At 54.7% G+C, this 115,343-nt stretch carries 102 protein-coding genes and 2 pseudogenes (1 of these 104 running past the window's edge); 50 read left to right on the top strand and 54 right to left on the bottom strand.

Annotated features, from left to right (window positions below; translation table 11 throughout):
• Positions 1 to 67: 67 nt before the first annotated feature.
• Positions 68 to 1,921: a hypothetical protein gene (locus AC6T8Q_RS11550; protein ID WP_500679226.1), complete on the bottom strand. Its 1,854-nt coding sequence runs from the start codon at positions 1,919 to 1,921 to the stop codon at positions 68 to 70.
• A gap of 1,593 nt (positions 1,922 to 3,514) precedes the next feature.
• Here AC6T8Q_RS11550 and AC6T8Q_RS11555 point away from each other — a divergent pair.
• The gene (locus AC6T8Q_RS11555; protein ID WP_500679227.1) at positions 3,515 to 3,745 is read left to right on the top strand and encodes a hypothetical protein; all 231 of its coding nucleotides are present in this window, start codon (positions 3,515 to 3,517) and stop codon (positions 3,743 to 3,745) included.
• 1 nt (position 3,746) lies between these two features.
• Here the strand turns inward: AC6T8Q_RS11555 and AC6T8Q_RS11560 are convergent, their stop codons facing one another.
• On the bottom strand, positions 3,747 to 4,361 hold the full coding sequence (locus tag AC6T8Q_RS11560) for a MarC family protein (RefSeq protein ID WP_500679228.1): 615 nt from the start codon (positions 4,359 to 4,361) through the stop codon (positions 3,747 to 3,749).
• Positions 4,362 to 4,625: 264 nt separating this feature from the next.
• Between AC6T8Q_RS11560 and AC6T8Q_RS11565 the strand changes: the two genes are divergently transcribed.
• From AC6T8Q_RS11565 to AC6T8Q_RS11600, 8 genes are all read left to right on the top strand, one after another.
• Positions 4,626 to 4,898: a response regulator transcription factor gene (locus tag AC6T8Q_RS11565; protein ID WP_496918623.1), complete on the top strand. Its 273-nt coding sequence runs from the start codon at positions 4,626 to 4,628 to the stop codon at positions 4,896 to 4,898.
• A 110-nt stretch (positions 4,899 to 5,008) separates the two neighbouring features.
• A complete protein-coding gene (locus tag AC6T8Q_RS11570; RefSeq protein WP_500679229.1) occupies positions 5,009 to 6,001 on the top strand; it encodes a glycosyl hydrolase in 993 nt (330 codons plus the stop codon).
• Between the two features lie 505 nt (positions 6,002 to 6,506).
• Positions 6,507 to 6,953 (top strand): response regulator, encoded by a 447-nt coding sequence (locus tag AC6T8Q_RS11575; RefSeq protein ID WP_500679230.1) that lies wholly within the window; start codon positions 6,507 to 6,509, stop codon positions 6,951 to 6,953.
• A 51-nt stretch (positions 6,954 to 7,004) separates the two neighbouring features.
• Positions 7,005 to 8,585, top strand: coding sequence for a sensor histidine kinase (locus AC6T8Q_RS11580; RefSeq protein ID WP_500679231.1), 1,581 nt, complete (start codon positions 7,005 to 7,007; stop codon positions 8,583 to 8,585).
• Complete coding sequence (locus AC6T8Q_RS11585; RefSeq protein ID WP_500679232.1) at positions 8,569 to 9,009, top strand: response regulator; 441 nt, start codon at positions 8,569 to 8,571, stop codon at positions 9,007 to 9,009. The genes AC6T8Q_RS11580 and AC6T8Q_RS11585 overlap by 17 nt, the downstream gene beginning before the upstream one ends.
• The gene (locus tag AC6T8Q_RS11590) at positions 8,987 to 9,901 is read left to right on the top strand and encodes a response regulator (RefSeq protein ID WP_500679233.1); all 915 of its coding nucleotides are present in this window, start codon (positions 8,987 to 8,989) and stop codon (positions 9,899 to 9,901) included. Before AC6T8Q_RS11585 ends, AC6T8Q_RS11590 begins: the two co-directional genes overlap by 23 nt.
• Positions 9,902 to 10,103: 202 nt before the next feature.
• Positions 10,104 to 12,434 carry a sodium-translocating pyrophosphatase gene (locus tag AC6T8Q_RS11595; protein ID WP_500679234.1) on the top strand — a complete coding sequence of 777 codons (2,331 nt, stop codon included), beginning with the start codon at positions 10,104 to 10,106 and terminating at the stop codon, positions 12,432 to 12,434.
• Positions 12,435 to 12,585: 151 nt separating this feature from the next.
• Complete coding sequence (locus tag AC6T8Q_RS11600) at positions 12,586 to 13,971, top strand: MFS transporter (protein WP_500679235.1); 1,386 nt, start codon at positions 12,586 to 12,588, stop codon at positions 13,969 to 13,971.
• A gap of 216 nt (positions 13,972 to 14,187) precedes the next feature.
• On the opposite strand, the gene AC6T8Q_RS11605 is transcribed toward AC6T8Q_RS11600, so the two are convergent.
• The 4 genes from AC6T8Q_RS11605 to AC6T8Q_RS11620 all read right to left on the bottom strand — a co-directional run bounded on the left by AC6T8Q_RS11605 (position 14,188) and on the right by AC6T8Q_RS11620 (position 19,125).
• Positions 14,188 to 15,813: a family 16 glycosylhydrolase gene (locus AC6T8Q_RS11605; protein ID WP_500679236.1), complete on the bottom strand. Its 1,626-nt coding sequence runs from the start codon at positions 15,811 to 15,813 to the stop codon at positions 14,188 to 14,190.
• A 50-nt stretch (positions 15,814 to 15,863) separates the two neighbouring features.
• Positions 15,864 to 16,346, bottom strand: a complete 483-nt coding sequence (locus AC6T8Q_RS11610) for a hypothetical protein (protein WP_500679237.1) — start codon at positions 16,344 to 16,346, stop codon at positions 15,864 to 15,866.
• A gap of 18 nt (positions 16,347 to 16,364) precedes the next feature.
• Positions 16,365 to 18,338 carry a DUF1559 domain-containing protein gene (locus AC6T8Q_RS11615; RefSeq protein WP_500679238.1) on the bottom strand — a complete coding sequence of 658 codons (1,974 nt, stop codon included), beginning with the start codon at positions 18,336 to 18,338 and terminating at the stop codon, positions 16,365 to 16,367.
• A gap of 115 nt (positions 18,339 to 18,453) precedes the next feature.
• Positions 18,454 to 19,125: a PEP-CTERM sorting domain-containing protein gene (locus tag AC6T8Q_RS11620; protein ID WP_500679239.1), complete on the bottom strand. Its 672-nt coding sequence runs from the start codon at positions 19,123 to 19,125 to the stop codon at positions 18,454 to 18,456.
• A 460-nt stretch (positions 19,126 to 19,585) separates the two neighbouring features.
• On the opposite strand from AC6T8Q_RS11620, the gene AC6T8Q_RS11625 reads away from it, so the two are divergent.
• Entirely contained in the window at positions 19,586 to 20,641 is a 1,056-nt protein-coding gene (locus tag AC6T8Q_RS11625) for a LacI family DNA-binding transcriptional regulator (RefSeq protein WP_500679240.1), read from the top strand.
• 84 nt (positions 20,642 to 20,725) lie between these two features.
• Positions 20,726 to 22,513 carry an ATP-binding cassette domain-containing protein gene (locus AC6T8Q_RS11630; RefSeq protein ID WP_500679241.1) on the top strand — a complete coding sequence of 596 codons (1,788 nt, stop codon included), beginning with the start codon at positions 20,726 to 20,728 and terminating at the stop codon, positions 22,511 to 22,513.
• Position 22,514: 1 nt separating this feature from the next.
• Here AC6T8Q_RS11630 and AC6T8Q_RS11635 read toward each other — a convergent pair whose 3' ends face one another.
• The 3 genes from AC6T8Q_RS11635 to rnc are packed head-to-tail and all read right to left on the bottom strand — an operon-like array spanning position 22,515 to position 25,373.
• Positions 22,515 to 23,975, bottom strand: a complete 1,461-nt coding sequence (locus tag AC6T8Q_RS11635) for an MlaD family protein (protein ID WP_500679242.1) — start codon at positions 23,973 to 23,975, stop codon at positions 22,515 to 22,517.
• Positions 23,968 to 24,570: a paraquat-inducible protein A gene (locus tag AC6T8Q_RS11640; RefSeq protein ID WP_500679243.1), complete on the bottom strand. Its 603-nt coding sequence runs from the start codon at positions 24,568 to 24,570 to the stop codon at positions 23,968 to 23,970. Before AC6T8Q_RS11640 ends, AC6T8Q_RS11635 begins: the two co-directional genes overlap by 8 nt.
• 59 nt (positions 24,571 to 24,629) lie before the next feature.
• Positions 24,630 to 25,373, bottom strand: coding sequence for a ribonuclease III (rnc, locus tag AC6T8Q_RS11645; protein WP_500679244.1), 744 nt, complete (start codon positions 25,371 to 25,373; stop codon positions 24,630 to 24,632).
• A 339-nt stretch (positions 25,374 to 25,712) separates the two neighbouring features.
• On the opposite strand from rnc, the gene mgtE reads away from it, so the two are divergent.
• The gene (mgtE, locus tag AC6T8Q_RS11650; protein WP_500679245.1) at positions 25,713 to 27,071 is read left to right on the top strand and encodes a magnesium transporter; all 1,359 of its coding nucleotides are present in this window, start codon (positions 25,713 to 25,715) and stop codon (positions 27,069 to 27,071) included.
• A 118-nt stretch (positions 27,072 to 27,189) separates the two neighbouring features.
• Here mgtE and AC6T8Q_RS11655 read toward each other — a convergent pair whose 3' ends face one another.
• Positions 27,190 to 27,525 carry a hypothetical protein gene (locus tag AC6T8Q_RS11655; RefSeq protein WP_500679246.1) on the bottom strand — a complete coding sequence of 112 codons (336 nt, stop codon included), beginning with the start codon at positions 27,523 to 27,525 and terminating at the stop codon, positions 27,190 to 27,192.
• Between the two features lie 329 nt (positions 27,526 to 27,854).
• On the opposite strand from AC6T8Q_RS11655, the gene AC6T8Q_RS11660 reads away from it, so the two are divergent.
• Entirely contained in the window at positions 27,855 to 28,571 is a 717-nt protein-coding gene (locus AC6T8Q_RS11660; protein WP_500679247.1) for a pyridoxine 5'-phosphate synthase, read from the top strand.
• A gap of 113 nt (positions 28,572 to 28,684) precedes the next feature.
• Complete coding sequence (gene dapA, locus AC6T8Q_RS11665) at positions 28,685 to 29,572, top strand: 4-hydroxy-tetrahydrodipicolinate synthase (protein ID WP_500679248.1); 888 nt, start codon at positions 28,685 to 28,687, stop codon at positions 29,570 to 29,572.
• Here dapA and AC6T8Q_RS11670 read toward each other — a convergent pair.
• The 6 genes from AC6T8Q_RS11670 to AC6T8Q_RS11695 are packed head-to-tail and all read right to left on the bottom strand — an operon-like array spanning position 29,569 to position 35,451.
• Positions 29,569 to 30,534, bottom strand: a complete 966-nt coding sequence (locus tag AC6T8Q_RS11670; RefSeq protein ID WP_500679249.1) for a hypothetical protein — start codon at positions 30,532 to 30,534, stop codon at positions 29,569 to 29,571. The two genes, dapA and AC6T8Q_RS11670, sit on opposite strands and share 4 nt — an antisense overlap.
• Positions 30,535 to 30,536: 2 nt before the next feature.
• A complete protein-coding gene (locus AC6T8Q_RS11675) occupies positions 30,537 to 31,139 on the bottom strand; it encodes a DUF447 domain-containing protein (protein ID WP_500679250.1) in 603 nt (200 codons plus the stop codon).
• 11 nt (positions 31,140 to 31,150) lie between these two features.
• Positions 31,151 to 31,816 carry an anthranilate synthase component II gene (locus AC6T8Q_RS11680; protein WP_500679251.1) on the bottom strand — a complete coding sequence of 222 codons (666 nt, stop codon included), beginning with the start codon at positions 31,814 to 31,816 and terminating at the stop codon, positions 31,151 to 31,153.
• A 10-nt stretch (positions 31,817 to 31,826) separates the two neighbouring features.
• A complete protein-coding gene (gene pabB / locus AC6T8Q_RS11685) occupies positions 31,827 to 33,236 on the bottom strand; it encodes an aminodeoxychorismate synthase component I (protein ID WP_500679252.1) in 1,410 nt (469 codons plus the stop codon).
• Positions 33,223 to 34,638, bottom strand: coding sequence for a DUF6513 domain-containing protein (locus AC6T8Q_RS11690; protein WP_500679253.1), 1,416 nt, complete (start codon positions 34,636 to 34,638; stop codon positions 33,223 to 33,225). The genes pabB and AC6T8Q_RS11690 overlap by 14 nt, the downstream gene beginning before the upstream one ends.
• A 21-nt stretch (positions 34,639 to 34,659) precedes the next feature.
• Positions 34,660 to 35,451: an SDR family NAD(P)-dependent oxidoreductase gene (locus AC6T8Q_RS11695; protein ID WP_500679254.1), complete on the bottom strand. Its 792-nt coding sequence runs from the start codon at positions 35,449 to 35,451 to the stop codon at positions 34,660 to 34,662.
• 148 nt (positions 35,452 to 35,599) lie between these two features.
• On the opposite strand from AC6T8Q_RS11695, the gene AC6T8Q_RS11700 reads away from it, so the two are divergent.
• Positions 35,600 to 37,264, top strand: coding sequence for an outer membrane protein assembly factor BamB family protein (locus AC6T8Q_RS11700; RefSeq protein WP_500679255.1), 1,665 nt, complete (start codon positions 35,600 to 35,602; stop codon positions 37,262 to 37,264).
• 3 nt (positions 37,265 to 37,267) lie between these two features.
• On the opposite strand, the gene AC6T8Q_RS11705 is transcribed toward AC6T8Q_RS11700, so the two are convergent.
• Positions 37,268 to 38,413, bottom strand: a complete 1,146-nt coding sequence (locus tag AC6T8Q_RS11705; RefSeq protein ID WP_500679256.1) for a hypothetical protein — start codon at positions 38,411 to 38,413, stop codon at positions 37,268 to 37,270.
• Between the two features lie 300 nt (positions 38,414 to 38,713).
• On the opposite strand from AC6T8Q_RS11705, the gene AC6T8Q_RS11710 reads away from it, so the two are divergent.
• Both AC6T8Q_RS11710 and AC6T8Q_RS11715 read left to right on the top strand, forming a co-directional pair.
• Positions 38,714 to 39,109 (top strand): CBS domain-containing protein, encoded by a 396-nt coding sequence (locus AC6T8Q_RS11710; RefSeq protein WP_496918597.1) that lies wholly within the window; start codon positions 38,714 to 38,716, stop codon positions 39,107 to 39,109.
• Between the two features lie 33 nt (positions 39,110 to 39,142).
• Positions 39,143 to 42,973, top strand: coding sequence for a LamG domain-containing protein (locus AC6T8Q_RS11715; RefSeq protein ID WP_500679257.1), 3,831 nt, complete (start codon positions 39,143 to 39,145; stop codon positions 42,971 to 42,973).
• Between the two features lie 23 nt (positions 42,974 to 42,996).
• Here the strand turns inward: AC6T8Q_RS11715 and AC6T8Q_RS11720 are convergent, their stop codons facing one another.
• Positions 42,997 to 43,362 (bottom strand): competence type IV pilus major pilin ComGC, encoded by a 366-nt coding sequence (locus AC6T8Q_RS11720; protein WP_500679258.1) that lies wholly within the window; start codon positions 43,360 to 43,362, stop codon positions 42,997 to 42,999.
• A gap of 289 nt (positions 43,363 to 43,651) precedes the next feature.
• On the opposite strand from AC6T8Q_RS11720, the gene AC6T8Q_RS11725 reads away from it, so the two are divergent.
• The 13 genes from AC6T8Q_RS11725 (at position 43,652) to AC6T8Q_RS11785 (ending at position 54,396) form a co-directional block, all read left to right on the top strand.
• The gene (locus AC6T8Q_RS11725; protein ID WP_500679259.1) at positions 43,652 to 44,044 is read left to right on the top strand and encodes a response regulator; all 393 of its coding nucleotides are present in this window, start codon (positions 43,652 to 43,654) and stop codon (positions 44,042 to 44,044) included.
• Positions 44,045 to 44,067: 23 nt separating this feature from the next.
• A complete protein-coding gene (locus AC6T8Q_RS11730; protein WP_500679260.1) occupies positions 44,068 to 45,756 on the top strand; it encodes a GspE/PulE family protein in 1,689 nt (562 codons plus the stop codon).
• A 12-nt stretch (positions 45,757 to 45,768) separates the two neighbouring features.
• On the top strand, positions 45,769 to 46,920 hold the full coding sequence (locus AC6T8Q_RS11735) for a type II secretion system F family protein (RefSeq protein WP_500679261.1): 1,152 nt from the start codon (positions 45,769 to 45,771) through the stop codon (positions 46,918 to 46,920).
• Between the two features lie 21 nt (positions 46,921 to 46,941).
• Positions 46,942 to 47,268 carry a competence type IV pilus major pilin ComGC gene (locus AC6T8Q_RS11740; protein ID WP_496918591.1) on the top strand — a complete coding sequence of 109 codons (327 nt, stop codon included), beginning with the start codon at positions 46,942 to 46,944 and terminating at the stop codon, positions 47,266 to 47,268.
• Positions 47,269 to 47,392: 124 nt separating this feature from the next.
• Complete coding sequence (locus AC6T8Q_RS11745; RefSeq protein ID WP_500679262.1) at positions 47,393 to 47,716, top strand: prepilin-type N-terminal cleavage/methylation domain-containing protein; 324 nt, start codon at positions 47,393 to 47,395, stop codon at positions 47,714 to 47,716.
• Between the two features lie 50 nt (positions 47,717 to 47,766).
• Complete coding sequence (locus AC6T8Q_RS11750; protein ID WP_500679263.1) at positions 47,767 to 48,237, top strand: pilus assembly FimT family protein; 471 nt, start codon at positions 47,767 to 47,769, stop codon at positions 48,235 to 48,237.
• A gap of 74 nt (positions 48,238 to 48,311) precedes the next feature.
• Positions 48,312 to 48,803, top strand: coding sequence for a hypothetical protein (locus tag AC6T8Q_RS11755; RefSeq protein WP_500679264.1), 492 nt, complete (start codon positions 48,312 to 48,314; stop codon positions 48,801 to 48,803).
• Positions 48,793 to 49,311: a PilW family protein gene (locus tag AC6T8Q_RS11760; protein ID WP_500679265.1), complete on the top strand. Its 519-nt coding sequence runs from the start codon at positions 48,793 to 48,795 to the stop codon at positions 49,309 to 49,311. Before AC6T8Q_RS11755 ends, AC6T8Q_RS11760 begins: the two co-directional genes overlap by 11 nt.
• A gap of 59 nt (positions 49,312 to 49,370) precedes the next feature.
• Entirely contained in the window at positions 49,371 to 49,682 is a 312-nt protein-coding gene (locus tag AC6T8Q_RS11765) for a hypothetical protein (RefSeq protein ID WP_496918586.1), read from the top strand.
• Between the two features lie 14 nt (positions 49,683 to 49,696).
• Positions 49,697 to 51,265 carry a PilN domain-containing protein gene (locus tag AC6T8Q_RS11770; RefSeq protein WP_500679266.1) on the top strand — a complete coding sequence of 523 codons (1,569 nt, stop codon included), beginning with the start codon at positions 49,697 to 49,699 and terminating at the stop codon, positions 51,263 to 51,265.
• Positions 51,258 to 51,881, top strand: coding sequence for a hypothetical protein (locus tag AC6T8Q_RS11775; RefSeq protein ID WP_500679267.1), 624 nt, complete (start codon positions 51,258 to 51,260; stop codon positions 51,879 to 51,881). The genes AC6T8Q_RS11770 and AC6T8Q_RS11775 overlap by 8 nt, the downstream gene beginning before the upstream one ends.
• 43 nt (positions 51,882 to 51,924) lie before the next feature.
• Entirely contained in the window at positions 51,925 to 53,817 is a 1,893-nt protein-coding gene (locus AC6T8Q_RS11780; RefSeq protein WP_500679268.1) for a type II secretion system protein GspD, read from the top strand.
• Positions 53,818 to 53,907: 90 nt separating this feature from the next.
• On the top strand, positions 53,908 to 54,396 hold the full coding sequence (locus AC6T8Q_RS11785; RefSeq protein WP_500679269.1) for a hypothetical protein: 489 nt from the start codon (positions 53,908 to 53,910) through the stop codon (positions 54,394 to 54,396).
• 503 nt (positions 54,397 to 54,899) lie between these two features.
• On the opposite strand, the gene AC6T8Q_RS11790 is transcribed toward AC6T8Q_RS11785, so the two are convergent.
• The 4 genes from AC6T8Q_RS11790 to AC6T8Q_RS11805 are packed head-to-tail and all read right to left on the bottom strand — an operon-like array spanning position 54,900 to position 59,925.
• Positions 54,900 to 56,561 (bottom strand): ABC transporter permease, encoded by a 1,662-nt coding sequence (locus tag AC6T8Q_RS11790; RefSeq protein ID WP_500679270.1) that lies wholly within the window; start codon positions 56,559 to 56,561, stop codon positions 54,900 to 54,902.
• Positions 56,558 to 57,505: an ABC transporter ATP-binding protein gene (locus tag AC6T8Q_RS11795; protein WP_500679271.1), complete on the bottom strand. Its 948-nt coding sequence runs from the start codon at positions 57,503 to 57,505 to the stop codon at positions 56,558 to 56,560. The genes AC6T8Q_RS11790 and AC6T8Q_RS11795 overlap by 4 nt, the downstream gene beginning before the upstream one ends.
• Positions 57,506 to 59,605 carry a hypothetical protein gene (locus tag AC6T8Q_RS11800; protein ID WP_500679272.1) on the bottom strand — a complete coding sequence of 700 codons (2,100 nt, stop codon included), beginning with the start codon at positions 59,603 to 59,605 and terminating at the stop codon, positions 57,506 to 57,508.
• Positions 59,606 to 59,625: 20 nt separating this feature from the next.
• The gene (locus AC6T8Q_RS11805; protein ID WP_496923046.1) at positions 59,626 to 59,925 is read right to left on the bottom strand and encodes a hypothetical protein; all 300 of its coding nucleotides are present in this window, start codon (positions 59,923 to 59,925) and stop codon (positions 59,626 to 59,628) included.
• Positions 59,926 to 60,080: 155 nt separating this feature from the next.
• Here AC6T8Q_RS11805 and AC6T8Q_RS11810 point away from each other — a divergent pair, with 155 nt between their 5' ends.
• Both AC6T8Q_RS11810 and AC6T8Q_RS11815 read left to right on the top strand, forming a co-directional pair.
• Complete coding sequence (locus AC6T8Q_RS11810; RefSeq protein ID WP_500679273.1) at positions 60,081 to 62,756, top strand: hypothetical protein; 2,676 nt, start codon at positions 60,081 to 60,083, stop codon at positions 62,754 to 62,756.
• Positions 62,753 to 63,241 carry a DUF309 domain-containing protein gene (locus AC6T8Q_RS11815; protein ID WP_500679274.1) on the top strand — a complete coding sequence of 163 codons (489 nt, stop codon included), beginning with the start codon at positions 62,753 to 62,755 and terminating at the stop codon, positions 63,239 to 63,241. The genes AC6T8Q_RS11810 and AC6T8Q_RS11815 overlap by 4 nt, the downstream gene beginning before the upstream one ends.
• 70 nt (positions 63,242 to 63,311) lie before the next feature.
• Here the strand turns inward: AC6T8Q_RS11815 and lipA are convergent, their stop codons facing one another.
• The 8 genes from lipA to AC6T8Q_RS11855 form a co-directional block, all read right to left on the bottom strand.
• A complete protein-coding gene (gene lipA, locus AC6T8Q_RS11820) occupies positions 63,312 to 64,250 on the bottom strand; it encodes a lipoyl synthase (protein WP_500679275.1) in 939 nt (312 codons plus the stop codon).
• Positions 64,251 to 64,353: 103 nt separating this feature from the next.
• On the bottom strand, positions 64,354 to 65,295 hold the full coding sequence (cysK, locus tag AC6T8Q_RS11825) for a cysteine synthase A (RefSeq protein ID WP_496923042.1): 942 nt from the start codon (positions 65,293 to 65,295) through the stop codon (positions 64,354 to 64,356).
• 150 nt (positions 65,296 to 65,445) lie between these two features.
• On the bottom strand, positions 65,446 to 69,297 hold the full coding sequence (locus AC6T8Q_RS11830) for a hydantoinase B/oxoprolinase family protein (protein ID WP_500679276.1): 3,852 nt from the start codon (positions 69,295 to 69,297) through the stop codon (positions 65,446 to 65,448).
• A gap of 88 nt (positions 69,298 to 69,385) precedes the next feature.
• Positions 69,386 to 70,402, bottom strand: a complete 1,017-nt coding sequence (locus AC6T8Q_RS11835; protein ID WP_500679277.1) for a hypothetical protein — start codon at positions 70,400 to 70,402, stop codon at positions 69,386 to 69,388.
• 129 nt (positions 70,403 to 70,531) lie between these two features.
• Positions 70,532 to 71,011: a CbiX/SirB N-terminal domain-containing protein gene (locus tag AC6T8Q_RS11840; protein ID WP_500679278.1), complete on the bottom strand. Its 480-nt coding sequence runs from the start codon at positions 71,009 to 71,011 to the stop codon at positions 70,532 to 70,534.
• The gene (locus AC6T8Q_RS11845) at positions 71,012 to 71,800 is read right to left on the bottom strand and encodes a DUF6498-containing protein (RefSeq protein WP_500679279.1); all 789 of its coding nucleotides are present in this window, start codon (positions 71,798 to 71,800) and stop codon (positions 71,012 to 71,014) included.
• Positions 71,797 to 73,140: a replication-associated recombination protein A gene (locus tag AC6T8Q_RS11850; protein WP_500679280.1), complete on the bottom strand. Its 1,344-nt coding sequence runs from the start codon at positions 73,138 to 73,140 to the stop codon at positions 71,797 to 71,799. The genes AC6T8Q_RS11845 and AC6T8Q_RS11850 overlap by 4 nt, the downstream gene beginning before the upstream one ends.
• A gap of 133 nt (positions 73,141 to 73,273) precedes the next feature.
• Positions 73,274 to 74,518, bottom strand: a complete 1,245-nt coding sequence (locus AC6T8Q_RS11855) for an APC family permease (protein ID WP_500679281.1) — start codon at positions 74,516 to 74,518, stop codon at positions 73,274 to 73,276.
• Positions 74,519 to 74,593: 75 nt separating this feature from the next.
• Between AC6T8Q_RS11855 and AC6T8Q_RS11860 the strand changes: the two are divergent.
• The 4 genes and pseudogenes from AC6T8Q_RS11860 to AC6T8Q_RS11875 form a co-directional block, all read left to right on the top strand.
• Positions 74,594 to 74,827 (top strand): annotated as a pseudogene (locus AC6T8Q_RS11860) (DoxX family protein); the annotation flags it as partial.
• Entirely contained in the window at positions 74,828 to 75,046 is a 219-nt protein-coding gene (locus AC6T8Q_RS11865) for a hypothetical protein (RefSeq protein ID WP_500679622.1), read from the top strand.
• 199 nt (positions 75,047 to 75,245) lie between these two features.
• Positions 75,246 to 76,700, top strand: coding sequence for a Si-specific NAD(P)(+) transhydrogenase (sthA, locus tag AC6T8Q_RS11870; protein WP_500679282.1), 1,455 nt, complete (start codon positions 75,246 to 75,248; stop codon positions 76,698 to 76,700).
• Positions 76,701 to 76,743: 43 nt separating this feature from the next.
• A complete protein-coding gene (locus AC6T8Q_RS11875) occupies positions 76,744 to 77,136 on the top strand; it encodes a gamma-glutamylcyclotransferase family protein (RefSeq protein WP_500679283.1) in 393 nt (130 codons plus the stop codon).
• 34 nt (positions 77,137 to 77,170) lie between these two features.
• Here the strand turns inward: AC6T8Q_RS11875 and AC6T8Q_RS11880 are convergent, their stop codons facing one another.
• The 3 genes from AC6T8Q_RS11880 to AC6T8Q_RS11890 all read right to left on the bottom strand — a co-directional run bounded on the left by AC6T8Q_RS11880 (position 77,171) and on the right by AC6T8Q_RS11890 (position 80,320).
• On the bottom strand, positions 77,171 to 78,400 hold the full coding sequence (locus tag AC6T8Q_RS11880) for a M16 family metallopeptidase (RefSeq protein ID WP_500679284.1): 1,230 nt from the start codon (positions 78,398 to 78,400) through the stop codon (positions 77,171 to 77,173).
• Positions 78,387 to 79,652 carry a M16 family metallopeptidase gene (locus AC6T8Q_RS11885; RefSeq protein ID WP_500679285.1) on the bottom strand — a complete coding sequence of 422 codons (1,266 nt, stop codon included), beginning with the start codon at positions 79,650 to 79,652 and terminating at the stop codon, positions 78,387 to 78,389. Before AC6T8Q_RS11885 ends, AC6T8Q_RS11880 begins: the two co-directional genes overlap by 14 nt.
• An 86-nt stretch (positions 79,653 to 79,738) precedes the next feature.
• Positions 79,739 to 80,320, bottom strand: coding sequence for a GNAT family N-acetyltransferase (locus AC6T8Q_RS11890; protein ID WP_500679286.1), 582 nt, complete (start codon positions 80,318 to 80,320; stop codon positions 79,739 to 79,741).
• A gap of 360 nt (positions 80,321 to 80,680) precedes the next feature.
• On the opposite strand from AC6T8Q_RS11890, the gene AC6T8Q_RS11895 reads away from it, so the two are divergent.
• Both AC6T8Q_RS11895 and AC6T8Q_RS11900 read left to right on the top strand, forming a co-directional pair.
• A complete protein-coding gene (locus AC6T8Q_RS11895) occupies positions 80,681 to 81,745 on the top strand; it encodes a DUF1559 family PulG-like putative transporter (protein ID WP_500679287.1) in 1,065 nt (354 codons plus the stop codon).
• Positions 81,742 to 82,077: a hypothetical protein gene (locus AC6T8Q_RS11900; RefSeq protein WP_500679288.1), complete on the top strand. Its 336-nt coding sequence runs from the start codon at positions 81,742 to 81,744 to the stop codon at positions 82,075 to 82,077. Before AC6T8Q_RS11895 ends, AC6T8Q_RS11900 begins: the two co-directional genes overlap by 4 nt.
• Positions 82,078 to 82,092: 15 nt before the next feature.
• On the opposite strand, the gene mntR is transcribed toward AC6T8Q_RS11900, so the two are convergent.
• Entirely contained in the window at positions 82,093 to 82,521 is a 429-nt protein-coding gene (gene mntR / locus AC6T8Q_RS11905; protein ID WP_500679289.1) for a manganese-binding transcriptional regulator MntR, read from the bottom strand.
• Positions 82,522 to 82,840: 319 nt separating this feature from the next.
• Here mntR and AC6T8Q_RS11910 point away from each other — a divergent pair, with 319 nt between their 5' ends.
• The 5 genes from AC6T8Q_RS11910 (at position 82,841) to AC6T8Q_RS11930 (ending at position 88,034) form a co-directional block, all read left to right on the top strand.
• On the top strand, positions 82,841 to 83,602 hold the full coding sequence (locus AC6T8Q_RS11910) for a transporter (RefSeq protein WP_500679290.1): 762 nt from the start codon (positions 82,841 to 82,843) through the stop codon (positions 83,600 to 83,602).
• Between the two features lie 97 nt (positions 83,603 to 83,699).
• Positions 83,700 to 84,680: a metal ABC transporter solute-binding protein, Zn/Mn family gene (locus tag AC6T8Q_RS11915; protein WP_500679291.1), complete on the top strand. Its 981-nt coding sequence runs from the start codon at positions 83,700 to 83,702 to the stop codon at positions 84,678 to 84,680.
• 11 nt (positions 84,681 to 84,691) lie between these two features.
• A complete protein-coding gene (locus AC6T8Q_RS11920; RefSeq protein ID WP_496923026.1) occupies positions 84,692 to 85,459 on the top strand; it encodes a metal ABC transporter ATP-binding protein in 768 nt (255 codons plus the stop codon).
• Positions 85,456 to 86,751: a metal ABC transporter permease gene (locus AC6T8Q_RS11925; protein ID WP_500679292.1), complete on the top strand. Its 1,296-nt coding sequence runs from the start codon at positions 85,456 to 85,458 to the stop codon at positions 86,749 to 86,751. Before AC6T8Q_RS11920 ends, AC6T8Q_RS11925 begins: the two co-directional genes overlap by 4 nt.
• Positions 86,748 to 88,034: a metal ABC transporter permease gene (locus AC6T8Q_RS11930; RefSeq protein WP_500679293.1), complete on the top strand. Its 1,287-nt coding sequence runs from the start codon at positions 86,748 to 86,750 to the stop codon at positions 88,032 to 88,034. Before AC6T8Q_RS11925 ends, AC6T8Q_RS11930 begins: the two co-directional genes overlap by 4 nt.
• Here AC6T8Q_RS11930 and AC6T8Q_RS11935 read toward each other — a convergent pair.
• Positions 88,031 to 88,663 (bottom strand): class I SAM-dependent methyltransferase, encoded by a 633-nt coding sequence (locus AC6T8Q_RS11935; protein ID WP_500679294.1) that lies wholly within the window; start codon positions 88,661 to 88,663, stop codon positions 88,031 to 88,033. The two genes, AC6T8Q_RS11930 and AC6T8Q_RS11935, sit on opposite strands and share 4 nt — an antisense overlap.
• A 285-nt stretch (positions 88,664 to 88,948) precedes the next feature.
• Here AC6T8Q_RS11935 and AC6T8Q_RS11940 point away from each other — a divergent pair, with 285 nt between their 5' ends.
• Positions 88,949 to 89,965 (top strand): acyl-CoA desaturase, encoded by a 1,017-nt coding sequence (locus AC6T8Q_RS11940; protein ID WP_500679295.1) that lies wholly within the window; start codon positions 88,949 to 88,951, stop codon positions 89,963 to 89,965.
• 77 nt (positions 89,966 to 90,042) lie between these two features.
• On the opposite strand, the gene ndk is transcribed toward AC6T8Q_RS11940, so the two are convergent.
• From ndk to AC6T8Q_RS11960, 4 genes and pseudogenes are all read right to left on the bottom strand, one after another.
• Positions 90,043 to 90,501, bottom strand: coding sequence for a nucleoside-diphosphate kinase (ndk, locus tag AC6T8Q_RS11945; RefSeq protein ID WP_496923022.1), 459 nt, complete (start codon positions 90,499 to 90,501; stop codon positions 90,043 to 90,045).
• Positions 90,502 to 90,788: 287 nt separating this feature from the next.
• Positions 90,789 to 91,793, bottom strand: a pseudogene (locus AC6T8Q_RS11950) (AAA family ATPase); the annotation flags it as partial.
• Positions 91,794 to 92,240: 447 nt separating this feature from the next.
• On the bottom strand, positions 92,241 to 92,609 hold the full coding sequence (locus AC6T8Q_RS11955; protein WP_500679296.1) for a hypothetical protein: 369 nt from the start codon (positions 92,607 to 92,609) through the stop codon (positions 92,241 to 92,243).
• Between the two features lie 17 nt (positions 92,610 to 92,626).
• Positions 92,627 to 92,911 (bottom strand): addiction module protein, encoded by a 285-nt coding sequence (locus tag AC6T8Q_RS11960; RefSeq protein WP_500679297.1) that lies wholly within the window; start codon positions 92,909 to 92,911, stop codon positions 92,627 to 92,629.
• A gap of 335 nt (positions 92,912 to 93,246) precedes the next feature.
• On the opposite strand from AC6T8Q_RS11960, the gene AC6T8Q_RS11965 reads away from it, so the two are divergent.
• On the top strand, positions 93,247 to 94,104 hold the full coding sequence (locus tag AC6T8Q_RS11965) for a deoxyribonuclease IV (protein ID WP_500679298.1): 858 nt from the start codon (positions 93,247 to 93,249) through the stop codon (positions 94,102 to 94,104).
• A 96-nt stretch (positions 94,105 to 94,200) separates the two neighbouring features.
• Here AC6T8Q_RS11965 and AC6T8Q_RS11970 read toward each other — a convergent pair whose 3' ends face one another.
• The 10 genes from AC6T8Q_RS11970 to AC6T8Q_RS12015 form a co-directional block, all read right to left on the bottom strand.
• Positions 94,201 to 94,794: an amino acid kinase family protein gene (locus AC6T8Q_RS11970; protein ID WP_500679299.1), complete on the bottom strand. Its 594-nt coding sequence runs from the start codon at positions 94,792 to 94,794 to the stop codon at positions 94,201 to 94,203.
• A 27-nt stretch (positions 94,795 to 94,821) separates the two neighbouring features.
• Positions 94,822 to 95,829 (bottom strand): hydantoinase/oxoprolinase family protein, encoded by a 1,008-nt coding sequence (locus AC6T8Q_RS11975; protein ID WP_500679300.1) that lies wholly within the window; start codon positions 95,827 to 95,829, stop codon positions 94,822 to 94,824.
• Between the two features lie 37 nt (positions 95,830 to 95,866).
• Complete coding sequence (locus AC6T8Q_RS11980) at positions 95,867 to 96,889, bottom strand: ATP-grasp domain-containing protein (protein ID WP_500679301.1); 1,023 nt, start codon at positions 96,887 to 96,889, stop codon at positions 95,867 to 95,869.
• 100 nt (positions 96,890 to 96,989) lie between these two features.
• Positions 96,990 to 97,307, bottom strand: coding sequence for a metal-sulfur cluster assembly factor (locus tag AC6T8Q_RS11985; protein WP_496923013.1), 318 nt, complete (start codon positions 97,305 to 97,307; stop codon positions 96,990 to 96,992).
• A gap of 24 nt (positions 97,308 to 97,331) precedes the next feature.
• Positions 97,332 to 97,655 carry a Rieske (2Fe-2S) protein gene (locus AC6T8Q_RS11990; protein WP_500679302.1) on the bottom strand — a complete coding sequence of 108 codons (324 nt, stop codon included), beginning with the start codon at positions 97,653 to 97,655 and terminating at the stop codon, positions 97,332 to 97,334.
• Positions 97,652 to 98,968, bottom strand: coding sequence for a Fe-S cluster assembly protein SufD (gene sufD / locus AC6T8Q_RS11995; RefSeq protein ID WP_500679303.1), 1,317 nt, complete (start codon positions 98,966 to 98,968; stop codon positions 97,652 to 97,654). The genes AC6T8Q_RS11990 and sufD overlap by 4 nt, the downstream gene beginning before the upstream one ends.
• Before the next feature lie 55 nt (positions 98,969 to 99,023).
• Positions 99,024 to 100,430 (bottom strand): Fe-S cluster assembly protein SufB, encoded by a 1,407-nt coding sequence (sufB, locus tag AC6T8Q_RS12000; protein ID WP_500679304.1) that lies wholly within the window; start codon positions 100,428 to 100,430, stop codon positions 99,024 to 99,026.
• A 78-nt stretch (positions 100,431 to 100,508) separates the two neighbouring features.
• Positions 100,509 to 101,339: a Fe-S cluster assembly ATPase SufC gene (gene sufC / locus AC6T8Q_RS12005; protein ID WP_496923009.1), complete on the bottom strand. Its 831-nt coding sequence runs from the start codon at positions 101,337 to 101,339 to the stop codon at positions 100,509 to 100,511.
• An 85-nt stretch (positions 101,340 to 101,424) separates the two neighbouring features.
• Complete coding sequence (locus AC6T8Q_RS12010) at positions 101,425 to 102,045, bottom strand: NADH-quinone oxidoreductase subunit B (RefSeq protein ID WP_496923008.1); 621 nt, start codon at positions 102,043 to 102,045, stop codon at positions 101,425 to 101,427.
• Between the two features lie 138 nt (positions 102,046 to 102,183).
• A complete protein-coding gene (locus AC6T8Q_RS12015) occupies positions 102,184 to 102,852 on the bottom strand; it encodes a helix-turn-helix transcriptional regulator (RefSeq protein ID WP_500679305.1) in 669 nt (222 codons plus the stop codon).
• 208 nt (positions 102,853 to 103,060) lie between these two features.
• Between AC6T8Q_RS12015 and AC6T8Q_RS12020 the strand changes: the two genes are divergently transcribed.
• From AC6T8Q_RS12020 to AC6T8Q_RS12030, 3 genes are read left to right on the top strand one after another with little or no spacing between them, the layout of a single operon-like run.
• Positions 103,061 to 104,866: a sodium-dependent transporter gene (locus tag AC6T8Q_RS12020; RefSeq protein WP_500679306.1), complete on the top strand. Its 1,806-nt coding sequence runs from the start codon at positions 103,061 to 103,063 to the stop codon at positions 104,864 to 104,866.
• A gap of 27 nt (positions 104,867 to 104,893) precedes the next feature.
• Positions 104,894 to 105,058 (top strand): hypothetical protein, encoded by a 165-nt coding sequence (locus tag AC6T8Q_RS12025; protein WP_500679307.1) that lies wholly within the window; start codon positions 104,894 to 104,896, stop codon positions 105,056 to 105,058.
• Positions 105,059 to 105,067: 9 nt separating this feature from the next.
• The gene (locus AC6T8Q_RS12030; RefSeq protein WP_500679308.1) at positions 105,068 to 105,505 is read left to right on the top strand and encodes a DUF2721 domain-containing protein; all 438 of its coding nucleotides are present in this window, start codon (positions 105,068 to 105,070) and stop codon (positions 105,503 to 105,505) included.
• On the opposite strand, the gene dusB is transcribed toward AC6T8Q_RS12030, so the two are convergent.
• Both dusB and AC6T8Q_RS12040 read right to left on the bottom strand, forming a co-directional pair.
• Positions 105,502 to 106,563, bottom strand: coding sequence for a tRNA dihydrouridine synthase DusB (dusB, locus tag AC6T8Q_RS12035; RefSeq protein ID WP_500679309.1), 1,062 nt, complete (start codon positions 106,561 to 106,563; stop codon positions 105,502 to 105,504). The genes AC6T8Q_RS12030 and dusB overlap by 4 nt on opposite strands.
• 58 nt (positions 106,564 to 106,621) lie before the next feature.
• On the bottom strand, positions 106,622 to 109,819 hold the full coding sequence (locus AC6T8Q_RS12040) for a serine/threonine-protein kinase (RefSeq protein WP_500679310.1): 3,198 nt from the start codon (positions 109,817 to 109,819) through the stop codon (positions 106,622 to 106,624).
• A gap of 201 nt (positions 109,820 to 110,020) precedes the next feature.
• Here AC6T8Q_RS12040 and AC6T8Q_RS12045 point away from each other — a divergent pair, with 201 nt between their 5' ends.
• Positions 110,021 to 110,839, top strand: coding sequence for an RNA polymerase sigma factor (locus AC6T8Q_RS12045; RefSeq protein ID WP_500679311.1), 819 nt, complete (start codon positions 110,021 to 110,023; stop codon positions 110,837 to 110,839).
• Between the two features lie 160 nt (positions 110,840 to 110,999).
• Complete coding sequence (locus tag AC6T8Q_RS12050) at positions 111,000 to 111,689, top strand: PspA/IM30 family protein (protein ID WP_500679312.1); 690 nt, start codon at positions 111,000 to 111,002, stop codon at positions 111,687 to 111,689.
• On the opposite strand, the gene AC6T8Q_RS12055 is transcribed toward AC6T8Q_RS12050, so the two are convergent.
• The 3 genes from AC6T8Q_RS12055 to AC6T8Q_RS12065 all read right to left on the bottom strand — a co-directional run.
• The gene (locus tag AC6T8Q_RS12055; RefSeq protein ID WP_500679313.1) at positions 111,686 to 112,933 is read right to left on the bottom strand and encodes a hypothetical protein; all 1,248 of its coding nucleotides are present in this window, start codon (positions 112,931 to 112,933) and stop codon (positions 111,686 to 111,688) included. The genes AC6T8Q_RS12050 and AC6T8Q_RS12055 overlap by 4 nt on opposite strands.
• A gap of 190 nt (positions 112,934 to 113,123) precedes the next feature.
• The gene (locus AC6T8Q_RS12060; protein WP_500679314.1) at positions 113,124 to 114,230 is read right to left on the bottom strand and encodes a serine/threonine-protein kinase; all 1,107 of its coding nucleotides are present in this window, start codon (positions 114,228 to 114,230) and stop codon (positions 113,124 to 113,126) included.
• A gap of 319 nt (positions 114,231 to 114,549) precedes the next feature.
• A protein-coding gene (locus AC6T8Q_RS12065; protein ID WP_500679315.1) for a S8 family serine peptidase crosses the window boundary here: on the bottom strand, positions 114,550 to 115,343 show its 3' end. 1,234 nt of this gene lie beyond the right edge of the window; only the last 794 of its 2,028 coding nucleotides appear in the window; its start codon lies beyond the right edge, outside the window; the stop codon is at positions 114,550 to 114,552.

The following is a 115,343-nucleotide window of genomic DNA, read 5'->3' on the forward strand; positions in this document are numbered from 1 at the left end:
AAAAATTCATATCCGATAGCTTCGCTTCGCGTGAATTGTGTCTAATTGTTCGCATCTGTCATTGCCCTTAGGGACTACCGGAACTGGTGCTGAGTAAGACCAACTCTTCGTCATTGCAAGGAACGATCACCTCGAATTCGATGCTGCCTTGCTGGTCAAACCGACGGGCCAGTGAAGCGAGAGCTTCTAAGCCAGCAATCGTCGCTTCCATATCGGGAATCGACCGGGCCATTCTTTTGATCGTACCCTCGGCTGATTGCAATTGCCTTTCGAGGCGACTGGCCTCTGCCTTCACCTTAGCCGTATTACTGCCGTCGTCACGAGCCCAAACTGAGCTAATGGCTCCTGGCAAGGAATCTACCTGACGCTCTGCAAAAGCCAGTCTACCGCGTCCGTCTGCCAATGCATTTTGGACATTCTCAATGGAACTTCTAACATCCTGCGAAGTAAGTGGTGCGTTTCGCTTTCCACCGATTTTGTATCTAGGAGTGAATCTCACCGTTGGGCTCTCTTTCTTACCCACAAGTGAAAACCTTAGTGACGCATCCCCTTGCCAACCCAGCAACTTGATTTCCACAGTATCACCGAATGACGCCGTGGCTGAAGCTGGATCGACCTCGAAGTCAACACCAGCAAGGTTTACGTCATGCACCCGCAACTGAAGTGCCTCAGCGGACGGTACTGCAATCTCTGCCAGGTCATAGAGGTGATTGCGTTCCGTCAGATTTGTCACAAAAGCCCCAACGTCTTTCGTGGGCCGAAGTTGGATCTTTGCTGTCTCGTTTCCAGCTTTTAATAACAAAATGCAATTTCGCAATTGATCAGCAAAACGTCTGTCTTCTACCACTTCCCATTGAAATTTAAGGTAGCTTTCCTCAAAACAAATGAGAGCAACCAAAACATCAAACTCTGAAGCCAATTTATCCAGAGCCGAGCCTGCCGGTGCATCGCCCTTTACCTCACTTTTTTCCTCGTCTGCTTTTGTGTCCTTCGTTGGGGCTGACTTGAGTCGAATTTCCCATGCCTTAAGTTCTTGCCCGTCGATCTCTTCCCGAACATAGAATTCTGCTCCAGGAAACTTGGCAATCGTCGGCTGGGCAAGGGTAATCTGCAGCTGCTGGTGCGTGAAATCTGAAACTGAGCCCAACTTTGCTTCTTCCATTTTGCCGTCATCGCCTGAACTTGCCGAGGACTTTTTTTCATCGAAAAGAGGCAAGGCGATTTCCTTCTCCAGTGACGCCAACGAGATCACTTGCACTACTGGTTGATTCTCAACTTCGGGAACTTTCTGAGGGTTCGTCGACGCTTCACTCGCTGGCGAAGAAGGCGAATTCGATTCCTCACCTTGGTTCGTTTGCTTTTGGGCAGAATCTTCGAGGTGGTCAGGTGTAATACTAATCTCAGGAGTCACTCGACTTGGTCGTTGGTCGGCAGATTGCTTCTCGGTAGTGTAGGCTTCACTTGGTATGGATGCAGGTTCTTCAACCTCACTTGGCAAATTCAGCTTTTGCTCAGTGACTTCATTTGGAGTTGCAGAAGCGACCACAGAGGGCGTTGAAGGAGTATCAGTTTCACCACTCAAACCAAACACAATAAGTGCTACGACTGCCAAACCAACGACGCCGACGAGAGTGTAGAGAGGCAGTTGTGAGTTGTTTCGCGGTTGGGTTAGATTGATGTGAGTCGTTGGGCCTAGATCAAGGATTGGGCCATCTGATATACCTTTGGCAAGATCATCAATTGTTCGACGTGAACGAGATGTGGTTGATGTAGCGGGCAAATCCGGAGTAATTGAGTCGCCGTATTGCAAGTTTGCATGTTCATATTTTTGCGACTTCAGGTTCGGTGCCGTTCTCGGTCTTACGGCTTGTGGAGAACTTGCATCCACTCTGTGCAATGAAGTGCTGGTAGAATCTGTCAAGCTCAAGTTCGCCGATCTACCGTAGAGCTTAGAAAGATACGCAGCCCGTGAACTCGGATCGGACAGACATATCCTAGCTCGCTCCATTCTTCGCAGAATCATGCGGGCTGCCAGATGAAGCTCCGCTGGTAGGGTCTTATTCAATAGCGACGCACGTTTCTTGGAAGCCCCAGTGATTGCCTCTGCATCCGTACAATCTTTGCCTAGGCCGAGAAGCGTAAAGTAGTCTGGTGGACAACTCTGCGGCGGAATCTTAAAAACCTCGACGTACACGCGAAGTTCTTGTTTTAAGTCGGCATCGTTCATTTTCGGAAGACCCTAGTTGTATTTGATCATTCATTGATCTTCGCTGTACCGCCTCCAATTCCTCGATTCCGTTGCTTGCAGCCGTTCGGCTGCGGCAAGCCACCATTCTAAACTGCTGAGAAACCACTTATCAAGTGTCGAGCGACCGAAAGAACTGGGGAGAAAATGCCGTCTTCGCTTCTCTCACCGTTAAAGTTTACGTTTTCGCAGCTGAACACAGCTTGAAGTATAGAAGGGTGGTCGCTAGGGATGAGTCAAGGATTCACTAGGGTAAAGTACGGTTTGAACAAGTTGTAAGCTTCGACTTCTGTGATCAACTTACGTTTAGGTCGTCTCGATAATTGGACTTATACTCAATGTGGCTTTATTTGGTCTCTTGATGGCCCTGCCTGCCCCCTTCACCCGAGCCACGTTTAGAGTGAGATTCCAATATTAACGGGTCTGGTCACTATGAGAACGTGATGCCACAACGTGCCGCGATTAATTTCGCCAAGAATAATATAGACGCCATGGTCGTCTGAGGGTCTTGAAGTCGAGAGGGAACTATTCCAAAGGACGAGAATAGTACAAAGGGGAATGGTTCTGGGGTCTACTTGGCCGAGTATCCCCGTAACACCACTTTGAAATACGCAAACAAAAGTGCAAAGTTAGGGTGACAGGGTGACACTTTCCGCCCTCCCCTTACCGCCACTCTTGACCAGATTGTTCCGCGATTATTTTGGGTGGACTGCAGATTGGACTGCATTCGGTGTCGCTAGACGTTCCGGAATGTCACCTGTTGGCATCAAACTCGCAAGTAAGCTCGGTTCCGCAAATTGCGTCCTGACGGTACGTGTACATCGATGACATGATCTGGTATGTTATGTCGAGACATGTCGGCATGTCTTGTTGTCGGACTTGGCGGCCTACGAATCCGAAGGTTACAGGTTCGACTCCTGTGGGCTGTACTGTTTTTGCTTCTTTTCAGAATCATTCTGAGGTTTTGGCAACTTTCCGTCTTCTGTTGCCCTTATTGGATGTGCCGCACTGATTTTTCTTGCTGCCGAAGAGAGCGCATCCAAATAGCGCGCTAATCGCTCACTCTCCTCAGCCGGGTGTGGTGGATTTACGGATTGCTATGTTTGTTTGGTCTTGTCGTGACCGAAACTCCGTTTTTAAGGCGAGTTCAGTGGCTTCCGAGCGTGGTACGTTCCTTGCGAATAGTTCCCTCAGCTACGCCATCCATGTCAGGTAGTCAACGCTGTATGAACAGGCGATTCGGCAGCGACTTGGTGGGAGGGTTTTTCGATGTCCCAGTTACACATTGGTACTCAGGTCAGACTAAAAACGACGGGCGAGCTCTATCGTACTGACTCGGCGGTGAAGGATGGCCGTTTGTGGCTCTCGAATTCATTTGACAGTTTGTATGCGCACGCCGATCAGGTTGAGTTGGCGACAAGGCCTAACAAGAATCGAGCTGCTAAGCCTAAGATTGCTGCCAATCTCAAGATTTATCTGGGGCACTCATCGCCCGCATGACCTATCCGAAATAGGTCTTGATCCCATCGAGCACTTGCGAGGCGGCGACCGAGGCGAGGATCATGCCCATCACGCGGCTGATAATGCTCGAACCGCCGTCGCCGATGACTTTGATGATCACCGAAGAGGCCCGCATTAGGATGTAAGCGGCGCCGATCACGATCAGCATCAATCCCGTGACCACAAAGAGCTCGTCGATGGTGTGCAGGTCGTTGCGAGTGAGGAGCACGACGGCCATCATCGCGCCGGGCGAAGCAATCGACGGGGTCGCCAGGGGGAAGATCGCCACGTCGTCGGCATGCTTGATATCTTTGCGCTCGGCTTCGGGTTTGCTGTCGCCGAAGATCATCGTCAGTGCGAACAAAAACAAAATAATTCCGCCTGCAATTTGAAACGCGGAGATCGAAACTCCCATCGCGTTGAGCACGTATTCGCCGACCAGGATGAAGAAGAGCAAAATTCCCGCGGCCACGACCGACGCGCGGTTGGCAATGCTGCGTCGCTCGGCTTCGGCCCGGCCACGCGTCGCAGCCACAAAGACTGGCATCGTGCCTATGGGATCGATCACCGCCCACAGGAGTACAAAGTTGCTGAGGATAACTTGATATTCTGGCATGCACGTAGGGCAGTGTCTTTTAATTTGGTAATTCTTATATGACCGGGTCTCTATAATCCAGGCCGCCCGTTCGGATTCTGTATGCTCCTGTGGTGCCCGCATTCAGCTTGAAATGCATCAGCATTTCGTAATAAGGGATTGGTGCATGGTCACTACCATAAACAGCATGGGCAATGTGCGTCAATCCGCTAGAGAGGCCCCCCTTGGCGCTCGGCGATCTTCTAATACGATTAGGCTATCCCCCGACCAAAAGGAAGACCCACCATGAAAGATCGTATTGCATCCCTTACCCCCCGCCAGTTGGAAGTCGTTCGTCTCGTCAGCCTGGGCTGCGACGTGGGTGAGATTGCCAATATCCTTAACCTTGCCGTCAGCACGGTCGACAATCACAAGGCCGCTGCGATGAAAACGCTGGGAACCGATAAAGCCACGCTGCTGACTCGGATTGCCATCAAGCACAAGATCAGCAAGCTCGATGAGACGCTGACTGCCGCCGAAAAGCGCAAGTCGGGCCGCAAGAATGACGGCTGGAACTAGAGATAAGTTTTAGTTGTCTTCATCCATCTGTGCCGGATCCAGCTCTAATAGCTTGCTTGCGTTTGGTTCTTCGACGTAATCCTGAAATAAGCTTTCAGATACGACAAACTATGTTTGTACGTCTACTTGGCCAACTCGCTATTCTTTGCGTTGCGCTCGCGACAAGTTTCGTCCATGCCGTTGAGCCTGTCACTCCGCACGCCTCGCCGGAAGCCCGCGCTGTGCTCGATTATCTCAACGAGATGAAGGGCAAAAAGACGCTCTCTGGGCAAATCTGGGTGCCTTGGAAGCCCGACGCCTTCGAATATATCGAACAAGTTACGGGCAAGTTGCCGGCCATTCAAGGCCACGACTACATGTTCGAGCACGACAACAAGCGCGGCAATGAGTTGATGATTGAGTGGTGGCGCGCCGGCGGAATTCCCACCGTCATGTGGCATTGGGGAGCGCCGACCAAGGGCCAGGGTTATGGCCAAAGCAAGATGGCGATCGACATGAATCGCTGTTTTGAAGAAGGCACGCCCGAAAACAAAGCGATGTGGGACGATCTCAAACGGATCGCCGATCACTTGACTGTGCTCCGCGATGCCGGCGTGCCCGTGCTGTGGCGGCCGATGCACGAGTTCGACGGCGGTTGGTTCTGGTACGGCATGGGGACCGATGAGCAGTTTATCCGGCTGTGGCGGACGATGTTCGATTACTTTGCCAAGGAACGAAAGCTCGACAATCTGATCTGGGTCTTGTGCCACAGCGGCCGGCCCCGCGCGGGCTGGGATCCCGGCAGTGAATATTACGATCTCGTAGGAATCGACACTTATGACAAGGCAATGCAGCCGTGGCTATACAAATGGGTGAAAAATGTTTACGGCGATAGCGCGCCGATTCCGCTGCATGAGTGTGGCACGATCCCCGATCCCGATCGTAGTTTCGCGGACGGAACACCGTGGTCGTGGTGGTTGGTTTGGCACGGCAGCTATCTGTTCGATCACGATCGCCAAGCACTGAAGCGGGCCTACAACCATGAGCGCGTGATTACGCGCGATGAGTTGCCGAAGTTTGAAACGGAAGCCGCTTCTCTTACAGCGCCCGACGGCGGCATATAATCGTTGTAGAAGTCTTTTTTTACAATTTCTCTCTTTTCCTGACTCTAAGGAATTCACCACGCCCGATCGCGCCAGCTTCAAGCCTTGGCTTGAGACTTAAGTGATTTCCCAGCGTGCTCCTGTGTGATCCTCAACGTCTTATATACAGAGGATTGCTGCTAATCAGCCAACATCTAGAGAGCTGATAATTTATTCCTAAGTCGATTTCAATCGTAATACTCAGAACCGATAAATGCCTGCCAACCACTCGTGTCTGAGGTAGAGATAGTTGCTTGGCTCGCTAGTTGTGGTTATTGGCAATGGCATTGAGCTATTCTTTGTAGTAGTGGTGAAATGCAAGTCATCGCGACTGGCAATTACGAACAGGCATCGATTCATGAGATCTATTACCGACAGCAGCCAGTTGTGCATCAATCTCTCATACAAAGAGAATTGTCCCCGATTATCGACAGTGGTTTTATAGTGACACGTTGGCAGACGTGCTCCCACATAGTAAGGAGTAGCCATGACACTCATAATTGACCAGTACAGTCCTCGAACGGCTCTTAGGCGGGACTGCCCTCGAAGTTCGACACACGTACCTTCAATCCTGTGCATCGACGATGACCCTGGGATACAGAGTGCCATTGAATTGCGGTTAAGGGCGTACGATGTTGTGGTGCGCCATGCCTATTACGGAATGCAAGGTATTTCGGAGTCCGTGCGAAAGCATCCTGATCTGATCCTGCTCGATATGGCTATGCCCAATGGGGATGGACGCTACGTCTTGAGGTGTTTGCGTGCTAACCGCGATACGGTTACCGTGCCAATCATCGTGCTTACCGGCATGAGGGATCCGAAGCTTGCTCATGAAGCGATTGCGTTGGGGGCCGACCAATATCTGCGAAAGCCAGTTAGCGGAGACGAACTTATCCAACGTATCGGTAGTTTTATAGCGCTCAAATCCAAGTAAGAGAATCTGGCGCATCGGACATTACTTGTTCTTGCGCAAAGGAGCTATCTCGTGAAGTTTCTGGTGATTGAAGACGATCCGGGGCATGCGGTGCTGATTAGCCGCATGTTGAAAAAATTATTTCCGACGTGTGCGATCGAAACAAATCAAGAGATCGCTGGAGTACTAGCACGCGATGACTTCCAGCAGTTTACGGCCGTGCTTTCGGATTTAACTTTGCCCGATGCGGAAGGGCTCAACCGGGTGCGCTTGCTCAGCGATCACATGCCCAAAATACCGCTGATCGTTTTAACGTCGCTTGTCGACGAGCAGATGGCACTTCAGGCCCTGGAGAACGGTGCGCAAGACTATCTCTCGAAGCATGAGATTCTTTCCGAAGGAAGCGCTGGGGAGGACAAGCTGCGACGGGCGATTCATTACTCTATCCAACGACAAGAATCCCAGAGAGAGAATCAAAGACTCGTCCAGCAACTGACAGAGAGTAAAAAACTATTGGAGACTAAGAATAAGCGGCTTGAGGAGCTTTGTGAAACCTCGCAGCGGTTTGTCGACAATGTTTCACACGAGTTTCGCACGCCGCTGACCGTGATAAAGGAGTACAGTTCGCTAATTCGCGATGGTGTGATTGGCGATGTCAATGACGAACAGGTGGCCATGCTGAATGTCATTGATGATCGCACCGACGATCTCAATACAATGGTCGACGATCTTTTGGATTTTAGTCGCCTGGAAGCAGGACTGTTGGGGATGTACCAACAAGAATGCATGCTCGAGGACATTATTAAATATCTATTCCCCAGTCTCCGGCGTAAGGCTGCGGTTCGTAATGTTGTTTTGGAACTTGAAATCCCTGATGATTTGCCTTGTATCTGGTGTGATAGTGAGAAAATCGGGCGCGTGATCATTAACCTCGTGGTGAATGCCATCAAATTCTGCGGCGAGCCAGGTCGAGTCAAATTGTGGGCGTTAGCCAATGATGTCGATCGAGAGGTACAAGTCGGCGTTTCGGACAATGGTCCAGGCATCCCACAGGAGAAGTTGGCAGAAATTTTCAATCGTTTTGAGCAACACGTGACGAACGTTCGACAAAGCACCAAAGGATTTGGCCTGGGATTGGGAATTGCCAAGGAGTTGGTCGACCTGAATCTTGGGCAAATGGAAGTGCAAAGTGAATTGGGAATGGGGAGTGATTTTATATTCACCATCCCTTACGCCGAATATGACGAAATCTTACAGCGACAGTTTACCGCTATCCGTAAAGAGAATTCGAATTCAGCGGAAATTTGTGTCGTCTCGCTGCGTGCTAAAGATGTGACCGACGAATGCGATCTGACGGATTTGGGTATGCTTTTGCAGCAAGATTTGCGCAGACATGACCAACTCTTTCGCGTCAATCCGAGGCACTGGTTAGCCGTACTCTCGATGCCGCCCCTTGAGTTGTCCGGATTCACACAACGAATCGAGAACGACCGCCGAGAAATTAGCCGCAATCGCCCTAAAGGGGATTTGCCTGAAATAGAGATCAAATATCGCGGCAGTTGGCAATTGTTGGAATGTAGCGAAGAGCAAGTGCTCGCAGCGATTCACGCTAGCTATGCCGATGAGGAGGCACTCCATGTTTGCCCAACGTAAGAAAGTACTCATCGTCGATGACGATGTACAAATCTTGGCTGGAACGATGTTGCGTCTTGAACACGCGGGCTACGATACGTGCCTTGCCAGCGATGGAGACCTAGGCGTGAGACTTGCTCAACAAGTGCTCCCTGATCTCGTTCTGATGGATGTCAGTATGCCCAGGCTAAATGGTTTAGATGCCTTGGTTCGTCTGCGATCTGATCGTCGAACTGCGCAAATTCCGGTGGTGATGGTCTCTGCCAGCTTGCCAGATCAACGAACGGCGCTAGATGCTGGCGCGCGGTTTTTTGTCAGGAAACCTTACACTAGCCAAGACCTTCTTTCCGCAGTTGAAAAAGCACTTGATGGCCCTAATCGATTTAACCTGCCCTGCTCAAGATTTTTAGAAAGCGACAGCCATGCTAGTCCCTCAAAAGCCTAAAATAGTGATTGCCGATGACGACTTTGATTTGGTTCATGTTCTTAGTATTCGTTGTTCTGCGTTAGGATTAATCGTACACACGGCCATGGATGCGTCTTCTGCCTGGCTAAAAATCGAAGACGTTCACCCCGACGTCGTACTGCTTGACGTGAGTATGCCTGCTGGCAATGGGCTGTGCGTGGGCGAAATGATGTCGAAACACGACGAATTGAAAAAGACGCCACTTATTGTCCTAACGGGCAGGACCGACCATCAAACAATTCGACGTTGTCATGAGCTCATGGCTTTTTATGTGACCAAGTGCGACGATGTTTGGTCACGAGTTAAACCCCTGCTCTGCGATATCTTCGAAAATCAGGGGAAATCGTTGATCGTCGAGCCACATGATAATGAAACACACGATGTTGAAATGAAACGTGGAAGAATGCATCTTATGGATGCCGTGTTTACCTCGCTAGAGGCAGAAGAATCAGTAGCCATGCCCGTCAATGACATGACTGAAACACCGTGGCTCTTGAGTATCGATGATGACGAGGCATTTGCACATGGTTTGAAATTGCGCTTGCAAGAGCATGGCGTTGAAGTCGTACGCGCGTCGGCCGGCATGGAAGGCTACCGGCGCGCGTTCACGACTCCCGCAAACGTCATCCTCCTCGATTACGAAATGCCTGACGGTAACGGCGATTATGTGTTGGGACGACTCAAAGATAATCCCGTGACGCGCGATATCCCTGTCATTGTTCTGACAGGGCGCCGTGAAAAAACACTCGAACGCAAGATGTATGCCATGGGGGCCGATTGCTTTATGACGAAGCCCTATTACTGGCCGGAGTTGTGGGACCAGATCCACCGCCACCTGCCTGAATGTGTGTCTCTGACATCTTGTCATTAGTGGCCCCAACTGTGTAACTAATATCAGCGTTGGCACGGCTTGTGCTTTTCTTTAGCCGTGACCGTGAAAGTTTGATCAACATCTCAAATTTTCCCGGGACTTTCCCACGTTATGGGAGGTCGAAGCCAACAATCGAGCGCGCACCCCACGCACACCCGTGCGGATGCGGCACGAAACACGAAGTAGTACGCAGTTTATTTCCATGGAAACTTTTACTCCCGGCATGTGGTGGATCGCACCCATTTCTTCAATCTTGGCCTTGGCGTTTGCCTATTACTTCTATCGCGCGATGCTCGCCGCCTCACCGGGCAGTGAGCTAATGCAAACAATCGCCGGTTACGTCCGCGAGGGGGCCATGGCCTACTTGCGACAGCAATATCGTGTTGTTGCTAAGGTGTTTCTGCTGTTGATGTTTGTGTTAGGCGTGCTTGCCTGGTTTGGAATCCAAAACCCGTTCGTGCCGATCGCTTTCATCACGGGCGGAACTTTCTCGGCGCTGTGCGGTTTTATCGGCATGGTCACCGCCACGCACGCCTCCTCGCGCACGGCCCAAGGTTGCCTTGCCAGTTTGAATCAGGGATTGCAGGTAGCTTTCCGCTCTGGGGCGGTGATGGGGTTGGTAGTTGCCGGATTTGGGCTTCTTGATATTTGTTTGTGGTATCTCATCCTCGATAAGTGGGTGTATACGCCCGAGCACATGCAGCAGGGTTTGTCGCTGTGGGGTGTCACGTTCGTTCAACAAGGGATGACGGACCTTGACAAAATGGTGCAGATCACCGCCACGATGATCACGTTCGGCATGGGTGCTTCGACGCAAGCGCTTCTTGCGCGTGTTGGTGGTGGCATTTACACCAAAGCCGCCGACGTTGGGGCCGACTTAGTGGGCAAGGTCGAGGCCGGTATTCCCGAAGACGATCCGCGTAATCCAGCCACAGTGGCCGATAATGTGGGGGACAACGTCGGCGACGTCGCCGGAATGGGAGCTGATCTTTATGAATCCTATTGCGGTGCAATTCTAGCGACGGCCGCGCTGGGGGCCGCCGTCGGCACACGCCACGTTTACGAAGGCATGCCAATTTCCGAAGTGCTCAATCTTGTGATCGCGCCGATGGTGGTTGCCGGGATCGGCATCTTGTTTTCCATCCTGGGCATGTTTTTGGTGAGGTGCCGCGAAGGGGCTTCGCAAAAGCAATTGTTGCAGGCGTTGCTGTTCGGAACGCTCGGTAGCAGCGTGATGGTCATCGTGGCGTTGATCGTGGTGGCAAGCAGCACGAATCTCATCGGTTGGGGAATCGTGGGTTCGGTGATTTCAGGGTTGGTTGCGGGGGTGATCATCGGCCAAGCCACGGAATATTACACGTCCGACGAATACGCACCCACGCGTGGAATTGCTGGACAAACGCAAATGGGGGCCGCCACTACCATCATCGACGGTCTGGCCACGGGTATGGCATCAACCGGTGCTCCCGTGGTCGTGATTGTGATTGGCATGCTCGCCGCTTTTGGCTTCGCCGGTGGGTTTAGCGATCTTACGATGGGGCTTTACGGGATCGGCTTTGCGGCGGTGGGAATGCTCTCGACATTGGCCATTACTTTAGCGACTGATGCTTACGGGCCGATTGCCGATAACGCGGGTGGCAACGCCGAGATGGCACATTTGCCCAAGGAAGTTCGCGAGCGCACGGATGCGCTCGATTCCTTGGGCAATACGACCGCCGCCACGGGGAAAGGTTTTGCGATTGGTTCGGCGGCGTTAACCGCGATGGCACTGTTGGCGGCTTACGTAGAAGAAGTGCGGCTATGGGAAGATCGGTTTGATGTGCCCGCAGTGACGCAAGTTGCCGACGCCTCGACGACAACTTTGGCGAGTGTTTCGGATGAATATTCCCCGGGCTTGGCCGCTCATTCGAGTTTAGAAGAGACCGTGATTGCGCATGATCTCACGATTATGAATCCCCTTTTACTCTCGGGGATGTTCGTGGGGAGCATGTTGGCCTTCGTGTTCTCGGCGATGACGATGAAAGCGGTGGGACGTGCGGCTGGGAGCATGGTCGAAGAGGTTCGCAGACAATTTCGTGAGCATCCGGGGATTATGCTTGGCATGGAGAAACCGGATTATGCCCGTTGCGTTGCGATTTCAACCGCCGGGGCGCAACGGGAAATGATTGCCCCCGCCATTCTGGCGATTGGCGCGCCCGTGGCGACAGGACTAATCCTCGGTGTGGCGGGCGTGATGGGAATGCTCGCCGGGGGGCTTGTGACCGGTTTTGTGTTGGCGACGACGCTCAACAACGCTGGCGGTGCTTGGGACAATGCCAAGAAGTATATCGAGAAAGGTGCCTACGGCGGTAAAGGCTCCGACGCCCACAAGGCGGGCGTGATCGGCGACACCGTGGGGGATCCTTGCAAGGATACCAGTGGTCCCGCGCTCAACATCCTAATTAAGCTCGTGACCATGGTGAGTGTGGTCTTCGCGCCGGTGGTCGTGAAGTTCGCACCGATCGTGCAAGCGTGGTTGGGAATAGGAAACTAATCAAGTTCCGCCTTCCGAAAGGTCAGTCGGCTCGCGTTGCAAATACGCCGCGAGCCGATAGAATGCCGAGACCTAGAATTACCTCGTCCCCCCACGGGAAACTTGCCGCTGGGCGACTCGCGTGTCACCTGTTGTTCGGCAGACCTCGACAATGGCCTCTGCTCCGAACAAGCTCTCGCTCGGTGAAAAGCTCGGTTACGGCCTGGGCGATGCCGCCGCGAATTTCGTGCTCCAAATGCGGCTGGCCTTTCTGATGGTGTTCTATACTGATCACTATGGCCTGACGGCTTCGGTTGTAGCCGTGATCATGGCCACTTCGCACATCACCGATGCCTGCAACGATTTGGTCATGGGCACGCTTTCCGACCGCACGCAAACCCGGTGGGGGAAGTTTCGCCCCTGGATTTTCTGGAGTGCGATTCCGCTCGGCGTGACGGGGTATCTGATCTTTGCCGCGCCGGAGCTCAACGCGACGGGAAAAATCATCTACGCGGTGGTGACGCTGAATTTAATGATCATCTGCTACGGCGCGAACAATATACCCTATTCCGCGTTGGGGGGAGTAATCAGCGACGATCCCGACGAGCGCGTGAGCGTAGCCTCGTGGCGGATGGCTTTTGCAATGCTGGCGGCCTTGTTTGTCCTGACGTTCACGCTCGACATGGTGAAAGAATTCGGCCAAGGCAATGCCCTGCTTGGTTACCGAGGCACAATGGCGATTTGGGCGGGCCTGTGCATTGTGTGCTCGCTAGGAGCTTTCTTTTCGACCAAGGAAAGAATTACCGCAAAATCTGTCAAACAAACATCGCTTAGCCAGGATTTAAAAGCGCTATTTGCCAACACGGCTTGGCGCGTGTTAGCGCTAGCGGCATTTTTGATATATATCTGCAACGGTCTTCGCGGCAGTGCGACGCTGTACTATTTCCAATACGTTGTTGAACGAGAATATCTGTTTGGCAAATTCAGCCTCTTTGGCGCGTTCAACGCGGCGGGCATGATCGGGGCGTTGGTCGGCATCTTTTTCTCGCAAGCGCTCGCCCACAAGTTTGGCAAGCGCAACACATTTTGCGGAGGGCTAGTGGTGTCGGCTTTGCTGGTAGCGTTGTTGTACTTTGTGCCCGCGGATGCTGCCTGGGGCATTCTTGCGATGCACTTTCTGTTTCAAGTCGCCTTCGGAGCCACCGTGCCTATCGTGTGGGGCATGATCGCCGACGTTGCCGATTTCAGCGAATGGCGGTCGGGTCGCCGCATCACGGCGCTCACGTTCGCCGCCACACTCTTCTTTTTCAAGATCGGCCAAGGAATCGGCCAAGCGCTGACTGCGTCGATTCTCAATATGATTGGCTATGAGCCCAACGTGCAGCAGACTCCCGGAGCGGTCGAAGGCATTCGTGTGATGATGACCATTCTGCCAGCGACCATCTTTTTCCTCTCGGGCGTGACGATCCTCGCCTACGTGATCACCCGCGCGATGGAACAAGAAATGACCGCCGAACTACGTGAACGCCGAGCACAATTGGCAGCAGTTGAAGAGTAGTAACGGGTAGCCGCGACACGTTGTTCGCGAGAAGCGTCGCCTTCGAGAAAACCTATGCCGAACACGTGTCGGGGTGCGGAGCATAAGAATTGTTCGACTTAGCGCCCAGAAACTTCTTGTCACAAGTGACACCTACACTCGACTGATGACGTTCAAAACGTACACAATCTTCGCGCCAGTCGAGTTTCGCTGCCACCCGAATTAGAAGAACCGCGTCTACCGAACCATCGCCCGCGAAAGCAGCGAATGAACAAGCATCATGGCCGCGGCCCAGGCGGCGGTTGGTTCGGGCACGGATATGGCTTCCACGCTGCTCAATGGCTCGGCAGTTGTGACCTGTTGCTGCCAAGCTATATAATCCCGGCCATCCACGTCAGCATCGCCGTGGTCTCGCGTCGCGCCGGTGGTCATGCCATAGCCTTGTTGCCACATCGCGAGGTCTGCGCCGTTGACTTCGCCGTCGAGATTAAAGTCCGCACCGGCAGCGAGGTTGAGATTCATGAATTTCACATCATCCAGATGCACGGCCCCACCCTGGTTGTTGGGCTGGTTGAACAACAGCGACAACCGTGCCTCGACCGCGTTGGCGGGAGCAACTGCCGTCAGATCGAAATCATTCCAGACATTGTTCGGCGAACTGCCGTTGGCAATGGTCAAATCGTTCCGTTGCAGCATGGCCGATGACCCGGTCTTGGCGCCAAAGTTGTTGTAGAACTCGATGCGCATGATCACGGAGTTGTTCGTGCCTACGATGGAATCCTGCGACCGAATGAAGCGGCTCACATCGGCCCGCACTTCGTCGCCCGGTTCGACAGAGATCCCTTGATAGATGCCCGAGGGATTCGCACTGCCGGTGAATCGGCCGAACATTTTTAACGATGCATCGTCTTTGGCGGCTTCATTGTGAATTGAAACATTGTTGGTGAAAGGTTCGTTATTGGTGATGCTCCACCCAGCGAGCGAACCATCGTTGTCTTCGAAGTTGCCATTCACCAGTTTCAGTGGCACGTCGTTATCCCGCTCGAACACGCGGACATAATCGACCTGCATTGTTTGCGGCCAAACGCTTGATCCGTCGGGTTGCTGATCGTTGCCACCCAGGAAGTCGCCACCGACGGCCACGTTAAGCACGGTTTCCATCGGCGCGTTATTGCTGATTGTTCCATTCACATCCGAGTCGTAGAGCGTATACCAATTGATGTCGTCGACAAAGAACTTAATCTTCGTGGCGTCCCATTCCACGCTGTAGGTGTGAAAGCCGTCGTGATAATTCACCGGCTGGCCGAAACGCGATTGCGTATTTTCGTCGTACTTGTACTGATGAGCTTCCCAGTTGGGCCCATAGTGAAAGGCGCTGCTGGTGAGATTGGGCTGCTGCCCACGATTTTCCAGGATGTCGATTTCCCCCTGGCTGGGCCAAGGATACTGGTCGACATTAGGTAACAACCAGATGGCTGGCCAGGTTCCTTTCGTTGACGGCAATTTCGCCCGAATTTCCCAACGGCCATATTGATTGGTGTAATGGCTTTCCAATCGGGCCGAGCGATATTGCTTCCCACCGTAGGGCTGGTTGGTTGCCGTGATGGTCAACATGCCATTGCCAACCGTGGCCTGTTGAGGCACATAGGCCTGCTGCTCATTATTATGAGGAGACGTCCAGATCTCATTCTGCCATTTGGTCAAATCAACCGCGTTGCCGTCAAATTCGTCGGCCCAGACTTGGCTCCAACCCTCGGCACTCATCGCCACGGATTGAAAACCAAACAGAGCGGCCACGCTCGCCAACAGGAATGCCGGAACGCGCCCACGAATTATGGTCGCGTGATTGTATGAAGCTGCCATTGTTCCTCTTGCCTCTTTAGGTAGTGAGAATTATTCCTCACTGACTATCGTTACTTGGACGGTTTGGCTGCGAACATAGCGTCGGCTTCCGCTGAGTCGACTTCGCGTTGGGACATATTGAGAAACCCAACCATCCGCTGACCGCCAGAGCCTTCCGCCTCAAAAACGACTGGCTCTTCACTTCCCCTGACATTTCCTAAAACTTTGTAGCGAATCTTGAACGGCTGGCTGTCTCGGTCGCTTATGAATAATTCATCGAGCTGTCCAGGGTTCACACCGATTCGAGTTAGTTGTGATTCTGGAAGCCCTCGAATAAAGTCCTTTAATGCGGCTTCATCAGCGGGACCAATCCAGTTATTATTCGCCTGATAGGCTAAGTACAAGTTTGTCACTCGTTGTATATTGGTCGAATTAGCGGCAGCAACAGCGTCGTCAGGACTGACGCTGGTGTTGCACCCCGTCGTAGCTCCCACAACTAAACAAACTGTAAACGCGCTAAAAACAATCGGTTTGAACAGCACATCGAGTCCCATAAAGTGATCCTATCAGCGTTACAGACTTTCTTGCGATACGACCACTTGGTCGGCACGTTTCCCCATACTGTCGAGCATCAGCCCGTCGGCATCTTGCGAAATGGTACGTGTTGAGCCGTCACCGAAGACCGCACAGATAATGCCCGGGTGAGCAGAACCAAAACCCTGCTCGTCGGCCACTAAGGTATCTGAATCTCCTTGCCGAATATCGCCGTCTCCACGAATCAAGTACTCGGGTCTTGTACTTGTGTTGCCATCTGGGCGCTTGGCAAACTGGCGCATATGCGGCCAGTCAGCACCAACATAATACCCATAAAGTTCCCAGTAGGGATTGCCACCCGCAACACCGGCTGCCGGATTAGGAGCCGTCCAATATTTTGCTTGAGCAGCCTTTTCAGCCAGGAGAATTGTATTCGAAGTGCCATCGACAATCGATTTCGATTTCACGGGAGCGAACTTCCAGATTTGTGGACCACCGTTGATATTAACGTGTCCTCCTTTGGCGATAATTCCCGTCCAGGTGAGTTCTTCTTCCGTTCCGGCCGCATTCGAGGCCGGTGGTACTGTTCTTTGCCACGCAAAACCAGGCCAGTTAGGAGTAAAATGGCTGGCCATTACGCCCGCATAATCTCCTAATGCGAAAGCGTAGATGCCGCTAGCAATGCAAATGCGATCACTTCGTGAAGGGCATTGGTATGTCGGAACCTTAACTTCCACGATACCGGTTTTTAAGAAACCTGAATTTGCCTCGGTGCCATCACCCTTACGTCGATCATAAAGATTCTGCTGCTCGATGTATGGCAGCACCTGATACATCCAACCGGCATTCTCATAACCGAACAGTGGTTTTACCTTTTCGGTAAATTGGCCAGTTTGAGTAGTAAACTGTTCGACCGCACCGCCAGCCGACGGATAAGCTTTTTTGGAGCTTTCGAACAGATTGCAAGCGATACCCAGCTGACGCAAATTGTTAATACATTGCGACCGGCGGGCCGACTCGCGTGCGGCCTGAATGGCTGGTAGCAAGAGTGCCACCAGCACGCCGATTATCGCAATCACCACCAACAATTCGACCAGCGTGAAGCCACGCCGAATCAAAGAACGACGGTAGAACATATAAGACTCCATATCCAGTTTTCTGCTTACGCGCTGACGCCGTGATCTCCTGAACAACAAGCCACAGGCAATAGTCGAAATAAGCGATAACGAAGCTGGCTCGGGCACGGCCGTCACAGCAGCGAGGGCACCACCGTTGTAGGCACCTTGCCAATCTGAGAGCAGGGCAGCGTCGAAGGCGGGGGTTGTGGCCCCACGTTGCCAAAACAGAAAATCTTGGCCCGTCACGGCACCATCACCGTTGAGATCGCCGGCAATACCAACATCTGCAATTGCTTCAATTTGAACTGTTCCATAGGGAGCGACATCAGTGATCCAGACGTTGCGACCATTGAAATTGAATCCGTATTGCACATGGCGGCCAATACCGGGATCGGTCGCCAAGCTGATGCTGAACGGGCCAGGCGTAAGTACAGCGGTGGATGTGGTAAACGTCGAATAGTCGGGAGCAAAGTCACGAATAAAGGCTGTCGCCACATGTTCGCTGGTCAATGTATTGGCTAAGACGTCGCCTTCAAAAGTCACGGTCTGGCCCGACACCGTATCAACGGGAATTTCAACATAGAAATTGGCATCGGTAACTTTGTTGCCCACCGAACCTGGACCGCCTGATGGCGTGTACCAGAACGGATTAGGATCGTCGACCGAATTGGGGGCCAAGGTCAGGGTCGTGCCAGAGAATGTAGCTGGCAAGCCTTCCACACCCCATGGACTGGCAAAGACAAACCCGCCCAAATTCTCTGGTGTTTCAAATACGTTCATAAAGCCCTGCCAAGCGGCACTGGCGTCGACGTTATAGGTGACTTGGGCATTCGCCTGTGTGGATGACAGTGCTACGGCTCCGCAGAGCGCGAGCAGACAAAAAGCATATTTCATAGCTGATTTCCTCCCGACAAGTTATTCCGATTAGCTTATAAGATTAGGCAAAAGCCGCCGCGCCTGCCCCGGTCGCGGCGACTCTGGTAAATCGTATTCAACACAAAGATAAAGTCTATCGACGACGACGACCGACAAGTAAACCCATCATTGCGAGCCCACCCAAAGCCAGGCTGGCCGGTTCGGGCACCGCGGTGATTTGAATGTTTCCGTAAGGAGCCACGTCCGTCACCCAAACATTCACGCCTGTGGTCTCAAAACCAAATTGGACATGGCGACCCGGCACCGGGATCGTGTTCAAGGTGACGCTGAAAGCACCCGTCGAAGTTAATGGGACTGCCGACACATTGAACGAGGAGTAGTCCGGAGCAAAATCCTTGATGAACGCGGTAGTCGAGTGAGCACTGGTAAAGGTGTTGCTCAGGACATTGCCAACAAACGTTACGCTCTGCCCAACAAGCGAGTCATCTTGGACATACATACTGGCCGCCATGATTTTGTTGCCGGCAGCACCAGGACCACCCGCGGGTGTGTACCAGTACGGATTGGGATCACCAATGGTATTCGGAGCCAAGGTCAAAACCGGACCAGAGAATGAAGCTACGAGGTCCGCAGTTCCCCAGCCGCTGCCAAACTGATAAGCACCGCCATTGGACGGCAAATCAGACACATTCATAAATCCGAGCCATGCGGCCCCTGGATCGACACTCACGGTGGCTGCATTTGAACGTTGTGCAGCGCCCCAGGCCACACATGCCACAATCAACATAACCAGAATACGTTTCATTAGTCGCTCTCCCAAAAGATTGTGCCGCGTCGGATCGGAATAGTAAGAACGCAATTCGCAAGCAGTGCCACGGCAAGACAACTGACGAATTTCTGGCGCGAAAATAATTCGTCGCCAAAGCCTCCAACAAACAAGAACACTGAAAAGTCGTGACTAGTAGTCGCGTGTGAGAAAAGCCCTGCTGGCCCCAGGAAAGCTGTTTCTAAGAAGTAACACACGCGAAACAGTTAGTATCATAAGTGACGGTAACAACGGTGTCAACAAATTTTCCGAATTTTGTGTGACGAGAATTATTTTGCCGGCGATATTTATCGGGCCAAGGAAAACGCCTGAAACAACCGGGTTTATTGAGATTCTGTTTGAGAAAATGTTTCAAAATTGTCTTTCCTCTGAGTAACTTCGTGATTACACTAAGTGATGTAACTGTTTCTTGTCACAATTCTCCTCATACGGTTCGGCCATGCCTTCGATTCGCGAAGTCGCTAAAGAAGCCGGCGTTTCCATCGCCACTGTTTCTCGCGTCATTAATGGTAACGGTTCTGTTGCCCTAGAGTTGAAAAATCAGGTTCTCGCAGCTATTGATCGCTGCGATTATCTCCCCTCGGTGGGACGGCGCGCATGCGATTCCGTGGCGTTACTCTATGTCGGGCAATTCAGTCCCGGTTCGCCGTATGACTCGGCCTGTATCGAAGGCATGATCAACGTCATGCGGAAGAGCAATCACGATTTGACTGTGATCGATCTGGCACGCGATAAGCAACCCGACGAAAGTTATCGGCAGTTTTTTGGACGTAAAGGTATCTGCGGCGCGATCGTGCGTTCGACCGCGGCCGATCGCGCGATTCTGATGAAGATGGCGCAGGAACAGTTCCCAATTGTTGTGTTGGGCGATCACTTCGAGCATCCCCGGCTACCGTTTGTGTACGCAAGTTCGCGCAACGCCAGCCGCGAGGCGATGGAGCATCTCATTTCGCTGGGACATCGCAACATTGCGTTCGCCGCGAGCGATTGCGAAGACGGTGACCACGGCGACCGCTTTGCGGCGTACTGCGATATCATGAAATCGACCGGCTTATACAAAGAGGACTATATCAGCCGCATTCCTCCTCACCGGATGGATGGCGCGCAGTTGTTGCGCAAACTCATGGCGATGCCCAATCCACCGACCGGCGTGTTCGCGGCCGATCCGTTCATCGCGATCGGTTTGATCAACGAAGCCCACGCCTTGGGTATCAAAGTGCCGAATGAGCTTTCCATCGTGGGATTCGACGATACCGATACCCGCAGCCAGTTGTATCCCCGCATGACGGCCATTTGTCAGGATTCGCTGCTGCTGGGCAGCGTGGCGTTTGAATGCATCATGCAACTGATCAAAGGCGAATCGCTCCCTGTAACAGCCAACTATGTGCAATCGGCGTGGTTGGAGATCAATTCGACAACCGCCCCGCCGCCGGCCGAGCGTTTTCGCGTCCTCACAAACGGATTGCGCTTGCCGACGCTGGAAAAAGCCCGCTAGCCGCACGCTTCGCGCGGCGTTCTCAATGTGCGTGCCAACTGGTATCATGGTGGGGAAGTTTTCCCGCGGTCATGATTTTAAGCGATGGCATTAATACAACTGAGTGATTTGAGCGTCGGATTCCGCGGACCGGCGTTGCTGGAAGACGTGGATTGTCAGATCGAACGCGGCCAGCGGATCGGTTTGCTGGGTCGTAACGGCTCGGGCAAAACGACGCTGATGCGGATTCTTTCGGGGCAAATCTTGCCCGATCATGGCCAAGTTTTGTGCGCCCCCGAGACCCGCGTGTCGCTATTGCCCCAAGAAGTGCCGCTGGGCCTCACAGGCACAGTCGAGGAAGTGGTCCGCGGCGGTTTGGACCAAGTCGAAGACGAGTACCACCACGACTGGGAAGGCGAACAGCGGCTCGAACGGTTGCTCACGGAAATGTCGCTCGACGCAGAGCGGCAAGTCGAAACGCTTTCCGCCGGTATGAAACGTCGTGTGCTGCTGGCGCGGCAATTGGTGGCCAATCCCGATTTGTTGCTGCTCGACGAGCCCACGAACCACCTCGATATCGAAGCGATCATCTGGCTGGAAGATTTTCTGGTGCGTTGGTCGGGGACATATTTGTTCGTGACTCACGACCGGGCGTTCTTGCGTAAGCTCGCCACGCGGATTCTGGAGATCGATCGCGGCAAGCTCTTTGATTGGTCGTGCGATTACGACACGTTCTTGAAACGCAAAGAAGCTGCGCTAGCCGCCGAAGAAAAACAAAACGCCCTGTTCGACAAAAAGCTCGCGCAGGAAGAAGCCTGGATTCGCCAGGGGATCAAAGCTCGTCGCACGCGGAACGAAGGCCGTGTGCGGGCGCTTAAGGAACTTCGCGTGAAGCGCTCCGAACGGCGCAGCAATGTCGGCAAGGCGAAGGTCAACATTCAGACTGAGCAGCGTAGCGGAGCACTGGTGATTCGTGCCGAGGAGGTTTCCTTTGGCTACGATGGCCACGACATCGTCAGTGACTTCTCCACCGAGGTCATGCGCGGCGACAAGATCGGCATCATTGGCCCCAATGGCGCGGGCAAATCGACGCTCTTGCGTTTGCTGCTCGGCAAACTGGAACCCCAAAGCGGCAGCGTGCGATTGGGAACGAATTTGCAGATCGCTTATTTCGATCAGCTCCGCGATCAACTCAACGAAGAAAAAACCGTACAAGATAACGTGGGCGAAGGGGGCGACGAACTGCTGATTAACGGCAGGGCACGGCATGTGCTCGGTTATTTGCAGGACTTCCTGTTCACGCCGGAACGTGCACGAACGCAAGTGAAGTTCCTCTCCGGTGGTGAACGAAATCGGGTGTTGCTCGCCAAACTGTTTTCCAAACCCGCCAACTTGATCGTGCTCGACGAACCGACCAACGATTTGGATTCCGAGACGCTGGAACTGTTGGAAGAGCAATTGATCGAATTTCCGGGGACGATGTTGATGGTGAGCCACGACCGCGAGTTCCTGAATAACGTCGTCACGAGCACGATTGCCTTCGAGCAAGCGGGACCACGGGAATACGTCGGCGGGTATGACGACTGGTTGCGGCAACGAGCTGTCATTGCCGAGCAAGCCGAGGAAAAAGCCGCTGTGACTGCTGTTGCCGCTAAGCCGCAAGCGGCTAAAAGAAAGCTATCCTACAACGAGCAACGCGAGCTGACTGGATTGCCGGCGAAGATCGAAAAGTTGGAACAAAAAGTGGGCGAATTGCACACCGCGATGGCAGCACCGGATTTCTTCAAGCAAGCCGGGACCGTCATTGCCACCAAGCAGGCGGAACTGCAAGCCCTCGAAGCGGAACTCTCCACGGCTTATGTGCGGTGGGAAGAGTTGGAAAAACCGGCGTGATTCAGCGGATCAAATCCGGCTTGATGTTCTCAATCACCATGCCGTTTTCTGTTTGCAGCATGATTCCCAGCAAGTTGCCGTTGGAACTCATGACACACGCCCCGTGCCAGGTTTCGTCGAACGGCAAACGGGAATCAATTTGCCAACGATCTTCGGCAAACGTCAAACGATCAGTAGCAATCGGCGTAGTGAGATTGTCGCTTCCGCAAGTGACGATCAGTTCCTGATACTTGCTCAAGTCGGCATTGGGCTGAATCTTCGCCCGTGGCCAAGTTGATTCCGCTTTGAATTCCTCGGCCGACAACACGCGCTTGGCTAAACCGCCGCTGATGATGATTCCCTCGGCGACGATGGGAATCGTCTCGCCCCAGATTTCAAGCGTCCGCTCGTCCTCTTTGTCGAAACTCAATAAATCCGCCGGACCAAGAATGGCCCGATTTTCCACTGCCAACAACCAGCCGCGCCGACGGTTGTGGCCAAACACGGCCAGCGCACCTTTGCCTTGCGAGATCGCAATCGTCGGCTGGGGGAAAATAAAATCATCGGGCAGCGATGCGCTGCCGATCGCGAGCCGTGGTTGCCACTCCAGCCATTCATCGCGGGGAGATTTCGTCAGTTCAAACCGATGCCCGGTGCTCACTCGCTCGCCGGCGGCATCCGGCGTTGCCATGGCCACACCCCCGGCAGCGATGGTGGCCAAAGTCTCGGCATCAAATTCCAACCCTTGAAAACCAAAGCGTAGATCGATGCCGCTATTGCTCCAGAATCGCGTGTTGTCGCGGATCAGCGAACGATACTCGGGGCGAATGTAAGTTCTCGCCACCACATTGGACGAATCGTTGGTGAGACCGACGCTGATAACGTGCCCGATATCAACGCCGCGATAGCTCACCGGCGAGCCACGTTGCAGTCCAAAACGCTGAATCGATTCCAACACAATTTCTAATCCATCAGAAATATCTTCGACCGACGGAGGGGGATCCGAGAGCCCTTCAAATACAGTCGCACGGGCACCATTAGGCGATCCGGGCAGCACGCCGACGTAACGGCCGCTGAGCAACGTATCGAGCCCCCGAATCTGTCCGAGGCGAATATCTGGTTTCTCAATCCAGAAGCGAGTTCCTTCACGGGCTAACGGAGCCGACTCGGCCGTGAGTTCCGCCGTGACGGTCACATGTTTGAGGTCGTCATCAAGCACCAGAGATTTCACTTCGCCGACGTCGATGCCGCGGTAACGAACTTTGTCACCAGGCACCAAACCATGGCCTTCGGTGAATGCGATCTGAATTTGAGTTCCCGACGTATCAAGTGCTGCCCAAATCAAGGCGATCGCAACCAAAAAGCAAAGGGCCGTCACATTCCAGACCCGTGACGTGAGCTGTCCCGCGACACGCGCCGGATGCGCAACACTGCGAACCTCAGCCGTGGGAAATTCCGATAGTGGGGAAGTCTCGTCACTCATTGTCACCTTCCCAAATCGCATAAGGGTTAAACGACAACGAGGCGAGCATGCTCATCGCCACGCACAGCACAAACGCCCAGACCGCTGGACCGATATGAAATTCCACTAGTGTGCCCAATTTTACCAGCATCACCAAAAACGCCAGCAGCATCACATCCATCATGCTCCATCGGCCTGCTTGTTCCATGATGCGATAAGTGAGTGCTTTATGATTGCGGTGGAGGATCCCGAAAAGACTCAATTCCAACAGCAGCACGATTTTGACTAAGGGAAAGATAATCGAAAAGAGTAACACGACAAAACCAACGAACCAACTCCCCTCGCGGATCAGTTCAATGGTTCCCATCAGCAGACTGGATTGATGATGCCGGCCGAGGCGTTCGATTTCAAGAATCGGCAGCAAAATTGCCGGCCAATACAGCACAAAAGCAGCCATGGCCAACGCGGCAGTGCGACTGGCGGAATAATCGCCAAAGCGGCTGACCGTGGCCCCGCAGCGCGAGCAGGCAGCGACTTGCTTCGCAGCGAGCAGCGGAATGTGTTGAATCAACCCGCAGCAGTGACAGGCTTTCAGGTCGGAAATGGAATTGGCCACGGCATGCTCCCGAGAATGCGGCGGCGGTCCATCAAGCACCACTCTTAATCACCCCACTCTCAATCACCATTTTCAAATAAATCGTCGGTGGGGTAGGGGACCGGCTTACCGCCGAGTTGGCTGATCGCATTGTGTGCGGCGCGCTGTTCGGATTCCTTTTTGCTGCGACCCCACGCAGGTGCAAACAGGACCGACGCGACTTGAGCCGCCACCTTGAAGCACTTGCTGTGGTCAGGCCCTTTTTCGTCGAGCAAGTTGTAAATCGGCGTCACGCCATGTTCGCGTTGCGCAAAGTGTTGCAGCTGTGATTTGTAGTTGCCGCGGAACTCTCCAGAGACGGTCTGTTCGATTTCCGCTTCAATGTGCTTGAGAATAAATGCCTTGGCCGGCTCGATGCCGCCGTCCATATAAATAGCAGCGATCAACGACTCGAGCGCCGCGGCAATCACCGAACGCGGAATCTCGGGATCGGCGGCCATGCCTTTGCCGAGCATTAAGAATTCGTGCAGCCCCAAGTTCTCCGAAATCGTTGCGCAAGTGTCTCGGCTCACCACGACCGATTTGATCTTTGTGAGGTCCCCTTCGAGATATTCGGGGTACTGCAAATACAATTGTTCGCAAACAACGAAACCCAGGATAGCATCGCCGAGAAACTCCATCCGCTCGTTCGATGCCAAGCGATGCGAAACCCCCGAGGCATGCTTGAGGGCCGCGTTAAGAAACTCGACGTTGCGGAAACGATAGCCGATCTGCTCCTGGCAGGCTTCCAGATCGGTCAGTGTTGAGGAATTTGATTCAGACAAAGAAACTCTCAGCGAGCGGGTGATCATGGGTGCGAAGTTGATCTCACTTGACTTAAAACCCTACGGCACAAGCGTTTTCGCACTCTTTCTAGGCTACCCACGACCCGAAAAAGTGTCAACGCGAGACATGGCTGTCCAAGGGGTTCCAATTGTTCTTGTTGCGTCGCTCAGGGGTCATTAGCGCCCAAAGTTCATGGTTTAACGCAGGTCCTTCGTGTGGGGGTGACCAAATTTCGGGGGTAGTCTTTCAAGGGTTGTCATCGAAAATGAAGCCTGCCCAGGGAATGATTGAACAGATACACTGCAAGATTCCCTCACTCGTTTTGATGCTCGGTGTCCATGATTAACACGCTTTACCTGCCGGAACTACGCGAAATGCTGGCCGCCCAAGACATGGGCGAGCTGCAGGAGTTCTGCACCGCGCTGCATCCGGCTCGTACGGTGGAGTTCATGGAAGGACTCGCGTCGGACGAAGCCTGGGCGGTCTTGCAAGCTGCCGACCGCAATACACGGGCTCAGATCTTTAGCTATCTGCCAGAAGAGATGCAGGTCGCGATTCTTGAAACCAGCGATCCCAAGGGAGTCAGCCAACTCATCGCCGACATGCCCCCCGACGACCGGGTGGACCTGATGAAAAAGGCCGACCCGGTGATCGTGGAAGAAGTGTTGGCCCTGGTGCCGACCAAGGAACGCCGCGACATCCTCCGCCTGCGAGCCTATCCGGAAGGGACTGCCGGGGCGTTGATGACCACCGAAGTGGCGTTCCTGCCCGAGACACTCACGGTTCGCGATGCCCTCGAAGAGATCGGTCGCGAGTCGCACGACTTCGAGACGATCTATTACATCTACATTGTCGATGCTGAAATGCATCTGCGGGGACTTGTGTCGGCACGGCAACTGGTCACGCACATCGGTAAGCCGAACCTGCTGCTTTCCGAGTTGATGACCCGCGATCTGGTCACGGTGGTGGCGACCGACGATCAGGAAACCGTGGCCGAGAAGGTGGCGGACTATAACTTTCTGGCGATCCCGGTGGTCGACAGCGAGCAACGCCTCGTCGGTATTATTACGCACGACGACGTGATCGACGTGTTGCAAGAAGAAGCAACCCGCGACGCGCATCTCGCGGGTGCCGTGGGGCCGTTGACCGAAACTTATTTGGCCACCCCCTGGATGCAGCTCACTCGGCACAGGGCAGGGTGGCTGGTCTTGTTGTTCGCCGGGGCGTTGTTCACCACCTTTGCCATGCGGTCGTATAACGACAGTGTGCAAGAATTTGCGTGGATCGCTTGGTTTGTGCCGCTCGTGATTTCCACCGGGGGCAACTCCGGAAGCCAATCCGCGACGTTGATGATTCGCGCTTTGACGACCAAAGAAATCTCGCCCTCCGATTGGCGGCGAGTTGTTGTGCGTGAACTGGTGATCGGCTTCTTATTAGGGGGCTGCCTCTCGATCATCGGCTACATGGTGGGCTGTTTTATGGCTCCCTCGTTTATCGATGCGCTCGTGTTGCCGCTAACAATTGTGCTCGTGGTGGCCTGCGGTACGCTATTGGGATCGCTGTTGCCGCTGTTATTTCATTGGCTGGGCTTTGACCCCGCGTTGATGAGCACCCCGTTTATCGCGGGCATCAGCGACATCGTGGGCATCGTGCTCTACATGAACGTCGCAGGCTGGCTGCTCAAGTCGAACATGTAGACTCAATTTAGCCCCGGGTGATCGGGAGGTTCTGCCGAGCGTCCGCCCGGGGCAGCAAAGTTCTTAACCACTGATGGACGCTGATCAACGCTAATAAGGGTTAATAAATCAGAAATCTTTAGACATCCAGCAGCGGCTGGCCCACATACATTTGCAGGACTTGGCTCTGCACTTTGATCGCACGGATGAGAACCCAGATTTGGTCTTTGCTGAATTTCTCCGGATCGGAGCTGGCCAGTTCTTCCAATTCGCAGGTCATCGCGGCGTGTTGGTCGGTCGCGAATTGAAGCTTGAGGCCCATTTCGCTCCAGGCGGCACGAAGATTTTTTTCTTCATGCAGTTCGTCCAAACGGTCGGCATTGTTCGTGATCAAAAGACACAACCGTGCCACGTCTTGAGCGGAGGCTTCGGGTTGAATTTCCTGAATCAAGCCCGCGAGTTTTTCGCAATTCATGGACGTATTCCTGGATGCTTACGCAAGGTGTTGGGCGGTGAGCGGCAGGCGATTTCAGTGGTTTGAAGTTCGACTTCCGTCAGACAAGATTCCGCTGGTGAAAAGTATTGAACGAGCATGATTTCCGTTTCTGTAGCGTGCCCGTTTGTCAAAGCTTAGCTTACAAAACGAGCGTTGAATCGTTATGATGTGAGTAGGAACCGCACTCCGGTTTTTGAGCGTATCTCGGGATACCGTGAACCGCCGTTGGCTGGGTGTGTCCGCTGAAGCGTGGCGGTTACAACCGTTACAAACGGCCCTAACATATCGAAGTTTTAGAGACCGCGAATATGCCCACTTTGGGAGTCAACATCGATCACGTGGCCACCGTGCGTCAGGCCCGGATGACTAATGAACCGGACCCGGTTTGGGCGGCCACGCTGGCGGAACTCGGCGGTGCCGATGGCATCACGCTGCATTTACGCGAAGACCGTCGCCACATCCAAGAACGCGATTTGACTCTGCTGGGTCAGACCGTGGCCGTGAAGCTGAATCTGGAACTGGCTTGCAGCGACGACGTACTGAACATTGCTTGTAAAGCTCGCCCGCATCAAGCGACGCTCGTGCCGGAACGCCGCGAGGAAGTGACCACCGAAGGAGGGTTGGACGTTGTCGGGCAAAGAGAACGTGTGACCGACGCCGTGAAGCGGTTGCAGGAGGCGGGGATCGTGGTCAGTTTGTTTCTCGATCCGGATCCGGCGCAGATTGAATCAGGAATTGCCACCGGCGCAACCGCGGTCGAGCTGCACACGGGTGCATACGCCCATGCCGCGGCGGAATTCGCGGCGAACAAACAACTGGCCGGTTTGATCGTGGCCGGCAAGCAGATTCACGATGCGGGGCTCATCTTGCACGCTGGGCATGGACTCACGTACCGCAACGTGCGGCCGATTGCCGAGATTCCCAATATGTGCGAGTTGAACATCGGCCACAGCATTGTGTCTCGAGCGATTATGGTGGGCCTCGAACAGGCGGTCCGCGATATGAAACGGCTGATCACCCTCTGACGATTGCCCTCTGAGGGATGGGGCGATTGCAGGCCGACGGCCTGAGTCGCTATCATGCGGGATTCCACGGGGCGTGAGATCATGAGTAATACAATCCAGGGAGGAATCAAGTAATGGAAAGAAAAGGTCAGGAATTTGCCGGCGTTTCGGTCGCGATTGTCACGCCCTTCAAAAATGACGAAGTCGACTACGACCGCTTGAAGGAGCAAGTCGAGTTCCAAATCTCCGCCGGCGTGGCATGTCTTTGCCCCGTGGGAACGACCGGCGAATCGCCGACGCTTTCCCATGATGAACACGAGCGTGTGATCGCCTTCGTCTGCGAAACCGTCGACGGCCGCATCAAAGTCATGCCAGGCACCGGCTCCAACAGCACGGCTGAAGCGTTGCGGCTCACAAAGTCGGCCGAAAAAGCTGGTGCCGATGGCGCGCTGCAGGTGGCTCCGTATTACAACAAGCCGACTCAACAAGGCTTTTACGAGCACTTCAAGCGACTGGCCGAAGAAACGAACCTGCCCCAGTGCATTTACAACATTCCGGGACGAACCGGCAAAAACATCGAGCCAGAAACGATCATCCGACTGGCCGAATTGCAGAACATTGCTCTGGTGAAAGAGGCCACGGGTTCGCTCGATCAAGCGTCGGCTGTGTTGGCGAATACCAACCTCACGGTACTGAGCGGCGACGACAGTTTGACGCTGCCGATCATGGCTGTGGGTGGCGGTGGTGTGATTTCCGTCGCGGCGAACATCGTTCCCAAGGACGTGATTGCGATGCTGACGGCCTTCAATGCGAACAAGATCGCGGAAGCCCAAGAATTGCATTACAAGATGTTCCCGCTCTGCCGCGACATGTTGGGGCTGGCGACAAATCCAATTCCGATTAAGGCCGCGATGAAAATGCTGGGCCGCGACACAGGCGAATTGCGTTTGCCGATGACGCCGCTCACCAAGGACGAAGAAGCCTCGTTGCGTAAGACGCTGACCAAATACGGATTACTTTAATCAGTAACTTGGATACGGGCCCCGGTATTGGCGGGGGGGGCGATGAGGGTTTCGTAACCACGGAACTCTGGTGTGGCGAGAAGTGCCGCACGAAGTTGCTCCGCAAAGGTTTGGTCAGGCAGCAGCGCAAACACCGTGGGGCCCCACGAGGATTGGCCAACGCCGGTGATTCCCTCTGCACGAAGCCAAGCGATCAGCCGAGCCGTCTCGGGTGAAGAAAAAATCCCGCCTTGCGCGGGTGCAAAGCATTTTCCGGCCAGGCATCCGTATTGATAGAGTGCTTCGCAGAACTTGCTGAATTCACGGGCTTCGAGTGTAGGGATCAACTCGGACTGGGTAAGATGTTCGAGTTCAGCAGTCACCGCTGTTGGTACCGCTGGCAAGTTGGCAATCGTGCGAGTTTCTTCCAGCCCGGCGCGTCCCGGGAGATTGCTGGAAGTAATGAGAACGAACCGCCACTCGGCAGGGAATTCGCCTCGATAGGCGAGACTTCCCAGTGGTTCGTTGGCAAAATGCCCTGCGTCGACAATGAATCCGCCGAGTAGGAAACCGTACGTGCCGATGGCTGAACGTCGCCCGCGACGTGTTAGTTGCGCGAGCCTGACGGGATCGCGCCAGGGGAAGCCCATGGCTTCGGCAATTCCCGCCGCCACGGCTAGTCCAAGTTGTGTTCCCACGCCGAGACCTGTGTGTTCACGAGATGCCGCGCGGACGTTGATGCAGATCTGCGGCAGAGTCGATAGCTGCAAGTGATCAGCGATGGAATCAGCAAATGTGATGACGCGATCACTCAAAAGCCCTGTGGCTTGGAATTGATCGGCCGCGGTGATCTCCAACTCCACGCCCGGCGCAGCAACCATGGCCCCGATGCCACCGAATTGTGGGCGATCGGCATCATGCCCGAGACTCGTGAGCCCGAAATGGAGACGACTATGGGTACTGACTTCAACGCGGCGTTTCATGTTTAGGCTGTCTCCGCCGCAAGTGTTTGCTCGATATGCTGCCGCAGCTGATCAAAAGCACGGTGTTCGGCGGCAGCGCCGGTTTTGTTGATCAGAGGTTGCAGGCATTCAAGTTCCGCCAAAACTTCCTCCGATGCCAAGATATGCAGTCTCGTGGCTAAGATCGCGGCTTCGATCACGGCGTGTTTGGCACGATTGAAGCCAAAGAAGTCCCGCAGCGTACCGCGAGCTTGAGTTCGGGCAATGATGCATGACCGCTGCTGCGAATCGTCAATCGAAATCACCTTGAATTCAAACCAGCGACAAGCATTCGCGAGCACCAGCGGATGATCCGGTAAAAATGTGGGTGCTTCCGCGCGGCCAATCGCCGCTGCCGCGAAGAGCTCCACATCATCGGTGATTTGCAGTACGCCCTCGCGAGTTTGAACCAGATTTTCAAAGGTTGTTGAAGTTTGAAACGGACGCAGAACGAATGTTTCAAAATCGTCGTCGACCACAGGCCCCATGGGAGCGATGTTAATTGCACCCGCCGAATTCTGTGTGGTGACGATGCCTTCGAGAATTCGACCGGTTGCACCAAGTTGGGGAATGGAATCTGCTGACATGGTATTCCCCATTAGAAGGTGACTGGCCGAGCCGGCAAGCGGGGTTCGCGATTTTGTGACAAGCGCAATTCCTTGGCGGCAATTTCTTGGGGATTCACGTTGACATCAATCCCTGCCATCCGCAAAAAGTTGGCGAGCAACTGATAACCGAACTGCGTGAGCGTCGCCTCGGGATGAAATTGCACGCCAACGAGGGGAAATCGCCGGTGCTCGATTGCCATAATCGTGCCATTCGCTGTACGGGCCGATACTGTAAATTCAGCAGGTAAACTGGCTTTTTCCACGATCAACGAGTGGTAACGACACACGGTAAAAGGCGAAGGAAATTCGCGAAACAGGGTTGTTTGTTCGTGCCAGACATCCGACGTGCGGCCATGCATTGGTTCAATGGCACGAACAATTCTAGAACCAAAAGCGGCAGCGATTGTTTGGTGGCCCAAGCAAACACCGAGCATGGGAATCTCGGCAGATAACTCGCGAACTAAATCCAAACTACAACCTGCTTCAGTCGGCGTACATGGTCCTGGTGAAAGCACAATCGCTTGCGGTTTGAGATGGCGAACATCGGCAGGAGTTGTCGTATCATTACGCACGACGAGCGTTTCCTGGCCGAGTCGTTGGAAGTGACGCGCCAGGTTATGTACAAAACTATCGTAGTTATCGATCAGCAAAATCATCGAGTTTGGCCTAACTCAGTTCAAGCGACTGCAACAAACCACGGGCCTTATGCCAGGTTTCCCGATATTCATCAAGAGGATCCGATTGAGCGACAATACCGCCACCGACGGGCATCTGCCACCATCCGCCACCAGCGGTAATCGTACGTATCAAGATACTACTATCCATCTGGCCGTTAAAGCCAATATAGGCGAGTGAACCGCAGTACGGCCCTCGCGCGGTTGGCTCGAGTTCGGCAATGATTTCCATCGCTCGGATTTTAGGGGCACCGGTAATCGACCCGCCGGGAAAGCAGGCGCGCAGCAAATCGAGCGATGACGCATCCGGTCGTAAAGTGCCTCGGACGGCAGACACTAAATGTTTGACGTGGGCGTAAGTTTCCACTTGGCAAAGCTCGGTAACGCAAACACTGTCGGTTGTGCAGACACGCGAAAAATCATTGCGCATCAGATCGACGATCATCACATTTTCAGCCCGATCCTTGGCGCTGAGTTGCAGTTCGTCGCCAACGAATAAATCTGCCTCGGGGGAATGAGAACGGCCACGGGTGCCTTTGATCGGGCGGGTCTCGGCGATGTTGTCTCGAACTTGTAGGAAACATTCAGGCGAACTGCTGCAAATCTGCCAATTGCCTAGGTCGAGATAGCCCGCATAAGGCGCGGGATTTTTTTCGCGGAGCTTCAAGTATAGCGAAACGGCGTCGGTTTTAGCCGGGGCGAGCAGCCGCTGGGCCAGATTGACTTGAAACACATCGCCGGCGTGAATGTACTCGACGGCTTTTCGAATCATCTGTTGATACTGCTCGGCGGACATATTGCTGGTGACGTCGCCCAGTCCGACATCAAACTGAGGAGCCAACGCCTGCTTGGCAATCTTCTCAGTCGGCTTCTGGCTAATTTCAGTTGAAGGCTGAGAAAGGATCTTCAAAAATTCGTTGAGCCGAGCATGCGCCCGCGCTTGCCGAGGTTTTGGATCAAGTTCCGGGAAACCGTGTGAAATCAACCAAGCCTTATTCTCTTGGTGGTCAAAGCTGAGCACCACATCGTACAATCCGACAGCCAAATCGGGGACAGAAAAATCGGTAAAACGCGGGCTCGGCAATTGTTCGACACTGCGATTGAGATCGTAGCCAAACAGCCCAGCGAGACCTCCTTGGAACGGGGGAAGGCCGGAGATATGTTCGCATTGGAATGGCTGTAAGCTCTGCGCCAGTCTCCCAAAGAGATCGCCTTCGTTTGATTGGGCTTCAAGCCAAGCAAACGGGTCGGCTGCCACGAACGAATAGCGACCCAAACGGCCAGTCGTACTGGCACTGTCAAAGAAAACGGCGTGCGGCAGTCGAGACAGCCGTTCAAAGGCCGCGACTGCCGTCAAATCCGCTGGCAACTCGATGACGACGGGGAAATCAATCTTGCTCACGTTGACCCCGCGGAGCACGTTTCAAGTAATGCCGATTTTCCTTCTCAGTCGCCAATCCCCAATCGAGTGCTTCATCCTGCACATAGTTCTTGCCGAGCGTGAGGGCAATTTTCGCTTTGGCCATTTCATAGCCGAGGTAAAAGGCGTGACTGGCATCAAGATTCGTGGGCAAGCTGCCGTGGGGTCCGGCTTGGCGAAGCTGTTCCATCAAGGAAAATGGATCGTGGTCATGCAATTCCAGCCGACTGGAAACACAATGAATTTCATTGTCCGCGACAAAAATCCGATAGTTGTTGTCGCGAATATCGTTGGCCAACTTGGTGAGTTCCTCAAGCGTGGGGGGAGCAACTTGCTCATCTCGCAGCATGACTAACCGAGATTCAACATGTTTTGGTAACAACTGATTGTTGACCGCGTAATACATCAAGCGGCGGGCAAGGTCGCATTCTTTAACACTTGTGCGGGCCCAATTGATGACTTGTGTTGTGAGGACGCTGCGAATCCCAAGTTCTTGGCAGAAGCCAAGCAACAGTGTGTTGATCCCTGCGGAGTCGGCGTCGGTTAATTCAGTCAAATTGCCAATGCCCATCAGCATTTCGGCATCGGGATAGCGGCGGCGAATTTCCAGGTATCGGCCGAGGCTCTGGGCAAAACCGAAAGAAATTGGTTCCAAAATAGGATCGATACGCAACGGCACATCGGCTGCGGCTAAAAAATCAATCGTGTCGCTCAGACCGGCCAGGGAATGAGGATCATCGGGGATTGCGACGACTTCGATTCCCCAATCCACGGCGGCCGTACGATTCGACGAATTAACGCTCAGCACCAATTCGGCTCCCGCATTGGCAGCGGCGGCAATTTCTTGAGGATTCAGGCTGTCGATCGAAACTCGCAGCCCTCGATCTTGCAAAGCAGCAACAGTCTCGACAACTCCGGACCACGTGTGGCCAGGGTCACAACCAAGATCAATAATATCCGCGCCTGCAAGTTGATATTGCTCGGCCATTGCTAGGATTTCGGCCAGCGACAGACGTGGGCAGTTATTGATTTCGGCCAAAATTTCGATGTCGTAAGCCCCATATTCCGTTGGGGAAGTCTCAGCTGAAAAGAATCGCGGGAGCTGCCGAAGATCGCGGGGACCGACTTCGACGGGAATATTGGTTAACTCTGTCAGCGGTTCAAGATTGCCTTCGCAGTATCCGGGAATAATGACGCGCGTCGCCCGAGGGTCGATTTGAATATGTTTTGCAATCCAAACCGGAGACATCAAAGCAGCGACGGTGATTGGCAGAACGTCGATTGTGTAAGTGAAGCCAACCCTTTGAGCCAGACTAGGTAGCAATTGTTCAAGCGCATGGCGGGCCAACCGACCCGTGACAAATTGAATGTGCTCCTGTGCCATGATTGTTGACGCTGTTGCGAATTAACTCCAGCCACGCTCGTCGGCTGAGCCCGCGAAGCCCCCGTCGACGTGAATTGTTTGACCGTTCACAAAGGCGCTCTCTTCAGATGCTAAAAAGCAGACCACTCGGGCAACGTCTTCGGGTTGTCCCCAACGGGCGAGCAGTGATTCGCTCTTAGCACGCTGCTGCCAGTAGTCGCTTGCCGTTTCGCCCCACTTGGTTTGAATCCAACCCGGCGCGACGCAATTGACTCGCACCGACGGCGCCAGTGACTTCGCTAGGCTCCGTGAAAAGGCCGCAACAGCGGATTTCACTGTGGAAAAATATTCGCCACTGTCGCCCGCCATGCCGATTTCCGCTTGGGACCAACCAATGTTAATGACCGTGCCCTGGCCGCGTTCCTTCATCTTGGCGCCTATTGCGCGTGACAGCAGGATTGTGGCTTGCACGTCGACGTTCCATAAGGCGGTCAGCTTTTGCTCAAAATTTCCTTGAGCCGCGTCGCCGGTCAACACGTCGGCGCCGGCACAATTCACTAAGATGTCAAGCGGCGCGATACTCCAGGCATGATCGGCTAGTGCGCGGCAATTGGCGGAATCCGCCAAATCACAAGGGATCACTTCGACACGAACACCTTCCTGTTGTAACAACGCAGCCAGTTTCCGCGCTTCATCTATGTGCCGATGCCCCTGAAGGATGAGATTGCACTTCGCCGCGGCGAGTTGGGTGGCAATGGCCGCACCGATTCCTCCGGAGCTGCCTGTGACCAGGGCCCATTTTCCGTACAACGATTGTGAAATGTCAGCTGGCATGGTGAATTATGTTACAGAGGTGGAAGGTTTATTATCGCTTGCCGTCGCTTGGTTGACGAGAGGCATACCGCAATCCGAGTTGTCAGATCTGACGCTGATTTCTACGATAGTTCCAGCGTGCATTTGGTGAAACATCATCGAGTACTTCATGGCGAATTCTGAAATTGAGTGGAGTGGCATTGAACCGGCAACGCGGGTGCGCTTGCGTAGGTTCCCACTCATTTGGCTCATACTCGCCGCGGTGATTTGCCTGGGATTTCAGTTCTCGGGAGAAGACAAGGACATCAAGAACACAGTCTTGATGGTGGGAACAATCATTTTCTCTCTTGGTCTATCGACTTGGATGCTGTTGTGCAGCGGGTTACCCCGTCGACAGAGATTGGCACTTGGCTTGATTCCTTGGGCGATCGGGATTGCATTTTTTTCGGCGATTGAACTGGTCAACAATGGCGACGTGGGCTTCGTGGGCTGGCAGTGGCGGTGGGGCGCTAAGCATGACGAGACGTTGTCGGTTCCTGTAACTGTGACCAATATCATTCAAGATTGGCAAACAACTCCGCACGACTATCCTCGATTTTTGGGCAATGGCTATTGGGCGGAGGTTCCTGGAGTGGAGCTTGCGACCGATTGGTCGGTGAGCCCGCCGCACGAACAATGGCGCTCTGATGTGGGGGCAGGGTGGTCTGGCTTTGCGTTGGTGGGAGACTATGCCATCACGCAAGAACAACGGGGCGATCAAGAGCTTGTCGTTTGTTATCGCATTAGCACCGATAATCCTGAAGGTGAAACAGTCTGGAGCCACGCCGATACGGTCCGTTTTGATCCGATCGGCGCAGGAGCCCTGGGCGGCATTGGACCGCGTGCGACTCCCACAGTTTTTGATGGCAAAGTCTATACGGTTGGAGCCACGGGAATTTTTAACTGCCTTGATGCGCGGTCGGGCAAAAAATTGTGGGCTCACGATACGCATGCCGAAGGAAAAATCGACAACATCATGTGGGGGAAAGCGAGTTCCCCGTTGATTGTCGAGCAAACGGATGGTCCCACCTTGGTTGTGTTGAGCGTCGGTTCGCCGACCGGTTCGCTGGTCGCCTATGATGCGGAATCTGGGAAGATCATTTGGTCAGCTGGACAAAACCGTTCGTCTTACGCCTCGCCCGTGCTTGCTGAGTTGTTGGGCGAGAAGCTGATTTTAAGCATCAATGAAGATTTGCTGACCGCCCATCGTGTGGCGGACGGGGAGATCGTGTGGGCCCATGAATGGCCTGGAAACAGCGACAGCGATGCCACGGCTTCGCAGCCGATTCCGTTGCCCGGTGACCAGCTGTTTTTATCCAAAGGCTATGGAATTGGATCTTCACTTCTGCAATTGTCGCGGGATGAAGGGGGGAAGATTGTGGCCGAGCCTTTATGGAGCCCAACGATCCGCAAGGTGATGAAGACCAAAATGGGCAACGTCGTCATTCGCGACGGTTATGTTTATGGCCTCGACGGAGGCATTCTTCAATGCATCGATCTTGAAGAAGGTAAGAGTCAATGGAAGAAACGCCGCGTTCCCGCGATCGGTCATGGCCAGATCATGCTGATTGGCGATGCCTTGGTGGTGCTTTCCGAGGCCGGGGAACTTATTCTTATCGATCCAAATCCCGAGGAATATCGAGAGCTTGCCGCGATGCGAGTTTTTCCGCCCGAGCAGGTCACGTGGAATAATCCGGCCTTTAGCGCCCCATACTTCCTGCTAAGAAACAACGAGCAAGCTGTTTGCCTCAAGATGCCAATGGTAGAAAAGTCCGTCGCAACGGCGCAGAAGTGAACATCATTTGGGGGCGTTTTCTAGTAGCCAATCTTCCAGAATGATTTGCTCGACATAGGGCGCGCGGAGCAAATTTGTTCTTGCCGGAAGCAAGCCAGCCAGCCACGAGTTTCTTGCAATACCCGATACGGCTCGCAAGCTGAGGCTGCTAAACGAATTGCCGCGGGTTTGCTCGCGAACATTTTCACTGAGGCGGTTGAATGTCGCGAGAATGACGTTGGGTTCGGGGCCAACGTGAATCACGGTTTCGATGCCCGCGGCTAAGGTGTAATCCACCGCGTCCCAAAGTCGTTGAGGATGGTCGACCCAATCTCGCAGGATTTCCCGGGGTGAAGTGTCGATGTAGCTCTGTTTTCCCGTGACAAGTGAGAGGACAGGTGGGGAAGGGGGGACGTTGCCATCGGGCAAGGTTTCCATCATCAGCGATGCACGATCGGGAATATATCGTTGTCGGGCAATTGCTGTGTGCAACGGCGGCCAGCGATGCTCATTGACGCGCAACTGGGCACGGTGCGGCAGCGAATGCTTCATCAAAGCGCGAAAACGATTGATTGTGTCGCGTTGTCCCAACAACAAATAACTGTTCGGCGAGAGAATCGAAGAAACACCAATGGTTCCCTGACCTTCGCAGGTAATCAGTTCGCAAAGTCGCTCGACTTGGGTTTGCTTGATCGATGGCCCACGGGAAAAAAGCACGCCCATTGTGACATCGGCCGCGAGTTCAACCGCATCGGCAGCCATTGCCAGCGGGACGCGAATCATGTGATCGGGAGCCATGATGCCCGCGCAACTCACCGCGACGAGTTCTCCAAGACTGTAGCCAAACGACAAGCCGACGCGAGTCGTGTCGATTTCGTGAATCTCTTGCAGCAAACGAAGCTGGGCGACTTCGGCCGCAACAATCAAAGCAATGGCTTCGGCGTAGGTCTCAATCCCAAATTCTTGACGATCGGTGACGTGCTGGACCAAATCGACACGTTTGTTCGTAACTTCCGCACAGACATGGCCGAATCGAACTAGCTCATATTCGACGATGCTTCGATATGCTGGCACATCGAGCAATTCGGGCGTGCGGCCCAAATTAGTTACGTTGTAGCCGCGAAAGGCCAACGCGGCATGTGAAAGTTTGTTTGACAGAGTGGCTGGCATCAAAGGCGGCCCTGGTCTTGCATGTTATGAGAATGCTATCGGTTTTACGCACGAGCAGGGATAAGCGTTCTTTTTTATTCGTGATTTGTCTACGGTGTGGACTGTAGCAGTTGTAGGCATGATCTCAATCAGTCACTTGGAATTTCATCTCGAAAAATGAGCCTGGAAAGCAAGAAAACCATTAGTACCTAGGGAAAACCGCGACCCTCTCCCGAAGGATTTGAGCTATTTTTGTGTTGAGATTTCGCTGATCCCTCAGCAAATCGAACGCCAACGATCACACCAAGGACGAGGGAGAATATGCTTACTGCTCAAGACATCATGACCGACAATGTGTTGACCATCAGCCCGAATGCGACGGTGCAAGAGGCAATTGAAACGCTGATGCGCAGGAAAATTTCGGGCTTACCGGTGGTTGATGACGACGGCAAGTTGATTGGCGTGATTACGGAGTTTGCACTGTTGGCCATGGCCTACGACGTGGACGTTCGGCAGGAAAAAGTTATTAAGCATATGACCACGGATGTGATCTTTGTTGCCCCTGACGATCCGATTCGCAAGGTGGCAGACCTGTGCATTATGCACCGCGTGCGGCGTATCCCTGTGGTTGAGAATGGGCAGATTGTCGGCCTGATTTCGCGGCGGGATGTGCTCAAGGGTATTTACGAAGCCACCTTGATGGCGTGTGTCCTTTAACTAGTTCGCAATTAAAAAAGAGTACGTCAACTAATGCGAGTTCCTCACGTCGTTGCCGTGCTCTTGCTGTTTTGGCTGACGGGTCTTAGCGCATCGGCCCAAACGGTGCTGATGTTTACTGATACTAGCACTCTTAACGCGGGTGAAACCGCGCGCCGGACTCAGTTGCAATCTTGGGGTTTCACGGTCAATACGATTCTCGACAGTGCTAGCCAAGCCACGATTGATGCGGCTACTGCGGTGGCAGATGTCGTGTATATCCCATGTACGGTGACCGACTGGGAATTAGCGGACAAACTTCGCACCTGTTCCAAAGGGGTTGTTTGCGAGGAACGCTATCTCGATGACAATTTCGGCCTGTCGACCGCACCTGGCTGGGACACTACGTCCTACACGCAAATCAGCATCACCAACAACACCCACGAAATTACCAGCTCTTTTAACACTGGCAATCTAACGATTTTCAATTCCTCGGGCCAGCCGATGACGTTGATGAATCCGACCTATGCCACAGGGCTTACAACGCTTGCAGAGCAACATTGGGGCAACAAGGCACTCACGGTAGTTGATATTGGCGCAATTTTGGCTAACACGGTTGCCGGTAACAACACGGCTACCGGCCGAAGGGTCCATCTTCCGTGGGGGGGCGACAATTTCAATTGGAGCGTGCTCAATTCCGACGGTTTGCTGATACTCCAAAAGTCATTGCAATGGGCCACGGGCAAAAGATTGCTGCTGCACTACAAGCTCGATCACACGAGTGGCACGTCGGTGACAGACTCATCGGGTGATGGGAACGCGGGGACCGTCACAGGGACGGCAACTTGGGTTTCGGCGATACGCGATAATGGGTTTGATTTTAACGGCACATCAAAGATTCAAACCAACAGCGAGTTGGGCAATCCGGCGAATGTGAGCATGGCGGCATGGGTGGATCTCGACGCTGCTGATTCATCGGGCGCGGAGATCGCTTCCATCGGCGACCATGTGAATTTACGCCTGACAGCCAACTCGGTGCGTGCTGTGCTTTATAACGGTTCTACGTGGCTGACTACGAGTGCCACGTTTGCCCCCGTAGGCGCGGGTTGGCATCATTACGCCTTTACGTTCGATGACGCTGCGGACACGCTCAAAATTTATATCGATGGTGTTTTGGTAACGACTGCTACTGTAACGGCTACAATTAACTACAGTGGTCAAGGCACGGCGACCGTTGTGGGGCGGCACGGCAATGGCGCCGCGATCTACGACATGGATGGTCGGATCGATGACGTGCGAATTTACAATTACGCATTATCGCAAGCGGAAATTGCCGCGATTTACGGCTTGGTCGGGCATTTCAAACTCAATGAAACCACCGGCACGACGGCTGCGGATTCTTCGGGGGCTGGAAATAACGGCACCGTGTCAGGAACGACAGGGTGGGGAACAGCGGTACGCGGTAATGGTCATCGCTTCAATTACACAAATGGCGACGATTATGTGACAATTCCCAATTCGAAGTCGTTGCAAGACGTGCAGGAAGATGACTATTCACTTTCCATGTGGTTTAAGCCAGCGAGCGTGCCGCCAGGGACAGGAACTACGAACGACGGTACGTACGCCTTGGCTATGAAGAACGGGGCCATTTGCGGACTTGGGTATACGTACGAACAAAAATTTGGGATGTCTCATCCGTTCTCAGATGGAAGCATTCTGCAAACGAATTCCTCGAACACATTTGCGTCGGGAACATATCATCACGTGGTGGTCGTGGTAAAACGAGCGACCGGCAATCTCTCACTGTATGTCAACGGCCAACTGGAGTCGAGTCAATCTTTCACGCCCAACAAAGCGGCTTTCGAGCAAGGGACCTCAACGTGGAAGTTAGGTATCGCTAGCCCAGGAAGCGGTACTAATAAGTTCGCAGCCGATGGGACTCTTGATGATGTGCGGATTTACAACCGGTCCCTGACGGCACAGGAAATTGCACAGCTCTATGGCAATGCTGGGTATTGGAAGTTGGAAGAAATATCGGGAACAATAGCCGCGGATAGTTCAGAGGCCGAGAATCATGGCACATTCACGAGTAATCCGACGCTGGGGCAAACCGGCGTTTATGATTTAGCCACGACTTTTAATAGCGCCACTTTGGCCGAATATCTATCACTGCCGCGAGCAGTAATCCATGATGCCTCGACAGTTTCGGCGTCGTTTTGGATTAAGACGACTCACACAGGTGAGCAAAGTATCGTAAGCGGTAATAACAATGCGAAGGACAATGAATTTTTGTTGTTTTTCGGCAGCCACACCGAATTTCGTATTTATTGCCACGGCAATACCCAGTCATGGACGATTCCTTCGATTGCCGATGGCAGCTGGCATCACATTGCCGTTGTTTCGTCGGCTGATACGAACAAGACAACGATGTATCTCGACAAGGTTTCGATGGGTACCAAATCGATCAGCGCGGGGAGCACGCCCTACTCAATTGATGTCGGTGGTTTGATCGTTGCTCAAGAGCAAGACAGCGTCGGCGGAGGGTTCAGTAATACTCAGTGCCTCCGCGGAACACTCGATGAACTGCGGTTGTATCAAAGGGCCCTCAGCGATCAGGAAATTGGCGAGTTGTTTGGCTTAATGGGTCATTGGGCCTTTAACGAAGGCACGGGAACAATTGTCGCTGACTCCTCGGGTGCCGGCAATAATGCGTCAGTTAGTGGAGCGACTTGGAGCAGCGATTGCGCCGGCAACACGGCTTTAGATTTTGATGGTTTCAATGATTCGTCAGTAACAACAAATAATTTTGATCCACCCGCTCAAGGTGCGGTGGCCTTTTGGTTTCGTAGCACCGGTACTCCGGCCAGAAACCAACGCTTATGGGGGATCAAGGGCAATTATGAGGTGTGGCAAGGCTCCGACGGATTGATTAGCTGCGATCTCTCGACCAATGGGTCTAAGGGTGGCTTTATTACAACTACGCCGTTGGATTTTGAGGACCGGTGGTATCACGTGGTTGCTCAATATGATTCCGACACCGACAACTATTCGATTCATATAAACGGGGAATTACACAAGACTGGACTTTCGACGACTGTCATGAAAGACCAAACTCCCGGAAAGTTGCGGTTTGGCTCTGGTACGGGAAGTCTAAACAACTTCGAAGGCTCGATCCGCGATTTTCGTATTTACAATCGGCCCATGTTTAACTCTGAAATTGCCAAGTTGGCTGGTGTGATCGCGAGATGGCAACTCAACGAATCGAACGGGACCGTTGCGATCGATTCGAGCGTTAGAGGTAACAATGCGACTTATGTAGGCAATCCTACATTGAACGTGGGGGGGACGAACTCCGCGAACGGGACGGCGGTTGAGCTGAACGGATCGAGCCAATATGTCACGGCTAGCAAGAGCTTGTTGAACGGATTGCAAAAATTCTCGCTCTCTGTGTGGGTCCGCCCCGATAGCCTGACGCCTGACAAGTCGTTTGTTGGCCAAAACGGCTTGATCGAGTTGGGTATCGATACACAGACGGACCGCATTGATCTTTGGACCAGCAATGGGGGATCGTTAAGTGTAACAGCACCGTTGGCGATGTCCAAATGGTCGCATGTCGTCGCAGTGGGAGAAGGCACAAACTTGCGCCTCTATGTGAACGGCAGCGAAGTCGGTTCGGGGGGATCATCGACCTCGAGTTACGGCACCAACACAGGAACATTCAAGATTGGTGAAGGAGTGTTAACCGCGTCGGGAGGCTACTTTGATGGACGATTCGACGACGTGCGAGTTTACAGTCGTGCGATCTGTCCCGGTGAAGTCAACGCAATCTATCAAGGGGGACGGCCAGCGGGGGTGCGGATTATTCGCTGGATCGAAACGCGGTAGTTTTTGCAATCGGGCAGCGAATCTTAGTGGTCGCCTGGCACCGAATCGATCGTATGACCGTCAATCCGATGAGTCGCTGAGTTCAACGAATAAGCGGCACCTGAGACTGGGCAAACCGGCAAGCCTGCGGGCAGATAATTGGTCGTGGCAACGTCGCTGAGACTCGTGGGAAAGCTACCATTGTCGAGGTGATACCGCTCAATTGCGGCATTCAACTCTAAACGATTATGACGGCAGGCTTTGCACTTCGCGGTGTCGGTCGACTGGGTGACGCGAGAAACCACGATTGCCGCAATCACAGCGATCAACGTAACAACCGTCATCAATTCAAGCAGCGAGAAGGCTTGCTGCGGTCGCAGTATTTTTGAATATAGGGAGTGAGTTGACATCTTTGATGGCCTGATCGTGACCTGGCTTAAGGCCCTGGTTGCCTTGAGAATATGTACAGAATTGTAGCTTCTCGGATAGCGTTGTAAGAAAATGAGTTCGGATTATGAGAGGCAACTCTTGGGGGATGTAGCAGTTGATCTGATTTTGCGGTCTGCTGGCTTCTCAAACACAGCAACGCATGGTCAGTCCGCACTTCTGTCTTTGACTGGACGGGCCAGCAAGCTACGGTTGTGCGTTGGAATCCGCCCCATCAGCCGTTAGAAGCTTTGCCCCCAAGTTGCGACAACTATGTCTCACCATCACTGCACGATCTTGCTTGTGGAAGAAGAACCCATTTTGCGGGAGATAACCACGTTTCGGTTGGAGCTACTAGGCTACGAGGTCTTTGCGTGGGAAGGTGCCAGTCAGGCCAGTGAATGGTTACTAACGCAAGTTCCCCAAATGATTGTTGTCGGACAAGTTGCTGATGCGGGTGCGTTTGAGTTTTTGAACCAGTTGAGTAACGAACCACGGACAAGTGAAATCCCGGTGATTTATTTGTCGAGTAGTTCGGACTTGGAAGACGTGCAGAAAGCGTATAACGCTGGTGCCGACGAGTTTCTAGTGACCCCCTTTGATCCGCTGATGTTGGAAAAGAAAGTTCAGAATCTTGTAGGTGCTACCTACACCGCGAAATCATAACATCTTTTGAGCATTGTTGAGTCATGGCACGTCTTGGCGACATACTGGTTAAGCATGGTTGGATTACCGAAGGGCAAGTCCAAAGTGCTCTTTCCGCGCAAGGCTCGGAACGTGGCCTCTTAGGAACAATTCTCGTTCGTCGTGGCCTGATCACAAGCGATCAACTGGGGCAGGCTCTCGCAGAGCAATACGGTGTCCCGTTCTTCGACATTGTTCCTGAAAGCATCAACCCCCAAGTCGTACGTTTGCTGCCTGAAGAATTGGCTCGCGATCACAAAGTTGTTCCTGTAGCGGTGGCTGGACGTTCGCTGCAATTGGCCATGATGGCTCCGGACGACATCGACGTGATCAGCGAAACAGAGTTGATCACCGGTTACAAAGTCGTGCCGTTGGTGGCCTTCCAAAATGCCATTGAGGGCGCTCTGGACCGTGGTTTTGACGACCGCGTGGTGGCTCGGCAAACGATCGTTGACATGAAGATGGCCGATCTGGCTGCGGCTGAAAGCATGATCGGCCAAGAGCTGACCAATGAAATCACAATCGATGAAGATCAAACCCCTGTGGTTCGTCTTGTACGAGCCATTCTCATGGGTGCGATCAACGCTGGTTCGAGCGATATCCATCTCGAGCCGCATCACCCCGAAATGCGGGTACGATACCGCGTCGACGGCCAATTGCAGGCCGTGATGACAATTCCACGCCATATTGAAGAATCGGTCGTCGCGCGCATTAAGGTTATGGCTGACATGGACACGACCGAAAATCGCCGGCCTCAAGACGGTCAGCTCAGCATTAACGAAGTTACGGGACGCGTGAATTTCCGCGTTAGCACAATTCCCACTGTAGGTGGCGAAAAAGTAGTGATGCGTCTTCTCGACGAAGGCAGCCGTATCTTTCAGCTCGATCAATTGGGAATGTATGACCGCGACCTCAAAAAGATTCAAGGCTTGATCGACAAGCCGCACGGCATGATCGTGGTTACCGGACCCACGGGTTCCGGTAAAAGTACAACGATGTATGCGTTGCTTTCCAAACTGAATGCCGTGAGCCGTAATATCGTGACCGTGGAAGACCCCGTCGAATATCGACTGCCTGGGATCAATCAAGTTGCTTCCGACAATGAACATGGGCTGGGTTTCGCCAACGCACTGAAGTACATCATGCGCCAGGACCCCGACGTGATCATGCTCGGTGAAATCCGTGATCACGAAACAGCTTCAACCGCCGTGCAAGCCGCCCTGACAGGGCATTTGCTTATTAGCACGCTGCACACTAACGATGCCGTAGGATCGGTGGCGCGTCTCAACGACTTGGGTATCGATAGCTTCAAGACGGGTGGCGCGCTATTAGGTGCAATTGCTCAGCGTTTGTTGCGGTCGATCTGCAATCAATGTAAGGAGCCTGTGAATCCTAACGAACATTTTCTCAACGCCCTGAGCCATAGTTTGGACATACCCGCCGAAACCGTGTTTTTTGCCGGGCGAGGGTGCAAGAAGTGCTTGGGAACGGGCTACGCTGGTCGTATTCCCATCTACGAAATCATGACCGTGACGCCAACACTTGCGATGGCCATCGAAAAGGGTTTGCCAAGCTCGAAGTTGCGAGAAATTGCCGTGCAGGAAGGTATGGTCGAACTGGCTACGGCCGGTTTGGAACAGGTTCTGGCGGGCCACACGACCGTGGAAGAAGTTTTCTACAAAATTTCAGGTTAGTCGATCGTCGCCATGTCACGTCACAAGCAACTCGCACTAAGCTCGGCACATGCCACGAATTCATCGGGCTCGTTCCAGCTCGATCATTGGTGGATGAAACTCACTTCGTCGTCGAAGACGTCCGAGAAATTAAAGCCCCACGAGCTGACATTTATTCTGCGCACCTTGTCGACATTGGTCAGCAACGGTGTGTCGCTCCCGAAAGCTCTCGGAACACTGGCTCGCGAAGAAACGCTGGCGAAACATCGGCAATTACTGGAAATATTGCGGCGAAAAGTGGAATCGGGCGTTCCCTTTAGCACTGCACTCGCCGAGTTCCCACAAGTCTGCGATCCGATTACTACCAGTCAAATTCGCCTGGGCGAACGGTCGGGCACTTTGGCAGACACTCTCCAACACCTTTCAGAGAACCGTGGCAAGAGCGCGGAACTCAAGCAAGCAGTTATCAAGAAGCTCGCTTATCCCGTGTTATTGATTACCCTGGGCAGCGGTTTGTTGACTTTTTTGTTGATGTACGTCGTGCCAGTATTTGAAGAGACTTATGCAAAAGCCAAGGTTCCACTGCCACTGATCACCCGTATTTTGATTCAATTTTCTGGGATCATGCAAACATATGGCCCCTGGGTGATCGGAATTGGAATTCTTACAGCGGCAGCAATTCAGCAGCTCCGGAAACGGAGCGAATTTGCCGTGATGATCGATCGGGCTTTGCTGCGGGCCCCGTTATTCGGCAATTGGATGCGCGATATGGCTGTATTGCAGCTTATGGAAGTGCTGCACAGTTTGATGGCGGCTGGTTATACATTGGCCGAAGCCGTGAGGGAAACGGCGTCATCTGTTAGTAATCGAGCAGTCCGACAGGGTGTCAATGATCTTCAAGTAGCGATCAATCGCGGCGAAAAATTCAGCCGCGAGCTAGAACGGCACGAAGACTTGTTTCCTCCAATTGTGAATCAATTGGTGATCGTGGGAGAAAGCACTGGGCAACTCACTCGCGCCACGAAAGATATTTGCGATTACTTGCGGCGTGAGATCGAGCGAAAAAGCAGCCTTGTGGTTGGGGCGCTGGAACCGATTCTAACGATCGGACTTGCCAGTGCGATTGCAGTTGTGCTCCTAGCAATCTACCTACCCATGTTCGACATGGTGAACACCATCAAGTAAGCGTAACCCACGGGTTTTGTCATGGATAAAAAGTACATTTACGGGTTTTCTTTGGTCGAGCTGATGGCCGTTTTGGCGATTGTTGGGCTATTGGCGGGAATCATCTTGCCGCGCGTTGCGGGAAGTGATGAACAAGCCAAAGTTGCCGCCTGTAAAACCAATAAGGGTGATATCGAGATTCAAGCGGAACTTTGGATGCACAATACAGGCAGCTGGCCGGCAGCCAACTTGAGTGACATTGGATCAGATATGAGCTACTTCCCAGAGGGCGCGCCAACATGCCCAGTGGATGGTGGGAATTATACGATTGATCCTAACACGGGTAGGGTTTCCGGGCACAATCATTAAAAATCAAAAATTTTTCTTGTGTCACGAATCGTAACCTAAGTTTCCTTAGTAAGCGGTAAAAAACGCAGAAAATCTGGCAGCTTTTGCCTCACCACATAAGTCCCTGTTTGAGGAGTCACTTACCATGAAGTCGCGGAACCAAAGCAAGACAGGTGGTTTTTCGCTGCTTGAGTTGTTGGCCGTTGTGACGATCCTCGGCATCATTGCCGCGATCATCATTCCACGTGTCTCGATTTCGAGTGATACCGCCAAGGAACGCGTCAGCGAGCATCACAAAGCGACAATCAACGCTGCCGTGGAAAGATATTACGTCGATAATAGCACTTGGCCTGCGGCTGATCTTTCTGATATCGGTAAAGATCCGAATTACTTCCCAGATGGTCTCCCGACCAATCCCGTGGATGGCTCGGCTTACTCGCTCAACACCACGACCCACCGCGTGAAATAGCCCGACGGGCAGCGAAGCCTATGGCTTGCCAACACACAGAATCGATTTTCATGGCTCGGCGCACTCCGGTGCGTCGAGCTATGAGCTTTTTAGAACTGGCCGTGGTAGTTTCCATCGTGGGACTGTTAAGCATATCAGCTATAACATCCTTTGGCAGTTCGACCCTCAGCAATGGGGGGGCCGAAGGTTTTGTTCGTAAATTGTCTTTAGCGCTGACACACGCTCGTCGAGCCACGATTTCTACGGGCGACAACCATTATCTTCAACTCAGCCCTTCCGCAACAAATGCCACGAGTTTTACGCTCTACCGGCGCACGAGCGGTGGAAACGTCCCGGTGGATACGTCGAGAGCTGTACCCCAAGATGTCACTGTCAGCTCGTCGCATGCGGTTCTTGAGTTCGATTTCGATGGGGCGGCACTTGGCGGCTATTCGATTACCGTGGCAGGCGATCAACGTAGTTGGAATCTTTCCGTCGTAACACTCACCGGCAGCGTTTCTGTAACAGAGAACACTCCGTAGTATCTGAGCCGATTATTACGGTTGCGGACACGGTTCCGTAACCTATCTTTTCTAGGCATTTCGAAACATGTCGCGTGCAAGGTCTCGCTATGGTGTCGTGGTCAACACAGACGGTGAATTCCAACAATCTCGGTAAGAAAATTACTGCGAGGGCAGGATTCTCATTGTTGGAAATGGTGATGGCCGCCACTTTGGTCGCGGGAACATTGGTTCCAACAATGGCCGTCATGCGCGACGCCATGGCCAAAAGTCGCGATCTCAACAGGCGCAATTTGCTATCGAACTACGCGGTGAGCGTGCTTGAAACACAAGCGGCCACAACCATGACAAATTGGACGAACACAACAACCACGGGGAATTTCGCTGCCGATGGCCATGCGAATATCCGTTACAGCGCTATTCGCTCGGATGCAAGCGCAAGCGGTGGTCTTACGGGTCAGTTGATGCACATTCGAGTGACTGTCTTTGACGATGCGGACAGTGACTCGACGTACGATGACAACGAGTTGAGCGTTTTGTATCGGACCAAGGTGGCTAACCTGCAATCCTACGTTGATGAAGAATAGACAAACCAAACACGGCTTCACTTTACTTGAGCTCATGGTCACCACGGCCATGCTGGCTGCGTTGACGACTGCCACGATGGTGTTGGTGCGGACTTCTTACGCGGCGTGGAATCGCCATGAAGAGGATCAAGAGACGCGGCAAGCTGGGATTGCCGTACTACGCCATATCGTACGGCATGTTCGTCAGGCGACCGCAGTTTCTGCTATTTCATCGGCCACGGACAATTCCGGAAGTTTATCTATTCTGACGCCCACTGGTCAGACTCTAGTCTGGGATCATGACTCGGGCACGAAGCGAATCTTGTTTGGAGTAACAAATGCCGATCAGGTACTCGCTACCGGCATCGAACAGCTGAATTTCGTGGGTCTGCGTACCGATGGCACGACTGCGAGCACTGACGTTGGGTTAATTCATTCCGTCCGAGCTACGACTGAAGTTCAGCTAGAACGACCCAATGGACTCGAACCGGTTGCCGCATCTTGCCAAGCCTGGTTGAGGGCGTGGTAGCTATGAACACTTCAAAGCGAAACTCAAAAACGAGAAGCGGGGCCGCGCTTGTGTTTTGCATGTTTATTCTGACGTTGGTCACACTCATGGTTGTGAATGTGCTGGACACAACCACGCTGGAGCTGTCAACGCTCAGAAATTCCATGGATTATGAACGAGCAATGTACCTAGCCAATGCCGGTGTTCATCACATCGCGGCTACGTTGGAAACCAACAGCACTTGGCGTGGCACGGTGACTGATGGATCATTTCCGGCTGACGATAGCTACTTCGCCGAAGCCGTTGATGGGCCCGATTCCACGGTGATTGTTACGTCGAGCGGCGTTGCCGGCGACGTGGTCCGCAACTTACAAGCAACGATTGAACTTTAATTTGAGTAGCACAGATGTCCGACAGACGAGCAAAAGCTGAACGGCGGCAAAGCCGCGAGCGACGCCGACCGCGAGAGCGCCGTAAAGGCACTGACAATCGAATTGCGGTTATTGAGTTGGCTGAATCCGATTTGCGTGTAGCCATATTGCAGCGTGCCGCCAATGGTGGTCGCGACCAAGTGGAAGCCTTAACAATTCCTTGGCGTGAAGAAGCAAATTCACCGAATTCGGCTGAAGGCCAATCTGAGCTGTCTACAGCTTTACGTAAGCTTGTGGAACAGCACAACCTCGCTGGTTGCTCGGTGCGTTACGTGCTGGGTGGACGCTATTGCGTGACCAAAGCCATCCTTGGTTCCACGGAGGAGGTTCGCCACGAACTTCAACAGCTCGAACAACGCAGCCAGCTTTATTTGCTGCTTGGTACTGGCGAAAAAGTCACCGTGAGCCATTGCAAACCGCTCGACGCCCGACATACCTATGCGGTGGCTTCTGTCTGCCATGCGAAAACGCTTGACACCTTGTACGAAGCGAGCGAGCGAACCGGCCTGCGAATCGAATCGATTGAGCCCGCGCTGGTGGCCAATAGTCGCGCAGTAGGACGCTTGCAGAATGCTCCCGACCAACCCACGCTATTGATTCATATAGATAATTCGACGGTTGAAATCGGGGTCTGCCATCGGGGACGTTTGTTGCTGGAATATCGCCCAGGTTCCTGTGAAACTCCTGAAGAACTGATCGAAGTCGTTCGCACTCACTTTGGCCGATTGGAACGACATGTTGGACGTCTCATGGGCGAAGCGACTCCCAAATTACGGCATGTCTATCTCACGGGTGAACGTCAGCAGATTCAAAGTGTGCTGAGTGCCCTCGGCAAGGTCGAGGACATGGAACTGGAAATCGTTTCACCTGCAGAGATACAAGCGACCTGGCAGATCACGGCAGGGGCCAGCGATCCCTCCACGATCCCGGCACTGGGCGCAATGCTCGGAACATATTTGCCCGCAGGCGAATCCGACGCTCCCAATTTCATGGACCACATCATCGCGGTGAGCCGTGAGCCGATGAAGCCGATTCTCATACGCAGCGCGATTCCTATCGCTGCCGTATTGCTTGTGGCACTGGGTTTAGCCGGCGTCGACTTTCACCAGCAGCGTGCCTTGAATGTATTGCAGGAACAACTTGATGAACTCGCCGTGGCCCAAAACCGCGCTCGAGAATTACGGTTACAACAGGCCGCTTCGGAAGCCAAGCTCGACCAACTTAATAGACTCGCCAGTCAGCTCGTTTCACCGCCCAATGCCGAAATCATGCGCCGGATTGCCCAGTGTATGCCGAGCGACGTATGGCTAAGCTCGTTGAGCTATAGCGATGACGACACGCTAGCACTTAAGGGCTCCAGCTATTTGGAAGCCGGTGTATTCGACTTCGTTCGCTGGCTCGAATTGGCTCCTGGTTTTGATAGCGTAGCCCTCCGTGGAACCAAAAGTGGTCAATCCGTGGCAGGACCGACTGTTGACTTTGACGTTGAGTTAAGCCTGGCAGACCCTAACGCCCCCGCCAAGAAGGTGGCCCGCCATGAATGAGACTTTGCTCCGTAGATTCTGCGAAAGCCGTCACCGCTCGCTAATCGTTGCAACCGTTACAATCCTCCTTGGTGTGGTGGTATTTACCACGTTGGCCGATGACTATTTTGACAAAAAGGAGAGTCGTAGGGCTCTTGCCGAAGAATTGGAAAATGCAAGACAGACGGCCAAGCAGCTTCCCCAGTTGGAGAAGCAAATGGCCACGGTTGCCGAAGAGTTGGGGATCTTGGAGGGGCGCTCCGTTTCGGAAGAAACTGTGAGCACTTATCGCACTCGGCTCGTGGACATGATCCGCGAATCGAGTTGCCAAATCCGCCGCCTCGACGTGGCCGCACCTGTCCGCCGACCCTGGAAAGCTGGGGACAACCCCCTCCAGGAAGGAAACGTGAATGATTCGTCAGGGAAGACGACGCCATTTTTCCTGGAACGTCGCAGCATCCAACTTTCGGTGAACGGCAAAACGCACGACATCTACAGTTTGTTGGAACGCTTGCAACAGGATAACACATTGGCCCACCCCGAGCGGATGCAAATCCAATCAGACGGCCAAAATGGTGAAACGGTGACGATGGATCTGGAACTGCTGCTCTTTGCTTTGAGCAGACAAAGTTCCTAGTCAAGCAGTACGGCAACACGAGCAACAGTGTCAGGGAGGACACATGCCAACAAGAAGCGCGAGTCGAAGATTGCGCTCGACAGGCCAGGCGATGGTCTGTTTGTTGGCTCTTTGCTGCGCACTGAAGGAAGTGCTCCTCGCCCAAGAACCACTGCTGACTCCTCCCGCCCCTTCGCAGCAAAAGGCACACGTCCCACTCGAACAGGCACTCGATACCCGCGGCGATCTTTCGCTGCAAAATACGACGATTCAAAAGGCGCTCTTCACAATCGGGGCCACTTGGAACGTGAATATCGTCGTCGGCAAGGAAGTCGACGGCACGGTGAGCTGCATCTACACCCAAGCCCCGCTGCGGGAAGTCCTCGATGCGATCCTGCTCGCCAACGGCTATAGCTATCGAGCCGTCGGGCAAAGCCTTGTCGTGCAGAAGTCGCAGGAAGTGGGGAGCGCCAACCCGCTGTTTCAATCCGCTGCGATCCCTATTACGCACAGCGATTTGCAAGAAGTCGTCGAAGGAGCGCGGCTCTTGCTGAGCAGCCAGGGCCAACTTCAGTCGATGGAATCGGCGAACAGCATCTTGGTTGTCGACTTTGCCGACCGAGTCGAATCGATTCGGAATTTTGTGGAACAGATGGATGCCGCTGCCTCGAAGTCGACCGGGGGCATTCCGTCAGAGTCGTACAAGAGGCTGCAAGTCGCTTACTTTCATACTCAATACATACCCGTTGATAATACTAAGCCAGCGCTCACGGCCGTACTGAGTGCGACGGGCAAACTTGCCACGATGCCCGCGGAAAATCGGTTGGTTGTGGTCGACTACCCTTCGAACATTGACATGGTCAAACGCGTGCTCGAAAAGATCGACCGCCCCCGCCCGCAAGTGCGCATCACCGGCTTGATTTACGACATTAGCCTGCAAGACGTCGAGCAATTGGGCATCAATTGGAATCAGAACATCAAAGGCAACGATGTCAACGCTGACGGTGTTCCCAACCAGGAATTGAAGCTCGATACGCAAACGCTCGCTCCGTTCAACGTGGGCTCGAGCGGCGGAGCGGTGACGGTGAAGAGCTTCACCACCAATTTCGATATCCGTGCGGTCATTCTGGCTTTGCAAAACGCCAAGGATGCCCGTTTGCTGGCCGATCCCAACGTGACGGTCGAAGAAAACGAGATGGCCGAATTGAGCAGCGTGCAGGAGATTCCTTTTCAACAAATCACGCAATCGGAATTGGGCGGGCAGATCGGCACGACGGCGTTCAAGCCCGTCGGCATCACATTAAACGTCACGCCGCAGATTGCTTCCGATGGCACCGTGAAAATGATTGTTAATCAGGAATTCAGCCGTGTGGCCGGTTTCACCGAAACCGACGATCAACCGATCGTCGACGCCCGCATTGCGACCACCACCGTCCGCGTGGCCAACAAGCGCACCGTCGTCATCGGCGGCTTGCGGCAACGGAGTGACACGGGAGATTTCAACGGCATCCCGTTCCTGAAAGACGTTCGCGTGATTGGGCCGTTGTTTCGGGCTCGTGATACCAATGTTCGCGAAAGCGAGCTCTTGGTGTTCCTCCAACCGGAGATCGTCGATTACGACCAAGTCATGAGTTCCCGCGAATACATGGCAGCCGAGACTCTTGATAGTCGGCTCAATGGCATTCCACTGGCCGAAGGGATGCCCAATTCCAATGGTGTGCCTTGTAACGAGCCGATCCCTTTCCCATCGATCGAAAGCGAAGAGATCTACCAAATCCCAGCTGAAGACACGGTGCCTGAGCAGGTGGATCTTACCAGCCAGCAAGAACCGTTGCGCAAGGATTTCGACGAACGGTACCGCACGACTGGCGATTCGGCGCCTCTGCGGCAATCGATCAGTGAGAAGGAACACACCGCCAAGAAATCGCAGGTCTGGACGCGGATGTTCAAAAAATAACGATTGTGCGGGCACATTTGCCGAATAATCAGGTGGCCGTTGGGGCGTGCTAAACTTGGTTGGATCATTCCCCTCGAAAGCCAAGTTTCCATGCCCGCAGTGCCAAAAACGCGAATCACGCTGCTCGTTGTGCTGGGCTGCGCGCTCGTTGGCTGCGGCGAGTCGAAGGTGGCTCCTCGAGCCGCGCTGACTCAAGCACCTGCTTTTACTGCGAAATCTGAGCCCAAGCCGGAGGTCAAACCTCAAGCGGACAAACCTGCACCAGCCAAGGTTGATACCAAGCCCGCGGAGAAACCGGCCGAAGTCGTCTTTCAACCACCGTATCCGCACCGCGAGAATTTGTTCCTCGCACCTAAGCGGAGTGCCAAGCACGAAAACAAACGGGGCATCGAACAATCCGTGGAGCTCCTGGGGTTTGCGAATGTCGACGGTCAGCGGGTGATCCTCTCGATCAACGGCGACGTCGTGCCGATGGCCGAAGGCGCACAAACGGCCGGGATCGAAGTTATCTCGATCCAACCCCCCGCGGTCGTCCTACAACGTGGCCGCGAACGTTGGCAAGCGACGTTGGAAAACTAACCGATTTCGGAACGCGGAATTCGGAATCCAGGCACATGCCATGGATTTCTTTCTGGCTAAGAGCTAATCGCTAACAGCTCTTCCTTCAGCTTTGCGAGGTTGGCCAGGTTTGCTTGGTTTGCGTCTGTCTCAAAGTGCAAAGCTGATTGCGGAGGGACTTTGGACCGTCGACTGTGGTTTATAAAGTCCATCGTCCACGGCCCTACAGTCCACTAAACTTTGTCATCTTGTTCAACTTCATCAACTTTGTCATGCCTTGCATTTGATCAAGTTACACCAGGTAAGCTGCGAATAGTCACTCCCCGGGGCGTAGTTTGAGCCGCTCCACCTTCAGAGGATTCACGGCACAATAGTCCACCGTCGACAGTCCTACCGTCTAGTCTTCCTAATCCCTTTTGCCCATAATATAGCAGATAGCGCGGCCAAATTCGAGGAGAAAGTATAGTGACTATCTAAATCACGGAGATACGGCGTACTTGAGAAATGGGAGAGATGCAGCCGGTTTACACCGGCCGCTCGCCGGGTTCGCTCGCCGTGGTTTCCCAGGGGTTGGTGGGTTGATGCTGCGGGGCGGGGTGAAGTTCTGCTTCGTCTTCGAGCACACGGGTGGGCAGCATCCGTGGACGATAGCTCACGTCGAGCGCGATCGTGCGGAGATTCAACAGTAGCATCAACAGTGCGGCTCCGCCGACGATCAACAACAGGATATTAGCTTCTTCAATCGGCCAACTTTGAATCACCGAAAAGAGAACCCACACAGGATTGGTGATTTGCAAGAACGAAAATTGTTCGCTGGAGCGGAGCGACGGCGTCATCAAATAAATCACCTGAGGGATGCCACAGGCGATTAGAAACAGCACGAGGTGCAACAAGAAACCGGCGGAGAGCTGCACGTAGGTGACCGTGCGGACCGCGGCGACGAGCAGTTTGCCGAGGCCGAGAAAGAACACGGCGTAGCACCAACTCAAGACGAGAAAATAGGCGAGGGCTTGCTGGCCGGGCCAGGCTAGTAAACTTGAAGGGGGCAACAAGAACGTGAGCACGAGCAGCGCACCGAGCACCGCGGTGAGTGAACCAATGGCAAACACAAATCCTGTATTGGGGCCCGGATTGAGCCAGGTGAGTGAAATGCGACCGACCGTGCTGGCGGGGAGGGTGCGGAGCATTCGCCGCGATAAGTGGGGCCATTCGCTCGTGAGCAACCAGCCCATCACAAACCAAAACATCATCGACCCAGCCGCGATGAACAAAATGGTTTGCATGTAGTCTTGCGGCCCCGTGAGGCTCAAGGGAATGGCGCTCATCCAGCCGATGAAGCAGGCTTGCAGCAAGAGCATGCGGATGCGCAGGGTGGTCGAGCGGTTCTCGCTCGGGAACGAAACCTGGGCGGTCGCGGCGGCATGGAGCAGGGCAAAAATCGCGACATAGAACGACAAGGCCGCGAGATTGGCCAGCCAAAACATGGGGCTCATGACGTCGACAAAATTTCGATCGACGAAATCTTCGATGAGGCTGATCGTGCCCAACAACACCAACGCCAAACAGAGTACGAGCAGCAGCGAGATCAGAGCTTGAGTATGTTTGACCTTCGCGCTCGTGCCGGCCAACAGTCCCAGCATCGAGAGGCCCATCGATTGGAACACGAAGTAGAGCAACATGAAAAATATCGTGGGGAGATCCACACCGCGGAGCAGGTAGGTAAACGCAATGCAGGGAGTGACCGCGCAGAGGTAGACCATCATCTGAACGGCGGCGGAGCCAAGTTTGCCGGTGATGATTTGCCCGGCGGTGAGGGTCGTGATCGAAAGCAGCTCGTAGGTGTTCTCTTCCTGCTCGGCTGCGAGCGATCGAAATGCCGAGAAGGGGATAATCAAAATCAAAGGGAACGCCAAGATGATGGCGTAAACGTAAAGCATCCGTGGGCCCGAGGCGACGTAATAGACATCGGGTCCGACGATGGCCACGACGGCGAAGCTGGCGGTCCAGCACGCGACCAACACCACCAAGAATGTGACGACAAATTGACGGCTCTTAAGGGCTTGGCGGGTTTCTTTAACCAGAATTGGGTTGAGGCGGTCGGCGTATTTTTCGAGTCTCACGAGCAGGTCGGAGAGCCAATTAGACTTTGCGGCGGATTGTTCGTTAGCAACAACGGCGGTACTCATTGCACTCTCCCTTCCGTGACGTGCAAGAACACATCCTCCAAGCTGCGAGTTTTGCTGGAAAACTCGTGCAGCGGAAAACCAGCTTCAATGGCTTCGCGGAGCAGGGTGGCTTGCTTATCTTGCCCACCACCGTGGGTGCAGACTATCACATCTCCGTCAACGAAGACTTCACTGGTATCGTCATGAGCATTGAGCCAAGCTAAAAACGGTGCTTGATCGCCCAGGACGCGCATTCGAACTCGGCTGGCTGCCTCGAAACGAGCGCTGATCTCGTCGACGCTCCCCGTGGCGAGTAGTTGTCCTTGTTCGATGATCGCTACCTTGTCACAGATCTCGGCAAGCTCGGTAAGAATGTGCGAACTGATGAGCACCGCTTTATCCATGCGAGCGAGCTGCTCGATCATGTCGCGCAGTTCGATGCGTGCCCGGGGGTCGAGTCCTGCTGCGGGCTCGTCGAGAATTAGCACCGAGGGGTTGTGAATCAACGTGCGACCGAGGCAAAGGCGTTGCTTCATGCCTTTCGAGAGGCCGTTAATAGGCTTTTCGGCCATCGTGTTGAGCAGCGTGAACTCCATCACCGAATCGATGGCCACGCGGCGTTCTTTACCGATAAGGCCATAGGCCCGCGCGAAGAAGTCCAGATATTCGATCACACTCACGTTTTCGTAGGTGCCGAAGTTGTCGGGCATAAAGCCCAAGCGTCGGCGCACACGGTCGGGATCGTCGACCACGGAGAAGCCATCGACAAACGCATCGCCGTAGGTCGGTTCGTCGAGCGTGGCGAGAATTCGCATGCTGGTGGTTTTGCCCGCGCCGTTGGGGCCAATGTAACCAAAGACTTCGCCGGGATAAACTTCAAAGCTAATATCTTGCACCGCGCGGGTCTTGCCGAAATAGCGGTGCAAGTTGCGAAGTTCGATCAGTGGTCGTCGTGCGTGAATCATTTACCAAACTCCTCGCACGACGTGAAAGCTGGTGTCCTCGGTGGCGGAGTCAATGCCGAGTGAAAGATCGATGCCGCGATCGGTGACCGCGATGTAACTGCCCGGCCCCCAACTTTTGGTCACGGCCGAAGTGATGGCGGAAATTTGCGTCTCCATCAAATTTTGCGAGAAGGGGAGCAGGTCGATACCGCTACCCAGCGAAAGCGATTCGATTGTTCCGGCGGGGAACTCGGGTTCGTTATTGGCGAGCAACGTGCGTAGTTTGAGCATCGCTTGAACTTGATCGCTGGGAGCGAGCGCGACGGATTTCCCGTTGCCGAGTTGCTCGCCGAGAAAAATTTTTCCGTCGTGATCTTCGACAACCAGCAGTTGAATGTTCGCCCCTAGTTGGTTCGTGGCCGTGAGTTTGTCGGCGGAGGGTTCAAATTGTATTTGCTTTTTCGTATCTCGGCTGGTGACGGTGAGGTATTGCGTGGGGGTGCGCGATTGCAGCCAACCGCGGGTGAGTTGTTGCGTGCCGTCCCACACTATCTCACGACGCTGGCCGGCATAGCGGCGGGCTTCGCGACGGTCGGTGAGACGCGATGACGGAAGGATCGGATAAACGAGGGCATCTTGGGGGAATTCCAAGCCGTCGGCGGGGGCGATCCCCGCGTAATAGGAAAGCCGCGACCAGCAGACGGCTGAGTCAGCGGTTTGATCGAGCAGTGTAAAACTGCGAGCGCGAACGAGCGTGCCGAAACCTTCGGATGTGAAACTGTAAATGAGCAGAAACATCGTTGTCGCGAGCGCCGCGGCGGGAACGGTGAGCAACAGCAGCGGCAATTTTTCACGACTCTTGAGAAAGAAGTAGTTGATCGGACCGATGCCTAATACAAAGAGTGATAGCAGCACTTGAAACGAAGTGACCGGCGCGGTGCCAACGTCGGGGATTAAGAAGTCGTTGAAATTCTCGTTACCACGGCCGGGGTTCGTGCCGTGCCGCAATTCCCACGACAAGCGATCGGCTAGCAGCGACTGTGTGATGGCCCAGCGAATTTCCCGGGACTCTTGGCGGGAGATTGTTTCAGGAAACGCTAAGAGTGTGACTGTTCCCATGCCGAACGGGCGGGTTGTGAACCATTCGCGAGAATCTTCCGGGGCTTCTTGACCGGCAACGATGTTATTACTGACGGGCTCAGTGCTGGGTTGTCCATGGAGTTGACTGTATTTGTCGAGCGAGTCGCTCGCCGGATTATCGAGTTTCGGAAACCGCCAGCCGCGAGCTAGTAACGCATCAAAATCAAACTCTTGCGGTGTGTCGGAGGCAATTCCTAGTGCTTCTTCAATCCCGGGAGCGTCTTGAAAGTCTTCGGCGTTAGAAATGACCCACAGATTTCCTCCCGCGCGGACCCACTTTAACAACTCGGCAAGTTCGTCGGGATTTTTCTCACGCCGCGAAGCAAGATCGCTGGGACTCGTCACCGCCACGTCGATTGATGTGTATTCGCTCCAGTTTTCTTGTTGCACGTTGAACGTGGGGAGAAAGACTTCCGCGGGCCCGCCGCGAACATCGCGAAACAATCGAAACGCACTGAAGCCAATGTCGTCGAGCATCAGGACAGTGAAATTGTGGCCGGTGTTGGGACTGTTGAATGGAACTTGCGATTGGCAAAGGTCGTCATCGCGGACACCATCGACAAAGGTTTCGCAACCGATGGTTCGCCAATCCGAGTACTGCGGAACGGAGAGTGTGGTGCTGACCGACATGCTTCCCGCGGGGAGTTCAAAATATTTCTCGGCCACGATCACCGGTTGATCGCTGCGCCATTGGCCGGCCATGAAGCGAATCTTAATTTGTTTGTCGGCTTGTGACGGGGCTTGGGCAGTGACGCGGCAAGTAATCGGGCGATAGCCATGCACGCCGGCCCAAGTGGTATCAATCCGCAGGTCGAGACCTGATTGCTTGGAATAAACCATCGCACCGCTGGGGGATTGCGGCAGCTCGATGAGACCGCCGCTAGCAGCGAGGGCGGTTTGTGCCGAACCAACAAACGCAAGCAAACAGCACAGTTGTAGTCGTTGACGCAGCAAGCGAATGTTCACGAATCGATGGGGCATAGAATATTGAAGAGGACTGATTAAGTTTCGCTCGCGGGGGAGGCTGTTCCGGGAAGAAGTTGCTCGTCGGGACTCAGTTGCACGCCACCTTGCCGCGTACGGGCGGGTAACGATTGCGTGCCAATTACTCGGGCAGTTGCTGAAATCAGGACATACAGGCACCCATGCACCAGGACAATCACCAACAAACTGAACACCGCCATGCTCGCCGCGACGGCCCAAGTGTCGCCGGCTTGCGCGCGGACCAGCACGAGGCTGAAAAGCGCAAAGAAAGTCACCGCAGCGATGGTGGCACGTAGAGTAAAGCGGGGAAGGATCATAGTGCTATTGTCGCAGACGGAATCGGCTCTAAGCAAGTGTTTGGCAGGGGCGTGCTGGCTGAATCGTTGGGCGGATTAAGCCCCTGGCCGGTGCTGCGGCATGCCGTTAGCATAAAAAGCACAGCTAAGCCGCAGAAATCGTTGGAGGAGGCGTGATGACCAGCAAGTTTCTTGATCACAGCAGATTGATCGCGAAACCACAAGTGAGTAGGACACTTCTATTGGTGGCCTGTTTCGTAACTCATTGTTTCGCAGTTTCTGAATGCCGTGCGGATGTCGAAGCCTATGCGGGGCAGCCGTTTGGCGTGGGACGCGTCACCGTGCCCGTGTTTCGCGGCGAGCCGTCGCTCCCACTCAACGACGAACGATTTACAGCCTTGGAAGCGAGCGGCCGGGTGCTTTATTCGGTGGTCAAGGTCGAGCCAGCGCGGCAGTTCCTGCGCGGTCTCATGGGTATTGAAACACCTCGGAACGTGACTCTTTATTTTTTGTTTCGTGGCGACGAGCCGTTTGATTTGTCGGTTTATTCTCCGCTAGAGCAGGGTGCTCGGGTTACTCCACGCAACGATCCCCAGGGCCATCGGCGACTCATGGAAGAATGGTGGCAGCAAACGACCGAGCGTTGGTCGCGTTTGCAAAAGGATCCGCAGTTTCCACCGATCGCCGAGAATTTCTTGGTGGCGATGTTTGCAAGGCGATTGAATAGAGACATCCCCCCCGTCCCTGCCGGTTTGCTGGGACTGCAAACCGAAAAAGTCACGGCGCTCGAAAAACTGTTCGGTGGCGAGGCGGCACAACTCGGTTTGCATCGTGAGATGTTGCTGGGCACAGGCAATGTCTCTGACAAAGAGGTGCCACTCCCCGCGCCGGTAGCGTGGGAAGAACCCCAGATTGATCTGGCGGGTTTGGATGAAGTCGAAATCGAGCCAATGGCTGCGCATGTGCCGGAGGAGTGTTTCTATATTCGATTTGGTAACTTCACGAATTATTTTTGGTTTCGCGACTTGAGTACCAAGTGGGATGGCGATTTGCAGAACATGGTCATTCGTCGTGGACTGAAACGGCTCGCCACGAGCCGTATCGAACAGCAGCTTTCGCTCAAGGAAAATGCGCTCTCGCGGATTCTGGCCCCGCAATTTATTAGTGATGCCGCACTGATTGGGCTGGATCCTTACGTGCAGCAAGGGGCTGCGGTGGGAATCTTGGTGCAAGCTCGCAATAACCAACTGCTCTCTCAAGATTTCATGCGGCAACGCCGAGCCGCGCTGCAAGCTTTCCCGGATTCGGCAGAAACCACCGTGCAACTTGCTGGGCAAGATGTATCGCTCGTTGCCACCCCTGATGGCCGGGTGCGGTCGTACTATGCGCAGTCCGGCGATTTTCATTTGGTGACGACATCGCGAAAATTGGCAGAACGTTTTTTGGAAGTGGGGCAGGGGAAGGGATCGCTCGCCAGTTTGCCGAGTTTTCGTAATGCCCGCCGCGAATTGCCAATGAAGCGTGACGATACGGTGTTTGCGTTCGTATCTGAGAAGTTCTTCCAAAATTTATGCACGATTGAATATTGGGTGGAAGCCAAACGCCGTCGCGAGAGCATGCAGCAGCCGGAGGTAGTGGAACTCGCTCGCTATGCGGCCAAGTGCGAAGGAGGCAACGCGGAGACAATCGATGAGCTTATCGCCGCGAACATATTGCCAACGGGTTTTGGAGTGCGCGCGGATGGCAGCACTCTGGAACAAACCGACAATGGCGTGATCGATTCGCTCCGAGGTGCGCCAGGCTATTATGTCGCCGTGGGCGATCTGCCCCCGAAGGAATTCTCGCCCGCGGAGTTACAAGCTTATACGGACTTTTTGAATTCCTTTGCGGTAGAAGTTGGGCAGATGCCGCCGATTGCGTTTGGCGTGCAAAGGTTTCCCACTGAAACAGGGGACGTGCGGTCACTGGCTGTTGATGTGTTCGCGGGACCGTTGGGTAGTGTTAAATTGGGGAAAGTCATTGATTCGCTGGGTGAGCCAACCGATGAAAAGCTTGGGCCGATTGCCGGCAATGTTGCTTCGCTGGAAGTTTCGCTCAACTTGCCCGTGCCGTTGATTGGGGGTGAAACTCAGCCGCATCTGTTGTTTGCGGGACTGCGGGATTACCGTTCGCCGCTTGCCGTGAGCCAAGGCAAAGTCGTCGCGGGTTCGGAGCGAAGTGAATTAGTTCGCGGCTACGTAGGTGCTTGGCCGCGGCCGGGGATTTTGCAAATGCTGCAAGGCCCCGCTGGGCCACCGGGTGCCGAGCCCCAACCGCTGGGCGAGCAAATGTGGCATGCCCAGGCGGATGAGTTTTTACTTATCTCGTTCAAGCCCGACGTCATTCAACAGGTGCAGCCGCAGCTAATGTTCGAGCCAGCCGAGCGACCCGCGCAGGTGCGACTCATGATTGCCGATCTGGCGGATAAACAAATCGCCGAGACGATCAACGCTTTAGGTTACATGCGGGTGCGCGAAACTTCGGTCGCACCTAGTCGGCTGGCGAATTCGCTCAGCAATCTGCTCCAAGTGCCGCGCGACGAGTCACTCGATTTCGCACAGCACCTACTCGATGCAACCTTTGTCTGCCCGCTGGATGGTAAATACAAACTGTTTGAATCCGCGCGGAGTTTGCCGGTGTGGTCGTCAACAGCGCTGCCTGCTCAGAATCGCAACTTGCTCACCGAAGTTCCGGCGGAGTTTAAGTTGCCACTGCTTTCCTGGTTTCGTGGTATGCAAGGGGATCTTGAGGTCGCGGACGGAGAGCTGAAGGCCCATGTGGATTTAAAAGTATCCGCCACGGCGTTGCCATGAGTGATGCAGCAACTATTCGTTATTCAAGCACACCCTTTCCGCCCTACAGTTATGTTCCGGGCAGCGGGACGCCGCATCCGGTCAGCGATCCCCGCGGTCACATGCACGGTATTGAACATGAATTGCCGAAGCCGCTTGATACAAATCATTGGGCGACGAACGAAACTTACTTGTACGCCGTTGATTTGTTCAATCACGGCTATTACTGGGAAGCCCATGAAGCGTGGGAATCGCTCTGGCACGCCGCAGGGCACAAAGGAGTGATGGCCGATTTTCTCAAAGGGCTGATCAAGCTGGCCGCTGCGGGAGTGAAGCATCGCGAAGGGAACGCCGCGGGAGTTGAGCGGCATCTCAAGCGAGCTCAAGAGTTGCTCGGCGTGGTGAACGAACAGAAATTCTGCGGAATTGAAGTCGAAGACCTGGTGACGCAGATTTCAGGGTTTAATTCCGAGTTCAGGCAGAACTTTGTAATTGTGCTCAATTAGAAAATTGAGAAACCGCGAATCTTACGAATAGCACGAATAAAATCATTCGTGTCATTCGTTCTATACGCGGTTAATAAATCTTCTTCCTGGATTGCTCTGCTTGCTCCATCAAAAGTCCCGCGCGATAAGAGCTGCGCACCAGTGGCCCGGCGGCGACGCCTAGGAATCCCATGGCGTAAGCCTGCTTAGTCCACACTTCGAATTGATCCGGATGCACGTAGCGTTCAACCGGTAAGAATCGCGTGCCCGGTTTGCCCGGAGCAAGGTATTGGCCCAGAGTCAAAAGTTCGACGCCTGCATCGTTGAGTTGTTGCATCGCATTGAAAACTTCGTCATCGGTTTCACCCAAGCCTACCATGATGCTGCTTTTGGTCCAAAGATCAGGACGCAACTCTTTGGCGCGGCGGAGGACATCGAGGCTTTGCGCAAATGATGCGCGTGGGTCACGTACCGTGCGATCCAAGCGTGGGACGCACTCCACATTATGAGCAAACACGGCAAGTGGCACATCGTTGAGCAAATGCTCCAGCGCAGTCCAATTGCCGTCGAGATCGCTGCACAAGAGTTCGATCGTCGTTGCTGGAAGCCGGTTTTTGACCGCCGTGATGCACTGCTTGTAATGGTCGGCACCGCCGTCAGCAAGATCATCGCGATTGACGACCGTGATCACCACGTGAGCCAAGCCCATGCGCTCGACAGCCTCGGCCAATCGCTCCGGTTCGTCGGATTCCAGTGGCGGTGGAGTTTTTAGCGTTTCGACGCTGCAGAATCGGCAGCCGCGGGTGCATTCTTTGCCGGCGATCATGAACGTGGCCGTGCCGCGGGCCCAACAATCGTGGATGTTGGGGCAGCGGGCTTCCTCGCACACCGTATGGAGTTGATTGCCGAGCACGGCCAGTTGCGTGCTGTTGAAGGTGGTTTGAGCCTTCCCCGCCGGGAGATTCACGCGCAGCCATTCGGGCAGGCGCGGGCGAGCCAGGTTAGGTTCAGCAATAGGAAGCTGGTTCATCAAATACTGTCACACTTTGGATAACCACTAAGACACAAAGAACACTAGGATTATATCTCAAACTTCTTTGTGCCCTTCGTGTCTTAGTGGTAACTAGCAAAAATCAGCCCGTAAGGCCTTCAAACAGCGGCGTCGACAGATAGCGTTCGCCGAGGCTGCACATGATGGTGACGATTCGCTTGCCAGCAAACTCAGGACGAGCAGCCAATTTGGCGGCGGCGCACATGTTAGCCCCGCTGCTGATGCCGGCCATGATACCTTCTTCGCGTGCCAAACGACGCGCCCATTGGAAGGCTTCTTCATTGGTGACGGTAATGACTTCATCGACCAGCGAGGTATCGAGGTTCTTGGGAATGAAGCCAGCACCAATACCTTGGATCTTGTGTGGGCCAGGCGAACCACCACTAATTACAGGCGAATCGGCAGGCTCGACGGCGATCGCTTTGAAGTTAGGATTCTTAGGTTTGATGTAACGAGACACGCCGGTGATGGTGCCCCCTGTGCCTACACCCGCCACTATGGCGTCGATGTTGTGTCCCGAATCTTCCCAAATCTCAGGGCCGGTGGTTTGTTCGTGAATGGCAGGGTTCGCAGGATTCTCGAACTGTTGGGGTAAGTACGCGTTCGGTGTGTTCGCGACGATCTCGCCAGCTTTTTCAATCGCAGCCTTCATACCGCCCGAGGCAGGTGTTAACACAAGTTCTGCACCAAGTGCTCGCAGCAAAGCGCGGCGTTCGACCGACATAGATTCGGGCATGGTCAGCGTGAGCTTGTAACCCTTGGCGGCACAAACGAATGCCAGCGCGATGCCCGTGTTGCCGCTGGTCGGTTCGACGATGAGTGTGTCTTTGTTGATCTTGCCCGCCTTTTCGCCGGCTTCGATCATCGCTGCGCCGATACGGTCTTTCACGCTGTTGAGCGGATTGAAAAACTCGCACTTGGCGAAGACGGTCGCCTGTCCCGCGGGGATCAAGCGGTTGATCTTGATCATGGGGGTATCGCCAATCGCGGCGGCGGCATGGTCGTAAGTTTTGTTTCGCGGCATGGTAGTCCCTTACATCAAAATGTGGTGAATGATTTGGTGAATTGTTCCGAAAAAGCCGCGTTGTCGCGATGCCGAAGATTATCGTTTTTCAGGGGAAATAGGACAAGCCCTCTGGATTGGTTGAGCGAATCCATCGTGCGGTCTAACGCCCTATTGCTGCCCGTATCCGCCTCCGCCGGGGGTTTCAATCGTGAGCACATCACCGGGCTGAACGGAGAGTTCACAAATGCCGGGAAGTTCGATTGGCTTCCCGTCGGCACGTTGTAAAGTGTTATTCCCTAAAGCACCAGGAGAGCCTCCATCCATCCCGTACGGTGGATGCGGCCCACGACGTTCGGTGATTAGTGACAACTCCAGCTCGGTAAGGAATTCCATCCGTCGCGTGATTCCATCGCCGCCGTGATGCTGGCCTTTTCCGCCAGAGCCTCGGCGGATGCTAAATTCCCAAAGTCGCACCGGCAGACGGCGTTCAAGGATTTCAGGATCAGTCGAGCGCGTGTTGGTCATGTGAACTTGCACGGCGCTAGCACCATCACCCGCGGCAGTGGCGCCCGAACCGCCGCAGATGGTTTCGTAATAGCCAAACTTGTCGTTGCCAAAGAGGAGATTGTTCATCGTCCCTTGGCTAGCAGCGGCGATGCCGAGCGCGCCGAGCAGAACGTCGACCACGCGCTGTGAGACTTCAACATTCCCAGCGGCGACCGCGGGACTTTCCTTGGGAGTTGCGCCAGGTGATGGATTGAGTAGCCCTGGCGGCAGGACGATACTCACTGCCCGCAAGGCACCATCATTGAGCGGCAAATCTTCTTCCACCAGAAGCCGGAGGACGTAAAGGACGGCCGCGGAAACGATCGCGGGATTCGCGTTGAGATTGCCATTAACGACGGGGCCGCTGCCGTTGAAATCGATCGTGGCCGCGGACTCGGTTGAATCGGGGTGGAACGTGATCGTTACGGAGATAGGAACGCTACTGCCGTTGGCCGTTTCCAAATAATCCGTAAACGAACGTGTTTGATTTCCGAATTTGGCGAGCGCTTGCCGGACTTTCGTGGTGGCAACATCTTGGATCTCCAGCATCTTTTGTTGAACAGTGGCGAGTGAATAGCGTCTGACGAGTTGCAAGAGATCGCGGGCGCCTTGCTGGTTGGCAGCTACCTGGGCGCGCAAGTCGGCGAGATTCTCTTCCACTCGGCGCGAGGGATACGGGGCATTTGTGAGAAGCTCTTTCAACTCGGCTTCGTAAGAGATTCCATTTCGCACGAGTGCAAAGTTGGATATCAATACGCCCTCTTCGGCAAGCGTGCGCGAACTGGGAGGCATCGAACCGGGCCGCACACCGCCGATCTCGGCATGATGAGCGCGGCAAGCCGTGAAAAATAAGAGCTGGTGAGTTGTCGGGTCGTGAACGGGCGTAACCACAGTGACATCCGGCAAATGTGAACCGCCACGATAGGGATCGTTGGTGACATAGACATCGCCGGGCGCGAGCGAAGGATTCTCGGCAAGGATCGCGCGAACAGTTGCGCCCATCGCTCCGAGGTGCACCGGCACATGGGGGGCATTGGCCACGAGTGTGCCCGTGGCGGTGAAAACAGCGCAACTGTAATCGAGTCGTTCCTTGACGTTCACGCTCAGCGAAGTTCGCCGCAAGACATGCCCCATTTGTTCGGCAATGCCGGTGAACAAATGGTTGAAAATTTCGAGCATGACCGCATTGGAAGCGGCTGCGGCTGTTTGTGAATTGGTGGCGGTATCTGTCATCAAAAGTTCGCCACCGGTGAGCATTTCGCATTCCCAGCCGGATTCGATGACGATAGTCGAGTGTAGATCAGAGATTAATGCTGGACCGGTAAGCGAGTTGCCGGGGATCATGTGGGCGCGGTCGAAGCAGGGGATTTGTTGGTCTTGGCCGCTAAGCCGGCAAGCGGCTGTGGAGGACGGATGAATTTTTTGGGGACATGACTTTATGCTTGGGGGCAATGGTTCAGCTGTTTGTCCAACAGCTTCGACACGGAGGGTGACGATTTCGATGGGCGTTTTGTTGGGGATGTAGCCAAACTGTTGTTTGTGCAAAGTTTCAAATTGTTCGTTGAGTTCTGAAAACCCTCCCCTAGCCCCTCCCTGGAGTACCTGGGAGGGGGATAGGAACGACACATTGAGCGGAACGTCGGTTCCCTTGTAACGCAGATCAAGCGTGCGTTTGATCGCGATCTTTTCCGGAGCGATTCCTTCGTCATGCAGTTCTGCTAACGGTGTACGTTCCAGCTCGGCGAACTTGGCATTTAGCTGAGCGAAATCACAGGCTTCCAGCAATTCGGATCTGCCGTGTGCCGCGTGCCGAGTGACGTCGGCCTGTCCGATGCCGTAGGCGCTTAAAATTCCAGCATCTGGATGATTGAGAACTTGCTTCATCCCCAATTCGCGCGCGACCGCACAAGCATGCTGTGCCGCTGCACCACCGAATGACACCAAAACATAGTCCGCCGGATCAGCCCCTTTGGCGATTGAAATGCCACGAATCGCGCGAACCATGTTGGAATTGGCAATCGCAAGCAAACCCTCAGCGAGTTCCGCCAGCGAAAGTTTTTCACCAGTTCCGGATGCAACTTGCCCAGCAAGTTCTTCGAGTTTCTTTTCAACGGCGTCGTGGTTGAGACGAAATGGAAACCGTTTTTCTATAATCCGACCGAGATAAAAATTAAGATCGGTCACTGTGAGCGGTCCGCCACGTCCATAGCAGGCAGGGCCGGGATCGGAGCCTGCGCTGTCTGGGCCGACGGTCAGTTTCGTGCCATCGAATTGACAAATCGAGCCACCACCCGCCGCCACGGTGCTGATCGCGAGCATCGGCGTGACCAGCCGAACGCCGGCCTTGCGAGTTTCAAATTCGTATTCGTAGTGACCGTCGTAGCGCGACACGTCAGTGCTTGTGCCCCCCATGTCGAAACCGATCGCGCGGTTAAAGCCAGCGGCATCGGCGATCCGTGAATATCCCACGACACCACCCGCCGGGCCGGAGAGCACACTTTGATGGCCATGAAACGCATTGGCACCCACCAATCCTCCCGCCGAAGTCATCAAACGAATATGGCTACCGGGGAGCGACTGCTGCAACTTATCGAGATAAGTGCGCAAAACCGGATTGAGATAGGCATTAACCACCGTTGTTTCCGCGCGAGGAACGATTTTCACGAGCGGCGCGACTTCGCTCGACCGACTGATCTCGGTGAAGCCGACTTCCCGCGCGATTTGTTCGACGAGGACTTCATGCTCGGGATAGAGATCCGCGTGCATCAGGCAAATGGCCAGAGATTCAATGCCGCGTTGCCTTAATTCTTTGAGTTGCTCGCGAATCACTTGCGGATTGGGATCGATCATGATCGTCCCATCGGCGGCGACACGCTCGGTGATCTCAATACTGCACTCGGTGAGTGGCGGTGGTTTTACGATCGTGAGGGCAAATAAGTCGGGGCGTTCTTGCGAACCGATTTCCAGCAAATCGCCAAAACCTTGAGTGATTGCCAGAGCGGTGCGCGCTCCCGTGCGAGTGAGGAGCGCATTCGTGCCGCGTGTTGTTCCCAAGCGGAGGCGAACGGGGGGAATTGGCTCGCTTAAAGACAAACCGAGCAGATAACGAATCGCCAGGACGGGGGCTTCGAGATCGCTTTTGAGCTCGTAGCTCGATCCAATCGGCGGTGAAATTGCCAACGATTGTGCTAGCGTTAGTTCACTGCCATTGGATCGTGAAACAATCGAATCGCAAACAGGCTGACCATTTTGATCGAGAATCGTAAGACGAAAACCCTGCCAGAAGTTGGCGGGATCGTTCGCACGAAGCAGGTCATCAATCCGCTGTGCCGAGGAATGTGCGCTGATTGTGCCTTTCGTGGCACCAGAGCTGAGCAGCTTATGCCGAACAATCGTGCCGTCGGGACGCTTGGCGAGGCAGTCGGTAAACGTCCCACCGACGTCGATCCAAAATTCCCACGGTGATTGAGTCATGGAGCTGAAGTGACTAATTGTTGAAACGCCAAACGCGTTTCAGCATATCACACCGCTTGCCCAAGCCACAGGACTTTTGGCGAGTCGATTAACGGCTGATCGCGCGATTGAAAATATTCCTGATGCCGCCGTTGTTGCCGTTGGCCGTGGAGTTGTTGCGTGGATTCCGGCGGACCAGATTGGCCAGCGATTGTCCCTCGGGCGGATTGACGAAGAATTCCGGATCGTCGATCACCCAAGGGGTCGACCAGTTCGTGCCATTCTCGAAGTTGCAGACGTTGACGAACATGTTGTCAAAAAATTTGCATTCCCAACCATAAGCGAAGCTGCTAAAGAGATGATCGTCTTCAGTGAGATCGTCGGTCCCTTCGCTGGCGTAGTAATGAATGCGGCCATCGGGCGTGTAAGACATGCCAAACGTCCACCAGCCATGCTCATAGATCATCGGTCCAGGCAGATCCTTGCCCGACTGTTGCGCGCGGAAGGCGATTTGAGCAAAGTCTTCTTCAAAATCTTTGCTGGTTTCGCTACGGAACAAAATGAAGAAGCCGGGCCAATAGGCTTCCATTTCGCCGTTGGTGTTGATGCCGCGGCAATCGCCGCGAATGCCGAACGAGGCACCCGTGCGATCTTCCCATTTGTCAAATGGTGGCAAGTAAACACGGACCGTAAAGCTGGGACTCCAATTCACGGGGACGGGTCGGCCGATGCGTTGCATAACGCTCATCAGCAAATCGTCCTGCATTTGTTTCTCAGCCAGTTCGCCGGGGATGCCGGAAAGGCGGGTTCGCAACAGCAGCGAACCTTTGCTTCCTTCGATGCCACCGGGTGGCGTGGAAATTCGTTTGATCAAGTCCGGCTGGCCACGCATTGCACTTTCGTACCAACGGCCATTGCGCGAACGTCCTCCGGGCGGACGTTGTTGCTCGTCCTGCTCGTGACTCGCTTTCGCGCCATTCATCGTGTAGCTCCAACTGGGGTCCTCGAAGTTGTCGCCAACTTGCGAGACTTTAACACCCGTGCCAGGAACAAACGGCTCGTCCGCGGACCAACTAACTTGGTTTAAACAAACGAGAACCGCGATGGTCAAACAAAAGCGTGACATGACTGTGTCCTGCGATGAGCGAGAAAAGTGGTGACCGCGCGGAGCTGCCTCAGCGCAAACCGCCTGCTGGGTTTATCGGCGTGGGGCAGGGGCGCGCTCAACTTTTACTAACCGGAAAAGTCGACCAACTCAGGTATCAGGCGATGATAGCGTGCAGCCGGTGCTATCAGTGCAGGAGTCGCAAGATGTTTTTGTGCCAGCCACGCGTTGCAAACAGGTGGCGATACGCGCATCAATGATCTGCATCATTAAGGAATGCAGGCCCAATGGTGCAGTAACGAGATGGCGCAGGCCGGAGTGATTTTGGGCCGCTTCGGACGCAAGGCGGGGGATATCTTCGTTCCAATGCCGCCCGGGGGACAAGAAATAAGGGAAGACGATCACCAAATCCGCCCCTTGTTTCGCGCAACGTTCGAATGCTGTGGCAATCGACGGCTCGGCCAGCTCCATGTGCGCTGGTTCGACGATGGCCCAACTCGAGTGCTCGCGGAACGCGGCCACGACGTTGAGCAAAAGTTGATTGCTTTCGTCACGGCGCGAACCGTGGTCGACGAGAATCACGGCGATCTTGTCGTGGGGGATACCAAGTTGTGAGGGTGTCAGAGTCATTTAGGCAGTCGGAGATAACATTTCAGAAGTTTTAGTGGTAATTGAATTCCGCTCGCGTTCGGCCACGTGCATGCCAATATCCAGAATTGTCTTACCGATGACCAGCAGCACAAGCATCCACACGGGTGACCCCAGAAATTGTATCAACATTGCCCCGAAAATAATCGCGACATGCAGAATCACGATCCGTCCATAAGGCTGGATCATCAGTTGCATGACGGTCACTCGCCGATACTCGCCACGATAGATGAAATTGGTAAAGAACGAAAACAAATGGCTGGCGGCGAGCGCGGCGACGGCCCAGAGCAGCTTTTCTTGGCGTAGTTGTTCCCAGAAATAAGACCAGGATTCCAAGGGACCGCCGAACATCGCGCCCCCTTTGCCAAGCAGTTCGAAAACAAAGACACCGTGGCCAAAGCAAAACATCCCGTAATGAAAAATAAAGAACGGGATGAAAAAGAACTTTGAGGCGTGATGAAAGGCCGCGAGGTGAGGGGCCTGCTTCTCAAGCATGTCGAGAACTTGCTTGCTGTTGCCTGTGCGCTGCTTGTCGGTGGTTTCAGCCAGTTGAATCGTTTCACGTGACGGCGAGCAGACGATCATCTTGAGCACGTTGATCATGCCGATGATCACGTTCTCGGCCCAATACACCACCACGATGGCAAACGTGCTCCAACCCAGAAAGAGCACTCCCAGCAGCGGGAGGAAATTGGCCGCGATCAATGAGAGGACCGAGGGCTTCCAGAACCGGGCATCATGCCATGTTGGTTTCGTGAAGACGGAATTCATTCTGGCTTGTTTTCCGAGGCCCTGGATCGTGACGAGCGAAGTTTACTCCTTATGGATTCGAGCCGCGCGGCCAATTCTTGCTCGAAGCCGCGATTCACCGGCCGATAGTATTCTCGTTCTACCCCCAAGTAATCCTGAGCTGCGATGCCGTCCTCGGCATTATGGGCATATTCGTAACCTTCGCCGTGGCCCAATCGCTTGGCACCTGAGTAGTGTGCGTCCTTCAGGTGGACTGGAACCGGCACCGTACGCCCTTCGCGGACATCGGCACGTGCTTCGCCAATGGCCACAGTCGCGGCGTTCGATTTGGGAGCGCACGCCAAATAGGCGACCGTTTGCGCGAGGTTCAATTGGCATTCGGGAAGGCCGATGAATTCGCAGGCCTGCATCGTCGCAATCGCCAACGGGAGAGCATGCGGGTCGGCGTTGCCGACGTCTTCGCTCGCCAAGATGACCAACCGTCGCGCGAGAAAGCGAACATCTTCGCCCCCTTCAAGCATCCGAGCGAGCCAATAGATGCCCGCGTCAGGATCACTGCCACGAATGCTCTTGATCAGCGCGCTGATCGAATCGTAGTGCGTATCGCCATCGCGGTCATATTGCACGGCTTTGCGCTGGACACTTTCAGCGGCCAGCTCGAGCGTGAAATCAACCGGACGATCTTCGCTGGATAATACGCCAATCTCCAGCGCTGAGAGTGCCTGCCGCGCATCGCCGTCGCAGGTCTGAGCGATGAACTCCGCGGCGTCATCATGCAAGTTGACGGCAATCTTACCCAGCCCACGCTGGCGATCGGCCAAAGTTCGCTTAAGCAGCGATTTGATGTCATCGGGACTGAGTGGCTGAAATTCAAAAACGCGGCTGCGGCTCACGAGCGCGCTATTGACCGCGAAGAAGGGATTCGACGTGGTGGCCCCCACCAGCACCACAGTTCCATCTTCAACGTCGGGGAGCAGGGCATCTTGCTGCGATTTGTTGAAGCGATGAATCTCGTCGACGAACAGCAACGTGCGCGTCCCTTCGGCGGCAAGCACGTCACGGGCTTCGTCGATCACTTCGCGCAAATCTTTGACGCCACTGGTGACGGCGTTGAGTTGGCGAAAGCGGCATTTTGTTTCGGCTGCCAGCAAATGGGCCAAGGTCGTTTTGCCGGTCCCTGGCGGGCCGTAGAACAACAGCGCGGTCAGCCGATCGGCCTTGATAAGTCTATGCAGCAGCTTCCCTTCGCCGAGGAAATGTTGCTGACCAGCAAACTCAGCGAGCGTGCGTGGGCGCATCCGTAGCGCCAGCGGCTGGGCGCTGCGACGATTTTCAGCTTCAGCGGCTTCAAAGAGTGACACGGCAGGGGCTCTTGGGAACGACGGTTGCTCATATACTTTTGTACAGAACATGTTCCGTGTTTGCTAGGGAAGCAGATTGTTCGGCTAGGAAAAAGCTGAGGCGATTTAAGGTGCCCGATTGCGGATGCCCTGGCTATTCGGGGCTTCTGAAAAATCGCCTTCGCAACACGTGCCACAATAAACCTAAGAGCAAAACACAACTCCCGGTTACCCAGACTCGCCATTCAATCGCGAAAGCCAGGCTCAGGCATGCGAACAATCCCGCCCCGGCCCACAAACGGCTGTAAAGTCGCTGTTCGGAACTGAGCTGCAACGCGGCCAGATTTGTCACGGCGTAGTAGATCAGCACGGTAAATGCGCTGAAACTCCAAGTGGTTTTAACGCTGCCCGTGGCTGCGAAAACGGCAATGAGTATGCCCACGACGATAATGGAGGTAGAGAGATCAGCCGTTTTCGCGGGCATATCTCCACGACGGCCCATGGCGAGCATTACCCGAGATAGGCCAAGCACCAAATTAAGCAGTACGCCCAGCATGGCTGTCATCGCTCCAACGGCAACGACCTTATGGACCTGGAAGGGGAAATCACGCGCGATGATTTCCAACGGGGCGGCAGATTTCGACGTGCTGGCTTGGAGTGTCTCGACTCCGGCCGAACCAATGGCAACGACAGCGACGGCGATGTAAATCAATGCCGATACGATCAACGTGAAGATGATCGCGCGGGGAATGGTGCGCTCGGGTTCGAAAACCTCCTCGCCTAAGGTTGCGATACGTCCATATCCTGTGAAGGCGACAAACATAAGTGCCGTGGCATGCAGCAGCGAGGTTGTTTCAAGTTCCATCGATAAGCGGGCGGTGGATATCTGCGATACGCCACAGATCACAAAGGCTAGCAGCGAACAGAGGGTTATGCTCACAACAACAACGTTGACTTGATTGGATAGGCGAATCCCAGAGAGAACGAGCAGCGTCATGGCAACTACCGTCACAAGAGCAATGGCGGTGAGATAGTCCGTATTGAAGCCAGTCAGATTTGATAAGTAGCCGGCAAAGCCCAGCGCCGCCGTAGCGGCCGAAGCTGTTTTGGCACAAAGAAACATCCAACCCGCGGCAAAGCCCAAGGTTGGGTTCAAATATCGATAGCCATACTCATAAGTGCCGCCGCTCACGGGATGATTGGCGGCAAGTTGTGCGCTGCTCAGGGCGTTGCAAGTGGCAACGAACGCGGCAAGTGCGATGGTCACGATTACCGAGGCACCGGCAATGCCAGCGGCGATCCCGATGCTGACAAACACACCCGTACCGATGATCGAACCCAAGCCCATCATCGTCGCGCCAGCGATGCCGATTTCTCGTTTGAGCGGCTTAATTTCCATATTACATTACGAGATAATGTCCTGGCTCTCGCCCGATGATAGATTTGAGAAGAGGATATCCGTTTGGCTAATTGAATGTTCGTGTTGCTGACGAGCCACTTCTATGAAAACTTCATTTTCAGGTCCGATCATTTTAATTCGCTTGTTGGTTGGGAGTGTCTTTGTTTCAGAAGGGATACAGAAGTTCTTGTTTCCGGGAGAGTTGGGGCGGGACGCTTCGCGAAGATCGGCATCCCTTGGCCTGAGCTGTTGGCCCCGATTGTGGGGAGCGTAGAAATTGTGTGTGGCGTACTGGTGCTGTTGGGGCTCATGACGCGTCTCGCGGTGATTCCTTTGATCATCGTGATGCTCACTGCGATCACGACCACCAAGATTCCAATCCTTTTGAATGAGGGATTCTGGAAAATGGCCCACGAAGCCCGCACCGATTGGGCGATGCTATTAAGTTGCCTGTTCTTGTTGATCGTGGGAGGGGGTGCAGCATCGCTCGATGCTAAGATTTTGAGCCGATCGCTACCAAAACAGTGATTTGCTGATAAAAGCCACACCATGCTTACAATCGTTGTACGCCGTGCCGGTTGCCCCGCCTAGGGAGCCGGTAATACCGGCAAGGTTTGTTATTTTCAAGGAGAGTGGTAAACTGCGCCGATGCGACGGAAGGCCAAACAGCCTCTTTTGTCGCATTCCCGCCAACCTCCCGCCTTCCCCAACTGAAGCGCCGTCTCCCATGAAACACTATGATTGTGTCGTGATTGGAACTGGTCCTGCTGGCCAAAAAGGTGCCATCCAGGCCGCGAAGCTCGGCAAGCGCGTCGCCATTATCGAAAAGAATCAGGTACTCGGCGGAGCCCAAATCAACACGGGAACAATCCCCTCCAAAGCCTTGCGTGAAGCCGTCCTCCATTTGACGGGCAACTCGCGTGGCCTGTTCGGCGAAGTGTCGCGGCCCAGAAAAGACATTACGATCGCCGAATTGGTGAGCTTTTCGCAGCGCGTGATTCGCCATGAATGGGCCGTGATCCGCGACCAATTCGACCGCAACGGTATTGATTTGATTTGGGGCAAGGCCCGATTCACGGGACCACATGAAATTGCAGTCGAGGGACCTAACGGGGAAGAGCGCGTGTCGGCCGATCGCTTTCTGGTGTCCGTGGGAACCAAACCCGCGCGGCCCGATTCGGTGCCATTCAATGAACGAACCATTTTTACGAGCGATGAAGTGCTCAAGCTTACTTCGCTACCCAAGACCATGATCGTCGTGGGTGGTGGTGTGATCGGCACGGAATACGCCTGCATTATGGCGACCCTCGGCGTGCAGGTGACACTGGTCGAAGGCCGTAATCGGGTGTTGGGCTTTTTGGATTTGGAGATTGCCGACGCATTTCAATACTTCATGCGGCAGCAGGGGATCACGCTGCGGCTCGGTGAAAAAGTCGAGCGGATTTGCGAAGTCGAATTCCAAAACGGCACGCAGCATCATCTCGTGCAAGCACAACTGGAATCGGGTAAAACCTTGCGGGCACAAACGCTGTTGTATGCGGTTGGTCGTCAGGGCGTTTGCCAAGATATCGGTTTGGGTAATGTTGGCATCGAATTTGATGATCGTGAGCGACTGCAAGTCAACGAGTGGTATCAAACCAGTGCCGAGCATGTGTACGCTGCCGGCGACGTGATTGGCTTCCCGGCCCTGGCTTCGACTAGCATGGAACAGGGGCGGCGAGCGATTTGCCATGCCTTCGGCTGCCGCGACGTGGCGAACTACAACACCTCGTTATTTCCCTACGGGATTTACGCGGTCCCCGAAATTTCGATGGTTGGCAAAACTGAAGAACAGCTTACGTTTGAGGGTATTCCCTACGAAGCAGGCATCGCCAATTACCGCGAAATCGCACGGGGGCAGTTGCTCGGCGACGAATTGGGCATGCTCAAGATGCTGATTCACCAGGAAACGCATAAAATTCTCGGAGTTCATGTGATAGGGACGGGCGCGACGGAGCTCGTGCACATCGGGCAGGCCGTGATGGCACTCGGTGGTGACGCTGAATTTTTCGTGAACAACGTGTTCAATTTCCCGACTTTGGCGGAATGCTACAAAGTGGCGGCGTACAACGGACTTAACAAACTCAACCACGTCTATGGTGGTGCATCCGAACCGGCTGCGGTAAGCTGTGGGTCTGTCTGAGTACTCGATGGATTTCTTCAAAGTTTAGTTTTACGCACGTCTCATGCATCTGTTTACCTACGGCACATTAATGTTCCCCGAGGTGTGGCGACGCATCTCGATTGGCGAATTTCCTTCGCAGCCCGCCGTGTTGCGTGGCTATGCCATGTATCGCGTCAAAGACGCGGTCTATCCCGGCATCATCCGTGGCGACGACGCGGCGGAAGTGCAGGGGTTGGTGTATGCCGACCTCGATGAAGACACGCTGTTTGAACTCGATACCTACGAATCGAGCTTTTATCAGAGGTTGCCAGTCACGGTGAAAACGGCCGATGGTTCGGACTTAGAATGCCATGCCTATATCGTGCCACCGTCACGGCGTGACCTACTGACCGACGAAGGCTGGGACCGCGAGTGGTTTCGGCACAACGAGTTGGATCGATATCTCAACGGCTGAAAAGCATAACGGGATTCGCCGTCGCGGAATGTCTCTAACCCCACGATTCCAGTGGACCGATGCTCACGGTGGTGTGCTTGCTGAGTGGAAAGTCGCGCATCTCGGCGTGAACGTCGGCAAGCTGCACGGCTTGCAGGGCCTGGAGATCGTCGGCTACGCTGTGATACTCTCGGCGATGTAGCCAGTTGCCGCCAACGTTGAACAAACGATTGCGTGGGCGTTCGCTGCCCAGCACGACTCGCGATTTCACTTTGCTTTTGGCTTGGTAGAGTTCTTCCTCGGTAAAGCCGTCGCGTTCGGCGATTGCTTGTAGCTCTTGCAAACGAGCAAAATTCTCGGCGGCATCTTCGGGGTTGCAGCTCACCCAAGTGAAGTACATGCCGGCCCCTTGGTATTCGTAATGACCCAGGCTGGCAGTTTCCACCAAACCGGGATCAACGAGGTCCCAATACAACCGACTGCCGGAATCGTCGCCAAAGATCGTGGCGAGCAGCTTTGCGGCGTAGCGGCGAGCATCCTCAGCTGCGGGGGCATCGGCCAACTGCAGAATATACTGCTGGGCCGACGAAGATCGAGTCATCAGATGGAAAGAACTTTGAGATTTTGAAACCGGAACTTCACGCACCGCGGGGCAAGATTTCCAGGCACCGCAACGCGCTTCCACCTGTTTAACCAGCGCGTCGAAATCGATCTTCCCTGCCGCGGCGACAAACATGTTGTTGGGGGCATAGCGCGATTCAAAATATTCGCGCATTTGATTCACAGCCAAACCACCGACGGTTTCTTCCGTGCCCAACACGCTGCGGGCGAGCGGATGCTTGCCGTAGTGTAGCTCCTTGATTTTATCGTCCATGCCGAAAGGGGGCTGATCGGCATACATCTGGATCTCTTCGATGATGACTTTCTTTTCCATATTGAAGTCTTCATCGCGCAGACTTGGCCGCATGATGTCGGCGAGAATGTCTACTACTGGCTCCTGGTATTCCGGCAAGACCGAGGCGTAATAAACGGTGTTCTCTTCGCTTGTGAACGCGTTGTAGTGCGCACCCAGCTCATCGAAATCACGATTCACATCGTCGGCCGAACGTTTGGGCGTCCCTTTGAAGACCATGTGCTCAAGAAAATGACTCACACCAGCAACTTCGTCGGTTTCATCACGCGCGCCCGTGCGAACAAAAAAGCCAAGCCCCACCGAGTGGGCGGCGTCGTTGCATTCGGCGACGATTTCCAGGCCATTGTCGAGCGTATGACTACGAAACTTCACGCGGCAACTCCAAGGGGGTCGGGCCCAAAGTCGCAAAGGTAAAATCTTGCGGTGGGTGTTGTTCCAGATATTCGTTGATCATCGTGCTGGTCAGTTCATCGACCATACGGCCCACTTCTTCGAGCGTGCGTACGCGGCCCAGATGATACCACTCGCGGGCAATCGCTCCGCTGCGGGCGCTTGTGGATTCCTGCTGCATGATGAGTCCACTTTTAATGCGGGCCTTGAGCCGTGTGAGCTCCTCGGCTAGCACACCTTCGCGTAATCGCAGGAGTTCAGCAAACGTGACATCCAAAGTTTCCTGGGCACGTTCGCTGGATGTGCCGGCATAGCAAAGCACCCGCGCGCGATCGAGCTGCGTTTGCAGCGATGCGCTGACCGTGTAACACAAACCACGTTTTTCACGGACTTCGGTGAATAGCCGCGAACTCATCCCACCGCTAAGCACACCCACGGCTGCCCACGCCCGCATGTAGTCGGGATCGCGGTAAGGAACCGTCGGATACGCGATGCCGATGTGGCATTGATTCCCGTCATGATGCGTGTGGGCTTCGCTCGATTGGGGCTGTGTCTCGGCAATAGCGGGGACATCGTTCGCTTTCCAATCGCCAAACAGCGTTTCGATCCGTTCAATCAACTGTGGCCACTGGAAGTCACCCGCCACGCCCAAGATGGCGGTATTCGGGCGGAAGTATTTCGCCCAGTGCGATTGAACATCCTCGTCGGTCGATGCACTCACGCCCTCTTCGGTGCCATGGCTCGAACGTCCCCAAGGTTGTGGGTAAGTGCGATTTCGCAACTCCACCATCAAACGCTGGGCCGGTTCGTCGTTGATGCCGTTGATTTCTTGCAGACAAACTTGTTGCCCCGCTTCGATTTGATCGGCGGGCAAATGGGGTCGGCGAATGATATCCGCGTATATCGAAAGTGCTTCGTCGAGATTCTCGCTGAGTGTGGCGGCACTGAAACTGATTTGCGAGGCGCCGACCGATTCGCCGCGTTCAACACCCAGAATTTCCAGGTCGTTGATCAAGGCCCGGCTGTCGCGACTTCCGGCACCCCGCAAGACCATGTCGCAGACTAGTGAAGAGAGTCCCAATCGATTTGCTGGATCGGTGGTGTAACCCGAGGGAACAAGCAGTGTGATCGCAGCGGATTGCACCGTGGAGTTGGGTTCGCCGACGAGGATCATGCCGTTGGCGAGGCGATGGGAATAGATGTCGTTGTGAGAAACTTGACTAGTTACGGTCATCAAAGCGGCTTGGTTTTCTATGCAACGAGACCGGCGGAGCGGGCGGCGTGACAGCGTGCTTTCAGCTTACCGGGAAAACTAGCAGCCTACCGGCCAGCGCTGCTGTAGGCAAGTTCAACTGATTTGTAGAGAGTGCGAACCGTGCGAAAACCGAGTCTTCGGTAGAGCCGGACGGCCCCTTGATTTTCGGCGGTGACTTCGAGACCGACGTGCGAGATACCGACTTGTTGCAGGCCCAGCAGGCTGGCCTGGATGATGGCCGTGCCGAGGCCCCGGCCCTGGTGTTCGGGGGTGACCCCAATGTTTTGCACGCTGGCTTTGTATTTTTGAATTTTCACCGCTTGGATCGTGGCACAATACTCGGCGCGGTGGATACCCGCCCCGACATATTCGATCAGCCACGTGGCTTCGGGAATAAACCCTTCCTTGGCTTTGATTTCGCTCATCAAGCGTTGGCAGCCTTCCAATTCACCTAAGCAGGGGAAGAGTTGAGCGTCGATGCCACCCTGAAAGCTGTGGTATTTGACTTCGGCGTGAACTCTTGTTAGCGACGAGTGCCAAGGGACCAAGCGGTAGCCGCTGGGGAGTCGCAGCGGTGGAGATTGCCAGCGCTGAAGATTTAACTCCATGCGATAGCGTTTCACATAATGAAAATTCATAAACCGCATGGCAAGCAAGGCGAACCTTCGGTTCAGTCCGGATCCACTCCGTGAGTTCTCTAAGAATACCATAAGCCGCGCCAGAGAAAAGCATTTCGCGTGAAGTTGCCGAATATTGAGACATTTTGGCGGCGACGCGACCAGCTTTGTCGGCAGAATCGGATTCGTTGTGGCGCTGGACACTCATAGAAAAGGATATGAATCGCGGTTTGTTTGCCCGGCCTTCTTCCGAATAGCCCTTGTTCCTATTAAAAGCGAACACAACATTTTGAAAAAATCAAAACAAGAACTCTTGTAGAAAGTGTAGCCAGCGGTACATTTAAAATGCCGCCTGTAGCAGAGGCTACAAATTATACAGCGAGAGTGACAATGATTAGCAGAAATAAAGCTGGGTTTACGCTGGTTGAACTCCTGGTCGTGATTGCCATTATTGGCGTGTTGGTCGCCCTGCTGTTGCCGGCGATTCAAGCGGCACGTGAGGCGGCGCGACGTGCGCAGTGCACGAACAATCTCAAGCAATTGGGGCTAGCAATCCAGAATTTTGAAAGTGCCAACAAGCACATGCCTCCCGGTTACGCGTCAAACTCCTTAGGTGTTCCAACACCGGCGACGCGCGACCCTGAAACGTGGGATGCTCCGCCGGGGTGGGGCTGGGGGGCGTTTCTGTTGCCCTATCTCGAACAAGCGAGCATCAGCGGGCAAGCGGATATGGAAATGCCGTTGTGGGATCCTCGGCATGCCGAGTTAATTCGCACGAATATCGGTAGTTTTCTCTGTCCCACGGATTCGGGCGAGCGAGAAGCATTCCTTGTGACCGATCCCTCGGGCCAACCGCTTACGATCGAAGGTCGCCAAGTGGAATTGGGCCGGTCGAATTACGTGGCAAGTCACGGCCAGGAATCGTGTTGGGGAACCTGCGGGGCTGATCCAACGGCAACGGTCTTCACAAACATTTACACCAGTGAAACTACTGTGGTGGAAGTGAATGGCGATGTTTCGAAAGTTGGCGATGGACCGTTTTATCGGAATTCCCAAGTGGAGTTTCGCGAGATCACCGATGGTTTGTCGAACACGATTTTCTTAGGTGAACATTCCTCGGCGCTGAGCGACAAGACGTGGGTGGGTGTTGTGCCGGGAGCGTTGACGCTGCCAAAGTTCCAATCGCCCGAGAACGGCGACGATGCTGCTGCAACACTAGTGCTTGTACACGGCGGGCCCTCAGGGGGTGAGTTGGACATCACTGGTTTTCCGATCATCCATCCTGTCAACTTTCCGACGTTTCACGTCGGGCAGATGTATTCCGAACATCCGGGCGGTGGGAATGTCAGTTTTGGCGACGGCACCGTGCGATTCGCCTCCGACGACGTGGATCTCTTGCTCTGGGCAGAAATTTCGAGCATCTCTGAAGGAGAGGTTTCTACAAAAGAGCTATGAGCACGAATCAAATTCAAGGGCTTAAAATTCTCGGTGCAGTCGTGCTTTGCTCGCTGGTCGCATTTTTAAGCTTGCGTTCCAGCGGTTACGGCGAAGTCAGCGACAAAACTTATGAAATCGCCACGGCGATGTATTCCGTATGCAATCGCCAAGATGCGGCAAAGCTTACGAGTATCGATCAGCTTGTGCAAAAAAGAAGGGCAGACAGTTCGATCACCATTGAAGAAGCCAGAATGCTGCGCGAGATATTGGAGCTTGCCCAAGCTGGAGATTGGCAGACCGCCACTGGCGAGGCACGCCGCCTCATGAATGATCAAGTAAAATATCCGTGATGGATTTGCGGCAAGCTATTTTTGTTTGACCTCAACCGATTCGACAAACGCCCGCATCGCTTCGAGCGTTTCGGGGCTGACATGATGCTCGATCCCTTCGCTGTCGGTGGCCGCGATCGCTTCGCTCACGCCAATCGCCAGCAAGAACTTGTGAACGATTTCATGGCGTCGACGCGACTTGGCCGCCAAACGTTTTCCTGAGTCGGTTAGTTCCAGTGGCTTGTACGGTTCACTGGAAACCAAGCCACGTTCTTTCAGCCGGGCCACAATCTTGGTGACCGTCACGTGGCTCACATCAAACCTTCGAGCCAGATCGATAACGCGGCAAATGCCCTTTTCAGCTAGCACTTCGCTGATCGCTTCGACGTAATCCTCCGCCGTTTCGGCGGCATGATCGCGTCGCGTACGACGGTGGCCATCAGCAAATTTGCGGGTTTCTTTCATGGTCTATCGTAAGTTGCCGGAGTTCCCCGGCAAGCAGTAAGCAGTGTAGCATGTGCTACAATTCTGCCGATAAGCTTTGTGAGTACAAAATACGCCGGCGTTGCCTTGCTAGCACTTGATGATGGCAATTTTATCGCAAACAGCTTTCCCTGGGGAGTCGGCTTGGTCGACAAGATTCCCAGGAGGCGGTTTTCCCTCACTCTGTCTTGTTTCTATGGTCACCTATTCTCCAATACGACAGTTCATTGCGGCCCTAGCCACGCTTGTGGCGTGGGAGGTCGTTGATAGAGAAGTCTCTCATGCGCAAGCGCCCACCCTGATGCGTTGGAATTCGGCCCAGGCCGAGGAGGGGGGACCAAATCTCGATGAACCGATGGTGACCGATCGCCCCGATTTCACGGAGGCAGCCACAACGGTCGGGCGCGGTGTCGTGCAGATCGAAAGTGGCTACACCTACACATTCGATGACACTGCGACTGACCAGACCATCGCTCATAGTTATCCCGAAACGTTATGGCGAATCGGAGTGTGGGCGGACTGGTTGGAGCTACGGGTCCAATACAACTACGCCAACGAACAACTGAACGGCATTGATGAGTCGGGATCGGAAGACCTTTATCTGGGTACAAAGTTGGCATTAACGGGCCAAGCCGGCATCCTGCCCGAGATGGCGATCATTCCGCAGATGACTGTCCCCACGGGGGCCGAAGTGTTCAGCGCAAATGAAGTCCTCCCAGGACTGAACTGGGTTTACAGCTGGAAGTTGAACGACGTACTGAGCACTGGCGGCAGCACGCAATTCAATCGCCAGGTTCAAACTCTGCCATCCGAGGGATATTCAGAATTTGCTCAATCATGGACGATTGGTTATTCGCTTCTTGAGAATTTGAATGCGTACACCGAATGGTATTGCCTGATTCCCCACAGCTCTGACATCGCTCAGCCCGAACAGTACTTCAATGGCGGCTATAGCTATTACTTCACGAACAATGTGATGTGGGATATTCGCGCCGGTTTGGGAATAGGCGAAGCGGCCGACGATTATTTTGTCGGCTCGGGCATTTCATTCCGATTTTTCTAAACAGTCGGCTTCTTGCCTCATTCTGCGGTTGACCTGTGAACGCTGGCAGGATAGATTTGTAGCCAGTGCTACATTTTGCGCCCACTAAGGTTCGACCATGAATAAAACAGATTGTCTCAATTGCTACGGTTTAATCGCATTCTTGTTAACGCTAGCGGGATGTGGTTCTGCTGTTGATTCCTCCCACGACAAGCCGGAGTCCAGCGAGCACACCTTCAGCGGCACCTACCCAATCAAAATCGTGGCGACTACCGGGCCCGTGGCTGAAATGGTGGCGCGCGTGGGGGGCGAGTACGTGAAGGTCGAAGCCTTGATGGCCCCTGGCGTTGATCCGCACCTTTATCGCCCGATTGCCTCGGATGTAAATAAGCTCAACGACGCCGCTGCCATCTTCTACAACGGCTTGCATTTGGAAGGCCGGATGGCTGATTTGTTCGTGCAGATGGCACGACGGAAGGCCACCTTCGCGGTGACGGAAGGTCTGGCCACCCGCGACGACAAACGCTTGCGTGAACCGCCGGAATTCCAAGGGATGTATGACCCGCACGTGTGGCATGATGTGGCACTATGGAGTGACGCCGTGAACGATGTGGCGGAAATGCTCGCCAAATTCGATCCCGCGCATGCGGCAGACTATCGAAAGAATGCCGCGGATTATCGCGCGGAATTGTCGGAACTCAACGAATTCTGCAAAACCGAAATTGCCAAGATTCCTGAAAAGCAGCGGGTGCTGGTGACCGCTCACGACGCTTTCGGCTACTTCGGCAAAGCCTATGGTCTGGAAGTCTTTGGACTGAAGGGAATCAGCACCGAGGATGAAATTGATCTCGCCCATCAGGAAGAAATCCAGAAAATGTTGGTCGATCGCAAAATTCCCGCCGTGTTTGTCGAATCGGCCATCGCGCCTCGGACGGTTCAGGCCTTGGTCGAACCGTGCCACGCCGCGGGACACGATCTCCAGGTTCCCAAGGAGGAACTCTATGCCGATGCCTTGGGGCCTGCGGGAACGGACGATAGTACCTACTCGGGTATGATTCGCCACAACGTGAAAACAATCGTCGACGCACTATCGAAGTGAAAAGCCTTGCTATGGAAAAGATCGCCTTTGAAGTGCATGACATGACCGTAGCGTATCAACGTCGTCCCGTGCTGTGGGATATTGATCTTTCGATTCCCGAAGGAAAACTTGTGGGCATCGTCGGCCCGAATGGCGCGGGCAAGACGACGCTCATCAAAGCCGCCTTGGGTTTGGTCACCCTTGCCAGCGGTAAAGTGGAAATCTACGGCAAGAGCTACGAAGAGCAGCGTCATTTGATCGGCTATGTGCCGCAGCGGGAATCAGTCGATTGGGATTTTCCCGTTACTGTGCGCGACGTTGTGCTGATGGGAACTTATGGCCGATTAGGTTGGTTTCGACGACCTGGCAAAGCGGAACGGGAAATTGCCGACCGCTGTTTGCAGCAAGTCGGCATGGCAGGTTATGCCAAGCGGCAAATCCGCCAGCTTTCAGGCGGGCAGCAACAGCGTGTCTTTCTGGCCCGAGCTTTGGCCGAAGACGCACAGCTCTATTTTCTGGATGAGCCGTTCGCTGGCGTCGATGCAGCCACGGAAGCGGCGATTGTCGAACTGTTGCATGCCTTGCGATCTTCCGGAAAGACCGTGTTGGTGGTGCATCACGATCTGCAAACCGTCAGCGATTACTTCGACTATGTGATTCTGCTCAACATGCGGCTCGTGGCGTGCGGGCCTGTGGAGACTACATTCACGACCGAGAATCTGCAAAAAACCTACGGCGGGCGGCTGACGATTCTCGACGAAGCCGCTGAAGCGATCCGCCGGCAGAAACCTTTGCCATGATCAGTCTTTCACTCAGTGACAAAGTGATGATTGGCACCGCCTTGTTGGGCGGCATGGCGGGTGTTGTCGGTAGCTTCGCCGTGCTGCGGGGCAGGGCACTCGTGGGGGATATGCTCGCCCACGCGGCACTTCCGGGTGTCTGTCTGGCCTTTCTAATCACAGGCCAACGTAATTTGCTCAATCTTTCGGCCGGGGCCTTGGTGACCGGCTTGCTGGCGATTGGCGCGGTGACTGTCATCACACGTTGGACGCGCACCAAGGAAGACGCGGCGATTGGCATCGTGCTGAGCACATTTTTTGGTGCTGGTGTGGTGCTGCTCTCGATCGTGCAAAAGCCAACAACCAGTGGTAACAAGGCGGGCCTGAATTCCTATCTCTTCGGCGAACCGGGGGGAATGCTCAATAGCGACCTTGTTGTGCTGGCGGTCGTGGCGGTGGTTGTGTTGGCAGCAGTGATCCTATTCTTCAAAGAATTTGAGCTGACTTGCTTCGATACGGATTTTGCCCGTTCGCAAGGCTGGCCGACGTTGTGGCTCGATCTGGCGATGCTGGCCATGCTCGCCACGGTGACAATCGTCGGGCTGCCGATTGTGGGCGTCATTCTCATGGCGGCAATGATTATCATGCCCGCCGCAACGGCCCGGTTTTGGACCAATCGCTTGCCCGTGCTGTTGCTTGTGAGTGGGCTCGTCGGTGCTGCGGCAGGGCTTATCGGAACACAGGTGGGACGCGGTTATCCCGCTGGTGCGGCCATTGTGCTGACCGCGGCGAGCTTGTTCCTCGTTTCACTATTATTTGCACCGCAGCGCGGGATCGTTTCCAAGCTACTGTCTGAGTATCGCCTTCGTCGCCGTGTGGCCGAAGAGCATCTCTTGCGTGCGCTGTTTGAACTAGGCGAAGCCGAACTGCCCGCCGTGCCGGCGATCAATCTCTCAACGCTGCGAGACTATCGCCATTGGTGGTCGCTGGAGCGTTTATTGGAACGTGCTCGCGATGAGCAACTGATCGAGTGGGACAAGAACCAAGTGCAATTGACGCCACTCGGTCTGCGGCGAGCGGCGCAGATCACCAAAGCTCACCGGCTGTGGGAATTGTACCTGGTCCGGCACGCCGACATTGCCCCCGATCACGTCGACCGCGATGCCGACGACGTTGAGCACCTACTGCCGGAATCGTTGGTGGCCAAGCTGGAACAAGAATTGGCAGCCGAAGGCCGCTTGCCGACCGTTTTGGCCGAGATGCCGATTTCGCCGCATGAGATTCACTCCGAGCAAGGGGGCACAACGCTATGATGCCTCTTGCCATCGGTTTCGCGGAACCAGACCCTGGGACTTGGATCGTTTTGACGGGATCGACTGTCAACGTCGCCTGTGCCTTGCTGGGATCGTATTTAATCCTGCGCAAGATGAGCTTGATGGGTGATGCGCTCTCTCACGCCGTTTTGCCTGGCCTTGTTGTGGCTTTTGTGTTGAGTGGCTCGATGGGGATCGTGCCAATGTTCATCGGTGCGGTCGTCGTTGGTTTATTGACCACTTTCTTGACACAAACACTGCACCAATACGCCCGCGTCCCCAGTGACGCCAGCATGGGGATCGTGTTCACGGCAATGTTCGCGCTCGGGGTCATTCTCGTAAAGCGCTACGCCGGGGGCCTGCACTTTGATATTGGCTGTGTTTATGAAGGGGCACTGGAATACGTGCCGTTTGCCGAACGCGTATGGGGATTGCCCCGACCGCTACTCAGTTCCCTTGTCGTCATGGTGGTCAATATCCTGGTGATTGTCTTGCTGTGGAAGGAGCTCAAGCTCAGTTCGTTCGATGCGGAGCTCGCCACAACGATGGGTTTCTCGGCGACGGCGATGCATTACTTGCTGATGACGCTGGTTTCTGTCACCACGGTTGCTTCGTTCGAAGCCGTGGGTTCGATTCTCGTCGTAGCCATGCTGATTGTGCCCGCATCGACGGCCTTTCTGCTCACAGATCGCCTCGGGGTGATGGTAGTGCTTTCAGCTGTACTCGGCATTCTCGCGGCGGTGTTGGGTTACGCGGCAGGTGTCTATTGGGATACCAGCATCAGCGGCATGATGACCGTTGCCGCAGGGGGATTGTTTACCATTGCCGTACTATTTGCGCCGCAGTACGGCGTGATCAGCAAAGTGGCCCATAACTTTCGCATGTCGCTGCAAGTGATGCGCGAGGATCTGCTCGCGATGCTGTATCGCTTGGAAGAACTTGGGAGTACGAATTTGCTCACCGCCCACGAAGCACAAACCGCCGTGGGGGGCACGCTGCTCGCTCGCATTGCCGCGAGCCAATTAGAACGCCGGGGCCAGATCGGCGAACGCGATTCCCACCTGTTGCTCACCGACAAAGGCCGCGATGCTGCTCGCCAACTCGTTCGCTCTCACCGCCTTTGGGAAGCCTATTTAGTGAAGCACTTGGGTCTGCCGCTCGACCACGTTCACGACCCGGCACACCGCGTGGAACATTACATCGATGAAGACATTCAAAAGCGGATTGCCGCGGAGTTGGAAACCTCGACCCAAGATCCCCACGGCCGAGAGATTCCCGATTAACCCGGTTTACGACATTCAACGCCCAGGCAATTGGCCCAGCGATTTTCGCTCTCGACCAGTTTGAACATCGGATCGGTTGAATCGTTGAAGTACGCACGGCGAACATCGACGAACCCGACACCCTTGAGCTCCGCTTCCATAGAGCGGTAGTCCCACATCCACAAGTGCGTGCTCGTGCGGAGCCATTCGTAGAAGAACTTCACAACCCCCTTGGGTTTCTTTTCCATCCCCAATTGAACTGCGCGCAAAAATTCTTTGGAAGCTTCCGGCGAAGGATCATCGACATACTTCCGCGCCCAGTACTCAAGGTCCGGCAGCACGAACCGAAATACACCTCCCGGTTGGAGCAGTTTGAAAACATTTTTCAGCGTCGTCTGGCAATCTTCGAGCGAGAGATGTTCCAACACGTGCGAGCAGTACATCGCCTGGCAAGAATTCGCGGCCAGGGGCAAGCCTTTGATTACGTCGCCGTATTCCACATTCGGCGGGAAGCGATTGGCATTCTTTGTGTAATAGGTGCCCAGCAGCGGGGTCTTTTCAAACCGCAAAGTGGGCGAAGAATCGAAATTCCGCCACTCCGTGGGGGCACAGTGTCCACAACCAAACTGGATATACTTGGAGTTATTCATAGTCTCAGAACGGGGCATCGCGGCCGGACGCTAAAGTGGCGACTTGGAGGCATTTCTACCGATGATAATACGAGGAACCTACTTTCAGTAGCAAACGCCCCGCTAAGTCCCGTAGTTTTTTCTAAAGTTCACAATCGCTGGTTGGAAAACTGCCGAAAATAACGGCTGTGCGAGCACGCACACTCGGAAAACCGCTGCGATTCGCCTGTTAACCGCCTTGCCTCGACCTGTATACTATGGGGTGAACCGCAGAGGCCGGACGACCTGTTTATTTGAGTGGAATTCATGGCTACCGACACAATCATCGACGAAGCTGATCCCGTTTTGGACTCCGAATCCCAACCGAACGACGACATCGTCGCCGAGAACTTGGGACTCACCTCGGCCGCTGGCCGCAAGCTCGAATGGCCCGAAACGGCGGTCGATCCAGTCAAAGTCCGCTGGCGGTATGCGATCGGCATTCCGGTTGTTCACGTGCTCGCGTGTCTGGCGTTCTTTCCGTACTTCTTCAGTTGGACCGGCGTGGTGCTCGCGATTCTGGGCCTCTACGTGTTCGGCACGTTGGGCATCAATCTGTGTTATCACCGCCTGCTCACGCACCAAGGCTTCACCTGCCCCAAGTGGCTGGAACATTCCTTTGCGATCCTGGGCGTCTGCACGATGCAAGACACCCCCGCGTGTTGGGTCGCCATGCATCGGATTCATCACAAGCATTCCGACGATCGTCCCGATCCGCATAGCCCGCTGGTGAACTTCTTTTGGGGTCACTGCGGCTGGTTGATGTTTTTGAATCGTGAATTCTTGAACGTCTACGACTACCAACGCTTCACTCGTGATATCCTCCGCGATCCGTTCTATATGAAGCTCGAAAAAAACGAGAACTGGCTGAAGGTTTATTTCATTTCGATGGCTGTGTTTTTCGCAGCGGGTTTCTTGATCGGTTGGCCGCTGTGGGGAACTTCGGCAGGCGTGCAATTCGGCGCGAGCCTGTTGGTGTGGGGTGTGTTCGTGCGGACCGTTCTTACGTGGCACATCACCTGGAGCGTGAACTCCTTCACCCACGTCTGGGGCTATCGCAATTACGAAACCGACGACAACAGCCGCAACAACTGGCTCGTGGGTTTGTGGGCCAACGGCGAAGGCTGGCATAACAATCATCATGCCGACCAACGCGCAGCCGCCCACGGCCACAAGTGGTACGAATTCGACCTGACGTGGCTGACGATTCTCGCGCTGAAAAAAGTCGGCCTCGTCAAAGACGTCGTGCTTCCCCGCGTCTGGCAAGAGAAGCAAGCGTCGTAGTAGTCAAGAGTCGAGAGCTAAGAGTCAAGTGCCAAACAGTCTGGCTCTTGACCCTCGACCTTCTGCTCTTGGCTGCATTATTCGTCCGCCGCACGCATCCAGGGCGTGATCGTTGGCGTGTACTCGCAGATTTCCTTCTCGCCGAAGTAGAGTGCGATCTCGCGCTTAGCGGCGTCGGGGCCATCACTGCCGTGCACCAAATTCATCTGCCGGCTGCTGCTGAAGTCGCCGCGGATCGTGCCGGGGGCGGCATTCAGGCCGTTGGTTGCGCCCAACATGTCGCGCACGACTTTGATCGCCTCCAAGCCTTCGACGACCGCTGCCACGACGGGACCGCCCGTGACAAAAGCTTCCAGCGTGGGGTACCACCCCTTTTGCACGTGCTCGGCATAGTGCTGCTTCGCCAGATCGGGCGTGATCTTGAGCATCTTCATCGCCACGATGTTGAGGCCCTTTTGTTCAAAACGAGAAATCACCTGGCCCATCAGGCGGCGTTGGACACAATCGGGCTTAAGCAAAATGAAGGTGCGTTCCATGGTTCGTCAGTCGTTTGTTGTCAGTGGTAAGTTGTGAAAAACAAAACAATAGCCGCGACTCAACGAGTCGCAGGGAATCGCAAATTTTAAGGGAAATTCGACTCCCTCTCAAGGTCGCTCGGTTAACCAGCAGGGTGATTCAAAAATTCAAATTGGGTGGCACGTCTGGGGTGGCATGGCCTCGGAGGTACTCCGACGTGGCCATGTTTTTTCGAGGTTTAAACATGCCCACGAGTACGAGGGCATGCCACACAAACTCCGTTTTCTATTCTTTCAATCAAACTCGCTTAACCCGTTTCCTGATAGGGCGGCTTGAGGTTTGCGAGGTTGGCCAGCTTTGCTTGGTTTGCACCCCTTTGAAACGTGCAAACCTGCGGCAAACCTAAATCTTCGTTCGCGTTGGGAAGCACCCAAACATAGCTGCCCGTCGGTCCTTTGCGAGACAGGCCTCCCAATTCGCTCAAAGCACGGCGGAGTGACCTCTCCGCAATTCGTTCGAGTTTCGCCGCCGAGATGATGTCCTGTGCCAATCGTCCTCCGGCTTCCAGTTGATCTTTCAGCCAGAGCACCACCGCTTCCCTGCGAAGTTCGTAGCTATTCAGTGAAGGAACATCGCTTTTGGCCAAAACTGGCACCTGCGACATCTCCACCGGCGTGTCCTCCCACTCCAAGCAAGGAGCTTCATAAGAGTCCTTGCCCGCAATCCGAAATTTCATGGCGCGGCTATCCGGTGCCAGACTGTTTTTCACCGGCACGAGATACCGGCACGCACGATCCCGGCGGTCGCGGACAATCGTCCACACAGCCCGTGCCGCCTCGCCAAAGTGGGGCGTGCGATTGACAAGCAGCACCCCGACCTGCAATCGCTGCGCAAGCTCGACGAGGCTGGCGATCATCAGTTTCTGTTCGTGAGGCTTGGGGTTCAAATAGTTCGACAGTGGATCGATCACCAGTAGTCGGCAATCATCGATACTCTCGATGATCTCGGTGAGCATCTCGATCGTCCCTTCGATCGAGAAGGGAGTCCTTTCGCCGTCGATCGGCCCCGCCTTTTCGATTTCCTGCAGAATAAACACCCGATCCAGGACGGCGCGCATCTTGTGAAGGCGCAGACGAATCGTGTCCTCGGGGGCATCGGCTTCGGTCAGATACAAGACGCCACTTTCGCGTTCGATGTGATTGGTTGCCTTGTCCGGCCAAACCTGACCATTGGTGACCCGCGCGGCAATGCTGAGCGCGACCAGGCTTTTGCCGATGCCGTCGGGCCCGACAATCATCGAAACCTTATTGGCCGGGAACCAATCGCGTCACAGCCACTTGACGGTACTTTCAGGAATACAACCCACCGATTGAACGAGCGGCCTGTCGCCATAATATTCCCGCGGCTTCAAAGGATAAGGACGATAACTTCTGCCAGACATAACACCACTCATGCAAAATTACTAAGGACGAAACCGTGGCGCAGGCTTCCAGCCTGTGAATTTGAATTGTCATCTCCAAGACAGGCAGGATGCCTGCCCCACGGCCTTTGGTTTAGCACAAGCCGTGGCACAATTTCTACAAAAAAATCTGGGTGAGAGGTATTATTACACGCAGAGACGCAGCGGCCGCGGAGAGAAGAAAATGGGGGGTGGCCAAGAATGGTGGGTTGACGGTGGGGTGGCAAGTCTAAAAAGGGACATGTAGCTGAGCAGGATTAAGTGGAGATATTTTTTATTCCTTTCTTCACTCAAAGAGTTTCATCGGTCGTTGAGTATTTGTGTCAACTCAATAGCTACGAGATTATCAAGAACTAGCTTTTCACCATCATCAACTGTCAGTGGCGCTTGTAGTATTTGTGTAGCCGAAGGGCTCATGTCATGCTTTTTGACATAATCGGAAATGTAATCAGCTATTGCTGTACTTATTTCAGCCTCATATCCACTGGCAGAATTTTTGAATTCTAGCTCACAGTTTACTGTAAGTTCCTGTCCCGTCTTTAGCCTCGAGCTAACGGTCACTTGCTCAATGTTCACTTGCAAGTCCGAATGTCGGGTTCCATTGCATCCTACGAGAACGAGGAACGAAATAAGCACAGATAGCCAGCGATTCCAGGGAATTTCTAACATCGAAATCAATTCTCCTATCAGTCCTTGAATAGCCGTTGTCTCACATCTTCCCAAGATAAGCCGGCTTGAGGTGAGGATTTTCGCAGTTCCAAGCGACGATCCAATTCAGCCCGTTGAGTTGCCGTAAGCTCGATGGGCTGCGAATCCTCAGCAATGCTGTCCCAAAGTTCTTCCACGAGCACTAGCCGCGCGGAAACCGGCAAACTCAAAATTTCTGGGGGGAGAAGGGAATCGCTTATGTCACGTATGCTAGCCGGATGAGGTCTGAACGGATTAAGAAAGTTGTTCTTTAAGTTTATCACAAGGCTAATGTGGTGTCACTTTCGTTGGAGAGGTCCTGACAATTCATGGAATTCGTCGGGTGCCACTGGCTTGCCAGTGTCTTAAAAGCCATGCTCTTGCGGATTGTCTTAGAAGAAATGTGACCAGCAAGATGGGTGATGCGCTTGTCACGATGGATTGTCGGTCACGTTTAGTTGAAGAGCACTGGCGAGCCAGTGGCACCCGAAAAAATGAGTTTCAAAAATAATGGATTCCCGGCCCCGCGGAAAGACTCCGGGCGCTCACGCTTACGGCTCGCCGGGTCTTCGCCGTTCTCCCCCTTCCGCCCTCCGCCTTCCCCCCTTATCCTCTGTTGATGGCGATTCTCGGTTCCCACATGTCGATTGCCGGCGGCTATTACAAATCCGTCGAAGCCGCCAGCAAGGCGGGATGTAACTGCGTCCAGCTATTTACAAAAAATAACAATCAGTGGAGAGCCAAGGAAATCACCGAGGCCGAGGCCGTGCCCTTTCGGGAATCGCTCAAGTCGCTGGGCATCACGCACCCGATTTCGCACGATTCGTATTTGATCAACATGGCGAGCCCCGACCCCGAGTTGTGGCAGAAATCGATCGATGCGTTTGTGGTCGAACTCCAACGGGCCGAGCAGTTGGGGATTCCCTATGTCGTCGCCCATCCGGGGGCGTTTACCACTTCCAGCGAAGAGGCGGGGCTGAAACGGATCGCGCAAGCGCTGGATGAAGTTCATGGCCAGCTGCCCGGTTGCCAAGCGAAGTGCCTGTTGGAAACGACGGCGGGGCAGGGGAGCAATCTCGGTGCGAAGTTCGAGCACTTAGCCACGATCATCGATCTCGTGAAAGATCCCGACCGCGTGGGCGTGTGCGTCGACACCTGCCACATCTTCGCGGCCGGGTATCCGCTCGATACGTTGAAGAATTACAAAGCCACGATGAAGGAGCTCGATCTCATCGTCGGCATCGACCGCGTGAAGGCGTTTCATCTCAACGACAGCCTCAAGGAGTTGGGCTCGCACGTTGATCGACACGCCCATATCGGCCGCGGGAAGATGGGGCTCGAGCCGTTTCGCAATCTGATGAACGATAAGCGGTTCAACAAAGTGCCGATGTATCTGGAAACCGCCAAGGGCGAAGAAGACGGCGAGGATCTGGACGTGATCAATCTGCGAACGCTGCGCGGGTTGATTGCGAAGTAAGCGCAGTTGTCATTCTGAGAGAGCCCTGGCGACCGAAGAATCTGGTTTGCCATACCAAGCAGCATGGAAACCGCACGACGATTTAAGCCAGATTCCTCAGGTCGTGGAACTCCCTTCGGAATGACAAGAATCACGTCTCAAATTCACCATCCGCCACGGCGGCAACTCAGCGGCGAGTTTGGGAAAGAACTTGTCGATGTAGCCGAGGTCACTCAATTCTTGCAGATCGCCAGTCGGCGGGTCAGCGCTTTTGAGCAGCACGATTTCATCGGCACCCAGGCAAATCGCCAAGCGCGCGGCGATGGAGTCGCTGGTGACGTCCCACGATTCGTGGAGCTTGGTGCCGGGGAGTAAAGGTTCGCAGTCCCGCAACCAAGCTTCTGGAGCAAGAACATAGCACGCATCGGTTTCCGCCAGATTATCGGGGGAAGTGATGCACTGTGCGGCTGGAACATTGCCTGCGAAAGTCAGCGCCAATGCGTTCATAATCGCGATGCAGGACCAGTGATCGGTCGCGTCGTCGTCTTGACTTTCCATCCGCACGGCATCGACAAGAATGCCGCCGCCTGGAATGAGTATGTTCTGTGCGGAAGCTTGTTGATCGAGCCATCTTTGAATTTGTACGCCCAGGTTCGGCAGATTCAATAAGCTGCCACCAACTTTGACGACGCGTATAAAGGGTTTTGGCATGAAACCGTGCTATTCGTTGAATCGCGGCTACTTTGTTTCAGAAGCGATTACCGCCAGGGCATGCGCCGTCGCGCAGCGGCTGACTTCAGGGCCCAAGATTTTTGTGAGTGAAATCACGGAAACGTCGAACTCAAGACGCTTGAGAAGTCGTCTCGCGAGAAACTCTCCGTGGCCACTTAGCACAATCACCTCAGGACTTTGTCCCATGACACCAATCACCTGCGAAAATGCAGGCTCGAGAAGTTTGAGTTGAGCCTCTTGAATCTCTTCGGCAAAACTTATGACCTCTGCACGGCTGACCAATTCGCAATCACCACAAACCATGCGGGCGAGGCGTGCGTGGGCTGAGTCAAAGTCAAACGGCTGGCCATCCGCGGTGGAAAGATTTTCGCTATCTTCCGCCAATTCTTTCAACAGCAGGTAGGCGTCGCCCGTGGTGGCGAACAATTCTTGAGCCACGGGACACGCACTGTCGTGCCATTGCAGGTGAGAGACTACTGCGCAGACGGGGCTGCGCTCGATTCCGGTGTAAACCAACTCGCCGGACTTGAGTCGATCGGGATCAGTTCGTCCGTGACCCGCTTCTTGAGTGTGGAGAATGGGAATGATGTCGGTTGTCGTGGAGCCGATATCCACTAACATGCCCGGCTTGTCGTCACAGAAAGTTGCGGCGAAGGTGGCCAGCGCGTGCCAGTTGCTGGCCGCGGTGAGCAGATATTTCTCACACGCTTCGTCGGCGGAAACAAACTCGCCGGTTGTTTGATAAAACAAAACGGGCGTTCCGCCGGCCGCTTTCAATGTGGCGTCGACGATGTGCCGCACGCCTGCGCGTTTGGTTTCAAAACAGTCGCAGAGCTCGCCGGTCATGGTGACCACAATGCGATTGTGCGGTGGCGCTTCGGCCAAGCAATGCGCCAACTGGGTTGCGAGTTGTTCGGGTTGCTTCCAGAGCGCGAAGGGATGGCTCGCGGCGTAGCCTTGGCCGTCGGCCAGTTTGATGTTGGCACCGCCGATGTCGAGGGCGAGGAGGTTCATTGGTTCTCCCGGCCCGCGTTGCGGCCCGGCTATTGAGTTATCCAAGTGGTCTGCGAACGGCGCCGTTGGCGGAGAATTCTAGCGGATCGAGTCGAAATTGTGGCGTCAATCGATTGCCCGCCGCGTTTTCGAGCAGCGCTGCGGCGAGATTGTCGTGCGTCATCGCACGCAAACCGACATACGAAGTCGTCAGCCGGGGATTCACTTCGATCACCACATCCTGGCTGCCATCTTCCGCTTCACCGAGAATAAGATCAACTCCCACGTAGCCCAACGCGCCCGGAATGGCTACCAATGCGCGATCGGCGAGCTTCGCGGCACGTTCGGCAAGGTCTGTTTCCCACAGTAGCGAACCGCCGAGATAACCGAAGCGGCCATCGTCGGTGAGATGCTGCCGACATGCCGGCAAGAGTAATCGATGCTCGGAGCTACACAAAAATGCCACGCTGGCCGCGATGCCGGGGATAAACTGTTCCAGCCTACGCGGCCAGGGATACGGCGGCGGCTCGTCGAAGCGGCTCGTCACCTGAAACGTATGTTGCGAACCAGCACCGTCGAGCGGTTTCAAGACGCCCGGGTATTGAAAATCGAACGGCAGCTTTTCGACGTCGGCGTCGAGCAGAATGGCCGGGGGAACCGGCACGCCGGCCGTTGCTAAGGCTTCGGCGGTTAAGTGCTTGTTCGACGCGATGCGAATGAACTCATCGGACGCGGCCACCAGCTTAGCGTTGACATCGCGCGCGGTGCGGATTGTGTCCGCGAGAATGCCGTCGAATTCCGGCGCGATCACGATCGTATGATCCGCTTTGGCCGCCAGTCGTGAAAACTCTTCGAGATGATGTTCGCAGGAGTGAACGTCGACAATCTGGCAGCGATGCAGTGAGAGCGGATCGAGCCGGGCATCGCGAAGAATGGTTACGCGCGTCTCGGGGATCGTGGCAAAATCGCTGGCGAGCGCCGTGAGCATCGCCTCCCCTTCGATGAGCAGCGTTTCGGGCAGCGGGCTCGGTTCTTCAACAAGCCCCCCGCCGGTGATCCACTCGTAGAGGAAGATGTGCATGACGGGAGTCGAGAGCTGAGTGCTAAGAGACAAGAGCCAGATGAACTAGCAATCAATGCGTCAAGCTTCTGGCTCTCGACTCTTGACTCTCTGCTCAGGACTAAAAAATTCCCAGCTGATCGCGGGCGTCGTCGGTCATGCGGTCGGGGGTCCAGGGTGGCTCCATCACGAGCCGCACGTCGACTTCGTTCACCCCTTCAATGCGACTGACGAAATCCTTGGACTGGCCGAGCAACTGCGGGCCCGCGGGGCAGGCGGGGCTGGTCATTGTCATGTTGATCGCGACGTTGGATTTGCCTTCGTCGGTCTCGTCGACTTTGATCTCATAGATCAGGCCAAGATCGACAATATTGACGAACAACTCGGGGTCGATCACCTTTTTGAGTTCTTCACGAACGGCGTCTTCGGCAATGGGCATGATGCACCTCACGAAATTTGGTGGTTATGCTTGGTTAAGTCGCACGAAGATTTGATCCCCTTCGACCTTCACTTCATGAGCTATTGTAGGCTTCGTCGCGGGCATCGTCACGGCGGCGCCGGTTTTGATGTCGAACTTCGCACCGTGGCGGGGACAGGCGATTGTGCCTGCTTTCGGATCGAGCGGACCATCCGAGAGCGGGCCACCGTCGTGAGTGCAAACGTCGTCGAGGGCATAGAAATGTCCCGCCGCGTGGATTAGCACGACCAAGCGATCTTCGACCTCGACAAGCATCGAGCCCGGGTCCGACACTTCCGAAACTTTGGCAACTGGAAGGAAATCGCTCATTCGCCGATGTCCCGTACGCGGCGACCGATGGCTTCGCCCAGGGCTTCGCGGACGCTTTCAATCGTGATGCGGTCGAACACCTGTTGGAAGAAGCCTTCGACGATCATGCGGACGGCTTCCTTGCGAGTGTAGCCACGGGTCATGGCGTAGAACAATTGCTGATCGTCGACACGACCACTGGTGCTTCCGTGGGTGCAGCGCACGTCATCGGCTTCAATTTCCAAACCAGGAATCGAATCGGCCCGGGCATCGCGCGACAACATGAGATTGTCGTTGCGCTGATAAGCGTCGGTGCGCTGAGCCCCTTCGTCGACTTTGATCATGCCGCGCCAAACGGTGCGGGACTTATCCTGCAACGCGGCTTTATAGAGCAAATCGCTGCGACAGTAGGCGGCTTTGTGATGTTGGTGGGTGTTGTAGCAAAGATGCTGCTTGCCCTGAGTGAACATCACGCCATTGACTTGGGCTTCGGCATCTTGGCCTGTGAGGGCCACGTGTTGATTCACTTTGGCGAGCCGGCTGCCGAGGGCACCGATGGTCCATTGCAATCCGGCCTTCTCCCCGACGTGGCCCATTTGGTGGGCAAAGTGCCACACGCCAGTGCCCCAATTTTGCAAGTTCACATAACGCAGGCGGGCTTCGCGTTCGAGGATTAGCTCAATCGATCCGCAATGCAGGCCTTCGCCTTCGTGTTCGGTGCTGGCCGTTTCGGATAATAAGGTCGCTTCCGCTCCGTCCTGCAAAATGACGAGCGTCTTGCCGAGATCGACGCCGCCCGAATTCATAATCGAGAGCGAGTGCAGCGGCTCGGAGATTTGCACGTTTTTCGGAACGAACAGCACCGTGCCCCCGCTCCACAGTGCCGCATTGAGCGCTGAGAATTTGTCTTTGTTCGGATTCACCAACTGGCGTTCGATATAAGGCCGCAGCAAATCGCCATGCTCGGCAATGAGTGTATCAAGGCTGCCGAAGATCACGCCCTTCTTGGCCCATTTCTCCGAGAGCTCGCCTTCCTGGTTGCGGCTATCGAGCGAAATGGTTTGACCAGCGAGTTGCACGCCTTCCGCGAGCAAACCGGTTGGCTTGTGCGCGGGCATCTCAATTTCGGCAAACGGCGTGAAGCGATCAAATTTGAACAGCCGGATGTCGGTCCGCATCCATTCTTCGTCGCGATTGCTGGGCATCGCCAAGCTTTGGAATTGTTTCCAAGCGGCCACGCGGCGATCAGTAAGCCAGCCAGGCTCGTCGCGCGTGGCGAGGAACGAATCGAATACTTCTTGCGAAAAGCCAGTTGCCTGCAAAGTCACGCTCATAGAACTCAATCAAAAATTCAAAAAATTACTTGTAACGAAAGGAACGGAAGCGGGCTTAACCCACGCTTCCTTCCATCTGCAGCTCGATCAACCGGTTCATCTCGACCGCATATTCCATCGGCAGTTCTTTGATCAACGGTTCGATAAAGCCGCTGACGATCATCGAGCTCGCTTCGGCTTCGGTCAGGCCGCGGCTCATCAAGTAAAAGAGCTGCTCTTCGCCGATGCGAGAGACGCTGGCTTCGTGCTCGATTTGCACGTCTTGCTCTTCGACTTCGATGTAGGGATAGGTATCGCTACGGCTGTCGGAATCGAGAATCAATGCGTCGCAAACGACGTTGCTCTTGCAGTCGGTCGCACCTTCTTCGACTTTGCACAAGCCGCGGTAGCTACTGCGGCCGCCGTTCTTACTGATGCTCTTGGAAATGATGCGGCTCTTGGTGTGCGGGGCACAGTGAACCACCTTCGCACCGGCGTCTTGATGCTGACCCTTCGACGAAAAAGCAATCGACAGGATCTCGCCACGGGCGCCCGGTTCCATCATGTAGACGGCCGGGTACTTCATCGTGAGCCGACTGCCGAGGTTGCCGTCGATCCACTCCATCAACGAATCTTGGTAAGCCACGGCTCGCTTGGTCACGAGGTTGTAAATGTTGTTGGCCCAGTTTTGAATCGTCGTGTAACGGCAACGGCCATTCTTCTTGACGATCACTTCCACCACGGCCGAGTGCAAACTCTCGGTGGTATACATGGGGGCGGTGCAACCTTCGACGTAGTGAACCGAAGCCCCTTCGTCGACGATAATCAGCGTCCGCTCAAACTGCCCCATCTGTTCGGCATTGATGCGGAAGTAGGCTTGCAGCGGAAACTCGATCTTCACGCCGGGGGGCACGTAAATAAATGACCCACCCGACCACACTGCGGAATTCAACGCGGCAAACTTGTTGTCCGACGGCGGAATGATCGTGCCGAAATACTCGCGGAGCAATTCGGGATGTTCCCGCACGGCGGTATCGGTGTCGGTGAAGATCACACCCTTGTTGCCAAGGTCTTCTTGCAGCGAGCCGTAGACGACTTCGCTCTCGAATTGCGCCTTCACGCCAGCCAGGTACTTCTTTTCCGCTTCAGGGATACCAAGCTTATCAAAAGTGTCTTTGATATCCTGAGGCACATCATCCCACGACTTGCCCTGCTCGTTGGTGGGCTTCAGGTAGTAGAAGATGTCCTGGAAATCGATCCCGATATCGCCACCCCACTGGGGCATCGGCTTCGACTCGAAAATCTTGAGCGATTCAAGACGGAAGTCCCGCATCCAGGCGGGTTCTTTCTTCATGTCGGAGATTTGCTCGACGATCTCGGCGCTCAAGCCACGCTTGGCCTTGAACACGTCGTGCGACGGCGTGATGAAATCGTACTTATTGATTTCACCGATGGTGGGTTCTTGCAGAATATCGGAAGCCATAATATTAATCCCCTCTCAAACGAGGCGGGTGGGTGTCTTCATGATTCCCGAAAATACGGGAATGACAGTAATGTGTTACTAAACAGCAGCTTCGGCGGTGGCCATTTCGCGCTCTTGGGCAGCTGCTTCGGGATAGCTCGCCCGCACGCGGTCGTAGCCATCAGTGAATAACTCGTGAGCCAATTCGACGCCGCCGGTTTCGACGATCTTGCCGCCGAGCATCACGTGGGTGAAGTCCGGCGTGTTTTGGTCAAGTAGCTTGTCGTGGTGGGTAATAATCAGGATGCCCATGGCGGCGCTGTCGGCCGTCTCTTTGCCGATTTGCGCGATGCTCTGGCTGGCCAACTTAACGGCATCAACGTCGAGACCGCTATCGGTTTCGTCGAGGATCGCGAACTTGGGCCGCAACATAGCCATCTGCAGGATTTCGGCCCGCTTCATTTCGCCGCCCGAGAAACCATCGTTCACATAACGGCGGGCAAACTCGACGTCCATCCGCAAGTGTTCCATCTTCTCGGTCAATTCCTTGCGAAACTGCCGCATGGGAATCAGCTCTTCGCCTTCCTTACGCGCCGGGTTGCGAACATTGGTCGTCGCATGGCGGAGGAAGTCGGCCATCTTCACGCCGGGAATCGCCATCGGCCGTTGAAACGCCATGAAAATCCCCGCGCGGGCCCGCTCCGTGGCGTCCCACTCGGAGATGTCTTCGCCGTTGAGCTCGATCGTGCCTTCGGTGACTTCGTAGTTAGGATGTCCCATGATGACGTTGCCCAGCGTGCTCTTGCCAGAACCGTTGGGACCCATGAGGGCATGAGTTTCGCCACGGTTGATCGTAAGATTCACGCCGCGCAAGATTGGCTTGCCTTCGACGGAGACATGGAGATTCGTAATTTTCAGCGTTTCAGTCATTGATCTGTCAGTTGTTCTTTGTCAGTTGTCAGTTGCAATAGCCGCGAGCTGACAGCTCGCAGGTCTTCTTATTTAATCAGAGTAATTAACCAGTGATTTTTTGGTGATCGTACACAGGGTCGATCTCGACCGCAGAGGCAACATAGCCACTGTGGTGAGGCATCGGAAGTTCGTCTTCGAGCTTACGACCGAGCAAACCTGGGCCCGCGGTGCCGGCGGCTTTGCCGATGCGGTGGCCTTTGATCTTGTCTTGGATACGCATGAGTCCTTCGAGCAAGGCTTCAGGACGCGGTGGGCAGCCGGGAACGTACACGTCGACCGGAACAACCAAATCGACACCCTTCACCACGTGGTAGCCATACTTAAAGTAAGGGCCGCCACCGACGGTGCAGGCCCCCATGGCGATCACGAACTTCGGATCGGGCATGAGGTTGTAAAGTCGACGCACGCGGCTGGCCATTTTGTAGGTCACCGTGCCGGCCACGATCATCAGGTCGGCCTGGCGAGGAGTCGCGCGAAACGCCCCCGCGCCGAAGCGATCCATGTCGTAGCGGCTAGCGCCCGCGGCCATCATCTCGATGGCACAACAAGCGAGACCAAACGTCATCGGCCAAATACTCGACTGCCGAGCCCAGTTAATGGCTTGCTCGACCGTCGTGGTGATGACGTTCTCTTCAAAGCGACCTTCAATCCATGGCTGGCTCATAACAATCTTCCAATTTCCAAGGGTTTCTCTCGACTGATTTGTTCGCGCTGCGGTCCCTTCCAGGAACCGCTCGAATCGGTCAAGAGTAACACGTGATTCCTAGTGTTGCTAGGTTCTCCAGGCTGTGAGCTACCGCGACTAAACCGAGGCAGCCACATGAGGGTTCATATCAAACGTACAATGGGTCGACCCGTCCAAGCGGCAGTCGCTCAGGCGGAGGCCACTCCCCAGAATTTCGGCAAACAGCATCTTTTCCATCGAACAGATGCTGCGATCCTGCTCGGCTAAGCTCGGGTAAGGGCAGGCCAGGGCCTTGAGCACCGGCAGTTGCCCTTCGACGGGCTTGATTACTTCAAACGGAATGTCGCGACCTCGCATCAGCTCGACCAACGATTCCATCCGATCGTTGACCGACTCGCCCTTGATTTGATCGCGGTACAGTTCGGCCAAACGAACAACAATGCGTTTGAGCAAACCATAACGGACATCAGGGTCCTTCACGGCCCGAATTTCGGTCCACAAAACCCCTACCAAATCTTCATAGTTCGTGCCGCTCGATCGCACTCCTGCTGTGGAGAGCGAGTAGCGGTGTGTAGGGCGCCCGCGTCCGGCGGCCTCGGAATCGCGAACGATCAGACCCTGATCCATCAAACGAGTCAGGCGTTGGCGAATGGCCGTGGCGGTCACGCCAGCGTAGTCGACCAAGTCTTGGACCGTGGCAGCACCCTGGCGGCGCAGGTATTCGACCACCGCGCGGTCGCCAACGGCATGTTCTTCGTCGGAAAATTGATGGTGAGGCACAGACATAAGTCGTTACCCTGAAAAAGCTTGGCTACTACTTCCTTAGTTATCTTACCGAATCGGCTATTTTTGACAATGGTTGGTTTGAAAAATAAGTGACAAATCGTAAAGTGTTGACCCAGAACAGTTTATTAGCTAGAAGTAGCAGGGAATTCAAAGCAGTAGCTAGCACGCGAATCTCCACCAACAAACTTCCCATTTGGGAGCGGATAGTATGAGCGACGAAAAAGGCCCACAAGGAGAGCAGTGGGGTTCGCAACTGGGGGTCATTCTGGCTGTGGCTGGCTCGGCAGTGGGCTTGGGAAATTTCTTGCGATTTCCTGGGCAAGCCGCTCAAAACGGCGGGGGGGCCTTCATGCTCCCTTACTTCGCGGCCCTCCTGATCCTGGGAATCCCCATGTGTTGGGCAGAATGGACCATGGGCCGTTATGGCGGCGGCAAAGGCTTCAATTCCGCGCCCGGAATTTTTTCCGTCATCTGGCCCAGCAAGATCGCGCGCTATTTCGGTTCACTAGCGCTACTGATCCCGCTGGTGATCTACATGTATTACGTGCTGATCGAAGCGTGGTGTTTGGGCTACGCTTACGACTATCTCGTGGGCAACTTCAATAATATCGAACCCACCCCTGCGGCCTACACGGCCTACTTCGATAATTTTGTCGGTAAAAACGCCGACGGATTTATCTACGAAGGGGGCAATAATGAACTGGTTGGGATACTGGCTTTCGTTTTCATCCTAAATTTCATTTTGATCTATCGCGGGATCAGCAAAGGGATCGAAAAATTTTGCAACGTGGCCATGCCGTTGATGGCGGTGTGCGCGATCTGCGTTTTGATTCGTGTCCTCACTCTGGGGACGCCCGATCCCGCGCATCCCGAAAACAAATTGGTCAACGGCTTGGGGTCGATGTGGAATCCGAATCCCGAGTTTCTGTGGAAGCCCGACACCTGGCTCGCCGCGGCGGGGCAGATCTTTTTCAGCATCTCTGCCGGTTTTGGCATCATCATCAATTACGCCAGTTACTTGAAGAAGAAGGATGACGTAGCGCTCAGCAGTTTGACGGCGTGCAGCGTGAATGAGTTCTTTGAAGTCTGTTTGGGGGGAATGATTACCCTGCCGGCGGCGTTTATTTTTCTAGGCGCGAGCGCCACGATGATGGGGACGTTTGGTTTGGGCTTCAATGCACTTCCTAACGTGTTTGCCGTGATGCCCGGCGGGCGGTTTTTTGGTTTCGTCTGGTTCTTTATGTTGTTCTTAGCGGCCATCACCAGCAGCCTGTCGATGCTGCAACCAGTGATCGCCTTTTTTGAAGAGGGCTTAGGGCTGAAGCGTCATGCTTCAGTGACTTTTCTTGGTTTGATCGCGGCGTTTGGCACGGGCTTTTGCGTTTACTTTTCCAAAGGAACCGTCGCCCTCGATACGATGGATTTCTGGGTGGGAACATTTCTGATCTATGTGCTGGCCATGTTTCAGACGCTGCTTTATGGCTGGGGATTAGGAATTGAGAAGGGCGAAGAAGAGATGCACCACGGCGCCCATTTGCGCGTACCGCGGTTGGTGCAGTTCATGTTGAAATATGTCTCGCCACTCTTTTTGTTTGTCATTTTCGGGATGTTCTGTTGGCAATCGCTGGTGAGCAAAGACGTGGAAATTGCCTTCCTCACCGGCGTGGAGATCCCGCAGGTCGTCGACAATACGGTCCCCGAGAACGTGATGAGTGTGCTCAATGACAACAAGCAAACCGTTCCCACGACGTTTTCCATCACCACCGAAGAAGGCGAACCGTATTGGATGATTCGCGACGAAACAACCAAGCCGCTTTATACGTTTGAGATCGCGGAGAATGCGGAGGGGCAAACAGGGCTGCGGGTCAATCGATTTTCGATCGGCACAGTGCAGGCCTTGGCCTACAACAGGGTCGCGATGATGTCGATTGGCTTTATCATCATCGTGGGAATATTTATGAGCATTCTGACTAATATCGCCTGCCGACGTTGGGAGCGCGAAGGCCGCTTGTAATAGCCGCAGTTTTGCGAGGAACTTATTATGACTTCATCCGGCTGGATGATTATGATCGCGTCGGTGTGCGGTGTTTTAGGACTCGTTAGCTTTTGCATGTATCGAGTTCTCACCTTGCCTCCGAGCGAAGTCGGAGACAGCATGAAAGCTCCGTTAGATATCGACACGGGCGACACGCAGGACGCGGATTGAGTGGCTGGCATGATCTTAAATGAATTGATTCCCGTGTTGCAGATCGCCGTTGGCCCGGCAATTCTGATTTCTGGCGACGGGCTGCTGCTGCTGACGATGACCAATCGTTTGGGCCGAGTCATCGACCGTTCACGGCAACTGGTCTCGATCATGAAGCACGCCGAGAACGAGGAGCGAAACAACGGCGAAGCACAGTTGAAGATTCTGTTGCACCGCGGGCGCTTGTTACGCTCAGCAATTTTCATGGCGGCCACCAGTGCGTTGCTCGCGGCGCTGCTGATTATCTTGGTCTTCCTGAGCGTGTTGATGAAGTGGGAAATCGGCTGGCTGCTCAGCATCATCTTCATGGGCAGCATGCTGGGAATCATCGGCTCGCTCGTGTCGTTCCTGCGCGACGTGAACGTGACGTTGCACGCGCTGGCGATTGAGACGCGGCACCCCAGTTAAGCATTAGCCAAGTGCGTGCTTTCCCGCGGAAAATACTCCGCGACGATCGCGCGAAATTCTGCCGTAGTTTTCATCGTCGCCACGTGCTTGCGGAATTCGCGCGCTCCGCGGCGGCCTTGGGCATAGCAGCAGGCGAACTTACGCATCAGCATCGTGCCTCGCTCGTCGCCGAAGCGTTCGCACACGAGTTCAAAATGGTGTAACAGAAGCTGCCGCTCTTCTTCGAGCGTCGGCTCGGGGGGAATCGGCTCGCCACGAATCGCCGCGGCGGCTTGTCCGAACAGCCACGGTTTGGCGAGCGATGCCCGGGCGATCATCACGCCGTCGACGCTGTAACGCCGGAAGGCATCGACCACTTTCTGCGGCGTGTCGAGATCGCCGTTGCCGATGAGCGGAATCCGTTTCAAATGGGGTTTGATCGAGGCGATGCGATCCCAATCGGCCGAGCCGGTGAACATGTCTTGCGCGGTCCGGCCATGCACGGTCAATGCCGCGGCGCCGGCTCCTTCGACGACTTGCGCAATGTCGATGGCGTTGATTGTGTCGCGGGTGCAGCCGAGTCGGATCTTGGCAGTGACCGGCGTGGGAGCACAGGCCGCGACGACTTGCTCGATGATTTGACCCATCCGTTCGGGTTGGCTCAACAAATAAGAGCCGCTGTGAGCTTTTTGTGTGACGTTACGCACGGGGCAGCCGAAGTTGATATCGACAACGCTCACGCCGTATTCATCGCCAGCGAGCCGAGCACCCACTTTGGCCAGTGTTTCGGGTTCATTATCCCAAATCTGCACAGCAAGCGGCCGCGACTCCTCGGCGACGCCCCACAAGCGGTCGGGGTGCTCGGCTTCTTGCTCATCAAGCCAAACAAAGCCGCGGGCATTCACCATCTCGGTAGCCAACAAGCCGGCCCCGCCGAATTCGCGAACGATCTGCCGAAAGGCATAGTTGGTGAACCCCGCCATGGGGGCCTGCAAGATCGGCGGATCAATCAGCAGCGGGCCGATGTAAAACGGTTTGGCGAGGGGCGCGACGGCGAGTGGGGATTCGGTGAGCGACATGACTCGCTATTCTACGCGAAAATAAGAAGTTGTCGCAGTCCGCTAAGCCGCGCTTCGGCTATTTTTTGGGCACCGTGGCTTGGGTTTCCTTGGAAGTATCTTGGGAAATGAATTTCAATCGCACGCCGACGTAGTGTGCGCCGCTGGGGTGATCGGGGGGCTCTTCGACGAGCACCAGATCCTCGCCTTGTTTCTCCCAGATCAAATGTTGGTAGCGTTTGTCCTCGGGCTCGACCATCACGAGTCGGTCTTCTTCCCAGCGATAGCGGCCATCGAGATTTCCACTGCCGTAGAGCATGAGCTCGTCCTTGGGCATCGAGAGAATCGTCACCGCCCGCTGGGCCCCCGCGGGGAAGTTGATTTGCCACGTGCCGTGATAGGGACCAGGGGCAGCTTTCTTAGGCACGGCGGCTTCGCGCTGAAGGATCGTGGCTTGGCCATCGAACATCTGCAACTTCAACTCGCTAAAAATCACCGTGCTCCCCCACACGTTAATGATGAAGCGATCGTCGGTGGGAGGACTTCCCTTTATGCTCAAACCACGATGAATGTCGCTTTGTAAGCCGGTCCAATCGATGACAGTTTCATGATTATCCGTCACGCGAATCGAAACATTCGTCCCTGCCAGACGCACACCGATCACGACGTTGTGTTCAAACCCTGGATGAAAGCGATACTCGGGATTGTACGTTGGATTGGCCATATCATAGGGCATTAAACCCATCACTCCACCCACGCCATTGATGGATTGCAAATGATCCATGCCCAACACGACCATACCCCGACCCGCGCCGAAGGGAAGTTGAAAACCGACGGCTCGATTAGGCGCACCGGCGCGAACCTCAAATCGGGCCGAGAGTTCATAAGAGCCATCAATCAGGATTGGCACGACGAGGCTTTTCGCGCCCAAATCGCGTTGCTCTCGCCAGATGTCACCGCGGGGGTCGCGGCGCCAGATCCCGGAGATCGCATCCCGCTCGACGTCGACCAACGATATGAGGTCGACGGAACCTTTGGCCACCGTGATTGTGTCACCAGCTGATGAGTTGCGAGCTTGTGGAATTGATCCAAAACCATGATCTCTCAACACAATCCTACGCTTCTCCTCATCATACTCTCGCACTGCTGTACTTGGTATTCTCAGTATTCTCAAGGAAATCATTGCTAGCAGCAAGCACCCCACGAGACTCACCACAAGGAGAGCAATCTTTTGTGAGGTCAGATATCTGCGCTGACGAACTATATCGTTCGACAAGTGCATACGATCTTGAACGGTTGCCAACCGTGCGCGGAGCAAGTCGCGTTGCGAACGCAGATTCTGTAGCTGAGCATTGATTTCAGACAAGCGCTGGCGGATTTGTTGCGATTGCCGGCGCTGCTCGACGAGTTGGCTCTCCAAATATTCAAGATTCGTTTCCCGTTCGGCAATGGAAATTTCCGATTCGGCAATGGGCGTGTTCCCCTGTTGCTGCCGCAATTCGGCCAGGCTTTCTTGCTCGAGCGCGATTTGATCGGTGAGCGCGCGTTCGACGGCGTAAGCCTCTTCGGCGAGGGCGGCGAGTTGTTGGCGGCGGTGCTGAAAGACGGCTAGCCCCCCATCGACCAACTGCTGCGTGTTCTGCAAATTCTTGAGCGATTCGGGGGCGTGCAGATTGAAGAACGCTCGCAATCGCGTTTGCCATGCAGGCTGCTCGAACGCACTCGGATAGTTTTCGATGGCAGAAGACGGGCTCGCCGGTTCCGCAGGAAGATAAATCACCGACCTGGGGCGGTTGTTCGCCGCCGCGTTTTGGGAAAGCGACTGGCCCGCTTGCACGCGGTTGAAATCAGCGAGCAATTCGCCAGCCGTTTGATAGCGGGCGTTGGGATCTTTAAGCAGCAAGCGATGGACGATCTGCGCCACGTCGGCTGGCACGCTGGGAATGATCTCGGTGAGCGGCGGCGGAATTTCGTACGCATGCTGAAAGATCATCGAGGTGGGGCTGTCGGCCTGGAACGGCAATCGCCCACTGAGCATTTGATAGAGCAAGACTCCGACCGAATAGAGATCGCTGCGGCCATCGACCGGTTGCCCACGGCCTTGCTCCGGCGATAGGTAATCCACGGTTCCCATCACAACGCCGGTGGCCGTTTGTTGCAATTCACTGGAGAGCGATTTGACCAAACCAAAATCGGCAAGCAGGGCTTTGCCCGAAAGGTGATCGATCAGAATGTTGCCCGGCTTGATATCGCGATGGACGAGACCTTGTTCATGCGCGTGCGCGAGGCCTGCAACGACTTGCGAAATCAACTGAATGGCCGATTGTGAGGGCAATTTGCCATTCGCCTTCAATAACTCGGTGAGCGAACCCCCGGCGATGTATTGCATCGCGAAATAGTGATGCCCTTGCTCTTCGCCGATTTGATAGATGGGCACGATATGGGGGTGAACAAGTTTTGCCACCGCGCGGGCTTCGGAAGTGAAACGGTCGACAAAAGCTTGCTGACGTGCTAATTCGCGGGGCAACACTTTGAGCGCGACGGTCCGCTCAAGCCGTTCGTCGTACCCGCGGTAAACGTCGCCCATGCCGCCTGCACCGATTTTGGCGTCGATGCGATAGGGCCCGAGGCATTTAAAGGGGACTTCTGATTGCGTTGGCTGATGGCCAAAGGCGGGCGTGTCGTGATGGACATCGATGCCAGTGCCGCGTGGGGGAGTTTCGCTATTGGCCGTATTGGACTTTGCTACGTTTGCGAGTGCGGCTTGTATTTCTTGGCCATTGGTGAAACGCCGTGAGGGATCGTAGCCTAAGGCGCCGTCAATCAACTCACGAAACTCCGCGGGTACTTTGGCGGCTACTTGCGGGCTCGTGAGGTAGGCTTCGACCCATTCGCCGGTGAGCCATTGCAGCGCGAGTTGGCCGATTTGAAACGCGTCGATGCGGCGGGGATCGCAGTGAATGCCGGCTCGCCGGAGTACGGATTCAGCTTGCTTGATGTCCGCAGGAACGAGCAGTGTGGTCGCGGATTCAAATTCCGGCGGAACAGAGGCCCAAGGACCTGCGCATTCAATGGCGATTTCCTGGGGCGGGGATAACGTGGCCTGAAAGTTTGGGCCTACGGAAACGTTTTCGGCGTTGATTGCGCGATGCAGTTGGCCATTGGCGTGCAGCTTGGCGACTTGCTCGCAGAGTTGGCTCAACAACGCGAGGAATTGGGTTCGCCGGGCGGGCGAGTCGATTGAATCCGTCAGGTTGTTACGTGAGAGTTGCGGCATGTCGCGACAAGTTAGCAGGGGATTTTCGGGCGGATCACTAAGTTCATGTCCGTTGGCAAGACAATTCGTAAAGCAAAGATGGAAATCTCAGAAGAACTTTTCATGCAACGCTTGCTAGAATAGTGTAGCTGGTGGTGCTACTAATTTCCCCCTCCCCTAGCCCCTCCCCGGAGTACAGGGGAAGGGGATATATTTTCTACCATGAGTTTTCCCCAAACACGGCATACGCTGATTCTGCGACTCGTTGACGGTCAAAGTGAACGCGACTGGCAGGAATTTCTGACCGACTATTGGGGGCCGATCTGCCGATTTGCTTTGCGGCGGGGTACGGCGACGCTGGCCACGGCCGAGGACTTGGCTTCGCAATGCTTCGAGGTCGTCATTCGCAATAAGTTGCTCGAGCGGTGGGTGAGCAGCCGACAAGCCAAGCTCCGCACGCTGTTGTGCAGTGTTGTTTGTAAACTGCAAGCGAACGAATTTCGCGCGACGCGCAAGAAAGGGGAATTCGAGCGGGCGCTGGCCGAGGAATTGCTGCACACACGGCCGACGAGTTCGGCGGATGTCGACACGGCCTTCTTTGCCGCGTGGGCTGAGGAACTGTTGCAACAAACGCTGCGCACGATAGCACGCGAATATCATGCGGCTGGCAAGGGAAACTATTTCCGCGTGCTTTATGGCCGGATTTGCGAAGAGTTGTCGATTGCGGAAACCGCCACGGCACTGGGCATCAGCAGCAGCGACGTCGACAACTACTACCGCCATGCTCGCAAGCGGCTGAACGAGCAACTAGAGGCGGCGGTCCGCTCGCACGTGGTTCGCTATTGTGATGCAGCAGAGGTTGAGCAGGAATTTGCGGCGGAGTGGAATCGGCTGGGGGAATATCTGCACGATCACGGCGGACTGGAGCAGGCGATTCGCGAGGGGCAGGAATTTGTGGAGCGCGATTCGTTGGAAGCTCATAAGTCAACGCGGATTCGGGAGACGCTGACGAAGCTGCCGCTGGATTCTTTGCGGAAATAGTTTATCTGAACTATCCGTGGATCGCGTTGCGATCCGGCTATTGGGCTGTCAGAAAAATTATTTACGAGTTTTCCAATTTCCTGACATGAAGGTTGGTAGAGGCGTTGCCAGAGCGTGTTGTTCGGCCGCCAAGCCAACAATTTGTGTGCAGGAAACGATCATGGGAATCTTCAAACGTATCAGCGATATTCTTTCGGCCAATTTCAATGAGCTCGTCGACGGATTTGAGAATCCCGAAAAGCTGTTGAAGCAAGCGATTCGCGAAATGGAAGAATCGATCGCCAAGGCGACCGAGGAAACGGCCAAAGCCCTGGCCAGCGAAAAAATCACGGCCAAGGCTCTCAAAACCAACCAAGTGCAAACCGCGCAATGGCTGGAGAGGGCGGAACAAGCGGTCCAGGCAGGCGATGATGAATTGGCTCGCAAGGCGATCAAACGGAAGCAAGAGCACGAAAAACTTGTGGCGGCGCTCGAAGATCAACTCACTGCCTCGCAAGAAGCAGCTCAAGCCTTAAAGCGGCAACTTGAAGCGATGAAGGCGAAGCTCACCGAAGCGAAACGAAGCTTGGCAAATCTGTCGGTCCGGCATCGCGCGGCTGCGTTTCGCAAGAAGATGCAAACCGTCGATTTGGGTGCTCCTTCGGAACTCGATCAACATGCGTTCGCGAAGTTTGAGCGCCTGCGGAATCGCGTGGAACAAGCCGAGGCTGAGGCCGAAGCGATGTCGGAATTACAATCGGCGACGCGCACGGTTGAATTGGGGGAGTGCTGCGAGCCGGAAGCGAATATCGATGTCGATGCGGAGTTGATGGCGCTGAAGCAACGGAATGCTAAGCCGCAAGCGAGTTAGCTTTTCGGAACCAAGATCGAGCGTTCGGAGCCGTTGGTGGGAACGCCTTGCCAGCCGCTGACGCTGGGTGTCTGTGGCGCAACGCTTGATGAATCGTTGAGTCCTTCCACGGCGTTCGCGCGTTGCACTTCGGTGTCGAACGTGCTTGCCGGGGAACTGCCTGTGCGGATCAGCATCGCCACGAGACGGTCCGTATCGAGTGTGCCGGGGGTGGCGACTTCGGTATAGCGGACGATGCCGAGGTTGTATTCCTTGACCGCGCCGACAAACATCCGCCGCCGGGCGGAGAACAGTTCAAAGGCCATCAACAGATCGCTGCCATCGGATTGCGGGCTGCGGGCATCGCTCACCTGAAACATCCACTTGCGGGCATCGGCGATTTCGAGCGTGCGCGTCGATAAGTCGGTATAAGCCCGCGGCAAGAGTTCATTCAGCTGCTGAGCAAGCTGCGAAGGGCGATTCTGGAAAATTTCGGCATAGCGGGTTTCGTAGGCATCGGAAAAAGGGGCATCGCTTGGCAACGGCATGAAGCCGAAGGTCACATTTCCCATCATCGCGGCCAAATTTTCTTGAGCCACGCGGGCTCGGTCGCGAGCAAGTTGCACACGGTTTTCGGCGGTCTGTTTGGCAAGCTCCCATTCAGGGCCCGGTTGTGTGATCGCCTGTTCGAGCGCCACGAGCTTGGTGCGGTCGTCGAGCGCAAGGTAATAATTCGCGATGGCTTGAGACAACTCCCAGTAGGCGATCACGCGCTGCGTTTGCTCGTTGCGTGAGAGTGAATTATTCACCGCTTGGGCCAAGGTAATGGGCGTGCCCTTGAGTTGTTCCCCCAACGGGGGCTCCAAAAAACTCGCGAGCAGCTTGGCGGGGTCGGTTTCGCTGGAGGGTGGTGCCGTCTCTGTTGTGGCGGGAGTCCGCGGAGGCTGCGTGGCGGGTGGGGTGGTGGCTCCAAAAGCAGGAGCGCTGCTTCCGGGAGTTGTGGTCGGAGAATCGATGACAGGGGACTCTTCGGAACTGAGCGGATTGGAATCGGGAGGTGTCGATAGTGGCTGGGCCGTGGCATCGATCTCGTCGAACAGATTGCTCGTGACATCGGTCGAATCGTCAGCAGGTGCATCGCTCGGGGGAGTTTCGGTCGTGGCCTCCGCAGGGGTTTCCTCGGCGGGCGGTGGGGACAAATCGGGATAGCGATCGCCGATTTGGGCAGCCAGAAACACAACCAATAGCATGAGCGTGGATTGCATCGCTTGAAACTCCTGTGGCGATTTAGGCAAGATTCGCGGCGGGCCGATTTGCAGACAGGGCATCCCTGCCAAGGGAAGTCTAGCTTGCCATGAGGGGTGGGAAACGTCAATCCTCGGCCAGCGAGCCGGGGCGTCCACGCCCCCGAAATATGCGGATTCTGCGGGCTCGGGACGAGCCGGCTCGCGAATATCAGTCCAATTCTTCGAGCCAGACGCGGAGCTCGTTTTCGTATTCGCTGGCCAAATCGCCGATCACGAGGGTACGCTGGAACTCGGCCAACCCGCCGCTGCCGGTGTCGGCATCTTCGGCACTGCCAAACCGCAACACGGGATCGGGGGAAGTGAGCCGCCGGCAAATGCTCATAAGCAAATCGCTGTCGGCCACGTCCTCGGGCAAGATGCGCTCAAGTCGTTGCGGCAGAGTCCACTTGGCTTCGAGCAGTTCGCCCAAATTGCGTAAGCCAGCAAACAGCGGCCGACCTGCCAAAACCTCGATCAACACATAACCGAGGCTCGCCAAGTCAGCGCGCGGTGTGAATTCGTTCCGCTCGAGCATTTCGGGCGCAGCATATTGCGGCGTGCAGGTGCGCTGCTCGGGCATGTTGTCGAGCTGTAACGCGGAACCGATGTCCACGATCTTCGGATGGCCCGTGCGCTTGACCATGATGTTCGACGGCTTCAAGTCGCCGTGGACAATTCGCTCGCGGTGCAGTGCGGCCAAGGCGGCGAGGCAGGCACGAATAATCGCAACCGCCACGCCCGGTTTCAAGCGGGGCCGCACGGGGCCAGCGGTGACGATCACGTCGTTAATATATTTCCAACGGCGATTGCTCACACGTTGTTGCACGCGGGAAAACATTGCGGGGGTGAGCAAATTGTCGAGGTCGTAGCCGTCGACCCATTCCATTTCCATTACGCGAATGCGGCGGCGTTCGGTGAAATTCTGAACGTCGAGCAAGTTGTCGTGCTGAATCTTGGCAACGCAGCTCGCGACTTGTGCGATTCGTTCCATCGCTAGGTCGTAACTTTGCTGGCAGGAAAAACGCTCCGGCGAAAAAACTTTCAACGCGACAGGGAGCGTAAAACCGTCGGAGCCGCGTCGGTCGGTGAGATACACCACGCCTTGGCCACCCGTTCCCAGCAACCTACGAAAGCGCAAATGCTCTGTCCAACCGATGTATTGCGTGTTGAGCAGATGCTCGTAGCGCTGATACAGCTCGTTGGGACAGCGGCGGGATTGCTCGCCATCGAAAGTGATCGTCCGCGTTCCTTGCAGGATCGTTGTCGAAGGATTCATCCGTTACCTGGGTGCATGGGATAGGAGAGTCGAGAGCTCAAGATGTGCATCAAATAAGTCATGCCGACCAGGGGGCGGGCAAGGTTGGTTGCTAACTGCCAGGCCAAAACCGATAGATTCGAGGCCCGATAATTTATCTTAGTCAGGATCAGAGGCGAAGAAAATGATACTGCGCGCGTTTGCGGAGAGTCCAGATCGCAAATTTGGCCACATTTTCAGCGAAAACATGCGGGTTGTACGATTTTCAGACAGTTCACGGGGAAACAGGATCGTGCCCGTGCCTGGGAAAGCCGAGGTGCTTGACTACGCGGTTGAAGAGCTACCCCGCCAGGGCGAACTCCAGCCCGAACTGATTTTGGAGCAGGACGAGGTCCAAGGCATCGACCTCAAGATCGCCGTTGAAGTCTCCGGCTAGATTCTGATTCGCTTCGTAATCGTCCCAAAGCTCTTCGTCGAGCGCGTCCACGCGGCCGTCGTTGTTCAGGTCGGTGAGAAAATCTATCGACACGATGAGCGTCTCGAAAAAGTTGTTGATCACGTCGCCGAAGTCGGAATTGTTGATAACTCCATCGCCGTTGAAATCGCCTTCGATCCATGTGCCCGTATCGAAAAAGTGATTGATGACGGCGCCGAAATCCGTGTTGTTGACCACTAAATTCTGATCTGCATCGCCCGGATAGAGCGTAAACAGAAAATTAAAATCTCCACCCGCCGTGCCGTTGCCCGAGGGGAACGTGCTGATCGCCGCGTCGGTGAAGATCGTTGTGGTCGTGGGGACGAACATGCGGGCTGGGTTGGTCCATTCGCCGTCGAGAGCGTTGTTGTCGGCGTCGACAATCGTGTCCGCTAGCGACAGCAGATAGTAGTCCCCCTTGCGGTTGGCGGGGACCAACGGCGTGGCGAACTCCCAGGTCGCGGTGAAGTCATTCGTGGCGTCGGGCGCGGTAAACGTCGCAGCGGCCACGTCGGGGGCATGCCCGCGCAAGACTCCGACCAAGCGCAGATCGCTCTTTGCGACGGTCACCGCTTCGCTGAACTGGATTTGAAGGATCGTGGGATCGCCCACGGGAACGGTCATCAGCTGCCCGCCGTCGCCGTCCACGGTGTTGAAAT

Origin of the sequence: Bythopirellula sp. (genome assembly GCF_041737835.1) — a bacterium.
GTDB lineage: Bacteria > Planctomycetota > Planctomycetia > Pirellulales > Lacipirellulaceae > Bythopirellula.

Bases quoted from the DNA above. Each gene is read 5' to 3' on its own strand.
- AC6T8Q_RS11720 (WP_500679258.1), bottom strand. From the start codon at position 43,362: ATGTCAACTCACTCCCTATATTCAAAAATACTGCGACCGCAGCAAGCC.
- AC6T8Q_RS11585 (WP_500679232.1), top strand. From the start codon at position 8,569: ATGTTTGCCCAACGTAAGAAAGTACTCATCGTCGATGACGATGTACAA.
- sthA (WP_500679282.1), top strand. From the start codon at position 75,246: ATGAAACACTATGATTGTGTCGTGATTGGAACTGGTCCTGCTGGCCAA.
- AC6T8Q_RS11900 (WP_500679288.1), top strand. From the start codon at position 81,742: ATGAGCACGAATCAAATTCAAGGGCTTAAAATTCTCGGTGCAGTCGTG.
- AC6T8Q_RS11840 (WP_500679278.1), bottom strand. From the start codon at position 71,011: ATGACTCTGACACCCTCACAACTTGGTATCCCCCACGACAAGATCGCC.
- AC6T8Q_RS11765 (WP_496918586.1), top strand. From the start codon at position 49,371: ATGTTTATTCTGACGTTGGTCACACTCATGGTTGTGAATGTGCTGGAC.
- cysK (WP_496923042.1), bottom strand. From the start codon at position 65,295: ATGCCGCGAAACAAAACTTACGACCATGCCGCCGCCGCGATTGGCGAT.
- AC6T8Q_RS11710 (WP_496918597.1), top strand. From the start codon at position 38,714: ATGCTTACTGCTCAAGACATCATGACCGACAATGTGTTGACCATCAGC.
- AC6T8Q_RS11670 (WP_500679249.1), bottom strand. From the start codon at position 30,534: ATGAAACGCCGCGTTGAAGTCAGTACCCATAGTCGTCTCCATTTCGGG.
- AC6T8Q_RS11740 (WP_496918591.1), top strand. From the start codon at position 46,942: ATGGATAAAAAGTACATTTACGGGTTTTCTTTGGTCGAGCTGATGGCC.
- AC6T8Q_RS11975 (WP_500679300.1), bottom strand. From the start codon at position 95,829: ATGAACCTCCTCGCCCTCGACATCGGCGGTGCCAACATCAAACTGGCC.
- AC6T8Q_RS11835 (WP_500679277.1), bottom strand. From the start codon at position 70,402: ATGTCACGCTTTTGTTTGACCATCGCGGTTCTCGTTTGTTTAAACCAA.
- sufB (WP_500679304.1), bottom strand. From the start codon at position 100,430: ATGGCTTCCGATATTCTGCAAGAACCCACCATCGGTGAAATCAATAAG.
- AC6T8Q_RS12045 (WP_500679311.1), top strand. From the start codon at position 110,021: ATGAGTTTTCCCCAAACACGGCATACGCTGATTCTGCGACTCGTTGAC.
- AC6T8Q_RS11600 (WP_500679235.1), top strand. From the start codon at position 12,586: ATGGCCTCTGCTCCGAACAAGCTCTCGCTCGGTGAAAAGCTCGGTTAC.
- AC6T8Q_RS11575 (WP_500679230.1), top strand. From the start codon at position 6,507: ATGACACTCATAATTGACCAGTACAGTCCTCGAACGGCTCTTAGGCGG.
- AC6T8Q_RS11855 (WP_500679281.1), bottom strand. From the start codon at position 74,518: ATGGAAATTAAGCCGCTCAAACGAGAAATCGGCATCGCTGGCGCGACG.
- AC6T8Q_RS11990 (WP_500679302.1), bottom strand. From the start codon at position 97,655: ATGAGCGATTTCCTTCCAGTTGCCAAAGTTTCGGAAGTGTCGGACCCG.
- AC6T8Q_RS11565 (WP_496918623.1), top strand. From the start codon at position 4,626: ATGAAAGATCGTATTGCATCCCTTACCCCCCGCCAGTTGGAAGTCGTT.
- AC6T8Q_RS11775 (WP_500679267.1), top strand. From the start codon at position 51,258: ATGAATGAGACTTTGCTCCGTAGATTCTGCGAAAGCCGTCACCGCTCG.
- sufD (WP_500679303.1), bottom strand. From the start codon at position 98,968: ATGAGCGTGACTTTGCAGGCAACTGGCTTTTCGCAAGAAGTATTCGAT.
- AC6T8Q_RS11695 (WP_500679254.1), bottom strand. From the start codon at position 35,451: ATGCCAGCTGACATTTCACAATCGTTGTACGGAAAATGGGCCCTGGTC.
- AC6T8Q_RS11630 (WP_500679241.1), top strand. From the start codon at position 20,726: ATGGCATTAATACAACTGAGTGATTTGAGCGTCGGATTCCGCGGACCG.
- AC6T8Q_RS11800 (WP_500679272.1), bottom strand. From the start codon at position 59,605: ATGCCCCATCGATTCGTGAACATTCGCTTGCTGCGTCAACGACTACAA.
- AC6T8Q_RS11940 (WP_500679295.1), top strand. From the start codon at position 88,949: ATGGCTACCGACACAATCATCGACGAAGCTGATCCCGTTTTGGACTCC.
- AC6T8Q_RS12025 (WP_500679307.1), top strand. From the start codon at position 104,894: ATGACTTCATCCGGCTGGATGATTATGATCGCGTCGGTGTGCGGTGTT.
- AC6T8Q_RS11935 (WP_500679294.1), bottom strand. From the start codon at position 88,663: ATGAATAACTCCAAGTATATCCAGTTTGGTTGTGGACACTGTGCCCCC.
- AC6T8Q_RS11895 (WP_500679287.1), top strand. From the start codon at position 80,681: ATGATTAGCAGAAATAAAGCTGGGTTTACGCTGGTTGAACTCCTGGTC.
- AC6T8Q_RS11985 (WP_496923013.1), bottom strand. From the start codon at position 97,307: ATGCCCATTGCCGAAGACGCCGTTCGTGAAGAACTCAAAAAGGTGATC.
- AC6T8Q_RS11715 (WP_500679257.1), top strand. From the start codon at position 39,143: ATGCGAGTTCCTCACGTCGTTGCCGTGCTCTTGCTGTTTTGGCTGACG.
- AC6T8Q_RS11735 (WP_500679261.1), top strand. From the start codon at position 45,769: ATGTCACGTCACAAGCAACTCGCACTAAGCTCGGCACATGCCACGAAT.
- AC6T8Q_RS12015 (WP_500679305.1), bottom strand. From the start codon at position 102,852: ATGTCTGTGCCTCACCATCAATTTTCCGACGAAGAACATGCCGTTGGC.
- ndk (WP_496923022.1), bottom strand. From the start codon at position 90,501: ATGGAACGCACCTTCATTTTGCTTAAGCCCGATTGTGTCCAACGCCGC.
- dapA (WP_500679248.1), top strand. From the start codon at position 28,685: ATGGAAAGAAAAGGTCAGGAATTTGCCGGCGTTTCGGTCGCGATTGTC.
- AC6T8Q_RS11745 (WP_500679262.1), top strand. From the start codon at position 47,393: ATGAAGTCGCGGAACCAAAGCAAGACAGGTGGTTTTTCGCTGCTTGAG.
- AC6T8Q_RS11795 (WP_500679271.1), bottom strand. From the start codon at position 57,505: ATGATTCACGCACGACGACCACTGATCGAACTTCGCAACTTGCACCGC.
- AC6T8Q_RS12040 (WP_500679310.1), bottom strand. From the start codon at position 109,819: ATGCCGCAACTCTCACGTAACAACCTGACGGATTCAATCGACTCGCCC.
- AC6T8Q_RS11810 (WP_500679273.1), top strand. From the start codon at position 60,081: ATGACCAGCAAGTTTCTTGATCACAGCAGATTGATCGCGAAACCACAA.
- AC6T8Q_RS11865 (WP_500679622.1), top strand. From the start codon at position 74,828: ATGACGCGTCTCGCGGTGATTCCTTTGATCATCGTGATGCTCACTGCG.
- AC6T8Q_RS11700 (WP_500679255.1), top strand. From the start codon at position 35,600: ATGGCGAATTCTGAAATTGAGTGGAGTGGCATTGAACCGGCAACGCGG.
- AC6T8Q_RS11805 (WP_496923046.1), bottom strand. From the start codon at position 59,925: ATGATCCTTCCCCGCTTTACTCTACGTGCCACCATCGCTGCGGTGACT.
- AC6T8Q_RS11590 (WP_500679233.1), top strand. From the start codon at position 8,987: ATGCTAGTCCCTCAAAAGCCTAAAATAGTGATTGCCGATGACGACTTT.
- AC6T8Q_RS11620 (WP_500679239.1), bottom strand. From the start codon at position 19,125: ATGAAACGTATTCTGGTTATGTTGATTGTGGCATGTGTGGCCTGGGGC.
- mntR (WP_500679289.1), bottom strand. From the start codon at position 82,521: ATGAAAGAAACCCGCAAATTTGCTGATGGCCACCGTCGTACGCGACGC.
- AC6T8Q_RS11790 (WP_500679270.1), bottom strand. From the start codon at position 56,561: ATGAGTACCGCCGTTGTTGCTAACGAACAATCCGCCGCAAAGTCTAAT.
- AC6T8Q_RS11555 (WP_500679227.1), top strand. From the start codon at position 3,515: ATGTCCCAGTTACACATTGGTACTCAGGTCAGACTAAAAACGACGGGC.
- AC6T8Q_RS11920 (WP_496923026.1), top strand. From the start codon at position 84,692: ATGGAAAAGATCGCCTTTGAAGTGCATGACATGACCGTAGCGTATCAA.
- AC6T8Q_RS11730 (WP_500679260.1), top strand. From the start codon at position 44,068: ATGGCACGTCTTGGCGACATACTGGTTAAGCATGGTTGGATTACCGAA.
- lipA (WP_500679275.1), bottom strand. From the start codon at position 64,250: ATGAACCAGCTTCCTATTGCTGAACCTAACCTGGCTCGCCCGCGCCTG.
- AC6T8Q_RS11915 (WP_500679291.1), top strand. From the start codon at position 83,700: ATGAATAAAACAGATTGTCTCAATTGCTACGGTTTAATCGCATTCTTG.
- AC6T8Q_RS11750 (WP_500679263.1), top strand. From the start codon at position 47,767: ATGGCTCGGCGCACTCCGGTGCGTCGAGCTATGAGCTTTTTAGAACTG.
- AC6T8Q_RS11610 (WP_500679237.1), bottom strand. From the start codon at position 16,346: ATGGGACTCGATGTGCTGTTCAAACCGATTGTTTTTAGCGCGTTTACA.
- AC6T8Q_RS11965 (WP_500679298.1), top strand. From the start codon at position 93,247: ATGGCGATTCTCGGTTCCCACATGTCGATTGCCGGCGGCTATTACAAA.
- AC6T8Q_RS12010 (WP_496923008.1), bottom strand. From the start codon at position 102,045: ATGAGCCAGCCATGGATTGAAGGTCGCTTTGAAGAGAACGTCATCACC.
- AC6T8Q_RS11785 (WP_500679269.1), top strand. From the start codon at position 53,908: ATGCCCGCAGTGCCAAAAACGCGAATCACGCTGCTCGTTGTGCTGGGC.
- AC6T8Q_RS11660 (WP_500679247.1), top strand. From the start codon at position 27,855: ATGCCCACTTTGGGAGTCAACATCGATCACGTGGCCACCGTGCGTCAG.
- sufC (WP_496923009.1), bottom strand. From the start codon at position 101,339: ATGACTGAAACGCTGAAAATTACGAATCTCCATGTCTCCGTCGAAGGC.
- AC6T8Q_RS11770 (WP_500679266.1), top strand. From the start codon at position 49,697: ATGTCCGACAGACGAGCAAAAGCTGAACGGCGGCAAAGCCGCGAGCGA.
- AC6T8Q_RS11675 (WP_500679250.1), bottom strand. From the start codon at position 31,139: ATGTCAGCAGATTCCATTCCCCAACTTGGTGCAACCGGTCGAATTCTC.
- AC6T8Q_RS11655 (WP_500679246.1), bottom strand. From the start codon at position 27,525: ATGAATTGCGAAAAACTCGCGGGCTTGATTCAGGAAATTCAACCCGAA.
- AC6T8Q_RS11970 (WP_500679299.1), bottom strand. From the start codon at position 94,794: ATGCCAAAACCCTTTATACGCGTCGTCAAAGTTGGTGGCAGCTTATTG.
- AC6T8Q_RS11955 (WP_500679296.1), bottom strand. From the start codon at position 92,609: ATGTTAGAAATTCCCTGGAATCGCTGGCTATCTGTGCTTATTTCGTTC.
- AC6T8Q_RS11925 (WP_500679292.1), top strand. From the start codon at position 85,456: ATGATCAGTCTTTCACTCAGTGACAAAGTGATGATTGGCACCGCCTTG.
- AC6T8Q_RS11690 (WP_500679253.1), bottom strand. From the start codon at position 34,638: ATGGCACAGGAGCACATTCAATTTGTCACGGGTCGGTTGGCCCGCCAT.
- AC6T8Q_RS11625 (WP_500679240.1), top strand. From the start codon at position 19,586: ATGCCTTCGATTCGCGAAGTCGCTAAAGAAGCCGGCGTTTCCATCGCC.
- AC6T8Q_RS11815 (WP_500679274.1), top strand. From the start codon at position 62,753: ATGAGTGATGCAGCAACTATTCGTTATTCAAGCACACCCTTTCCGCCC.
- AC6T8Q_RS11570 (WP_500679229.1), top strand. From the start codon at position 5,009: ATGTTTGTACGTCTACTTGGCCAACTCGCTATTCTTTGCGTTGCGCTC.
- AC6T8Q_RS11725 (WP_500679259.1), top strand. From the start codon at position 43,652: ATGTCTCACCATCACTGCACGATCTTGCTTGTGGAAGAAGAACCCATT.
- AC6T8Q_RS11890 (WP_500679286.1), bottom strand. From the start codon at position 80,320: ATGCGGTTTATGAATTTTCATTATGTGAAACGCTATCGCATGGAGTTA.
- AC6T8Q_RS11875 (WP_500679283.1), top strand. From the start codon at position 76,744: ATGCATCTGTTTACCTACGGCACATTAATGTTCCCCGAGGTGTGGCGA.
- mgtE (WP_500679245.1), top strand. From the start codon at position 25,713: ATGATTAACACGCTTTACCTGCCGGAACTACGCGAAATGCTGGCCGCC.
- AC6T8Q_RS11705 (WP_500679256.1), bottom strand. From the start codon at position 38,413: ATGCCAGCCACTCTGTCAAACAAACTTTCACATGCCGCGTTGGCCTTT.
- AC6T8Q_RS12060 (WP_500679314.1), bottom strand. From the start codon at position 114,230: ATGAATCCTTCGACAACGATCCTGCAAGGAACGCGGACGATCACTTTC.
- AC6T8Q_RS11635 (WP_500679242.1), bottom strand. From the start codon at position 23,975: ATGAGTGACGAGACTTCCCCACTATCGGAATTTCCCACGGCTGAGGTT.
- dusB (WP_500679309.1), bottom strand. From the start codon at position 106,563: ATGTCGCTCACCGAATCCCCACTCGCCGTCGCGCCCCTCGCCAAACCG.
- AC6T8Q_RS11910 (WP_500679290.1), top strand. From the start codon at position 82,841: ATGCGTTGGAATTCGGCCCAGGCCGAGGAGGGGGGACCAAATCTCGAT.
- AC6T8Q_RS11885 (WP_500679285.1), bottom strand. From the start codon at position 79,652: ATGACCGTAACTAGTCAAGTTTCTCACAACGACATCTATTCCCATCGC.
- AC6T8Q_RS11845 (WP_500679279.1), bottom strand. From the start codon at position 71,800: ATGAATTCCGTCTTCACGAAACCAACATGGCATGATGCCCGGTTCTGG.
- AC6T8Q_RS11830 (WP_500679276.1), bottom strand. From the start codon at position 69,297: ATGACTCAATCACCGTGGGAATTTTGGATCGACGTCGGTGGGACGTTT.
- AC6T8Q_RS12020 (WP_500679306.1), top strand. From the start codon at position 103,061: ATGAGCGACGAAAAAGGCCCACAAGGAGAGCAGTGGGGTTCGCAACTG.
- AC6T8Q_RS11615 (WP_500679238.1), bottom strand. From the start codon at position 18,338: ATGAAATATGCTTTTTGTCTGCTCGCGCTCTGCGGAGCCGTAGCACTG.
- AC6T8Q_RS11980 (WP_500679301.1), bottom strand. From the start codon at position 96,889: ATGCACATCTTCCTCTACGAGTGGATCACCGGCGGGGGGCTTGTTGAA.
- AC6T8Q_RS11595 (WP_500679234.1), top strand. From the start codon at position 10,104: ATGGAAACTTTTACTCCCGGCATGTGGTGGATCGCACCCATTTCTTCA.
- AC6T8Q_RS11930 (WP_500679293.1), top strand. From the start codon at position 86,748: ATGATGCCTCTTGCCATCGGTTTCGCGGAACCAGACCCTGGGACTTGG.
- AC6T8Q_RS12030 (WP_500679308.1), top strand. From the start codon at position 105,068: ATGATCTTAAATGAATTGATTCCCGTGTTGCAGATCGCCGTTGGCCCG.
- AC6T8Q_RS11760 (WP_500679265.1), top strand. From the start codon at position 48,793: ATGAAGAATAGACAAACCAAACACGGCTTCACTTTACTTGAGCTCATG.
- AC6T8Q_RS11780 (WP_500679268.1), top strand. From the start codon at position 51,925: ATGCCAACAAGAAGCGCGAGTCGAAGATTGCGCTCGACAGGCCAGGCG.
- AC6T8Q_RS12055 (WP_500679313.1), bottom strand. From the start codon at position 112,933: ATGCAATCCACGCTCATGCTATTGGTTGTGTTTCTGGCTGCCCAAATC.
- AC6T8Q_RS11605 (WP_500679236.1), bottom strand. From the start codon at position 15,813: ATGGCAGCTTCATACAATCACGCGACCATAATTCGTGGGCGCGTTCCG.
- AC6T8Q_RS11560 (WP_500679228.1), bottom strand. From the start codon at position 4,361: ATGCCAGAATATCAAGTTATCCTCAGCAACTTTGTACTCCTGTGGGCG.
- AC6T8Q_RS12050 (WP_500679312.1), top strand. From the start codon at position 111,000: ATGGGAATCTTCAAACGTATCAGCGATATTCTTTCGGCCAATTTCAAT.
- AC6T8Q_RS11680 (WP_500679251.1), bottom strand. From the start codon at position 31,816: ATGATTTTGCTGATCGATAACTACGATAGTTTTGTACATAACCTGGCG.